Genomic DNA, 115,343 nt, shown 5'->3' with positions numbered 1-115,343 from the left:
AATAGAGCACCTGGGCGACGAAGAAGCTGACCAGCACCGCTCCCATTCCCGCCGCAATGGACAGGATGAAGAAGCTCTGCAGCGCGATGAAGGCGAAAATGCTGTGCACGATCGCCATCGCAATCGGGACAAAGAACAGGATCGCCAGCTGCCTCGTCACGATCGTTCCCAGCTCCCGGTCGGTCAGGCCGACCTTGGCGATCGTCAGGTACTGGCGGCGGTCGTAATCGAGATCGGCGTATAGCCGGAAATACAGGAAGCTTCCCGCCGCGATGAAAAAGACGGCGCCGACGAGCAGCGCGACGAACAGCAGCACGCTGTACAGACTCCGCTGCATCACCAGCAGCGTGCCGCTTACGGTCATTGCATACGGCCGGCCTTCATCGTGCCGTATCTCGCCCTGTTCGACAAGCTGGGCGGCGAGGCCGACCGTCCGCTCGTAATCCCGGACATAGAACCCCGTATATGTTTCGGTGCGAACCGGAGCCTTGATCTGGCCGAACATTCGGTCGCTGACGACGACTCCGCCGAAATCGGCGTCATTGGCGGAGGGCAGGCCAGGCAGTAGGTGATCCGGAATCGGCACATGTTCGGCGTAGCCGATCTCGCGCACCGTCAGCCCGCTTTCCGCCAGCGTATAGCTGACCGGCTTCCGCACAGCCAGGAACGCCTTCGTTCGCTGCGAGCTAATGAAGACGAGCGCTTCGCCGTCGGCCGGCTGTGGTTCGCCGAACGGAAAGCCGGCGGCTTCGATCGCTCTGCGGTAATCCGAATAAGCGATGAGCGGCAGCGTGTCCGGCGGGATGGCGGCGTCGGATGAGGCGACGGGAGCGTATTTGACCGCGATGCTGGCCGTTTCATAAGGAAGCCCTCTCTGCGCAAGCTCCGCCTGGATCTCCTCCAGGTGCCGCTGCTCGTCGGCATTGCCCGGCTTGGACAAATATCCGACCGCCGCAGGATAGTCCGCGCGAAAATGCTTCAGCAGCGAATTGATCGAAGCGAACACGCCGACGGAGCAGAACGAAACCGTCGAGATGATCGTCACCATGAAGAACATGCGCGCATTGTCCTTGAGCCGGTAAGCGAGGTCGGCGATCGTCACGATATTCGTCCGGTTCCAGAAAAACCGCCGGTTGCGCGTCCACCGCTTCAGCAGATAGACGCTCAGCTGCGTATAAAAGAAATAGGTGCCGGCAATCGTCATGGCGGTCACCGGAAGCATCCGCACGTAGACCGTGGCGGCCGTTGCGGTAACCGCCAGATAATAGCTGACGCCGAGCAAGGCGGCGGCCAGCCACGCCAGCGCGGCGGACGCCTTGGGCTCGGACTTCGGCTTCTGCCCGGCCTGGAACAGCTCGATCAGCCGGTTCGTCCGCATCAGCCGGGAGGTGCGCAGCGAGATCAGGAAGAACAGCAGGGCGAACGAGCCGACCGTCAGCGCGAGCGCCTGCCAGGGCAATACGAACGGCAGCTGGCTGATGCCGATCACATGGGAGCCGATCATCAGAAACAGCTTGCCGAACAGCATGCCGGCCGCGACGCCAGCGGCGATCGCCCCGGAGCCGATCAGCATCGTTTCCAGGAAAATCATCCGGTTCAGCTGCCCCTCGGTCATCCCGTGCAGCAGCAGAATGCCGAATTCCCGCTTTCGCGACTTCAGGAACGAGCTGACCGAATAAAGCACGAAGAAGATCGAGAACACGTACATGATGCATTCGGCCGCCGTGAACGCCTGCGCCGCCGCGGCATAGATCATCCCTTCGCGAACGCCCGGGTTGAACAGGAACAGGGCGCAGACGAAGAAGATCATGACAGAGAAGGCGCTGCTTAAGAAAAAGGCAGCGTACGTCCGCTTGTTCCTTACGACGTTGCGGTAAGCGATCTGGCGGAACGTCATGCCGGGCGGCCTCCCAGAAGCGACAGCATGTCGATGATTCTCTGAAAGAATGCCTGCCGGCTTTCGCCGCGGTAGATCTCGTTGTAGATTTTGCCGTCCTTGATGAAGATGACGCGCCCGCAGTAGCTGGCGGCGACGGCGTCGTGCGTCACCATCAGGATCGTCGCGGCCTCCTCCGTATGGAGCGCCCTCAGCTGCTCCATCACTTCGGTCGACGCCTTCGAGTCCAGATTGCCGGTCGGCTCGTCCGCCAAAATGAGCGACGGCTTGTGAATGAGCGCCCGGGCGATCGCCGTCCGCTGCATTTGTCCGCCGGATATTTCGTACGTCCGCTTCCCGAGAATGCCGGCGATACCCAGCTTGTCCGCCGTCTGCCGCACCTTCCGTTCCATTTCCTCCACCGAAGCGCCGTCCAGGGATAACGGCAGCACGATATTTTCCTCCACGGTCAGCGAATCGAGCAGATTGAAATGCTGGAATACGAAGCCGAGCTCGCGGCGCCGGAACAGGGCCGTCTCCCGCTTGCCGAGCGCATGCGGATTGCGGCCGTTAATGCGGATTTCCCCCGAGGTTGGCTCATCGATCGTCGCTATGACATTGAGCAGCGTCGTCTTGCCGCTGCCCGACGGGCCCATAATGCCGACGAATTCGCCCCGTCCGACCGCAAACTGCATATTGTCCAGGGCTTTGTGAGCCACGCGGCCTTCATAGATTTTGGTCAGTTGCTTCACTTCCAGGATGGGCAATACGCCAGCGCCTCCTCGTCCTTCGATAGTTCGATTATATAAAAGGCGTGCGCCGCCAAGCTACAGGTGCGGCCTTACAGAAGCTTACACTTTTGTAAGCTGGGCCGTTATCCGAAGCGGATGCGTACCGCGGTGCCCCGGCCGACCTCCGATTCGATCTCCACGGCATGGCCGAGCTTGTCGCATATTTGGCAAACGAGATACAGGCCCATTCCGGTTGATTCCTGAAAATGCCTTCCGTTCTCTCCGGTAAAATACGGCTCGAACACGCGCGGCAAATCGCTGGCCGGAATGCCGACGCCTTCATCGCGGATTTCGAGCACCGTCTCTGAGTCGCTCCGGGTTCCGGTAAAATAAATTTTCCGGTTTTCCTGCGTCGTATAGCGCACCGCGTTCGTGATCAGCTGCGTCAGGACGAAGGACAGCCATTTTTCATCCGAGGCGGCCTTCAAATCTTCGTCGATCTGAATCGACGGGAATACGCGCTTGCGAATGAACAGCCGCTTCTGATCGGAGACGACGGAGCGGACGATATTCGTAAGCCGCAGCGTCTCGACATGAAAATCGTGCTCGAACGCATCGAGGCGGGCCGTGTACAGCACCGTCTCCAGCCCTTTGCGCAGCCGATCCACCTCGTCGCCGATCGCGGCGAACCGCTTGTCGTCCTCGCTTTGCACGAGCAGATGAATGACTGACAGCGGCGTTTTCATTTGGTGCACCCATTGATTGATGAACTGAATGTGGGCTTCGATCTTATGCTGGTAATTGTGCAGCTCGGCCCGGTACAGGCGGAACTGGCTTCTCAGCAGCTCCTGCAGCCTTTCGTTCAACGGGGAGGACAGACTCGAACTTGCCTCCGTGAACTGCTCCAGCGAATCGGGCGGCGTCTGCAGCTTGCGGTAGAAGGCGCGGTTCGTCGCGTAACGAAAAGCCAAATAGCCGACCAGGAGGCACCCGCTCAGCAGTCCGGCATACCCGGCGATAGACGGATTGCGGTAGCCGTCCAGCCAGTACACCAGCGTCACGAAGAACCATTGGGCGATATAGACGAATATCAGGGGCAACTGCTCGCGAAGGAATAACCTCATGGCTTACAACTCCCAGTCCGGGTACAGCCGGTACCCTTGGCCGCGAATCGTCTGAATCGCGTCGGCGATCCCGAGCGAAGCGAGCTTTTTGCGGACGCGGGTGACGTACACGTTCAGCGTATTGTCGTCGACGAATGTTTGGGCGTCCCATATTTTTTCCAGCAGGCGGTCGCGGCTGACGACGCGCTCCGCTTTTTTCAGCAATTCGTCCAATATTTTCGTTTCCGTATGGCTCAGCTCGACCTTGGCGCCGCGAAAGCTGAGCGTAAGCCGCTCCACATCCAGCGTCAGCCCGGCGACGGTGACGGTCCGCTCGTTCGGTGGCCCGGCATACGTGCCGTAGGCTCTGCGCAGCTGGCTGCCGATCTTTGCCGTCACGATCTCGTAATCGAACGGCTTCGTTATGTAGTCGTCGGCTCCGTTGTCCAGCGCCATCACCTGATCCATCTTGCCGTCCCGGGCGGAGATGAACAGAATCGGGCAGGTGGAGATGCGGCGAATTTGCCTGCACCAGTAGTACCCGTCGTATTTCGGCAAATTCACGTCAAGCAGAACGAGGTGGGGAGCGAACTGCTCGAACGTTTCCCGGACCGTCTCGAAATCGGCGACAGCTTGCGTCTCGTATCCGAACTTGCGAAGGTGCTCCTCCAGCAGGCGGACGAGCTGCTTATCGTCTTCGATAATCAATAGCTTAAACATCGTTCTCTCCTCCCCGCGTTTCCCCGTTTATTGTATCGCATCCGTGCAGGAGGGACAAACGGGGCCGGGGCGCCTGGCGATAAAGCAAAAGCTCCTGCGCTGAACCTTTAAGCGTACAGGAGCTTCTTGTATTTGCGGCCGTATTTCATCTGCATGAACTTGATGAACAGCTGGCGGATCATGTCGATCTCGTCGTCGTTCAAATTCATGACGGCGATATATTTTAACGTCTGCTCGTCCGTAAGGAAACGGTCCCACGACAGCGGCTTGCCCTGGGCGTCCGCGCGTTCGATCGATTGCGCGATATATTTCTTGATCCCGCCGGTGCACAGCTTGAACGCATTCGGCACGAAGCATCTGTCCGTGTGGACGATATCGGGCTTCACCCGCAGCAGCTGCGCCGCGTTCATCGCGTCGTCCAGCGCGCTGTGGTGCTGGCCGATCGGCTGCAATCCGCAGTTCGCCAGCTCCTGCTGCAGGCCGCCGCGGAAGAACGAAGTCAGATCGATCATCCGGGTCAGCCAGCCGCTGTCGACGCGGTTCACCTTGCAATCGACGAACAAGCTGAAAAAGTCGTTGCCGCCCCAGGAGAGCAGCGTGCTGTCCGCTTCGCAAAAGGCGATGAAATCTTCGATCACCTCGGCGAAACGTCTGCTTCCGGTCAATGTTTCTTTGGAAATGCCGCAAAACTGCAAGGCGAAGCGGTTGATATGAAACCTAGGCCGAATGTAGCTTTGAAACGTATCTATCATCTCCAGCCGTTCGTTCAACTTCACGGCGCCGATCTCGATAATTTCCATAGGGTAGATCTCATAATGTCTTCGGCCATTGAATTCCAGATCGATGACAATATAGTTCATGGTGCTCACCCCTAAAGACTAACATAAGAGACGAGCGGATTCCTAGAGTATTTGCTTGCCAACCCGGCTGACTGCAGCTAAAAACCCGGCTGTTGGCGCTTGAAAAAAAAGGCGGCTTTCAGCAGGCGGGCGCATCAGCCAATATGGCTGTTTAATCTTCGTGCGGCTTCGTGCGGCCGCGTCCGGGGGCGATTGGAAGACTTTGTGTCGTGAAACTCGGTTGGGCCCGTGGTACAATGATACCTGTTTCGGAGGACGAGGGAAGCGCTGGGGATAAAGTATGCCGTTTCCCTGTTCGATCAAATGCTGGCCTAAGCCCGAAGCGGGCGCGGGGGACCCTCCATGTTTCGGGGTGAAGCCGCCGTTACAAGGCGGCCGGGTGGTTGCTCTTTGACCCGAACCCGTCAGCTAACCTCGCAGGCCGAAAAAAGGAGAGGATTCAGGTTTGAAAAGCTTCAAGAAGGTTATCTTGACAGGCGTGCTTGCTCTCGGGCCGATCATCGGCGCGAGCGCAGTGTCTGCTGCTCCGTATACAGTGAAAGAGAGCGATACGCTCTCTACGATTTCGCAAAAATTCGGCATCGATCTGAATGCTTTGCTGAGATCGAATCTGCAAATTGCGAATCCGAATGTCATTTGCCCCGGCATGTCTTTGAACATTCCGAATATCGGACAAGATGCCGGCCAAGCGTTCGTTCCGGGCTTTACGTTCAAGCCTGCTCCGGGCACGAATAACGGCTCCGGCGCAGATCAGAGCGCTGGCCAGGGCGCGGACAACGGTGCCGGTCAAGGCGCTGATCAAGGCGCGGACAACGGCGCTGGCCAAGGCGCTGGCAGCGGCGCAGAAGCAGGCGCCGGCAGCAACACCGGCGGCGGCAACCAGGCCGGAGGCTCCGGTTCCGAACAGCAGGCTGGCAACACCGCGCAGTCCGAATTTGCCGCTCAGGTCGTGAACCTGGTTAACCAGGAGCGGGCCAAAGCCGGTCTTCAGCCGCTGGCGACCGACGACAAGCTGGCTGGCATGGCAATGGACAAAGCGAAGGATATGCACGACAACCAATATTTCGATCATCAATCGCCGACGTACGGCTCTCCGTTCGACATGATGAGATCGTACGGCATTCAGTACTCCTATGCCGGCGAGAACATCGCCATGGGCCAACGTACGCCTGAGGAAGTGATGAACGGCTGGATGAATAGCGAAGGTCACCGTCAAAACATTTTGAACCCGAACTTCAACAAGATCGGCGTTGCTTACTACAACGGCTACTGGGTTCAAGAATTCATCAAGAACTAATACGATGAATGCATAGCGCAAGAAGCTGCCTCTGGACCTGCGGGTCCTTCAGAGGCGGCTTCTTTGGCGTACGGACAGTTTCACCCCTGTGACGAGCGATGACGGCAGGGGCTGCTTGTCCTTGGGGAGCTATTCGTTATTTTCCGGTTGTTCCCCCATCTCCTCGGCCAGCTCGTCCTGGTCGCTTCCCCAAATATAATCGATGCCCGGCTCGATGCCGGGAGGCTGGCTTGACTTAAGGGGCTGCTGCGGGCGGCCGCTGGCCGGCTTGGCACTTTCCCCGGCAGCATCGTTCGTGCGTTTGTTTACGCTAACGCTCTGCTCTTCGCGAGTCATCTGTTCGGCGCTCCTTCGATCACGATTCGTTATGGTGCATTGCTATTACGATGTCCCGTCTGATCGATTTCTATTACCTGGTTTCTCATTTACCCGTTTCTCATTGGCCTGTTTCTCGTCCGATTTCTCATCCGAAAGTTTGTCTTGGTGCCCGGCTTTTTTTGGGATAAAATAATGGTAAAGGCTGATTTTAAGGAGGCTACGCCGTTTATGGAGCCAGCTTCGGAGCTTGACCGCATACAGCAGCTATTGCCGGATTGGCTGGCCGCAAGCCGCCGGCTGACGCCGACCGGGAAGACGGCCGCTTACATCCCTGGGCTGGCCGCAGCGCCGCGGGACGCATTGGGCATAACGATTCTCGGCGGCGACGGAAAGACCGCATCGTTCGGAGATTGCGCGTTGTCGTTTACGCTGCAGAGCATCTCCAAGGTGTTCACGCTGATGTTGGCGCTGATGGAACGGGGGGAGGACGTTGTCTTTTCCAAAGTGGGCATGGAGCCGACCGGCGACGATTTCAATTCGATGCTGAAGCTGGAGCTCGTCGAGCCCGGCATTCCGTTCAATCCGCTGATCAATGCCGGGGCGATCGTCGTTTCTTCCATGATCCCGGGAAATTCCCCCGAAGAGAAAACGGAACGGATACTGGCATTCTTTCGGGAATTGGCCGCCGATCCGGCGCTCGACTACAATCGGGAGGTGTACCGGTCGGAATCGGCCACCGCTCACCGCAATCGTTCATTGGCTTATTTTCTGAAGGACAATCGGGTGCTTGAGGACGACGTCGAGGAGGTGCTGGACGTTTATTTCAAGCACTGCGCGGTGGAAGTGACCTGCAGCCATTTGGCGCGCATGGCTTTGGTGCTGGCTTATGACGGAAACGATCCGCTAACCGGACGCAAGCTGATCCCGCAGCGCTGCGTGCAGATCGCCAAGACGTTCATGATTACGTGCGGCATGTACAACGCCTCCGGCGAATTCGCGATCCGCGTCGGACTTCCGGCCAAAAGCGGCGTGTCTGGCGGCATTTTGACGCTCGTTCCGGGCCGCTACGGCATCGGGGTGATCGGCCCGTCCCTGAATTCCAAAGGAAACAGCGTCGCCGGGGTTCACCTGCTGGAGACGATCTCGACCGAGCTGAAGTGGAGCATGTTTTGAAGGCTGGCGGAAAGACCGGTTAACAAACGATTTTTCCATTGCCACGATGCGCAGGACGGTCTACACTGAATAGGCAAGCGCAACGATTTTACAGAGTTAAGGTGTGATCTTATGTCGGAAGCTCGCCAAGAGCCGAACGCCGCGGGGACGGAAGCCCCGCAAGCCCCGAAGAAAATGTCGCTCGCCGAAGCGGCGAAACAAATGCTGGCTCAGAAGAAAGCGCAGGCAACCGGGAAAGTGAAGCCCCATCATTCGGTCGGCGGCGGCAATCAGACGATGAAGAGCCAGCTGACCAAGAAGCCCAACAATCAGCGCAAACGCATGGGTGTGTAACGAGGCTTGCAGGATAGACCGCTTATGAGAGGCGGTTTTATTTTCTCATTTAATATACGGCTGCTCGCAGAAAGGGGATTTCGATGTTTCGGATTATCGCAGCCCGCATGGAACACAGCAAGGAGAACGGGTATGTCGGTCAGGTCGACTTCGAGTACGAAGGGCATCAATCGTCGTATACCGTGACGCTGCAGAGCAAGGACGGCAGAGATTGGGGCTACAGCCTGCTGTTTTTGAGCGAATCGGGCAGCGAGGAAGAGATCGAAGCGGTGGAGGAACTGCTTGAGGAAGACGATGAGGCGTTCGATCAGCTGGTCGAGGCTGCTATGAGCAAGCTGGGCCATGGTGGGAATGGGGAGGCGTGATGTGCACGCAAGCTTAGGAAGGAGGATCAGCCATGCCGGATTGGTCCTATCATACGCTGTTCCGTCCGCTGCTGTTTCGGCTTCCCGCCCGCGCCGCCCGGGATTTTACGCTGGGGGCGATGGGGCTGCTCAGCCGGCTGCCGGGAGGCACGCTCGCGATCAGGACGCTCGGCCACATGGAATCGCACTCGCTGCTGGAGAGCGAGTTGTTCGGACTGCGACTGCGGTATCCCGTCGGCTTAAGCGGCGGTTTGGACTCGCGCGGCACGGCCGGCAAGGCGCTGGCTCAATTCGGCTTCGGCTTCATGGAGATCGGGCCGGTGACGGTGGAGGAGCGGGAGGATCGTAGGCCGATACGCCGCGACGTTGCGCGGGAGGCGATCATCTATCCTGACGCCAGCGCCAACGAAGGCTTGGACAAGACGATCCGCCGGCTGAGCCGCAAGCAGGGCCACAGGCTGCCGCTAATGCTGCGCATACGCCCGGCGCCGGGAACTTCCCCAGAGCAGGCTGCGGATGAGATGGAGCGGCTCATGCGCGGGCTCGCCCCGTATGCCGCGGCGTGGTACGCCGACTTCTTGAATGAAGAATGGACGCCCGAGCAGACGCTGCTGCACTTGGAGCGTATTCGCCGGACAGGACGAGAGGCGGGCGGCGCCAAGCCGATGCTGCTGTATGTGCCGCTCGACTACCCTGACGGCCGTCTGGAGTCGCTGCTTGACGCCGAAGCGATCGCAGCGTGGGACGGCATCGTGATCGGGGATGCCGTGTGTATCGGCGAAGGCGACGTCATCGGCAAGGACGGCAAGGAGCGCACGCTGCGCAAGCTGGCGGCTGTAAGGCGCATCCTCGGCGGGGAGATGCCGGTCATTGCGGCGGGAGGGGTTCACGAGCCGCGGGATGCGCTGCAGCTAATGGCCTCGGGCGCGGACTATGTTCAGCTGCATAGCGGGCTTGTATACGCCGGGCCGGGGCTGCCCAAGCGTATCAACGAAGCGGTCATTTACGAGAAGGTGCGGCAGATGCCGCAGCCGGAGTTTCCTTCATTTTGGCAGCATTGGGGCTGGATGTGCCTGCTTGGCATCGGCATGATCGTCGGGGGCATCCTCGCCTGGATCGTCGCTGCGACCACGGTCATGCTGCCGTATGATACGCTCTATCTCGGAATGGGCCCGGCCGATCTCGGGCTGGCGAATCCGTTCCTCCTTCCCTTCATGTCGCACGATCGGATCACGCTGGCCGGCACGATGATTTCTATCGGTATCCTGTACTATTCATTGGGCAGGCACGGCCTGCGAAAGAACGAGCACTGGGCCAAAACGGCGCTCGCAGCATCGGGAATCGTCGGGTTCAGCAGCTTTTTCCTGTATTTGGGTTACGGTTACTTCGATCCGCTGCATGCGGCGGCGGCCGCGCTGCTGCTTCCTCTGTTCGCATTGTCGATGCGGGGCACGGCGAATTGGCCGTCGTATGCGCCGGTCAACACAGTGAACGACCTCGTCTGGCTTCGCGCCCAGCGGGGGCAGTTCATGATGGTGGCGCTCGGCTTCGCTCTGGCCATCGGCGGGCTCGTCATTGCCGGAGTCGGCGTCACGAACGTGTTCGTTCCGCAGGATTTGGAGTTTTTGTGCGCGTCTCCCGAAATGCTGGCGCAGATCAATGAGCGGCTCATTCCGCTGATCGCCCATGACCGGGCCGGCTTCGGCGGCGCGCTGTTCTCGAACGCCATCGCGGTGCTGGCGGCGGCGCTGTGGGGTATTGGCGAGGGTCGGCGCTGGCTGTGGTGGACGCTGCTGATCGGAGGCTTGCCGGGGTTCGTCGCAGGATTCAGCGTTCATTTCTACATCGGCTATACGGACTTTATTCATCTGCTGCCGGCCTACGTTGCCTTGGCGCTGTTCGTGCTCGGACTCGTCTGGCTGTATCCTTATATGATGCGAAAGCCGGCTGCATTCGAGGGCAGCATCGGGGCAACGCCAAGGAGGATGGCCTAGGCGGCCGGCTTGACCTTGCGCGACAGCATCGCTGCCGTTGTCTTGCGGCGAAAAAGGCGGCAGCCTGTTTCTGTGCGAAACGGCTGCCGCCTTTGCTTCTGAATAATGACGTCAGCCGCTTCATGGAACCGTTAGGTGTCGGCTGTCCGGCCAATGAGGCAGGCTGCTGCTTTACAGTAACGCCTCCTTCAATCCTCTGGCGTTCGATCTACATACAGTCGGGTTACTTCCGTAAATTCGCCGCGCTCGATCTCTTCTTCCGTCGCTTTTTCCTCCAACGGGTCGTGCGTATTGGCACCGGGAGCGATCGTCGGCTCCTCCCGATCCTTTCGATGGTCTTCCACGATTGCCCAGCTCCTTTCTTCAAGTAGCATGCCGCCAGCGGCCGCTTTCTATTCCGGGCGGCTCGTCTGCGAACCGAACCTTTGTTATAATCGTTTTTTCCTTTGAGCCGTTTCCGATTTCAGGGTATAATACGTACATCGATCCCGATAATGGGGACGGTATTTTCCGCCAAAATGTCAACAACCCCAGATGACAGCCGATGACGTGAATCGTTCGTCACAGGTGCCAAAATCTTATGTAAATCACGGAGGACCTTATCGACCGATGAAGTAAGCAGCGTATTCCCTCACCGCAATTGAACTCGCTTGACTAAGCGGCCTTTGCCTGCTCGCCAGGCAGAGCGGAACGGGATACGTATGTCGATAAGGGACTTTACGAAGCAGCGTGAATTGATGCAAATGGAGAAGACCGAGGCCCATATAGGCGGCTCCTATATGATCGCGTCTTCCGCGTCTTTCGCCATGCTGTGCCCCTTTCGCCGTATTCCCGACCGCAGGCAGCCGCCTTGCGGTTTTTCTCATTTGCTTAGAAAGTCTAACTCCTTTAGCGAAGGCCGACCGACGAGGCGGCATTCGTGTGTTATAGGCGAGGCGTCCAGCAAGAAATAGGGCCAGTGCCTGTGCTCCAGGCTGGGGGCCGGGCCCGTGCCAAGAGCCGCGTCCCATGTAAAGGGCAGGGTTCCGTATCAAGGGCTGCGTCCGTGCCAGGGTTGGGTCCTGTGCCAAGGGCTGCGTCCGTGCCAAGGGTTGGGTTCCGTACCAAGGGCTGCGTCCGTGCCAGGGTTGGGTCCTGTGCTAAGGGCTGCGTCCCGCGCCAAGGGTTGGGTCCCGTACCAAGGGCTGCGTCCGTGCCAGGGTTGGGTCCTGTGCTAAGGGCTGCGTCCCGCGCCAAGGGTTGGGTTCCGTGCCAAGAGCTGCGTCCGTGCTAGGGGTTGGGTCCCGTGCCAAGGGCTGCGTCCCGTGTCAAGGTTGGGTTCCGTGCCGATGGCTGCGTCCCGCGCCAAGGTTGGGTTCCGTGCCGATGGCTGCTTCCTGGGCTCCAACCTGCTGCAAATGTTGTATTTTGTACAACAAAAACGGGGATGTAAACCGCCAGTGCGGCTCAATGTTGTAGAAAGTGCAACATTTTGGGCGATGTTCCCGGGTTTGAAGTCATTTTCACCTAAAATGTTGCACAAAATACAACATTCCCCTTTGTCTAGCGCGAAAGATACGGAAAATGTTGCATTTTTTGCAGGATTTGCCGCCTCGTGCGCCGGTTGCGCGCGGGTCCAATGGCATTTTGAAACGAAACGGGGATTGGAGGAATGTGCATGTTTGTGCTGAAAGCGAAAAATCTCGGCAAGGAATGGAACGGAAGAACGCTATTCGAAAAGGTAACCTTTGATGTCGCCGAAGGCGAGCGCATCGCATTGTTTGGCCGTAATGGAACGGGGAAATCTACGTTGCTGAACGGCCTGCTCGGACAAATAACGTTTGATGAAGGAAGCGTTCAGCGGCTGCTCCCTTTGGAAGAATGGGGCTGGATGAATCAGGCGGTGGAGGAGAGCTCGCACGAAACGGCGCTAACGTTCGTTCAGTCCGGCACGCCCGAGCTGTACCGGATCAAGCGGGAGCTGGCGCGTCTGGAACGTGAGCTTGGAGAGCCGGGAGCCGGAGCAGGCCAGACGATGGAGGAGAAGCTGGGACGCTACGGGATGCTGCAGGAGCAGTATATGCTGGCAGACGGGTTCGGCTGGGAGCTGAAGGTCGAGAAAAGCTTGCAGCGGCTGCAGTTAACTCCCGAGCTGTGGAATCTTCCTTACGCCAGGCTGAGCGGCGGGCAAAAGACGCGCGCCCAGCTTGCCCGGGTGATGGTCCGGGAGCCGCAGTTCATCGTGCTGGACGAACCGACAAACCATTTGGACGAAGCGACGCTCGATTGGCTCGAGAAATGGATCGCCGATTATGCGGGCACCGTGCTGTACGTGTCGCACGACCGGGCGTTTATCGACCGGACGGCGACGGCGGTCATCGAATTGACCTCGAGCGGCTGCAGAAGATACGTCGGCGGATATACCGCATACCGGGAGCAGAAACGGGTAGAGCGGCGCACCCAGGAGGCGCTGCACAAGAAGCAGGAGCAGGAACGGCAGAAGTTGCTGGAGAGCATCCGCCGCTACGAGCAGTGGTTCCGTCAGGCGCATAAGGCGGCGGGACAGAATGATTACTTTCGCTCGCGGGCCAAAAAGAACGTCTCTCGCTTCAAAGCGAAGGAGTCCGCGCTGGAGCGGCTGGAGAGCTCGCGGGTGAAACAGCCCAGGGACGAGCGGCAGCTCTCTGTGCGGATGGAGAGCGAGCCGGTCTCCGCTTCCACGCTGCTGCGGATGGAGAAGCTGAGCTTTGCCTATACGGCAAGCGGGCGGACGCTGCTTGATCACTTCAGCTTGACGGTGGAGCGGGGCGACCGGCTGGCAGTTATCGGCCCGAACGGCGCGGGCAAAACGACGCTGCTCAAGCTAATGATCGGGGAGCTTAAGCCGCAGAGCGGGATGGTCCGGCTTAATCCGCAGACGGTCATCGGCTATTTTGCCCAGGAGCTGAACGCTTTGGACCCGGAGGAAACGCTGCTGGACAGCTTGCTCAAGCTCCCGGATATGACGCAGTCGGCCGCGCGCACGATCTTGGGGTGTTTCCTGTTCAGCGGAGACGACGCGTTCAAGAAAATCGGCGATTTGAGCATGGGGGAGAAATGTCGGGCGGCGTTTCTGCGGCTGTATTTCGGCCGTGCCAACCTGCTTGTGCTCGACGAGCCGACGAACTATTTGGATATCGACACCCGGGAGATTATGGAGGAGGCGCTGCTGGAATATCCCGGCACCCTCGTCATCGTGACGCATGACCGCTATCTCATCCGCAAATTGGCGGACCGGCTCGTTGTGCTCGCCGGCTCCGAGGCGATCACGTTTCCCGGCACTTACGAGGAATACGCCTCCAGAGACAGGCGGCGTGCGCCGACTGGCGACGACATCCGCCGCGAGAACGAGCGGTCCCGACTGCAGCTGCGCCTGGCCGTCCTGATGAGCCGGGAGGACCCGGAGGACGAAGAGGAGAAAGCGCGGCTGCTGGAGGAAATCCGGCAGATCAAAGCGCAGCTGGATGAGTGAGCATCTCTCGCCTTGCCGGGAAATGTTGCCTTTCCATTCGGTAGAGCGATTTCAAAAAGGGCATCCCGGGTTATACTGGGGATGGAGGCGAGCCGATGAACGAGAACACACGATTAACCGAAGCGGAATGGCAGGCGATCGCAAGCAATGATGCGCCGTACGATTCGCAATTTATATATGCTGTCCGGAGCACGGGCATCTACTGCCCTCCCTCCTGCAAGCAGAGGCTGCCGAAGCAGAAGTGACGGGAATGCAGGGGCAGTTTGCAACCAGATAAGGCGTATCCCGGATCATTGGGGCGGAAAAAGACGGCTTATGCCAGCGGCCGATGCTGACGTATAAGGGATAACGGAGGACAGCTGCCGGATACGCCGCCGCCGAGGTCAGCTATGACGGCCATGACGCGGAAGCAGCATGAGCGAAAAGGAGCGCCGGGATCACGAGTGACCTGGCGCTCCTCTGCAAGGAATACCCGCTATTTCAGACAGCCGGTTCCTCCGTATAAGCTCTTCGCCTCTTTAGAACGGAATCGTCGAGAGCGGAAGATAAAGGCCGACGGCAAGCAGCAGCCAGCGGAAAACCGTTTCCTCCGCCGCGCCTGTATCGACAGCCAGGAAGGCGGGCAGCAGGCGAATTTTTCCTTTCAACGGCCACAGCAGCTGCACCCCTTTCTCGTTGAGCAGGTCAATCAGCGGGTGCGAGGCGTAAGCTGCCACGAACGTCCATGCGTACAAGGCGGGCAAGGGCGCGACTGCGGCAGAGAGAGCTGCGATGAAGAGCAGCGAGTGGGTCACCGTCCGGTGGCGGACTTTGATGATACGCAGCAGCGCCGACAGCGGGAACAATATTTTGGCCATCGTCGACCCCTGCTTGTCCACATCGGCAAGCGGCCCGGCGAGACAGCCGAGCAGCAGGGCGCCGGCGGCCTCCCATGACAAAAAAGGAACATCTAGATGCATAACGACCATTTCCGCGGCCACCAGTCCGGCGGCGCTATGTGTTTTTTGCAGCATGGTAAACCCCCCGTCCAAGCATACCATAGATTGACAGCCAGGACGAGATGTTTTTCGAACAAATGTGCGCATTGATGCCGGACATGACCCGAAAAAAGCGCAAAAAAAAGCCGAACCATGTCCGCAGCATGCTACGGGGTCCGGCTATTGTCTGACCTCCCGGGCAATATATGTGCATTAGCGTCGCGGGGCGCCGAACGGTCGAGTCTCCCGGTACCGTGCCCGGACATTCCTGCCAATAGCCTATATCCCGGATCAAGGCCTGCTTCCGAGGTGCTATTCCGCGAACCGGTCGGCCACCGCGCTGGCCCCGTAGGACAGCGGCTTGATGCGCGCTTCGTAGCCGACGGAGGTCACCCAGCCTTTAATCTCCTGGATCAGCATTTTCGTATCCCCCTGCTGGCCGATATCGATATGAATTTCCAGCGGCCACTGCGAGGTCAAGTCGCTCATCCCTTGCTTGTTCAGCAGCTCCACCAGCTCCAGGCTCAGCTCGGTTTCCCGGTAGATGCGCTGGCGCAGGTCGCGAAGCGGTCGGCTGCGTACTTTTCGGTAAAAGAAGCGGGCTCCCCGGCCGAGCCGGTGAATAATGACAGCGGACACCATAATGGTGTAGTTCTTCGTTGTGTGGGAATCCGTGCCTATGACCAGCTTGTATTCCGCTTCCGGTTCCTGGCGTACGAATTCGTGAAGCTCGTGAATCATTTGCTGGATCGGCACCGAACCTTGGGAAGGACTGACAAACTGCATAGCGATCACTCCCTTGATCTAACATCCCCATCTCCTATTATTATAGACGATTCCTTGTTAAAATAGTGCGAATTTTCTGTACGTTATTCGTCCATTCTATCTTGAAAATTTGGCGGTATACGCCGACAAAATTTCAATACCGCAGGTGACGACCGATGACGAAAGGAGTCGCTCGTCATAGGCGTTTATCTTGAAAATAGCCCGGTGTCCGTGGCACATTTTCATCTTCTGATGGTGCTGCGCCAGCGGCATGGGCGTCTATCTTGAAAAATCAGCTTAGCCTACAAGCCGAATTTTCAACACCGAAGGTGACGACCGATGACGAAAGGAGTCGCTCGTCATAGGCGTTTATCTTGAAAATAGCGCCTGGCCCGCAGCCCATTTTCACCATCTGATGGTGCCGCGCAAGTCGCATGGGGCAAGGCCCTTTCAGGCCCTCTTCCCGGCCAGCGCGCCTTCGCTCAGTCCTCAAGCGGCTCCAGCTTCAGGTCGGTAATCCGAATGTCCTTATATGCGGAGACATCGCCTTTGCACATGAGCTCATAGGCACTGGCGCCGCTGCCTTTTGCGGGGTCCATGCCGTGTATTTCGACGCTCATCGGGGCTGTTCCCAGAAGCTTGCCGTCCGCTCCGTAGAAATCGAGGTTGGCTGATACGCGGTAGCGCCCATCCACTTTGAGGCTGGCCCACGCTTTGATCCGGGTGAATTGTCCCTCCGATGCCAATCTTAAGCTGCCAACGGCCAGCCGATTGTCCGCATCCGTGAAATTCAAAGTCGGCGGCGCCATCAAGCCGAACGGTATCGGCGATACCTCGGACAGCGTGACCGCGGCGTAGGACGTCAAATCGCCATCTGCAATGGCCTCGAATGGCTTGATCTGATCCCCGTGCGTGGCGAACTGCTGCTCCAGCGCCACTTCCCCGATCCGTTCTCCTCGCTCATTATAAAAATAAAGCCGGGCCGTCACTTCCGTCTCCTTCAAATCGGGAACCCAGTTTCGGGCATTCGCCATCATGTCCCAATGGGACTGGCCGACGAACAGCTGACCCGTCACTTTCGTCTGCTGACCTTGTCTGTTCACCTGAAGCTGGCCGACCCGGATCGAGCTCTCCATATCCCTGACTGCAAAACGGTTGTCGACCGTAATCGTCTGTGAAGCGTCGTCATAGGCGACGACGGCGCCCAGCTGCTCTGCGACAAAACGGATCGGCACATACGCGTGCCCGTTGTAGTTCAGTACAGCATAGTCGGGAGCAGGGGTCCGGCTTTCGCCGTTAATGACGAATTGGGCCGGGAAAAGAAACGTTTGCACGATATCGCTGGCATAAGCAGCGGTCCCCAGCGTTACGCTGGCGCCGACGGCAAAGCCGATCACATATTTTTTCATCACGGACGTTCTCCTTTAAATCGAAACGGGATTTTGATAACTAATAGACGGAGCGCCGTCCTGAAAGTTACGCTGTTTTTACACTGGAAAAACCATTGCCGTTCTTACTTTCGTCCTACACATGGGTTATAATGAAGCATACAATGTTGCCTTAAGCAGAAAGGAGCCGCCGAACATGGCTGGAAGAAAGCAAGACGAACTGGACCTGACGCTGCTTGGCAGCGAGAGGACCGCCTATCCGACAACCTACGCTCCGCAAGTGCTGGAGACGTTTGACAACAAGCACCCTTACCGCGATTATTTCGTGAAGTTCAATTGTCCCGAATTTACAAGCTTGTGCCCGATCACGGGACAGCCGGACTTTGCGACGATTTATATTAGCTATATTCCGGATTTGAAAATGGTCGAGAGCAAGTCGCTCAAGCTGTATTTGTTCAGCTTCCGCAACCACGGCGATTTTCACGAGGACTGCATGAATATCATTATGAACGATCTGATCAAGCTGATGGATCCGCGGTATATCGAGGTGTGGGGCAAATTTACGCCGCGCGGCGGCATTTCCATCGATCCGTACTGCAATTACGGCAAGCCGGGGACGAAGTTCGAGCAGATGGCCGAGCAGCGGCTGCAAAGTCACGATCTGTACCCGGAGAAAGTGGACAATCGCTGAATACGCGGACGAATTTAGGCAAAAGGAAGTCGTAACGGATGACCAATGTGCTGATTGTGGATGACGATACGAATATCCGAAAGCTGATCAAGGCGACGCTGCACGGCGAAGGCTACGGGGCGGTCGAAGCGGCGAACGGAGAAGAGGCGCTCCGGCTTATGGACGCCACGCCGGTCGACCTGATCGTCCTGGACATCATGATGCCGGGGATGGACGGCTGGGAATTTTGCCGCACGGTCAAGGAGACCAGGGATATCCCTATCATCATGGTGACCGCCAAGGGCGAGGTGTCGCAGAAGATCAAAGGGTTTCGGCTCGGCACCGACGATTATCTGGTGAAGCCGTTCGATCCGATGGAGCTGCTCATGAGAGTCAAGGCGCTGCTGAAGCGGTACCGGATCGAGCATTCGCAGAAGGTGCAGCTCGGCGACGTCTCGATCGACCGGCGGATGCACGAGGTGCAGGTGAAGGACAAGCGCCATTTGCTGCCGCTCAAGGAATTCGAGCTGCTGTTCCGGCTGGCGAGCTATCCGGGGCAAATTTTTACCCGCGACCAGCTGATCGAGCAGATCTGGGGCTCCGATTACGACGGCGACGAGCGTACCGTCGATGTGCATGTGCGGCGGCTGCGGGAGCGGCTTGACGGCGAATCCGACCACGTATCGATCGTGACCGTTCGCGGTCTCGGATACCGGCTGGAGGTCCGGCCGTGATTCGCAGCTTTTATTTTCGCCTCGTCGTGATCGTCCTGCTGGTCGTCTGGTTCAGCATTGCCTTGTCGAGCTTCACCACCTCCAAGCTGTTCCGGTTCAATATGTCCGACCGCTTCGAGGAGAGGCTGAGAAGCTCGGCGCAGACGACCGCTTCCCTGCTTCAATCGGTCGGGCCGTCCAAGCTGGACGAGGTCGTGCCGACGCTATCGAAGCTGATCCCGATGCACGAATACGAGCTCTACGAGGCGGACGGGCAACTAATCGCCTCGGCGCCGGAAGCCGGCCGGCGGCTCATTCCCCTTGAAGCGGTCAGCCGCGTGCTGGAAGGGGAGGCATATACGGGACATTTGGAGCGGGAAAACAAGGATGAGCCGCCGCTCCCGTATACAGGCTTTCCGTTCATCGCCGAAGGGGAGAAATACGCGCTGTTCGTCTACCCCGATACAAAACGGCAAATCCGCGATTTTGAGAACTTGCGCAATCAGATTCTGATCAACGTGCTTGTGATCGGCAGTATTCTGATCGTCATCGCCTCCCGCTATCTGGTACGCCCCGTCAAAAAAATTACCGAAGCGACCCATCGCATCGCTAAAGGCGACTTCGACGTCTCCCTCGACATCCGGCAAAAGGACGAATTGGGCAGCCTCGCCGAGAGCATACGGCATATGGCGGGCGAGCTCAAAAAAATGGAGGAGATGAGACAGACGTTCGTCTCCAACGTCTCTCACGATATTCAGACGCCGCTGACGTCCATCCGCGGATTTTCCAAGCTGCTGCAAAACGATGCGCTGCCACCGGAAGAAAGGCTCAGCTACCTGAAAATTATCGAGCAGGAATCCGAGCGGCTGTCCCGGCTGAGCGAAAATTTGCTGAAGCTCGCTTCTCTCGAATCCGAGAATTATCCGTTTCACTCGGTGCCGGTGAAGCTGGACGAGCAGCTGCGGAGAGCGGCGGTCGCCTGCGAGCCGCTGTGGTCGGCCAAGGGACTGGAGCTGCGGCTGGATTTGCCGAAGGCGGTCGTGGTGGCTGACGAGGATTCGCTGAACCAGGTTTGGAGCAATCTGCTTCACAACAGCATCAAGTTTACGCCCGAGGGAGGCCGGATCGATATCTCGCTCACCACCGGCCCGGAACTCGTCAAGGTCAAGATCTCCGACACCGGCATCGGCCTTTCCAGGCAGGACCGCGAGCGGATGTTCGAACGGTTTTTCAAAGCCGACGCGTCCCGTTCCGAACACGGAGGCAGCGGATTGGGGCTGGCGATCGTGAGGGAGATCGTCGATCTTCACGGGGGAGCAATCGACGCCCAAGGGGAGCCGGGGGAGGGTACAACGATTACGGTGACGCTTCCGCTCCAACCGGCTCTTAAACCCGTTCCGTAACCCGTTCTTTAACCCCCCTTCCTTAATCCCTCCCGCAGCTGACTTTTCCCGATATACCGGCCGTTAGTTCGCTTATTGAAGCGGGCTAAGGGCCGGTTTTTTCAGTTTATTTTAAGCTTCAGTTCAAATTCAGTTCAAGATATGCCTTTATAATGAAGGGCATGAATCAGACGGATTGGCGCGCGAGCTTCGGCAGGCCGGGGGCGCGCCGCGAACTGGAGGAGGGGCAGACGTTGGCTTTAGGTCGCAGGAAACGATGGGTGCTGGCCATTCTTGCTGTCGTGCTGGCAGGGGGTGGCACCGCTTATTATTTTGCCGTTAAAGAGAACAAGCCTTCGCAAGCGGCGGGGCAGGAAGCCCAGGGCATAGCGGTTACCCGGGGGGATATTCGCGTTACGATTACAGGGACGTCGCAGTTTCAGGCGCAAAATATGCAGGACATTACCGCTCCCGCAGACGGCACGATCAAGATGATGAACTTGACGCGGAGCAAAGCGGTCAAGCAGGGGGATGTGCTGCTGGTCATCTCGGACGTTGACCTGGAGGCGAATTTGAAGGATGCGGAGGCCCGGCTGGCAACGCTGCAGAGGGAGCTGCAGGAGCTGACCGAGCAGCAGGGAGCGATGCGGATTACGGCGCCGATCAGCGGGAAATTTACGCTCTCCGGCAATTTGGAGACGGGCTCGAACCTGAACAAGAACGCAAAGATCGGAACGATTGCCGATACGAGTGAATTCACGGTCAAGCTGCCGTACATTCTTGAAGAAGCCTTGCAGTTGCAGGCGGGGGAAGAGATCGATTTGACGATCGAAGGCCAGCTGCTGACAAAGGTTGGCAAAGTCGAGGCTGTTGACCGCGTGACAAGAGCGGGACAGGGCGGCGCGAAGCTGGTCGACGTCACGGTGAAGGTCGCCGGCGACGGCACGCTGGACGCAGGGCTTGCGGTGACAGGCAGCGTCATGTATGGCGACAGGGAGATCAAGTCCCAGGGAAGCGGCACGCTGGAATATGCGCGTACGGTAACCGTCATGTCCGGAGCGTCGGGCACGATCGGCGAGCTGAAGCCGAAGAGCGGAGAATACATACAGCAAGGCGATCTGATCCTGACGATCGCGAACGATTCGCTGCAGGACGATATCGCCGCCAAGCAGGCCGATGTCGAGCGGCAGGCGGCGAACGTCGAGAACCTGAGCAGGAAGCTGAGCGAGCTGACGGTGGTCGCGCCGTTCGACGGCGTGTTCTCGGCAGATTTCGCCGATCAGAAGAAAAATGTGCTGGCCAGCTATCCGGTAGGGGTCAGCGTGAAGGCGGGTACCGCTTTCGGAGCGGTGGCCAGCCTCGATACGATGACGCTTGCCGTGCAGGTGGACGAGCTTGATCTGCCGAGCGTGAAGCCTGGGCTGAAAGCGCAGGTCACCGTCGACGCGCTGCCCGGCCGAAGCTTCGAAGGGGAAGTGCTGCAGGTGTCGACGGTCGGGGTCACGACCAACGGCGTGACCTATTACGATGTGATCATTGCCGTGCCGAATACTGAGCAGAGCGAACTGAAATACGGCATGACCGGCACGGCGGAAATCATTGTCGAGGAGAAAAAGAACGCGCTGCTGCTGCCGATCGAGGCGCTTCAGCAGCGGGGCGGCCGACGGACCGTCACCTTGAAGAAGGCGGACGGGACGCTCGAGCCGAACCATCCGATCGAGATCGGCATTCGCAGCAAGACGCATGTCGAGGTGACCGAGGGCCTTGAGGAGGGCGATCAGGTCGTCATTCCGACGCGCCAGCAATCGACGAACCTGAACCAGCAGCAGGCTGACCAGCTCCGCCGGCAGTTCCAGGGCGGCGCCGGGGGAACGACAGGCGGCGGCATTCCCGCCGGCGGAGGTGGCGGCTTCCCCGGCGGAGGCGGCGGATTCCAGGGCGGTGGCGGCGGATTCCAGGGCGGTGGCGGAGGCGGTTCGCGATGAGCAACATCATCGAGCTCAGAAACATCGTGAAGGAGTACGGCAGCGGCGACGAGAAGGTGCGGATTCTGAAGGGCATCTCGCTGGACGTGGCCAAAGGCGATTTCGTCGCCATCGTCGGGCCGAGCGGCTCCGGCAAATCGACCTTGATGAATACGATCGGTCTGCTCGATTCGCCGAACGAGGGAACGTATACGCTGGATGGGGTGGCCACCGAGAAGCTGAGCGATAACCAGCTGGCGGAAGTGCGCAACCGCAAGCTCGGCTTTATCTTCCAGCAGTTCAATCTGCTGCCCCGCTTATCCGCGCTGGAAAATGTGGAGCTGCCGCTCGTCTATGCGGGGCTCGGCAAGCAGGAGCGGCGAGAGCGGGCGCTCGCGATGTTGCAGTCGCTCGGCATGGAGCACCGCATCCATCACAAGCCGAACCAGCTCTCCGGAGGCCAGCAGCAGCGCGTCGCCATCGCCCGCGCGCTGGCTGTGCAGCCGGCGCTGCTGCTGGCCGACGAGCCGACCGGCGCGCTCGACTCGAGAACCGGCGCCGAGGTGATGGAGCTGATGGTCCGGCTGAATGAGCAGGGGAATACGGTCGTGCTGATCACGCACGACAATCATATCGCCGCTAATGCCAAGCGGGTCGTGTCGATTCGCGACGGGCTGATCGTCGACGACCGGCGCAACGCCGCGCTGCCGGAGGCGTCGGGAGAGGCGGTGACCGTATGAATCCGTGGGAACTGGTCTCCATGGCGTTCCGCACGATTACGGCCAAGCCGATGCGCACCTTGCTGACGATGCTCGGCGTCATCATCGGGGTTGCCTCCGTCGTCACGCTGGTTGCGATCGGGCGGGGCTCGACCGAGCAGATCGAGCAGCAGTATGAGAGCCTGGGCACGAACCTGCTCGTCGTGAACGTGCTGGGCAACGGGCGCGCTACGCAGCTCGATTACGACGAGCTGATGACGCTGGAGCAGCTGCCCGAATTCGAGTCGATCGCTCCGACGATCACCAGAGGCAACTCCAACGTCAAATACGACCGCACCAGCGAGACGTTCACGGTCATCGGCACGAACGACCGTTACCAGACGCTGATGAAGACGGAGCTGGCGAGCGGGCGCTTCATCGTCCCTGCCGATCTCGAGTTCCGCAACCCGGTGGCGGTGCTTGGCAGCGGGACAGCCGAGACGCTGTTCGGCAGCGCGAACCCGATCGGGCAGACGGTCAACATCGACGGCGTCATGTTCACCGTCGTCGGCCTGCTGAAGGAAAAAGGCTCCAACGTCGGCGGCAGCTCGGTGGACGATGCGGTGATCGTGCCGCTGGAGACGGCCCGCAGAGTATTCAAGCTGGGCAGCATCCGCACGACGTACATCGAAGCGCCCAGCAGCGATCAGGTGCCGGTGGCCGATTCGACGATCAAACAGTATTTGAGCTATAAATTCAAGAGCACCTCCGGTTACATCGTGATGAATCAGGAAGAATTGATGAACGCGCGAGTAGCGGCCTCGAGCACGCTGACGAATCAGATGATCAGCGTCGCCTGCATTTCGCTGCTCGTCGGCGGCATCGGCATCATGAACATCATGCTGGTGACGGTCAGCGAGCGGACCCGGGAGATTGGCATCCGCAAATCGATCGGCGCCAAGCGCTGGCACATCATGGCCCAGTTCCTGACCGAGGCGGTCGTCATCAGCGGCCTGGGCGGGCTACTCGGCCTGCTGCTCGGCATCGGCGCCTCGTACGGCTGGCCGCTGATCAATCCGAACCAGCCGACCAGCGTGTCGCTAGATATCGGCATGTACGCGTTCCTGTTCTCGGTGCTGGTCGGCGTCGTCTTCGGCCTGTATCCGGCCCGTCAAGCATCGCGATTGAAACCGATCGACGCGCTCCGCGTGGATTAACGGCATAATGAGGAGGGATTACGGACAATGCGGAATTTGCGCAGCGCCATGCTTCGGTTCGGCCGAAGCTGGCTTGTCATGGTATTGGCATTAGTATTGCTCGGCTCGCCGCTTGCCGCGCCTGCGGCGCAGGCCGGCAAGCAAGGCGTCTTTCTGAACGCGTCCGTCTATTTTACTTTGGAGGAGGCGGTCTATTCCGCGGGAGCGGGAGACGCCGCGCTGCGCTTTACGCTCAGGCTGCATAACGGTGGCGGGAGCTCCGTCGATTTCAACCGTTACGGCGTCCGCGTCGCCGATGCGCCCGGCAGCAGCTATGCGGCGCAGCTGCTCAGCAGGCAGACGGCCCGCGTCGAGCCGGGCCAGTCGCAGGACTTCCGGTTTCTGTCGCAGCTTTCCGGTTCGCCGGACGCGCGGGGGCTGAAGGTGACCATATTCGAATGGGACTTAAGCCTGGCGAATTTCATGAAGGATATCGGTTCGCTGAACGTCGCCCCCGCACTCGGGGAAGCAGGCCGCCCCGTGCAGGAAACGGCGCTTCAACTCAAGAAGGCCGACGCCTCGCTGCCCGACGATTCGACGGTCATCTTCCGCCCCGAGCGGGCGTACCCGGTGTTTGAAGGCAATACGATGCAGCTGTATGTGGAGCTGCTTGCCGAAAACGCCGGGAATACGAGCTTGTCTCTGCCTGACGGGCTGAAATACAGGCTGACGGACAAGAGCGGCCAGCAGTATGCGGCGACGGTCGTGTACGGCGCCGATCAGCCGCTATTGCCCGGCAAGAGCCGCAAGCTTACGCTGCGGTCGGCGCTTCCCGGGGCGCCTTCGGCAGATGGCGGGCTGAAGCTGCAGCTGTATACGGCGGCTGTGGCGGGAGCGGAGGAATGGGTGGCCGGAACGTTCGCTCTCGCCGATCTGCTGCAGCCGCGGAAGGTTCGGGAGTCGGCCGCTTACTTGCTGGATGACGGCAGCGACGGCCTGACGGTGAAGCTCGACTCCGCGACGTTGTCGGCCACCGGAGACGAAGCGACCGTGCGCGCCAGGGTCGCGCTGAGCAACGATACGTCCCGCGCTGTCGCCGTTCCCGCGCTGGTCGCCTCGTTCCAGACCCGCTCCGGGGAAGCGCAGGCGCAGGCGACGGATACGTCGGCGCATCCTTCGTTCCTGTCGCCCGGCGAGACCGCTTCCTATTACTTCCAGGCGGTGCTGCCCAAGGCGGCGACAGAGGACGACGTTCAGCTCGCGCTGCTCGAGAACAAGGCGGCGGGAGGAACGGAGACCGCCGCAGGCGGGCTGCAGCTTCCGCTGTTCGTGGCCGATCTGGCCGGCGCCTCGGCTTACGGCGGCGATTCCGGCATGATTGTCGGCTATCAGTACGGGCAGCCGCTTCATTTGCCGGTCGGCGGCATCGTGGAAGAGAACCTGGAGGTCGTGCTGGCCGACCTGCGCTTGTATGAGAACGAGAGCACCGGCTATCCGACGGCCGTCGCCAAGTTCAAGCTGACCAACCGGGGAGACCGCTCGCTGCCCTTGCCGGAATGGACGACGGAGCTCGTCGCGCCGAACGGCCAAATTTTCAGCGGCGTCGCGAAAGCGGCGGAGGGGCAGACGATCGCTCCCAACACGAGCGCGATGGTCATGCATTCGTACATGCTGGGCACGTCCGATGTCGGCGATTCGTTCATGATGCGCGTAACGGACGAAACGTCGGCCGCTGCGAAGAAGCTGACGATCGCCTCCTTCCCGATCTCCCTGCGGACGGACGAGGGGCTGGAAAACAGCGAAACGATGAACTTCTATCCGTTCGCCATGCGGATCAAAGATTTCAACGTCTATACGACGTATGGCTCAAGCACCTACAGCTATACGATGAAGATGGAAAATATGGCGCAGTGGCAGGAGCCGCTCGTCGTCGATGCGAATGCGGTCAAGGCCCACTTCGAGCTGCTCGACGAATACGAGAACGTCATCGCGACGACGGACGTGCCGTTCATCGGCGCCGAAAAACTGGCTAACGGCAAAAATCAGGTTGTATTTTCCGGCATCCGCTTCGATTGGCTCGGATCGAGAAACCACGTGAAAATGTACGAGCTGCTGGAGACGCCGTCCGGTACGGTCAAGCGGTTCCTGAAGCAGCTGAATTAGCATCAGCCGGTCTTAAACCGGCCGGTTCATTTATCTTGTCGAACCCCTGATACCCGCGTGCAGCGGATCGGGGGTTCGTTTCTTGTGGCCGCCGCATTCTTGCATCCGCTATGTAAGGAGGAACGAAGGAGGAACGGAAATTGCTATGTTGCGAATACAAATTTTTTGCTAAAATGGAAGGTACCATCATTGACCGAAAGGGCGATGCATCCGATGATTGCAGAATGGAGATACGCCTGGCGCATTCCGCGCTACAAGCGGCTGCTGCTCGCTTTTGGCGTGCTGATCGGCGCCGTCCCTGTGCTTGCCCTCGGTCTCTTTTCCTATTATATTGCGGCCGGGGACGTGGAGGAAAAGACGAAAGAGGGCAATATGCAACTGCTTAGGCAGACGCAGATGCGCGTCGAGCAGGCGATGAAGACGCTGGAGCTGACGGCGATTCAATATGCCAATTCCCCTCAAGTTGCGTCGGCGATGAACGAGCCGCTCGATGTGTCCGATTTTATTCGGGTGCGCAATTTGTATACGGGATTAGCCAATTTGCAAACGCTTCCAGGCATTAGCGAAGGGTATTTGATCGGCATTCAGGAGGGCTGGGCGATCGGCTTTACCAGCGTAATTCCGCTTGCGGAGCTGCCGTTCCGGGACCGGCTGGAGCATTATGCGAAGCAGCCGAACGCCTTGTTTTGGGATATCGGGGCGCCTCAGCCCGGTCCGGACGGCGAGATTGGGGCGACGGGGAGCCCGACGATCCGCATGGTGTACAAGCTGCCGATTCTCCCCTTTACGCAGCAGCCCAAAGGCTACCTCGTGATCGAAATGCTCAAATCGCAGTTCAGCACGCTGCTCGCTGCGGAGAACGACCGGCTGGGCGATATTTATGTCATCGACAGCGAAGGGGTCGATTTTATATACGGGAACGACCTCTCCGGCAATCCTTACGGGCCGGTTAACGCCAGGATCGCGCAGGCGGCGAAGGCGACGGGCAGCGAGAACGGTTTCTGGCAGGAGGAGGTGGACGGCCGGGAGATGGTGTTCTCTTACCGCTTCTCGCCGTATAACCGCTGGATCTATGTGTCGGCGGTGTCGCTGGAGCAGATCACCCGGGAGACGGGCAAAATCGCTGTCGCCACCTTCGTCGCCTGCAGCGTCATTCTCGTCATCGTCGGTATCCTTGCCTGGCAGGGCAGCCGCCGAATGTATTCGCCGATCCGGCGCCTGTCGCAAATGACGGCGGGCGTTCAGGCCGGCGGAGCCGATCCCGCGGACGAGTTCACCTCGCTGGAGGAACGGTTTCGCACCTTGTTCAGCGCGGGCCAGCAGCTTCAGCAGCAGATGCAGGGCCAATTCCAGCAATTGAAGGAGTTTCTTGTGCTGAAGCTGTTCGCCGGCCAGCTGTCCGAGAGCGACTTCGCTTACCGGAGCAGGCTGTTCGGCTTTCCGACGGAGTGGCGGCGGCTTGTCGTGCTGACGCTGCAGATCGACACGCTGCAGGATACGCGCTATCGGGAGCATGACAAGGAGCTGCTCTTGTTCGCGATTCATAATATGGTCAGCGAAATCATTCCTGCGAATCTGCGATTCAGCCCCGTGCTGCTGGAGCAGTCCCAGGTGACGCTGCTGGCCGGCGACATGGACACCGACGAGGAGCTGAAGGCGTACTGCTACCGGATGGCGGAGCAGATTCGGGCCAAGGTGTGGGAGTTTCTGCAGGTGCAGGTCAGCATCGGCATCAGCCGGCCCTTCGATAAAGCGTCGGAAGCCGTTCGCGCGTATAACGAAGGGCTGGAGGCGCTGAAGCGGCGCATTTATTTGGGCAACCGGCTCATTCTGCATTACGACGATATCCAAGCCGAGCCGAACGAAGCTGCCGCTGCCGCTTATACGCAGCTGAAATGGAACGAAGAGCAGCTCGTCAAGGCGCTGAAGCTGGGCGATGCGGAGCAGGCGGAGCAATGCTTCGACCGCTACATGGCGGAGCTGGTGACTCGCAATCCGGGCGTGGGCGAATATCACGTTTACATGATGCAGCTTGTTTCGCGCATGTGCCAGCTCATTCAGGAGCAGGGCGGTATCGCGAATCAGGTACTGGGGGAGCGGGCATTGTACAAGCAATTGATGAAGCTGAACACGGTGGAGGATATTAGCGACTGGTTCAAAAGGGAACTGCTCGCACCGGTGCTCGCCTTCCTGAACCGGCAGGCCGAATCCCAGTATGCCGGCATCGTCCAGCGGATGGTCAGCCTTGTGCAGCAGCGCTACGATCAGGACATTACGCTGGAGGCGTGCGCCGCCGAGCTGAACTTTCATCCGGTCTATTTGAGCCGCGTGTTCAAAAAAGAAATGGGGATTCCATTCAGCGAATATTTGGCGGAATACCGCATGAACTTGGCCAAGGAATGGCTCGATACGACGACGATGAAGCTGTCGGACATCTCGGAGAGGCTGAATTATTCAAACACGACGGCGTTCATCCGCATGTTCCGCAAGGTGGTCGGGATGACCCCGGGACAATATCGGGAAAGAAACGAGCCTAAGTGACGCCAGAATGACCAAGCTGCGCCGGACGGGGCGATGACGCCTTGCTCCGGCCTTTTTGCCGCCATCTGGCTGCAGGTTATATCCGGTTCATCGCAGGTTAAATCCGGTCAATGGCGGCGATCCTCTGTCTGCGCCGGGCTTGGCCTGCGGCATGGCGGACGGAACAAGTTGCATTCGGTGTATAGCATGTTACGGCGCACTCCCCGATAATGAGGGCACAACGACGAAGGGAGGCGCCTTAGATGACGACACAGGCTACTACACAGACTACTGCCGATGTCCGGCCCAGCGCCCGCAGAAATCGCCGGCTTGCCTGGATGAAGGATCTCGTCAAGGATCGCTGGCTGTATTTGATGGCTTTGCCCGGCATTCTTTATTTCGTTATTTTCAAATATGTGCCGATGTACGGGCTCATCATGGCTTTCCAGGATTTCAAGCCGCATCTTGGCTTCTCGGGCAGTCCGTGGGTTGGCTTCAAGCATTTTCAACGTTTTTTCGGCGAAGAGCAGTTCTGGATGCTGTTTCGCAACACCTCGCTGCTGGCGGTGTACAATCTGATCTTCTTCTTCCCGCTGCCCATCGTGCTGGCACTCATGCTGAACGAGGTGCGCAGGGAACGCTTCAAACGGTTTGTCCAGACGCTGGTGTACATTCCCCATTTCGTATCGTGGGTCGTCGTGGTCGGTATTTTCTATATTTTGTTTACGACCGAGGGCGGACTCGTCAACGAAATTGTGTATGCGCTTACCGGCGAAAAGATTCCGTTCCTGCTGGCTCCCGAATGGTTCCGAACGATGATCGTCAGCCAATCGATCTGGAAAGAAGTCGGCTGGGGCACGATTATATTCCTGGCGGCGCTGGCCGGCGTCGATCTGCAGCTGTACGAGGCGGCGCGGATGGACGGGGCGGGGCGCTGGAGACAGCTGTGGCACATTACGCTGCCGGCGATCCGCAGCACCATCGTCATTCTGTTCATCCTCCGCCTCGGCAGCTTCCTGGACTCCGGCTTCGAGCATATTTTCCTGATGCTGACGTCCACGAACCGCGAGGTGGGCGAGGTGTTCGACACGTACGTCTATATCAAAGGGCTGACGCAGGCGCAGTTCAGCTACAGCGCGGCGGTCGGCATGTTCAAATCGGCGGTCGGGCTCGTGCTCGTGCTCGGGGCGAACTGGCTGGCCAAGCGTTTCGGAGAAGAAGGCGTGTACTAGGGCTGCGCGCCGGAAAGGGGGAATTGTCATGACGCAAGACAAAACATGGGGCAACCGCATCTTCGACGCCGTCAACTACACGCTGCTGATGCTGACGGGGCTTATCTGCATCGTACCGTTCATTTACGTGCTGGCCGTCTCCTTCACGGCCCCGCATATCGTCGCTGAAGGCGGCTTCATCCTGTACCCGAAGGAGTTCTCGCTGGCCGCATACGAGTACATTTTCTCGACCAATACGCTGGTGCGCAGCCTGGGGGTGTCCATCTACGTTACAGTGCTCGGGACGTTCATCAACCTCGTCTTCACGGCGCTGCTGGCGTATCCGCTGTCCCGCCCGACGCTGCGGGGCCGCAAGTACATTTTGCTGGGCGTGCTGTTCACGATGCTGTTCAGCGGCGGCCTGATCCCGACCTATTATGTCGTCCGCTCGCTTCATATGATCGATTCGCTCTGGTCGCTGATGATTCCGAGCGCGATCAGCGCCTTCAATCTGATCGTGCTGAAAAACTTTTTCCAGCAAATCCCGGAAGGTCTGGAGGACTCCGCGAAAATCGACGGCTGCAACGATGTCGGCATTTTGATGCGCATCGTGCTTCCGCTGTCGCTGCCGGCCATCGCTACCTTCGGCCTGTTCTATGCGGTCGATCACTGGAACAAATACTTCCATGCGATCATGTACATCAACGACAACACCAAGTGGCCGATTCAGGTCATGCTGAGGGAGATCATCATTAACGCCAACAGCCGGATCGGCGATACGAGCATCGACGAAATGTACATTCAGCCGCTGACGATCAAGATGGCCGTTATCGTTTTCGCCACTTTGCCGATTATCGTCGTGTACCCCTTCTTGCAGAAGCATTTTGCCAAAGGGGTCATGCTCGGATCGGTTAAGGGATAAATTCCAAGATACAATTAGGGAGGTCATTCTATGAAGTCCAACCGAACGAAGTTCGCTTTGCTGTCCTCGGCTGTGCTCGGCACGGCGGTGCTGGCGGCGGCCTGCAGCAGTGGGGAAGAAACGCCGGGCGCAGCAGCCCCGCAGGGCGGAGGCGACGCCCCTCTCCAGCTGAGCATCGGCATCTCGCAGGTCGGCGACATTCCGGCCAAGGGTAACGAAGTCGAGCAGCTGATCGAAAAATACACGAATACGAAGCTGGACATCCAGTGGATTCCGAGCGCCGCGTATAACGATAAAATCAACGTCATGCTGGCCTCGAACGAAATGCCCAAGCTGCTGAGGGTTGTGCAGGGGCCGAACGTCGTCAACGCGATCGAATCCGACCTGTTCTGGGAGATCGGGCCGTGGCTGAAGGACTACAAAAACTTGAGCGCGCAAAACCCGCAATTTTACGAAAATATTTCGGTCGAGGGCAAAATTTACGGCGTGCCGCTGTACCGCAACATGGGCCGTGGCGCGATTGTATACCGCAAGGATTGGTTCGACAACCTCGGGCTGCAGATCCCGAAGACGATCGACGAATGGTACAACGTGCTGAAAGCGCTGACGCTGAACGATCCGGATAAAAACGGCAAGGACGACACCTACGGCATCGCGCTGCACAAAACGTACAATTCAGGCCAGGCCTCCATGCTGACCCGGCTCGCCGTCTCGCAGGGCGGCGTGAACAAATGGGGCGTCGACAGCGAAGGCAACTTTACGCCGGAATTCGTCACCAAGGAATTTATGGATGTGCTGAAGCTGTTCCGCAAGCTGTACGAGGAGAAGCTGATCAACCAGGATTTCGCCGTCGCCGACTCGTCGGAGGTGGAGAAAGGCTTCGATTCGAACAAAATCGGCGTCCGCTTCGGGGTAGCGACCAACGGCAAGAGCCAGCAGGACCGCCTGAACAAGACGAACCCGAACGCGGTGGTCGACGTCGCCAGCTTCGAAGGCCCGCAAGGCATCCGTATCGCCTCGGAGAACGGCAACAACGGCTTCCTCGTCATTCCGAAGTCTTCGGTCAAGACGGAGGAGGAGGCAAAGCAAATCCTCGGCTTCCTCGACAAGCTGATGGACCCGGAAATGTCCACGCTGCTGCTGCGCGGCATCGAAGGGCGGCACTACGGCAAAACGAGCGACAACAAGGTCGAATTCATCGGTGACGGCTTCAACATCTTCCAGCGCGAGGTCAAACCATACCGCGATAACCTGACCGTGCTCGAGGGCTACAACGTCACGCCGCTCAAGGATGTGCCGATCGGCGAGAAAGGCACGAAGATGGAGCTGGACGGCATCAATTACATCGTCCCGAACCCGGCGCTGACGCTGACGTCGCCGACCTTCTCCGAGCGCGGCCAGGAGCTCGAGCAGCAAATGATGGACGCGCAGACGAAGTTCATCATGGGCAAAATCGACGAGGCCGGCTATGAGGCCGAGGTCGAGAAATGGAAAAAAGCCGGCGGCGAGAAGATCATGGCCGAGTACAAGGAGTCTTATCTCAAGCTGCGGAAGTAACCGTTTTGGTCCGATTCGGGCGGATGACCCGGCGCTGTGGGCGCTGGGTCGTTTTTTTGTTGTAAGGCAGGCGAGCAGCCTTATTTCGCATGTTGGGCAACCCGATTCAATATTTTTGACAAAATAGCGCTTCCCGGCCTGCGCTACATTTTAAAGAGGGTACGACTCAGCAAAATAGCGTTCGTCGCTAGCGTTAGAAATAGATGGTTAGAATAGAAGGGAAAATGGGCAGCGAAGGAGAAGTGAATAAGGATAGGAAAGGGTTACCATACATTCAAAGAGGAGGCGGACGCTATGCTGAGAAGCATTACAGTGCTCGATTTCGAGACGTCAGGGCTTGATCCGCGTAACGACCGCGTCATCGAGATGGCGGCTATTCGCGTCATGGACGGCCGCATCGCCAGCGAGTTTCGGACCGTCATTCCGTACGACAAGCCGCTGCCGCGGAAAATTACCGAAATTACCGGCCTGACGGACGACGATTTGGAGCATGGGATGGATGAGGTGACGGCGTTCAAAATTTTGAACCGGTTCATCGGCAATAACCTGATCGTTGCGCATAATGCGGCCTTCGATCTGGCCTTCCTGCACTATACGCTGCAGCGGCTGGCCGGCCGCTCGTTCACTAATCCGTTCATCGATACGCTCACCGTCGCCCGCGACCGGTCTCATTATCCGTACACGCTGTCGGCGCTCTGCGAGCGATACGGCGCGTCCTTCGAAGGGGCGCACCGGGCGCTGAACGATGTGCATGCGTGCTGGCGGCTGCTGGAAAGCCTGCACAACGAGGCTCCGCTTGACGAATACGTGAACCGGCTCGGATATTTGCGCAAATACGGACCGCCCCGCTGGGCGCCCGAGCATGCCCGGCTCGTGCCGCAAGAACCGCTACGCGGAGGAGCGCGGCGGCAGCCAGGCGGCCAATTGAATGCTCTTTTTCCAGCGCTTTCGAGGAACGAAGATTTTTCTCTTGCTAGAAATCGAGACATTTGATATGATTATCGCAGGAAAAAGCTTGTCACGATAATGGCAAACTTGTCGAAAGGCAAGGACGCAAAGCTACAGGGCCTTCTTGACTAGTCGTCAAATGGCAGCCAGCTACCGAACGATTTTGGCTTTTTTTTGTTTTTCTCGAACAAATGTACAAACCAAATCTGTGAAACTCTCATACGATAATAGCAAACTTGTCGAAAGGCAAGGACGCAAAGCTATAGGGCCTTCTTGACGAGACGTCAATGGCAGCCTGGCCGCCGAAAGGGGTTCTCAGCATGCGCAAAACAGTGTTCTTTATTGTGGCACTTTTCGCGTTGTTGGTGTGTGCGCCGGTCGTACAAGCCGTACAGTCTGGCGAATGGCTGAGTTTGGAACAGCTGGATCGCGGTGTGATCGTCATCCGGCATGACGTGACGCCTGGCGTCAAGACAAAGCTCATGATTGCGAAAGAGCAGGGAAAGTACACTTACACGCTTTCGCCGGACAAGCTGGAGGAAGCGTTCCCGCTGCAGATGGGCAACGGCGATTATACGATTTCCGTGCTGGAGCAAGTTGGCGGCACTAAATATAAGATTGTTCGAGAAGCGATGGTTCCGCTTCAACTGGCCAATGGCAACGCAGTTTTTTTGGGCTCTGTGCAAAATATTCGCTGGAGCGAGACGAGTCAGGCTGTTCAACTGGCGAAGGAGCTGACCCGATCGTCGCAATCCGATGCAGAGAAAGTACGGGCTATTTACGATTATATCGTCGGAACGATTCGATATGACGAGGCTCTCGCAGCCGGCGATTTGACCGATTATGTTCCGGATATCGACCGCACGATCGCAAGGCAGCAAGGGATATGCTACGATTACGCTTCGTTATTCGCTTCCATGCTCAGAAGCGTCGGCATTCCGGCCAAGCTCGTCATGGGGAATTCGGATTACGTCTCGGTGTATCATTCCTGGAACGAGGTTTACATCGGCGGGCAATGGGTGACCATTGACACGACGGTCGATGCGGGCTGGCAGGGCAACGGGGCAGCTGCTGGAATGATCAAAGACGCCTCCCGCTATTTTGCCGCAAAGCATTATTAATACAATAACATATGTGAATGTCAAGCTTTGGACGGATGTCCAAGGCTTTTTTAGGTTGTAGAGAAATTGTTGAGATCTGGGGAGTATACTGCAAAAAAGTTTGATTCTGTTAAGCCAATCGCTCTTCTGTGCCGCGCTGCAAAGATATCGGAGGTGATGGACGGATTATTCCTTATCGGCATGCATTTTGTTTGCGGTAAAAGTCTGATGTAATGGGTGTGTTGCCCGTTTGCTCACGTTTATGATCACAAAAGTCGAAACCGAATATTTTAGGTTGATGGAAAGGCCGAAGGAGAGAACATGAAGAAAAAACTAGGCGGAATCGTAGTGGCGCTGCTGCTTCTGTTTCAAACGATATTCGGCACGTCTGCTTGGATGAGCGATGCCAGCGTTCAGGCATCCGTGTACGGGAGCGTATCGAATGCCGTTTATGGCCCGGCACCCGCAGCGCCGGTTGCTAATCCGGACAGCATTTTAACGAAAGTCGTATTGACCGATAAGGACGGTACCGTGATCGACGCGGTATACAACCCGGACAATGCCTTGAACATTGGCGAAGCGGTCAAGCTCAGCTACGAATGGGCGCTTCCGAACGGACACGACTACAAGAATGAAAGCACATTTACGTTCCAGCTGCCGGCGCAGTTTGCTATTTTTACGGACATTGACGAGCCGCTCGCAGCCGACCAGGGAGACGTTGGCCGGTTTACGGTCGATCGGAACGGGAAAGTTGTCATGACCTTCAATGACTACGTCGAGAACCATTCCAACGTCAGCGGCAAGCTGGAAATTTGGACGGAGTTCAAAGAGGAGATCGTTAAAGGCAGCACAGAAATCGTCATATCCATTCCCGTAAGAAGCGGCGAGCAGACCGTGATCGTCCATCTGAAGCCGAAGGGCGGAAAGCTGATCGAAAAGCAAGGCTACGCGGTTGGCAAAGACCTGATCCATTGGACGGTCAAGATCAATACGACGCTGGACAAAATCAAGAATGCGGTCGTTGCCGATGCGATCCCTGGCGGATTGGAGCTAATCGCAGACTCCGTTGAGGTTTATCACTTGCAGGTAAACGGCGACGGCTCGACCAAGACAGGCGACAAGGCAGATGCCGGCAAGTATTCGCTTGAAACAAACGGCGGCGCCAAGCTGGAGCTTGCGTTCAATGACGAGACCATCAGCAAAGCCTACGAAATTCGCTTCTCGACGAAGCTGACCGGCAATCATTCGGCCGAGAAGCTGACCTTTAAAAATACGGCGATATTGTCTGGCGACGACAGGGCAGATGCGGAAGCGACCGCGACGGTTACGGTAGACCGCGGCAAGTTTTTGAGTAAATCGTGCATCCTGGACTGGTCTACCGGTGTTGCGACATGGACCGTGAAGTACAATTTTAATGAAGCGAACGTGGAGAAAAGTAAAGCGGTCATTACGGACAAATTCAGCGACAATCATACGCTTGTTGCCGGTTCGCTCAAAGTGTACAACGGGAATTCGACGAAGCCGGAAGATGAGCTTGACAGCTCCGAGTACACTCTCATCACAGAAGCGCACGGGTTTACGTTACAATTTCATAACGACATCAATTCGCCGTACACCATCGTCTATATAACGAAGCCGGTCGATCGGACGGGCGGCGACAGGCAGCCGGTAACGAACAAAGTCGTCTCGGGAGATTCGTCACATGAAGTCAAGACTCCGGAGTACACCAGCCGTGCATTGAGCAAACAGAACACAAGCGTCAATTACGCTGCCAAAACAGCCAAGTGGCGCATTACGATCAACGGCGATAAAAGGCCGGATTACGGCAAGTACAGCATGGACAACGTCGTCATCACCGATACGTTCCCGTACGGCGGTCTTGAATTCATTCCGGATTCGGTCGTCGTAACAACAAACGGGAATGAAGTGCCCAAGAGCGACTATCAAGTCACCGATAAGGGGCGCGATGGCTTCGTCATCGAGTTTTTCACAACGATCAGCACGGAGTATGTCGTCGAGTATGCAACGAAGTTCAACATCGATTGGTTAGATTGGTTAAAGGGCGATTATTTCTTAAATAAAGCTGTCATGACCTGGGTCGAGAGCGGCCAGAATAAAGGGCCGATAGACCGTTATGCGAACTTTAGGCCGGATGATTATACGAAGAATAACGGCGGAAAAGACGGCACTTACTATCCGGTCAGCAAAGAGATCGCGTGGAACATCAAGCTGAACTACAATCTTGCTGCGCTGAACGAAGCGAAAGTGACGGACGTTCTGAAGCAAGGTCAGACGCTCGTGCCGAATTCGCTGAAAGTATACGAGATGGAGCTGACAGGCGGCTGGAATGGAGTCAAGAAGGGCGCGGAAGTGCCGGCAGACCAGTACGAGGTCACCGTACCGTCGGCCGCGAACGGAAACGAGCTGTCTGTGCAATTTAAGAATCCGATGGCGGCGGCTTACTGGATTGAGTTTAAAACATCGCTGCAGGGCGCGGTGATTGAGAAACATATTGCCAATACTGCGGAGCTGTGGGATGGCAGCAAGAAAGTTGCGGCATGGAAAGGCTCAGTAACCATTCCTCATGGCGGCGAGTATGTGAAGAAAAGCGGTAAGCAGAACGGCAATAAAATCGATTGGACCATTCGCATCAACGAAGGCCAGTCGCATATTTGGAAAGCCAAAATGATCGACGAGCCGAGCGCGAACCAGATTCTGATCGAGGATTCGTTCCGTCTCTATGCCACCAGGATCGATAACAGCGGCAATGCGATCAAAGATGAGACCAATGAGCTGGTCAAAGGCACGGACTATACGTTAACCATCACGAGAAGCGGAGACCGGGAATCGTTCGAGCTGCTTTTCCTGAAAGATATTTCCTCGGCATATATTTTGGAGTATCAGTCTTTTATCCAGGCAGAGGATAAAGCCGAGGTGAAAAATAAAGTCAAGCTCGAAGGCGAAAATTTGACGACCGAAACGAGGGAAACGACGGAGTCAATCATTGTCCGCGTTTCCTACGGTTCCGGTTCAGGCAGCGGCGAAACAGGCAGTCTGGAAGTTACGAAGGTTGACAAGGACGATCCGGCGAAGCCGCTGGCGGGAGCAAAATTTGTACTGTACGACAAAAAGGAAAAGCGTCCGCCAATCGTCAAAACGACCGACGAGAACGGCAAGATTTTGTTTGCGAAGCTGCTGTATGACGACTATATTTTGGAGGAACTGGCCGCGCCCGAAGGATATAAGATCGTAGAAGCGAAGCAGGAGATTACGATCAACTCCAGCATTAAGAGCGAAGGCGGCGTGAAGAAGATTACCGTCGCCAACGTCAAGGATACGCCTGTCGACCCCGGCCATCCGGTTGATCCGAAAGGCAGCCTGGAGGTGACGAAGGTAGACAAGGACGATCCGGCAAAGCTGCTGGCGGGAGCGCGGTTCAAGCTTTCCGACAAAGCGGGCAAGCGGGACGCCATCGAAAAAACGACAGGCGAGGACGGCAAGCTGCTGTTCGACCAGTTGCCTTACGGCGAGTATGTGCTGGAGGAGCTGATCGCTCCGGAAGGTTATGTTGCGGAGCAAACGAAGTATGACGTGAAGGTCGATGCGGATACCCGCGTTGTGACCATCGTCGTCAGGAACGCGAGAAAGCCCGGCGAGCCGAACGAACCGACCGGCGGCATCGAAGTGACGAAGGTGGACGAAGACGATCCGGCGAAGCCGTTGGCGGGAGCGCGGTTCAAGCTTTCCGACAAGGCGGGACAGCGGGCCGCGATCGAGCTGACGACAGGCGAGGACGGCAGGCTGCTGTTCGGCAATCTGCCTTACGGCGACTACGTGCTGGAGGAGCTGCTCGCACCGCAAGGTTATGTCGCAGTGCAGACGAAGTACGACGTTACGGTCAATGCCGATACATTAAATGGCGGCAATGTCGTGGCGATCGTTGTAACGAATGCGAAGGAAGATCCGGCCGGTCCCGGCGAGCCTGGCAACCCGGGCAACCCAGGTAACCCGGGCAACCCAGGCAGCCCATCGGACCCGGATGACGATTCGGACGATTCCGATGATCCCGGCGATCCGAGTGGTCCCAACGATCCGCGCGATCCGGGCACTCCGCCGGGTTCCGATACTCCGGCAGCGCCGGGCACTCCGAATCCAGGACAGCCTGAAGCTCCGGCGAATCCGGGAACGCCGCCCGGCGGCGAAGTGGATGTGCCGGATGAAGATGTCCCGTTGGGCGGGCCGACGCCTCCGACGCCTTCGACCGAAGGTCCGGGAACGTCGACCGTCGATATCGTGGATGAGGATGTGCCGCGCGGCGGCGGCGATCCGAATCCGGTACCGGAAACGCCGGCAGCGCCAAGCCCGGTTCCGCAGCAGCCGGTGCCGACGCTTCCGAAAACCGGCGAAGCAAGCCGTTATCCGTATTATTTGGCAGGTCTTTCGCTGATTGCTCTCGGCGTATGGATCGGCCGCAAACGGATGACGAAACAATAAGAGCCGATTGGCGTCACGGCTCCCCTTGTCCTGGAAGCAGGGCAGGGGGAGCTGTTTTAACTTTTGAGCGCTTGGCAAAGTGAAGGGGGAGCATGATGCGAGTTCGGTTTCTTTCTTGTTCGTTGATCGCGCTCGGCATAGCGGTCATGGCTTCGCCATGGCTGATGGAATGGAAGGCGGACAGGGAGACTGAGGCGCTGCTGCAGGAAGCAGAGCGCCAGGAAGCGGCGCTCTCGTTAACACCTGCCGCCGGCCCGGGACTTGTCGACGGCTATATGCGCGTCTCCCGCCTGCTCGGCGAGGAGAGCGAAAGAGCGCAGGAGGAAGCGCCGGCGCCTGCCGACGCAGCGAGCGAGGCCCCTTCCGCCACCGCTTCCATAGACGATAAAATCCGGCAGCGGGCGATCGCCACGATCGAGATCGCTTCGATCGGCGTCAAGCTTCCGGTATTGGAAGGAGCCACGGAGGCCAATATGGCCCGTGCCGCTGCGCACATGACGGAGACGGCTCCGCTCGGCGAGGTCGGCAATGCGGCGATTGCCGCTCATCGGGCGCGGACGAAAGGAAGGCTGTTCAATCGGCTCGACGAAGTGAAGGAAGGCGACGAGATCGTTATCCGCACGGCAGGCCAAACATACGTCTACACCGTCACCAGGCAGCGGATCGTCAAGCCGGACGATGTATCGGTGCTCGGTCACAACGGCAGCGACAAGCTGCTCACCTTGATCACCTGCGATCCGGTCATTAACGCGACCCATCGTCTCATCGTCCAGGCCAAGATGAAGTAGCCGACCGCGCGGATTGAAGGCAGCCTGACAATATGGCATCATGAAAGGCAGCAAAGCAAGGGAGGCGAAGTCTACGGTCAATCCATTGTTTAAGGAGTGGTTAAGGCTGGCCGCAATCGTAAAAGCGGCGGCTCCTGACGAGCTGCGCTGTCCGCGCTGCGGGAGCGGCAAGATCGGCCATCAATTTGTGGGAGATGCCGAGAGAAGGATAGGCTTTTTGCTGCTGTGGTGCAGCGATTGCCTGGAGGGTATACACATTTCCAGAATCGACATCCCGGAAAAAGCCGCCGTCATTCCCTTCAGTGCGCCGGCCGAGCGTTTGTCGCATATCCCCCATTTTAAGCGAGTTTCCCCCTTGGGCCAATAATGAAGGCAACTCCGGGCGGGATGAGCCTGACCGCTTCATTTTTCTCTCACCCTGATCTAAAAAAAATGTCAATCATTGCCGATATAAATCAGGTATGGTTCAGTTTAGATTATGCGGACCAAGGGAAGGAGAGAAGGATACATTGCGGCATCGAATGATGAGATGGCTGGTATTGGTGCTTGTGCTTGCGTTGGCGACAAGCGGTTTCGGCGGCACGGCGCTCGCCGCTCAGGAGCAAATATCCAATCTGGTGCTGAACAAAAACGAGGTTTCGCTGGAGGTCGGCGGTACGGCATCATTGACCGCTACGGCTGTATACGTAAGCGGAGCGACGGAGAACGTAACGGTCAAGACGGAATGGAGCACGGGCGATGCGGAGGTTGCAACCGTATATGCCGGGTCCATCTCGGCCAAAAAAGAAGGCAAAGCCGTCATTACGGCTACCTATATGGGCAAGACCGTGATCGTCAATGTCACGGTAACGAAGCGGGTTCGCTCCCTGATCAAGGACAAGCAGCTCATCGATCTGCGCCAAGGCCAGTCGGAGCAAGTCAAGCTTACCGCATACTATGACGACGGCAGCACAGAGGATGTAACGGCGAAGGCCGATTGGAATATCGAGAATGGCAGCGTGGCGACGGTCGTTAACGGCCTGGTGACGGGCCACAGCTCGGGCAGCACGACCATTTCGGCCAGCTTCAACAATCAGCGCGTAACGATTCCGGTGAATGTCGAGATCGTCAAGCGGGTCGATCCCGAGCAGACGCAGCTGTCCTTGCTGCAGGGGGATTCGCAGACGGTCAAGCTGCTTGCGACATATCCGGACGGAACCGTCGAGGATGTGACGGAACGAGCGGATTGGTCCTCTGAGGACGAGGCGGTGGCCGACGTGATCAAAGGGAAGATTACGGGCTACGGTCCCGGCTTGACGACGATTAAGGCCAGCTACGGCACGAAGTCGGCTACGATCAAAGTCGATGTGGATCATGCCATCAAGATCGCTCTCGATCAGGAAAGCCTGTTCATCAAAAAAGGCGGGACGGAACAGCTGAAGCTGACGGCGACATACGCCGACGGCAGCACCGAGGACATTACGGCGAGAGCGGAATGGACGTCGAGCGACCCGGGCATCGTCTATGTCATCGGCGGCAAAATCAGCGGCAACGCAACCGGCGAAGCGACGGTGACGGCAAAGTACGGCAACAAGACGGTATCGGCGTTCGTCGATGTCGACGTGCCCCGCCGCCTGGAGCTGAGCGAGGATTTTGTCTCCATGAAAACCGGTGAAACGAAGCAGGTGACGCTGGTTGCGACATATGCCGACGGTTCGGAGGAGGATGTGACCGCCCAGGCAGTCTGGACGACGGACAACAGCGCCGTTGCGTATGTCGTCGGCGGCAAAGTGTCGGCATACAAGAGCGGGGAAGCGAAGCTTTCGGCAAGCTACGGAGGGAAGACCGTAACCGGTACGGTAGCCGTCGATCTTCCGACCATGCTCGTTGTGAGCAGCGCCAGGGTCAACTTCCAGATCGGCTCGTCCGAGCAGTTGAAGCTGCAGGCGGTATATCGCGACGGCAATCAGGAGGACATCACGGACAAAGCCGAATGGACGACCGCCAATAAAGAAGTGGCCGAGGTCGTGCGCGGATACGTTACCGGCGTCGGTACAGGCGCAACGACGATTACGGCGAAATACGGGACGCGGACGGCGACGGTTCAAGTATCCGTCGGCGTGCTGAAGAGCTTGACGGCGGATAAAACGACGCTGATTATGAACAAGAACGATGTGCACAACGTCGTGCTGACAGCTCAATACACGGACGGTACGACCAAGGACGTAACGACCGAAGCGGTGTGGACGAGCGAGGACGTTAAGGTAGCTGCCGTCGAGGACGGAAAAATTACCGCCATGGCGATGGGCGAGACGAAGATTGCCGCCGAATTCGGAGGCAGAACGGCCTCTATCGTCGTCAAGGTGGACATGGCCGACAAGCTGAGCGCAAGCCCCGCCTTCCTCGCATTCGATCTCGGGGAGACGAGAGCGATCGCGCTGACGGCAGTCGATTCCACCGGCGCCAGCAGCAATGTGAGCCAGGACGCCGAATGGACATCCAGCAACCCTCAAGTTGCCACTGTAGACAAGGGAGTGGTAACGCCGGTATCCCGCGGGAAGACGGTGATAACTGCCAAATACGGCGGCAAATCGGTGTCGATCGCGGTAGAGATCGGCGTTGTGCAGTCCATTAACGTGGATCAAAAATATATTTCCACCAAGCGCGGCAAAAGCGTGCAGCTTACGCTGACCGCTAAGCTATCCGACGGAAGCGAGAAAGATGTGACGAACGAGGCGGAGTGGAAATCCAGCAATTACAAGATTGCGGACGTTACGGACGGGCTGGTGACGACGATCGACGCCGGCAAAGCGAACATCACCGCTTCCTTCGGCGGCAAAAAGGTAACCGTTCCGGTGGAAGTCGACAAGCTGAAATATTTGAAAACGAACGAAGTCGCGGTTGAACTAAAGAAAGGCCAGACGCTGCAGGTGAAGGCGACCGCAACCTTCATGGACGGAACCGATGAAGACGTGACGGTGCCCGCCCTCTGGAAAGCTTCCAATATTCGCGTCGCCGATGTGAAGGACGGCATCATCAAGGCGACCGGCAAAGGCCGCACCACCGTGAAGGTGACCTACGCCAAAAAAAGCACGACCATTGTCGTGACCGTCAAAGAATAACGCAATGAGAGAACCTTGCCTTCTAGGGCAGGTTCTTTTTTTGTCCGCTTGGCCAAGAACGCTTGTGAATCGAGCGAAGTTGAGGTATGATTCTAATATTGACAAAAATGTATGTCAAAAATAAAACAGGAGGTCGGCGTACATGTGCCCAAGAACGAAGGAGCAGTTCGAGGCGCTCCGAGCGAAGCGGATCGGGCAAATTATCGAAGCCGCGGAACGGCTCTTTCTCCGGAAAGGGCTGCATTTCGATATTCGCGATGTGGCACAGGAAGCGGGTCTCGGCTACGGCACCGTGTACCATTACTACAATAATAAGCAGCAGTTGATGCACGACGTGCTGGATAAAGGCTTGCAGGCGGCCGAAGCTTTTACCGCCAGCCAATTCTCCGGCGGGAACATGCCGGCGTCGGAACGGCTGCGGCTGTACTGCCTCGGCTTGCCGGAGCTGTGGAGCGGCATCCCGGCCGCATACATGCTGTACAAGGCGGCGCTGGAGCGCTTCGCCGGCTATGAGCCGGCGCTGGCCGGGGAAGCCGGAGCGCGGTTTGAGGCGCAGCTTCGCGCGCCTGTGGCGGAGTGCCTGCGCGCCACCGGGCTTGCGAAGGAGCCCGCGAAGAAGGCGGCGGACGCGATGCTCGGCTCGCTCGTCGGCATCTACGGCCTGTATGCCGGCCGCCGCGGCCAAGGCTACGACGCCGCTTACGTGGCCGACATGCTGATGAGTGGACTAGGCTTGAGTCAAGAAGATAAGCCGTCTATGACAAGCGCTTCCTTCGTCATCGGCCGTCACCTGCGGTATTGAAAATTCAGCGTGTGGGTATCGCCGAATTATCAAGATAAGCCCCGCCGATGACAGACGCTTCTTCGTCAGCGCTCGTCAGCTGCAGCGTTGAAATTGTGGCCTGCGGATTACCGTCAAATTGTCAAGATGATAGGGGGAAAGTACATGGTTACGCTTAAGACGCCGGAAGAGATCGGGTATATGCGCAGGGCTGGCCGGATCGTCGCCGCCTGCCACCGGGAGGTGGCGAAGATGATCAGACCTGGCGTATCGACATGGGATATCGAATGCATGGTGGAAGCATTTTTGCTGGAGCGGGGGGCGAAGCCGTATACGAAGGGCTATAAGGGGTATAAATATGCGACCTGCGCTTCCGTCAACGACGTGATTGCTCACGGCTTCCCTTCGAAAGAGCCGCTGAAGAACGGCGACATCGTCAAAATCGACATCGTCGCCCAGCTCGACGGCTGGGTCGGCGATTCGGCTTGGTGCTATGCCGTTGGCGAGGTTTCTCCCGAGGCGGAGAGGCTGATGCGCGTCACGCGGGAAGCGTTAGAGCTCGGCATTGCATTGGCTGTGCCCGGCAATCGGCTCGGGGATGTGATGCATGCGGTACAGAGCCATGCGGAAAGCAACGGCTACTCGGTTGTGCGGGATTTGCTCGGACACGGCGTCGGCCGGCAGCTTCACGAGGAGCCGAACTACATGCATGTCGGCACGCCGGGCAAGGGCTACCGGCTCAAGGAAGGGATGGTGTTCACCATCGAGCCGATGCTCAATCAAGGGACGTACCGGATGACCATTGATCGGGACGGCTGGACCGCGCGCACGGCCGACGGCAAGCTGTCGGCGCAGTATGAGCATACGGTGGCGGTCACCAAGGACGGCCCGCTGGTGCTGACAGACCAGGACAACCTGGAGGACTGATCGCCTTAATCGCCCGCCAGGAGGCCCCGGCTTAATCGTCATGCCGGGGCCTTTCTTTGTTGACAACCGGCGAGAAGCACCTGTATGATAGGTTTGCCGATGCCGGATGGCTGATGATGGGGCACAAATATCGGTACCGCCGTCAGAAGCCGGATCATCAGGCGTGCGGCGACGATCGGAGGCTTATACCCTTTTTAGGGAATACAGGGAGGTGGCGGGGCATGATTTTGTCCGTATGCATTGATCTCGTCTTTCGTGGAAGCGGTTACGATATAGATGCGATGCTGGGCACGGTGCGGGATACCGGTTACCGCGCCTTCGAGTTCTGGAACTGGACGAATCGGGATATCGACGCGCTGGAGCGGTCCGCCAGGCGGCACCGTCTCGAGATCGGCTCGTTTTGCACGAAAATGATCACTTTGCTCGATCCGGCCTACCGCGAAGCTTATGCCCGCGGCTTGCGCGAAAGCATCGAGATCGCCAAGCGGTTAGGCTGCCGCTATCTCATTACCCAGACCGGCAACGAGCGCCGGGACGTGCCGCGGGAGTTGCAGAGCGCAAGCCTGGTCGATGGGCTTAAGATGTGCGCGCCGATGCTCGAGCGCGAAGGAATCACCCTGCTCGTTGAGCCGCTCAACCTGAAGGTGGACCACCCCGGTTACTTTTTAAGCGCCGCCGCCGAAGCGTTCGAGCTGATCGGGCGGGTCGGCAGCCCGAACGTCAAGGTGCTCTACGATATATATCATCAGCAAATTACCGAAGGCGATTTGACCCCGACCATCAAGGCTAACCTGGCGCAGATCGGATACTTTCACGCTGCCGATCATCCCGGCCGCGGCGAGCCGGGCAGCGGCGAGATTCATTACCCTTTCGTCTTCGATACGATCAAGCGTTCAGGCTTTCGGGGATACGTCGGGCTGGAATTTGCGCCGACAGGCGATCCGGCGGAGGCGCTGCGCCGGGTTAGAGAGCAGTATGCGGACGGGACGGAGCCGGTCGCTTAGAGCCGCCGTATCCGGCTGACGGAGCAAGCCCGGCATCGCGGCGGGTGGCGCAAGCTCGGCATCGCAGCGGGGGACGCGTGCGGTACAGATGCGCCGGAATACATCTTTTTCGTAAGAGAAGGGCCTGGCGCTTTAGGGTAATGGCATCCTGCAAGAGTGCAGGCGCTTTTCGCGTCTTGGTGCGCTCCCGACCATTCGCCGCGCAAGTAGCGGACAGCGTTATCCGGTCCAAGCGGCATTCGGGCTTTGGCGGTTCGGCGGCGGCCCGGCCTGCGCAGTTGCCGTCATCGGCCAGGGCTTTATTTTCTCCGAAGAAATCCTGTAAGCAGGATGAGGCTGTACGCCCACATCAGCCAGGCGGACAGGGTCGGGACGCTGTCCAGCGATATCGTCGGAAATACCGTGCGATGAAAGCTCAAAGAGACGATGTCCAGCAGCATTCCGGGCAAGGCGATATAAGCCGCGCACCGCAGCCGATCTGCGGCTGCAACCTTGAACGCGGCATACATAGGCACGGTGCAAGCGAAGATGACCGGGACAGCGGCCACAAAGCTGATAGCGACAGCGACCCGGTGCCCCGCGTTCATCAGCATGCCGCCGAAAAAGTGGAAGATGATCGTCGCTCCCAGCCACAGCAGAAATCCCCATAATATAAAGAGCTCTTTCGGCGCCGTTTCTTTTCGTATGCTTGTCATGTTATCCGTTCCTCCCGTTCGCGAGCGAATCGAACAGACGCCGCAAGGCGTCAAACACGGCTTCTTTCGGAAACTGTTCATCCACCAACGCCTGAACGGCCAAGCCGTCAATCAGCGCGTTCAGCATAATGCCCCAATGCTCCAGCGAGATTCCGGCGATCGGGGACGATGTCCAGCGGTTCTCCAGCATGCCTGCGAGATGGCGGTTTTCCTGCCGAATCATCTCGCCCAGACGATGGCGATTCGGCGGATGCGAAAGACTGGCGGCAAGCGACAGGAAGAACAGGCGATGGTACGCGGAATCGTAACCGCACCTTTCCTTGGCAGCCTGCAGCGCTTGCTCGACGCTGCCGCCGCACTCCTGCTGAAGCGATTGCCACGAGTCGTCGCACAGGCTTTGAACAAGCTCGATCATCAATTGCTCTTTTGTTCGAAAATGGTAAAAGACCGTCCCTTGGCTGACGCCTGCTTGTTCGGCGACCGCTTTTAAAGTCGTCTTTTCGATGCCGTGCTCGGCGAGGCAATGCTGAGCCGCGGCCAACAGCTCCTGCTTGCTGACGACATTTGGTTTGGCCATAGAACTCCTCCTTCGCATGATAGTGAGTTAGTTGAACAACTAACTCCAGTCATCTTAATGATACGACGCTTCCTTCCGTTTGTCAAAGAAAGGAAGGCGGCGAGTCCAGGCTTTCCCGTTCCCGCTTCGGCAGATTGCGTCTGACCAGCAGGTACGATTCGTCCAGCATCCTGAGGAGCTCCTCGTCCGGGACGACGCCGTTGAGCAGGACGGTATTCCAATGCCGTTTGTTCATATGATACCCGGGAAGAACGGCATCGGGGTATTGCTGCCGCTGCAGCCAGGCGATCTCCGGCTCGGCCTTCAGATTGACGCTGGGCACTTGTGGATGGCCCCCGTTTCCGAACAGCGCGAACATTTTGCTGCCGACAAACAGTACGGGGGTCTCCGGACCGAACGGATATTTTAACGATGCGCCGGGCTTTTGCAGCCCGTAATCCATAAGAGATTGCTGATTCATGTTGCTGCTTGGGCTCCCTTCGTTTGGATGCATATTCCTTTTGACAGGTGGTGTCAGTTTTCCTGCTTGAGCGGGCATTTTTCCTTGAAAAAGGAATGGAGCGCCGAAGCCGCGCTGCTTGCTTTCGCCGCGCCCGAAGAAACTTGGCGAATTTAAAAAAAACGGCCTGTCTGCCTGCCCCTGTTGGGCGCTCGCCCGGGAGTCCGGCGGAAAACGCCCATATGCTGACAGCAAATAGCGGCGGGAGGGTGCGATATGGGAAATCGATCCCGTATGCCGGGCGTCAGGGGAGAGCGAAGCCTGGAGGGGCGAAGTCTGCGCAGCTTTCGGCACAGGCGTCTCGAGCCGAAGGGCGGGCGGGCCGTCACGTTCTTCGGGATGGAGCCCGGCGACGAAGGACCTTTTATTTTCGGAGGAGGGGCTGATCCGGGCGCTCCTTTCCCGTATTCCTACACTTACGGCGGAGATGATGCGGAATGGGCGATCCATGGCGCCGCCGGGGACGGCTCTACCTTTACTGTGCAGGCCGGTTATACCGGTCCGCTTCCGTCCGGCGGGTCCGGCTACGGAGCGGGAGCAATCCCTGTCGGGTTCGGCTACGGGATGGGATCAGCGCCCGGCGGGTCCGGCTACGGAACGGGAGCAACGCCTGTCGGGTCCGGCTACGGAACCGGGAGCCCTCCCGGCGGCGGTTTTCCGGGGGCGGCAGGCGCAGGGGCAGCAGGAGCGCCGGACAGCTTGGCGCCCGCGCAGCCGACCGCTGTTCTCATCAGCGCTTCGTCGCTGCAATCGCCGGGAGCGCTCGTTCCTTTTCAATCCCCGGCGTTATCGGCGGGCGGTACCGCTTATGCCGTGAAGGAATACGGCCTAAGGAACAATCCGCATGCCCATCCTATTTTTGCCCGAACGACGGAGGACAAGGGGCATCGTCATACGATCCAAATTTTCTCGTTCCCTCAGACGGGGGGAAGCCATGACGGACACCGGCATCAATACCAAGGGATGACATCCTTTCACGAAAACCATCGGCACCGGTTCTACGGGCTCACCGGGCCGGCGATTCCGCTTCCGGACGGCACGCATTACCATACGGTATCGGGCACGGTGTATCGCAACTACGGGAATCCCTTTGTAGTCCATTACCAGGGGCATGCTTATGTGGAAGGCGTGCTGTACAGCCCGCTGCAAAGAGACGTGCACAACCATAAGTACGCAGGCGCGTCCGGAGAGCCGATCGGCTACGAACCGCCCGGATGGTAGCCGATCGGTCTGACTATGCCGACAGGCAGAACGCGCGGATTCCCTGTTTTCTTTTGTCGAAAAAGCTTATAAAATGGTAGTTAGAAAAATACGGCAGCAATAGTTGATAAACGCATCGGCGTTCGGCAGCTTGCATCACGCTGCAGGGCAAAGCGGAAATGTCCGAGGGTAACTGCTTTGCGCGGCAGAACGCGCAAGCCGCGGGGGATTCCCGCCATTAACCGCGCTGACGGTGAGGCTAGCCGGCGGCAGCTTCGGCCACAGTTGTTCCGCCGGCTCCTCCATAATACTGCTGTCGTAGCAAAGTATGCCAAGAACAAGTCTTAACTGGAGGTTATCGATGCTTCCCGACCTTATCGCCAATGCCAGTCTTTTGACAGCAGCTGTATTTTGCATCGGAATCTATTCCAAGAACAAAGCGGTAAACGACGATTCTCCGATGGGGCGGCGGGTTGTGTACGGATTGATCTTCGGGGCCGCCGGTTTGCTCATGACGTTATTTCCGAGTAGTCCGATCCGCATCGATCTGTCTCCGGCCATGGTCATGCTTCCCGCGGTATTCGCGGGAGCCGTCCCTGCGCTTGCCTCGGCCGCCCTGCAGGGAGCGGTCCGGACAGTAGCCTCCGCCGGCGCCGGCGAGACGCTGGCCATCTTCGGGACGGGGATCGCCAGCGGGCTGCTGGCCCAGCTGGCCGCCCGTCCGCTGAACCGCTGGCTGCTGATGACGGCCGGCTCGCTTCCGGCAGCTGCGCTCATCTTGAGAATGGCGAATCCCGACGCCTGGCGTCAGACTCTCCCGTACTATCTATTGATCCTCCTTTTGTTTTGCATTCTCGGTTATGCGCTGTTATCGTACGTATGGCGTTCCAATACGGCGACCAAGCGGCTGGAGCAGGACGCCGGCACCGACCCGCTCACTGGCCTGGCCAATTACCGGCAGCTGCGGAGCGACCTCGAGCGCATCGTCGAACGGACGGAGGGGCGGATGGGCCTGCTGCTGACCGATTGCGAGGATGTGCGGCTGCTCAACGCCAGGCACGGATACCGGAGCGTGAACGACAAGTTCATATTGACCGGCCAGCAGCTGCGCCTGCATTTTCCCGAGGCGGAGGTCATCGCCCGATTCGAAGGGGACAAGTTTTGCGTCGTCACTTCTGCGAAGCGATCCGACGAATGGCATGAACGGCTTCGCAGCATATTCGAGCGGGAGCTCCCGGAAGCGACGGGACTTACTTTCAAATACGTGTCCGTCATCTACCCCGACGAGAGCGCCAATGCCGAGGCCTGGATCGGCAAAGCGGAGGAGAAGCTGACGAGGCTGAAGGAAGAATACTGGATGCGCAGGGAAGAGAGTACACTTTGGACGGAGAAGATGAAGGTCATCGGGGAGATGGCGGCCGGTATGGCTCACGAAATCCGCAATCCGCTGACCGCGGTCAAAGGCTTCCTGCAAATCGCGCATGAAACGAAGCAGTTCGACAGATGGTATCCGACGGTCATGCACGAAATTAACCGGATGAATGAGCTGACCGTGGAATTTCTCAGCTTTTCCAAGCCGGTCAAGCCCAACGCGGCGGAAGAGGCGCTGGAGGCCTGCGCGGAGCGCGCGTTCCACTTGATGGAATCGGAAGCGATCAGAGCGGGTCATGTGATGGAGATGCCGCGGTGCGAGGAGTCCGTGATGGTCCGCATGGACCGGGACAAAATGCTTCAGGTGCTGCTGAATATTATGAAGAACGGGCTGGAAGCGATGGAGGAAAGCGGGCGGTTAACCATTCGGGTGTACCGCCAGCCGGGAAGGGAGACCGCGGAAGGTCAAGCGGGCAGCTGGGGGGTCGTGGAAATCGCCGATACGGGCCCGGGCATTCCGCCGGCGAGCCTGGAGAAAATTTTCGATCCCTTCTACAGCACGAAGGAGAAGGGAACCGGGCTCGGGCTTGCGATCTGCTTGAACATCGTGCAAAATCACGGCGGCGATATCCAGGTGTCCAGCACACCGGACCAAGGGACGACATTCTTCATTCGGCTGCCTGCCATTGAGTAAGCCAAGAGACATATATACATAAGGAAGCTGGATGTACCGCATTCAATATTTTCGGAAGCAGTGAGGGAAATCATGGATACGATCACGCATACGCTATTCGGCCTTTCCCTATACGGAGCCGTCGACAAGCGAAGCATGTCCCGCAAGGAAAAGCAGGCGCTGCTGTTTGCGACCGTCGCCGGCTCGCAAATTCCCGATATCGACGTCATTTCGGCGTGGTGGGACAGCGCAGGTCGCTATCAGATGTGGCATCGCGGGCTGACGCATTCGGTGCTGCTCGTCCCGCTCTGGGGCGCTCTGCTGGCCGGCCTGTCGCGCTGGCTATGGAAGACAACGGGCCTGTTCTGGTTCGGCATCGCTTCGCTGGCCGTGTTCATTCACGACACAAGCGACTTGTTCAACGCCTGGGGGACAGGGTATCTGGAGCCACTCTCCTCTGTGCGCATTACCTTCGGCACGATCCCGATCGTCGACCTCGTGTTTTGGCTGGCGATGCTGGCCGCTCTGCTCGCCTCCCGCCTCGTCCCGCGGTTTCGCGCTGCACCTCACCGGGCGTTCCGGATCGCCTGGCTGATCATGGCGCTGCATGTCGGCATTCAGTCGGCGCAAGGCTACGCGCTGTACAAGCAGGCTGTGGCCGATTACGATCAGGTGGCGCTGTCCGCCGATTTCGTGCCGGGCCGGTTCACCGTCGTCGGCAAGCAAGGCGACCTTGTCGAGCTGAATCGCGCATCCGTCTGGAGCGGGTTCGAGCCGGTCGCGCAATTGACGTCCCGGGAGGATGCCGATCTGGAGCCGCTGTTCGCCGCCAATCCGCGGGCCCGAACGCTTGTCGAATGGTCGCCGTTCGTCGTCGTCGTCAGCGACGGCGAGCGCCTGGGCGTATTCGATCCGCGATTCTACCGCAACGGCGAATCCTTTTTGTACGAATTCATAGAGACCGGCGCGGTAAGCGACGAAGGATCATGCCGCTAGGAAAGCAGCGGTTGCGGGCGAGGCTTCCTGCTGCCTCTTCCCGTTGCTGGCATTGCTTACAAGGGAGAAGAAACCGGCATTTGTACAAGCTGCCGCAAAGTTGTAGACTGAGAGCATGGGAACGCAGAATAAATAGAGCGAGGGGTCGTGACATGACGTATCGCAATCTGGAACAATGCATCCAGGATCTGGAGCAGCACGGGCAGCTGGTGCGCGTGCGCGAAGAGGTGGACCCTTTTCTCGAGATGGCGGCCATCCACTTGAAGGTCCATGCGGCGGGCGGTCCCGCCCTGCTGTTCGAGAATGTGAAGGGCTCGAAATTCCGCGCCGTCTCCAATCTGTTCGGCACGACGGAGCGCAGCAAATTTGTGTTCCGCCATACGTGGGAGGCGGTGCGGGATGTCATCGCCCTGCGCAGCGATCCGATGAAGGCGCTCAAAAATCCGCTGGCCCATGCCGGCAGCGCGCTGGCAGCGTGGAAAGCGCTGCCCGTCAAGGAGACGCCGAGCCAGCCGTTTGCTCAGGAGATCGCCATCTCCGATCTGCCGCACATCCATCATTGGCCCGGCGACGGCGGCGCCTTCATTACGCTGCCCCAGGTGTATTCCGAGGACCCGGACAAGCCTGGCCTGATGAAGGCGAACCTGGGGATGTACCGGATTCAGCTCAGCGGCAACGAGTACGTCCCGGATCGGGAAATCGGCCTTCATTATCAAATTCATCGCGGAATCGGCATTCATCAGGCCAAGGCGACGAGGCGGGGGGAGCCGCTGAAGGTGAGCATCTTCGTCGGCGGCCCGCCGGCCCATACGCTTGCGGCTGTCATGCCGCTGCCGGAGGGCTTAAGCGAGCTGACGTTCGCCGGCCTGCTCGCCGGCCGCCGCTTCCGCTATACGTACGCGGACGGCTACTGCATCAGTCTCGATGCCGATTTCGTCATTACCGGGGACATCTATCCGGGCGAGACGAAGCCGGAAGGCCCGTTCGGCGATCATCTCGGCTATTACAGCCTGACGCACCCGTTCCCGGTGATGCGGGTGCACAAGGTGTACGCGAAGCCGAACGCCATCTGGCCGTTTACCGTCGTCGGCCGTCCGCCCCAGGAGGACACCGCCTTCGGGGAAATTATTCACGAGCTGACGGGCGATGCGGTCAAGCAGGAGATCCCCGGCGTCAAGGAGGTTCATGCCGTCGACGCGGCGGGCGTGCATCCGCTCCTGTTTGCCGTCGGCAGCGAACGCTATACGCCTTACCAGCCGGTGAGGCAGCCTGCCGAGCTGCTGACGCTGGCGAACCGGATTCTCGGCACGGGCCAGCTTAGCCTGGCCAAATATTTGTTCATCGCGGCGGAGGAAGACGAGCCGCTGGACACGCATCGCGAAGCGGAATTTTTGGCCTACATGCTGGAGCGGATCGATCTGCGCCGGGACATTCATTTTTATACGAAGACGACGATCGATACGCTCGATTATTCCGGCACCGGCCTGAATACCGGCAGCAAGGTCGTGTTCGCCGTATGCGGCGAGCGCAAAAGAGAGCTGTGCACGGAGGTTCCGTCTAACCTGAAGGAGCTGCGCGGCTATGCGGGCGCCCGCATGATTTTGCCGGGCGTTGTCGCCATCGAGGGCCCGGCGTTCGCCGATTACGCGAGTGCGGAGCGCGAGCTGGACGGGCTGTGTCGGATGATCGCCGAGAGAGGGCCGATGCCGTCGTGCCCGATGATCGTCCTGTGCGACAACAGCTCGTTCGTCAGCGCGTCGATCGCCAATTTCCTGTGGGTGACCTTCACCCGCAGCAATCCGTCGCACGATATCTACGGCGTGAACAGCGGCTTTGAGCACAAGCATTGGGCGTGCGATAACGTGATCATCGACGCCCGCGCGAAGCCGCATCACGCGCCGCCGCTCGTGCCCGACCCGGAGGTCGAGCGGCGCATCGAGCGGTTCTTCGCCAAGGGAGCCAGCCTGGAAGGCATCCGTCTGGACTGACGGTTGCCGCCGTCGAACGAAGCAACGCCCCGTCAGGAGCATTCCGGTCACGGAAGCCTGGCGGGGCGTTGGTGTGATCAGCAGCTGGCAATCAAGGCGTATAAAAGTTTTGCCCGTAATACACGTGCATCGTGCCGCCGAAGGCGACGCCGGTGCCGAGCCGCTCGATATCGCTGAGCAGGCTTTTGCGGTGCGATGCCGAATTGACCCAGCTGTAATGGGCGAAGATGGCGCTCGGCTGGCCGGCGGCGATGTTCTCGGCCGCCGCGGTAAAGCGAATGCCGCTTGCCTCCATCCGGTCGAAGGGCGTCTGTCCCTTCAAGTTTTTGTGATCGAAGTAACTGTTCGCCGCCATATCGGCAGCGTGGCTTTTGGCGGTAGCGGCAGCATCGTCGTCCCAGGTGAAGGGCCGTTTCCCCAGCTTGACGCGGAAGGCGTTCGCCAGGTCGAAGATTTGGCGCTCGAACGCTTCGGCGATCTCCTCTTTTTCCTCCGGATAGAAGGACACCCGCTCCAGCTCCGTCTGCTTGGCGATTGCCTGAACGCCCGAGACCGCGTTGTTGCGGTGCAGGTCGTAGAAGAAGGTGACGTAGGCGTCGCCCAGCTCGTAGGTGCCGTATTCGTCGTTGCCGTAGTTTTGCACGAAACGGGTCTTGCCCTTCAGGATCGATTTGAGCGGCTCGCCATATGTCCGCACCACATCTTCCCTGGTGCTGCCGTCCTCGATGCCTTTCGCGTCCCGCCAATTATCTGAAGGCGAGAACAGGGCGACCACCTTGCCGTCATGGATGCCGACCTGCAAGTAGTTCGCGTACACTTCATTATAAATATACCATTCAAAATCGTATTCGCCGGGATCTTTGCGAGCCGGCTGCCCCAGCTTGCGCAGCACCGACGATTCGCTGTCGCCGATCGAGATGCCGCTTACGGTTATCGATGCCGAAGCCGCGTCCTGCTGCGGCGCCTGAGCTGCGCCCGAAGCGGCGGACGACCCGTCCTGCGGCGCTTGGCCGCTGCCCGGACGAGCCGGCGCTCCGGCCTGTGGACCCGCATTCGCGCCGGCCTCTGCGCCGCTGCTTCCGCCGCCTGCCGTATCCGCCAGCGTGAAGCCGCTTTGCTGCAAATTGCGGATAAACTGCACCGCTTCGGCCCGGGTCAGCGGATCGCCGGCGGCGAAGCCTTGGACGGTGGCGGCCGTCTTGCCTTGCGACCAGCCGCGGTCCAGCATATATTGGACCGCTTGCTCGACCGGCGCGTCGCCGATGCGCGAGCCGGCGATCAGCCTGGCAACGTCGCCGCGGGTATATTCGCTGCGCTCGGCGCTTGCGCCTAGCGGCCAGCCCTGGCTTTGGATATAGGCGTAGTAGGGCTCATACCACGGCTTGCCGGCCGCGGCCGGCTTCACGCCCGACTCCGGATAAGCTCTGAGCAGCATGGCCACAAATTCGGGCTCGGACACGGCGTCGTCGGGGCGGAACGTGCCATCCTCGTAGCCGTCCACCAGCTCGTTCTTGACCGCCCATTCGATCGTTTCGGCGGCCCAATGGCCGGCAGTGTCGCGAAAGCTGGAGGAAGCGGCGTCAGCGGCGGGAGCCGCCGCGGCGTACTGGATCGTCACCGGCGCACCGTCCGGTGCAGCAGCTGCCGCCGAAACGGCGGCAAGGCTAATCGCAAGGGGCAGCATCCGACGAATCCAACGTTTCAATGAAGTTCCCTCCTCAATCGATGTCAACTTTTCTTCGTCTTCTGCGCTTTCGGTCGGGGAAAGCGGTAGCGGCCGTATCGGGCATAGCGGAGCGGCCTGTCCGAATGCACCACATAATCGCGCCAAGTCCGCTCATCGCAAGCCAGCGGCCCATTCTATCGTTTATCCTATTTATTATAGCATATGCGCGAATTGCTAGAACTCGCGTTTTCACGAATTTGCCCCAAAGCGGGAATAATTGTCTGAAATTCTCGTATACATGTTAATCAGGCGGGAGGTTAGGCCGATGCCCTTTTCATTCCCGTGCGGCAAATAGGACTAGAGCCTGCGAGCTTATACCGCTTCCGCCGCATGCGGCAGACTGCCTGCCAGCGGACGATCGCCTGCTTTCCAATCGACGTTTAAGGGGGGATCGCGTTTGATACGGTTTCGCGATGTGAACAAGCACTTTGGGTCGTTCCATGTGCTGAAATCGATCAATCTCGAGATCGGGCAAGGGGAAGTCGTCGTCGTCGTAGGTCCTTCCGGCTCAGGCAAAAGCACGCTGCTTCGCTGCATCAACGGGCTGGAAACGATCACGAGCGGAGAGCTGACTGTGGAAGAGGTCAAGGTCCATGATAGGAAAACGGACATCAATCAGCTCCGCCGTAACATCGGTATCGTTTTCCAGCATTTTAACTTATATCCGCACAAGACTGTCCTCGAAAACATTACGCTCGCCCCGATCAAGGTCCGCAAAATTTCGAAGCAGGAAGCGCACGAAACTGCTATGTTCTATCTGAACAAGGTCGGCATTCCCGACAAGGCGCACGCCTATCCTGCCGAGCTGTCCGGCGGGCAGCAGCAGCGGGTGGCGATCGCCCGGGGGCTGGCCATGAAGCCGAAGATCATGTTGTTCGACGAGCCGACCTCGGCGCTCGATCCCGAGATGATCGGGGAGGTGCTGGACGTGATGCGCGCCTTGGCAGGAGAGGGCATGACGATGGTCGTCGTCACCCATGAGATGGGCTTTGCCCGCGAAGTCGCGGACCGCATCGTTTTTATGGACCAGGGTCAGATCGTCGAGGAGTCGCCGCCGGAGCCATTTTTCGCAAGTCCGAAGGAGGAGCGGGCCAGGGCGTTCCTCAGCCGTCTGCTGCACCATTAGCTGATGAATCAGGGATGTGTGGAGAAAGGGGAAGAACGCGTTATGAGAAAAAAGGCAAGACGCTTGTTGTCGCTCGGCATATCGCTGACGCTGCTGCTCGCGGTGCTGGCTGCCTGCGGGACAGGAGCTTCGGGCGGAGGGGATGAGGAGCGGCAGCAAGGCGCAGATCCGGCACCCGCCGCGAAAGCCGGCACCCTGGAGACGATCAAGCAGCGCGGCAAGCTCGTCGCGGGGGTCAAATTCGATACGAAGCTGTTCGGCCTCAAGGACCCGGGCAGCGGCCAGGTGGAAGGCTTCGACATCGATATCGCCAAGAAGCTGGCCGGCCGCATTTTAGGAGACGAAAGCAACATCGAGCTGAAGGAGGTTACCTCGAAGACGCGCATTCCGATGCTGGACAACGGCGAGATCGACATCATCATTGCGACGATGACGATCAACGAGGAGCGCAAGCAGCAGGTCGATTTCTCCGATGTGTACTTCAAGGCGGGGCAGTCGCTGCTCGTGAAGAAGGGCAGCCCGATCAAGTCGATCGCCGATTTGACCAAGGGCACCAAAGTGCTCGCCGTCAAAGGCTCCACATCGGCCGTCAATATCCGGGAGAAGGCGAAAGAGACGACGGTGCTCGAGTTCGAGAACTATCAGGACGCCTTCACCGCCTTGAAAGCGGGGCAGGGCGACGCGCTCACGACGGACAATGCGATCTTGTACGGCATGCAGCAGCAGGACCCGGCGTTCGAGGTCGTCGGCGGCACGTTCACCGACGAGCCTTACGGCATGGCGATCCGCAAGGGCGATGCGGAGTTCGTAAGCTATGTCAACGATTTTCTGAAGGAGCTGAAGGACAGCGGCGAGTACGACAAGATCTACGAGAAGTGGATTGGGGAAAAGCCGGCGGATTAAGCCCGGAGCCCGGGCTGCGCAGGCGGGCCGGCGATGCTGAAGTGAAGGCGCGGCGTCCGGGCGGGGGGCGCTCCCCCGCTTCGCCGGAACGCGCGGCCCTGCAAGAAGGTTACGAGGAAGGGAGGAGAGCTGCGGAGCATGTTCGGCGATTTCCAATGGGATATCCTGCCTAAATATTGGGACATGTATGCGGAAGGCTTCGGCAATACGCTCAAGGCGAGCCTCATCGCGCTGATCGCCAGCTTCGTCCTCGGCACGCTTATCGCCATCATGCGCATTGCGCCGGTGAAGCCGCTCAATTGGTTCGGCACGGCGTACGTCGAGTTTGTCCGCAATGTTCCGCTGCTGGTGATCGTGTCGATCTTTTTTCTGGGCTCCCCGGCCCTCAAGCTGCCGCTGGACGGCTTCCAATCCGGCACGATCGGCCTGACGATTTACACGGCGGCCTTTATCGCGGAAGCGGTCCGCGCGGGCATTCAGTCCGTTCCCGTCGGGCAGACGGAGGCCGCCCGATCCTCCGGCATGACCTACGGGCAGACGATGCGCCATATCGTGCTGCCGCAGGCGATCAACATCGTCATTCCCCTGCTGGGCAACCAATTTTTGAATCTCGTCAAAAATTCGTCCGTGCTCGGCGTCGTCGCCGGCATGGACCTGATGTACTACGCGGATATTGTGGCGACCCGCTCGTTCGTGACGTTTGAGGTGTATATTTTTGCCGCCATGTTCTATCTGGCGCTGACGATACCGCTCAGCATGGGCGTTCAATATTTGGAGAGGCGGCTGGCGAGAAGCGGATGAAGCGGGACGGGCGGACGACAGGGGCCGGCAAGCCGGCTGTTCCCCGGAAGGGCCATGAGGAGGTGAAGGCAGCCTGTGGATTTTATCGGAGCTTATTCTCCGGATAACTTGACATTTTTGCTGAAGGGCTTGATGGTGACGCTGAAGGTCGCATTCGCCGCCATCGTGCTGTCGTTCGTATTCGGCGCGCTCGTCGGCACGCTGCGCTACGCCAAAATCCCGGTCGTCTCGCAGGCGATGGCGGTGCTGGTCGAGACGATCCGCAATTTGCCGCTCATCTTGATCATTTTCTTCACCCGCTTCGCTCTTCCGGAGGTAGGCATCAAGCTGAGCGTGGAAATGGCGGCGATCGTCGCGCTGACGGTTTTCGAAGCGGCCATGATCTCTGAGATTGTGCGCGGCGGCTTGAACTCGATCGACAAGGGGCAGATAGAGGCAGCCCGCTCCTCAGGACTGACATATCCCCAGACGCTGTGGCATATCGTGCTGCCGCAGGGCTTAAGAAGAATGATGCCGCCGATGGTCAGCCAGTTCATCGCGCTGCTGAAGGATACGTCGCTGGCTGTCATTATTTCGCTGTCGGAGCTGATGCACAACGCCCAAATTATAACGGGGCAAAACGTCAACTGGGTCATTCCGATTTTGCTGCTGACCGCCCTGATTTATTTTGCCGTCAACTACCCGCTGTCCTTGATCGCGCGCCGGCTGGAGGCGAGGCAAGCGTGAATGAAGGGCAGGGAAAGCGGCGCATACCAGGCAAAGAGCGCAGCGGAAGCTTCGGTCGCTTCTTCAGCTGCGCTCTTTGTCGTGCGGCTTCGGCCATCAGCGGCCTTCTTCGTCCCTGAAGCGCCTCCGTTTGCGCATCGGCCTTGCGCATCGGCCTTGCGCCGCCGCCTTGCGCCCCCGTCTTGCGCCCCCGTCTTGCGCCCCCGTCTTGCGCTTCGGGCCTTGCGGCTTCGGACTCGCCGTCTGCGGCCTGCGCCAATTCGGTATCATCTGCCAGCTTGTCCCCGAACGGAGCATGTGCCAAAATTTTTTGACTGCTATGCATAGAGAGGCTTTTCCTGCCACATAATACAGTTACATTCCACTAAAGGAGCTGAGTGTCATGGGAACAGGCCAAAGCCGTTCTAGCAATTCTCTGGTCGTTCAACAAGCATCCGCAGCGCTGCAGCAATTGAAATTCGAGGTCGCTCAAGAGCTGGGTATTCAAATCCCGCAAGACGGTTACTACGGCTACATGGCTACGCGCGATACGGGCGCCATCGGCGGTCATATTACCCGCAGACTGGTCCAAATCGCCGAACAACAGCTGGCCGGAAATATGAACTTCCGTTAATCGGCTAATCGGCGGGAGGGCCGGAGCTCTGTACCTACGGGTGCAGGGCTTTTTCTTTTATTCGCTAACGCCCAAAGGCCTGGATTTTCAAAGCTCGCTTAAGGAAATGGAAAAATGGGCGGCCGGTGGAAACAAGCCGAGGCCCAGGAGGGGGCGGCACATCAGCGCGCAGTGTCTGAGTCTGAGGGATTGTGACGATGTGGGGGATGGCGGAGACCAGATCCCGGGCGCGCCCCGTGCCCAATGATGGGAAACGGCTGCCCGGGCATAAAAACCGGCAGCCGTTGGCAAGGTTGAACCAGGCAAGCTCAGAACGCCCAGTTGCCCTGACGGAAGATCGGCTCGACCGAGCCGTCCGCTGCGATGCCGTCGATATCCAGCTCCGGCGAGCCGATCATGAAATCGACATGCGTGATGCTGGTGTTCAGGCCGGCGCGGCGCAGCTCCTCCTGCGACATTTCCTTGCCGCCCTTCAGGTTGAAGGCGTAGGCGCTGCCGATGGCGAAGTGGCAGGAGGCGTTCTCATCGAACAGCGTATTGTAGTACAGGAGGTTCGACTCCGATATGGGCGAGCGGTGCGGCACGAGCGCCATTTCGCCGAGGAAGCGCGAGCCTTCGTCCATGTCGATCAGCCCTTGCAGCGTGTCCAGTCCGCGCTCGGCGGTTACATGGGTGATGCGTCCGTTCTCGAACGTCAGCTTGAAGCCGTCGATGATCGTGCCGCCGTAGCTGAGCGGCTTCGTGCTGGAGACAGTGCCGTTCACGCCGGTAGCGAGCGGCGCGGTGAACACTTCCTCTGTCGGCAGGTTGGCGACGAATCTTCCGCCCCGCACGTTGACGCTGTCGGCGGCCACCCACAGATGCCCTTCCGGCAGCTCGACGGTCAGGTCGGTCCCCGGCGCTTTGTAATGCAGCTTCTTGAACTGCCTGGCGTTCAGGTAATCGGACTTCTCGTTAAGCGTCCTGATGTGCTCCTCCCATGCGGCGCCGGGATCGTCGCGATCGACGCGAACCGCCCGGAAGATGGCGTCCCACAGCAGCTCCGTCTGGCGCTCTGCCGGCGCGTCCGGGAACACTTTGGCCGCCCAGGCCGGGGAAGGAGCGGCGACGACGCACCAGCTGAATTTGTCCGATTGCGCATATTCGCGGTATTTGGCCATCGCTTTGCCGTAGGTTTTGCGGTAGTTGACGATGCGCTCCTGCGGCACGCCTGCCAGCAGATCGGGGTCCGCGGAGACGATGCTGACGACGGCGGCGTTGTTCTCGACGAGCTCGAGCATTTCCGCCGCGTACCATTTCGGCTCCTCCAGGAACGATTCGTCCGGAGCAAGGTCGTAGCGGATGCGGGTTAGTTCGTCGTCCGTCCAGTTGACCTTCACGAGATAGGCTCCCGCTTCATACGCCTTGCGGGCGATCAAGCGCACGAGCTCGGCGGCGTCCAGCGTCGCATTCACCACCAGCTTCTGATCCTTCTGAATTTGTACGCCTACATTCACGATCAGCTCGGCGTATCGGCTTAATTTCTCCTGAAACGAGCTCATCCGCGATTCCTCCGTTTCGCTTAACGTCTTCAGATTGTTGCCCTTACGATCCCATTGTAGCCGATTGCCGGCGGAAAACAAAATTTTGGCAGGGCGTCATCCATCGGCAGCTTGTCGCCAGCAGCTGGAGGCAAGCTGCGGCTCGTGGCAAGCGAAATTCATGCTGTCATCCATTCCGCCCCGGTGCGGATGAGGCTGCCTGATGTGAGCCAGTCCGTTACGCGATGCGGATCATGTCCTTGCGCCGGTATACGCCGTAGATCAGCCCGGCCGCCGCCCACTGGACGAGCAGGCTGCTGCCGCCATAGCTGATGAAAGGCAGCCTTGACGCCGAGATCGGCAGCAGACCGAGCGACATTCCGATACACCAGATGAACTGTACGGCCAGCAGGGAGGCGAGTCCGGCGATCAGCATTTTTCCGTATGGGTCGCGTACGGCTGCCGCGGACTGGAGCAGCTGCAGCAGGAAGAACAGCACGATCCCTGCGACCAGCAGGCCGGCAAGCCAGCCGAAGCTGTAAACGATATAAGTAAATATGGCATCTGCTTGGACATAGGGCAGCTTCTCCACTATGGAATCGAATCCGCGCCCCAGCCATCCGGCGGACTGGATCGCATCCTTGACCTGAAGGTACATATAACCGGCGCCACGGGGATCTTCATGCGGATACAGGAACCCTGTCAATCGCCTTTGTCCATCGCGGCTGAAGCCATATCCGCCCAGCAGGCAAGCCGACAGAAGCGCATGCGGTGCCAGCCATCGCCATCCCATCCGCGAGACATACATGAGCAGCGCATAGGCGGCTGCGAAGACCAGCAGATCGTGAAGCGACGAGACGGCCATGTAATACAGCATCGGCACTGCGCTGAACATGGCGGTATGCAGCGCCGCGGTTCGCCAGCCGGCTTTGTCTTTATGCCAATAGAGCATCCCGGCAGCGGATATGATGAAAAGATAAGGGCTTATGGCCTGAGCATCCACCAAGAGTGTCCCAAGATGGAAATGGGTGCGCGTACCGTTAAGCTGCACGCCCCAGAAATAAGTTGCAAGCACCAGTGCGAGCGTTCCGATATAAAGCATCCACGAGAAATGGATCAGCTTGCGATAAGGGAGCCGGCTGATGATGAAGAAGGCCATGATCCCCGCTGTCGTGAATACGGCGTGCTTGAAGAACAGCCTCCCTGCACCCCGCGAACCGGCGTCATAGCTTAGCTGCACCGCATACATCGCAATAAGAGCGATCGCGGCCAGCAGCGCCAGGCAGCACAGCATTCCCCACGGCACCCGCGGCTTGTGCACCCGGTTCAGCCCCTGCGCGACCGCCGCCGCATCGCCCATCTGCGCGATCGCGAAGCGGGCCGCCGCATCGTCGTCATGCCCTTGCTGCCGACCTCGGTCCATTAAATCGTCCAGGTGGCCGGCTATCTCCTGCGTAATCTCCTTGCGCAGCTCCCTGGCCTTGATCTGCCTGCCGACATCCCGTATGTAGTCCTGCAAAAGCGGGTGCCTGTCCATCATACCGGCTCCTCCCCCAGGACGCGGTCCACGGCGGTGCGGAATACGCGCCATTCCCGCTTTTTCTCCTGCAGCTGCCGCTTGCCGTTGTCGGTAATCCGGTAATACTTGCGCTTGCGGCCGTCAACCTCTTGCCAGTACGATTCAACCCACCGCTCGGCCTCCATGCTGTGAAGAATCGGATACAGCGTGCCTTCCTTCAGCGCGAATGTGCCGTCGGAGACGCGCTCCAGCTCCTTGATCAGCTCGTAGCCATAGCGATCCTGCCGCAGGAGCAAATTCAAAATCATCGTCCCTGTGCTTCCTTTCATCAATTCTTTGTTCATGACCGTCCCTTGCGCGGGCACCGCCTTTCTCTCGTCGATTGGGGCATTGGAATTGCCATTATGAAAGCAATTATGCCTTGTAAAGCGATTATACATCGGAATCATATGCATAGCAAATCTAGGTATATGTTTATGCCCGGAAAAAGGAAAAAGCGCACTCCGAGCGGGTTGTGACCGCTGCGAAAAGTGCGCTTGCAAGGCGTGCTGCCTAGGCGTGGCGCCGCCGGCTCATCCGGTTTCAGGCTCGCCGCCGGTTCAAATGAATGAACGTGATGGACAGCGCGAGGACGAGCACCGTTCCTTTGACAATATCGTAAGCGTAATAGGGCATGTTGAGCATCGTCAGGCCGTTCAGCAGCACGCCGATCAGCACGGCGCCGAAGAAGGTGCCGATGACGTTCGGCTTGCCGGCCCCGAGGACGGAATAGCCGACGAACACGGCGGCGACGGCTTCCATCAGCAGCGGCGAGCCGGCGTCAATCTGGCCCGAGCCGACGCGGGCCGCGAACAGGACGCCGCCGATCGCGGCGAAAATGCCGGACAGCACGTAGGCGAACGTGCGCACGCGGTTGACGGAGATGCCCGACAGCCGGGCCGCTTCGCGGTTGCCGCCGGTGACGTACATTTGGCGGCCCCAGCGGGTGTAGGTCAAGAAAACATGCACAAGGATGACGGCGAGCAGCATCAGCACGACCGGTACGGGAATGCCGAGCAGCTTGCCTTGGCCGATCCATTTGAACGATTCGAGGAATTGGCCGGGAGCCTTCGTGCCGTCCTGCATCTGCATGTTGTTGTAGATGGAGAAGCCTTTGGTGTACGTCTTGTGCACTCCGCCGATAATGTACATGACCGCCAGTGTCGCGAGCAGGTCGGGAATGCGCACCTTGACGATGAGCAGCGCGTTCAGCAAGCCGATGACGGCGCCGATGAGAAGCGGCGCGACCAGCACGAAGGCGAGCGGCAGCTCGTACCAGACCATCATCGCGGCGGCGACGACGGTTGTGAGCGAGACGGTGGAACCGACCGACAGGTCGAAGCCGTCGACAATCTGCGAGAAGGTGACGCCGATGGCGACGAAGGTCACGATCGAGATCGACCGCAAAATGTCGGTAATGTTATCGTAAGAGAGAAAGTATTCGTTCACGATGGAAAATACGATGAAGACGGCGGCGATAATGACGAGCGCCCCGTACTTATAGGAATAATCCAGCAGCTTATCCTTCAACATCCTGCTCCTCCCCTGCGCTGGCGTAATATAGAATGGTTTCCTGGGTCGCTTCGTCGCGCCGCAGTTCCTTGACGATCCGGCCGTAGCTCATGACGAGGATGCGGTCGGCAATGCCCAAAATTTCCTGCAGCTCGCAGGACAAATAGACGATGCCTTTGCCTTCCGCGGCAAGGCGGCCGATCAGGCGGAAAATATCGCTTTTGGCTCCGACGTCGACCCCTTTGGTCGGCTCGTCGAACAAATAGACCTGCGCGTCGGTCGGCAGCCACTTGCCGACGGCTACCTTCTGCTGGTTGCCGCCGCTCAAATATTGCACCGCCTGCTCCGGCAGCGGAGGCTGAATGCCCAGCTCGCCGATGCGGGCGACAGCGTTGTCCGACTCTGCCCGGCGGCCTACGAAGCCGAAGCGGCTGAGCCGTTCGAGCAGCGGAAGCGACAGGTTATGCTTGACCGACTGCTCGACCAGGATGCCCTGCTTGCGGCGTTCCTCCGGGATGAGCGCCAGCCCGGCGCGGACCGCATCCTTCGGCTCGGACAGCTTCAGCAGGCGGCCGTTCAGGCGTATTTCGCCGGCGTCGAGCGGCTCGGCGCCGAACAGCGCGCGGGACAGCTCGGTCTTGCCCGCGCCGACCAGTCCGGCGATGCCGACGATTTCGCCGCTGCGGACGGTCAGATCGACGCCGCGCACCTTGGTGCCGTAGCGGATGCCGCGCGCCTCGAGCAGCGTCTCGCCGATCGGCACCTGGACCTTCGGGAATTCTTCCTCGAACGTCTTGCCGAGCATTTCTTCGACGACCGCCTTGGCGTTCGTCTCGGCGGCGAGGCGGGTCGAGACGCGCCGCCCGTCGCGCATTACCGTGACGCGGTCGGAGATGCGGAATACTTCGTGCAGCCGGTGGGAGATGAAGATGCAGCCGACGCCGTCCTGCTTCAGCCGCTCCATAATCTCGAACAGCCGGTCGGCCTCCTCGTCGCTGAGCGGCGCGGTCGGCTCGTCGAAGATGATGAACTTGGCCTGCTGCACGAGCGCCCGGGCAATGAGCAGCAGCTGCTTGTGGGCGATCGGCAGCTCGCCAGCCGGCTTGCTTACTTCAAGCCCGGGCAGTCCGATGCCGGCCAGCGCCTCGGCAGCTTCCCGATTCACCCGGCGCCAATCGAGCCAGCCGCGCCCGGAGGCGATCCGGTCGAGCATGATGTTCTCGGCGACCGACAGCGTCGGGACGATCGCCGTATCCACTTCCTGATAGACGCATTGAATACCGCTGGCGATCGCATCCAGCGGGCGGTGAAACTTGTGGCTGCAGCCGTCGATCCGGATCTGCCCTTCATCGGGGGTATAGGCGCCCGATAAAATTTTCATCAGTGTGCTTTTGCCGGCTCCGTTCGCGCCGAGCAAAGCGTGCACCTCGCCGCCGCGCGCCTCGAAATCGACCTGCTGCAGTGCCCGGACGCCCGGGAACGATTTGGAGATGCCTGTCATTTGCAGCAGGCTGGCGTTATTCGACTCGGACATGAATTCACGCTCCTTGCCAGTCATTGTGGAAATCGAGCTCCTCGCGTTGCAGCTCCTCCATCCTGCGCTTTTCGCGCAACGGAAAATCCCACCGGCCGCTTAAGGGCCGATGGGACGGATGAAGCTCAGTCGCTGCTTAAAGTTATGAGGTTGAGATCGCTAAGCTTCCTCGCCGGTTTGTCCGGTTTACTTGGAGATTGACGCCTCAAGCTCCTTCATCCAGTCGGTGTAGCCTTGCTGGCTGCTGCCCCAGCCTTCCACATGCTCGCTGAGCTGAGCCGTGGAAATTTGCTCTTTCGGCAGCTTGTCGCGCGTAATCAGCACCGGCTCAAGCACCACTTTTTGCGGCGTCTGATCGCCGTGAAGCTTCTGGTACAAGTAGCGAACCTGAATGCGTCCGATATCCATCGTATCGACGGCTGCGGAAGCGACCCACGGATTTTGCGGGTCCTGGATCATCTGCAGATCTTCGTCGCTCATATCGATGCCGTATACTTTGATCTCCGTACGGCCGGCCTGCTGAATGGCCCGCGCCGCGCCTTTGGCGAATTCGTCCCAGGAAGCCCATACGGCGGTAATGTCGCCTTTGTTCGGGTACTTCTTCAGAATCGCTTCCATTTGAGATTGCGTATCGAGCGCCGTGTTTTGCGTTGCGGCTCCGAATGCAGCGATTTCCTGGATGTCCTTGTTCTTGTCCATGAATTCCTGATAAGCGATTTGCCGGCGTTCCATCGGGGCGAATCCGGCTACCCAAATTTTGACGATGTTGCCTTTGCCGCCGATATCCTCAGACATCTTGTTCAGCGTCATTTCCGCCAGCTTCTGGTCGGCCTGCTCCAGAACGGTAATGCCCGGCAAGTCGACCGCGGCGTCAAACGCTACGACCGGAATATTTCTCTCCAGCGCCTTCTTAAGACCGGCATCCAGCGCCTCGGCTGTACCATGATCGATCAGAATGCCGTCGAACCGCTGGTTGATGGCGGCATCGAGATTGGAGGACATTTTGGCGAGGTCGCCGTCAGCCGTAAAGACGGTCAGTTTGCCCCCGAACTTCTCGACCTGCTCCTTCACGCCTTCGATGTACTGCGACGAGAAGGTGCCCAGGTTGATTTGCATGATCAGGGCGATCTTCTTGCCGGCAAGCGAGTTTTCTCCGCCTGCTTGCGCGCCTTGCTGTCCGCCGCTGTCGCTTGGCTGTTCGGCCGGCTTCGCGCCGCAGGCAGCGAGTCCGATCGAAAGGACAAGTGTAAGTACGATAAGTATGCTTCTTCTGATGGTTGCCATGTTGCTGGCTTGCCTCCCCCACTAATTCTATAAACCCGATTAGGATACTAGGTGTTAATCATAGTACACAATTTTTGTACGAGGGTCAATCCTTTTTTTAGCCGGCCCGCGGCTGCACGGAAGCGCCTTTTCGGGAACGCAGGCGTTGCTCCGGCGAAGCGCGGCAAGGATCTGGCCCGCTTTGTCGCGCAAACCCGCTTGAATAGGGCTGTGGCAAGACGGACAACCTGCGCCTGAAGCCAACGGGCTGCCCTGTGTCGCCGTCAGCCGTATCCACTTTTTCAAAGAGCGATGACAACGCAGTCGGCTGTGCCGTACCGCATTCTACAAAAACCGACATTTTTCGGTCGGCCCCCGAAAATTTTAACACAGTACAGCGGCAAAAGGAATACGGGATGAAAGGGAATTTCGCTTGCTTGAAACGATAAATTGCAAGATGGCTGCAACATTTTGCCGTTTCGGAGCGTTTAGAGAGTACTCATGAGTTTGTCAGGAAAAGATTGCAATCTATTTGAAAAATCAGCTTTATTTGCAAGCTGAATTTTCAATACCGCGGGTGACGACCGATGACGGCAGGAATTGTTCGTCATAGGCGTTTCCATACTATATTTTGAAAGGTGGAACATGTTGATGAAATTGAAGAAATGGACGCTGGCAGCCTCCGCTGCCGCTTTGCTCGGAACGTTGTCGGCCGGATCGGTCATGGCCTTCTCGGATCTCGACCAGAACCAGAGCGGGCCGATCCTGGCCCTCAAAGCGAAAGGAATCGTAAGCGGCGTGGACGCGGAGCATTTTGCCCCCAAGAGTAAAATCAGCTACGCCCAGAGCATCCATATGTTGGTGAAGGCGTTCGGCCTGAATATCGATAACATGGAGTTTGCCAAAAAGCCCGAAGCCAGCGACTACTTCAAAAATGTGCCGAATGATGCATGGTACGCCGAGTCTTTCGTGATCGCGCACTTGAACGGCATTTCCATTCCCCAGGACGTCGATCCGAACGGGACGATTACGCGCGAGCAGTTTGCGCATTTTGTCATTCAGGCGCTGGACACGACGGGGATGTACCCGGTTGTCAAAATGTATGTGGCGATCGCGGACGAAGCGGATATTACGCCGGAGTACAACGGCAGCATTCAGCGGTTGATTTTGCACAAATTTTACGATTTGGGTGAGGATCGCAAGTTTTATCCGAAGCAGGAGCTGACCCGCGGTGAAGCGGCCGTCTGGGTGCACAAGGCGGTCAGCTTTGTGGAGAAATTTCAAGAGGCAAGGGAAAAGCCCCCCGTACAGGAAGAGGTTCAGGTGACGGTTGAGCAGGTGAATGAAGACGTGAACAAGGTGATTCTCTCCCGCGGCCAAAAACCGACCTCGGGCTACGGCATCGCTGTAACCGGCATTCGCTTCACCGCGGACGGCCAGGCCATTATTCAGTACGCCTTGACCGATCCCGCTCCGGACAGCATGAACGCTCAAGTCATCACCGAGCCGAAGGCGGAAACGTACGTTTCCTCCCAATTTAAGCCGGTTGCCGAATTGGACCCGAACGCATCGCTGCCGAGCGAATCGGCGGACGCAAGCATTTTGCCCGCGCCGGTGGAAGATGCGCAAATCTTGCCTGCTCCTGCCGAAGAAGCACAAGTTTTACCCGCTCCCACAGATACACAATAATCTGCTCCGATAACAGGACGGGAAGATGATGCCGGCCCCGGCTCAAGAGACGCGCATGCTTCCGGCCACAACTCCGTAGGAGAAGGAGCGCTCGTCGCCGATATGCGCTGGCTTTGCCGGCCTTCCTGGTTATCGCTGCAATATAGCGGCAGCTCTTGGGAAGCACGATCCCGGGGGCTGCTTTTCTTTTCTGGATAAAGGCGGCGGTTCGTTCGCATATGCATCTTTAGGCCGGTGAAGCGATGCCCTTCCGGGCAGCAGGACCGGACAACCCGCTGGGCTCGCGCTTCTCCCGCGTTTCCCGCCCGGCTGCTTGCGCTGTCCCAAACGCCGGAGAGACGCCGCGATGCTCGCCGCCAGCTGGCGCAGGCTTGGACAGTTTCGGAAGAAATTTTCGGACAAGCAGGGTATAATAAAATGGAAAAACGAACCGCAGAGAAAGCCGGAAGGGGAGGATCTGAATGAACAGGAATGAGCATGTCGCTTGGTATGAGCAGGACGGCCAGAAGCTCGCTTATTATGACGCCGGGCAAGGGGAAGGGGCGCCGCTCATTTTGCTGCACGGGTTTTGCGGAAACGCGGGCTATTGGGATGACGTCATCCCGCTGCTTGCATCCGGCCGCCGGGTCATTGCGCCGGATTTGCGGGGGCATGGCCAATCGTCGGCGCCGGAAGGCGGCGCTTATCCGATGGAAGCCTTCGCCGACGATATCGCGGGGCTGCTTGGGCATTTGCGGATCGAGCGGGCGATCATGCTCGGCCATTCGCTTGGCGGCTATATTACGCTCGCTTTCGCGGAGCGCCATGCGGACAAGCTGGCCGGCTTCGGGCTGATCCATTCGACCGCTTACCCCGATGACGAGAAGGGGAAAGCGGGAAGAGTGAAGAGCCAGCAGACGATCCGCGAAGAAGGACTTCCGGTATTTCTGGGCGGGCTGATCCCGCGGCTGTTCGCGCCGGAGCATTTGGAGTCGATGCCGGATGCCGTGCGGAAGGCGAGGGAGATCGGTCTCGGGACGAAGCCGGCCGGCGCGGTCAGCACGCTGGAGGGGATGCGATTGCGTCCGGACCGCAACCGGGTGCTGGAGCAGGCGAACGTTCCTGTCCTGCTGGTGGCCGGCAAGAAGGACCAGCTCGTCGCGCCGGAGCGCACGTTCTCGGCCAGCGGCAGCCACATCGCGCAGCATACGATTCCTACCGCCGGCCACATGAGCATGATGGAAGCGTCGGAACAGCTGGCGGACATCGTTCGCGGCTTCGCCGATACTTGCGGCTGATCGGCTCTGCGCCGGGGCAGGTCGCCGCTTCCGGCAGCATGCAGGCGCTGTATGAACCGACGCTGCCATAGCGTACAGCCTGCTTCGCCGGCAGGGCAGGCCCGCGGGCGCTGTTCATCAGCGCGCCCGGGCCTGCGAGCCGGGGCAACGCGCGGCTTGGCCCGCGAGCAAGCGGTTCGCTTCGCCGCGTCGTCTGCGCGTCCTGCTGCGGCGATCGGCACCGATATCGGTATCGGTGACGGCACCAGTTGCGGCAGGCATCGGCGGCAGCATTGGCGTCGTCTGCGGCAGGCATCGGCGGCAGCATGGCGTCGGCTGCGGCAGGCATCGGCGGCAGCATTGGCGTCGGCTGCGGCAGCCGCATCAGCGCCGGGCACCGGCAGCAGCATTGGCATCGGCGGCCTAGGCTGGCAAGACCGGTAAGCGGCAAAGCAAAGACACAGAGGCTTTCTCTCCACGAGATAGCCTCTGTGTCTTTGTTGTATAGACGCCTGCGGTGCTGAAAATTCGCCGGCAGATCACCGGCAAATTTTCAAAAGATCAGCCAATGTTGTATTTTATACAACAAAAACGGGGCAATAACCCACATCCGCCGTTCATTGTTGTAGAAAGTGCAACATTTTGGGCGATATTCTTCGATTTGAAGCCAATCGCCCGCAAATTGTTGTACAAAATACAACATTCCCCCACCTCTTGTGTGAAAGATAAGGAAAATGTTGTATTTTTTGCAGGATTCGCCGCCTCATGTGTCCGGGTGTGCCCGGGGAGGGGCAGCGCTAACGCAAGCAAGCAGTCTTATTTCGCATTTTGGGCTACCGGCGGTTCAGCGTTTTGAGCAAAAAGCGCTACCCAGCCTGGGTACGATTCAGCAAAATAGACACCTGTGACGAGCCATTCCATCGTCATCGGTCGTCACCTGCGGTATTGAAATTTTAGCTGGCAGATTGCCGCACAATTTTCAAGAGGGCGTTTGTCACTGGCGTTAGAGAGGATGTTGCGAACTCATGTCGCACTTGTAGCCCTCGGTTCATGCCGCCTTAGCCGTGCCTTGCGGTTCGAGTCATCAACCGGCCCCGCCAAAACGTGAAACCGTTTTGCGACTATGGGACGATGCCCCCAGTTATAGGATAAACTAGCGTGCACCCCGTCAAGGCCGGTATTCGCGCTTGCGGTATTGGCCGGGAGGCATGCCGACGAACCGTTTGAACATTCGGATGAAGTTCGAATAATCGTTGAAGCCGGACAGCTGGCACGCCTCGGTGACGCTCAGGCCCTCTTGCAGCAGCTTTTTGGCCCGGGCAATGCGCTTGAGCAAAATATACTCGTGGATCGTGCTGCCCGTCGCGCGCCGGAACAGCCGGCTCAAATAGTACCGGTTCATGAAAAACAGCCCTTCCAGCGCCTCCAGACTCAAATCTCGCTCGGGATGACGGTCGATGAAGTCGAGCACCGGCGCGAGCTTCTCGTGGACGGCCAGTGGCCGCGAATCGGCCGCTTCAAGGTCGGGACGGGCCACCTGCTGGCGAAACGCTTGATTTACGAGCACGAGCAGCTCGGTCATGTAAGCGGTCAGGAGCAGTCCGCCGCCTTCGAGCGAAGAACGGGACAGCTGCTCGGCCCGGTGACAAATCGAAAGCGCCTCATCAAGCTGCCGGGAGGTTAGCCGAATGCGGTTCCCTTCGCCGTTCGGACGATTGACGAAGCAGTCCAGCATCTCGTAATCGTCGGCATTCCTCCACAGGTCGGCGACGGCCGGGTCGAAATGGACGACGATATTTTCATAGACCGCGTCGGAGCGGAATGTCGGCTTGTGCAGCTCGCGGTTGTTCATGATCAGCAGATCGCCGTATTGGAGCGGATAAACCTTTTTTTCAATAAGATAGTTGACTTCTCCGGTGATGAAAATATAGACCTCAAACCGGTCGTGAAGATGAAAATCCATTCGCGGCGGTTTCTCCATCCGGCGATGCGAATATTGAAAATATCGGTTGCTTACATGGGTTCGCATGGCGTTCGCCTCCGGCGATAAAGTCAAGAAAAGCCATAAAGGAAGCAAAGGATGCAAAGAATATGTTTTCATTATACTTCATGATGAACATAAGCACCAAGCTTGGCGCTGACCGGATTGGCCTGGACGGCGTCCCTAAAAATCAAGAAAAACGGGTGACTGACGATGAAACGAATGGGAACGGCAGTAATCGGCTGCGGCGCGATTTCCGGCGTCCATCTGAAGGCGCTTTCGCAGCTTCCGCTGACAGAGCTTCGCGCGGTGGTCGATATTAACGAGGCGCTGGCCCGCAAGACCGCCTCCCAATACGGCTGCGAGGCTTATGCGGATTACAGGGAGGTGCTGAAGCGGGACGATATTGATGTCGTGCACATTTGCACAGGCCATCACCTGCACGCCCCGATGACGGTCGATGCGCTCGCTGCCGGGAAGCATGTGCTGACGGAAAAACCGCTGGCGGAAAGCAGGGATTCCGCCCGCGCCGTGCTTGAGGCCGAGGCGCGTTATACCGGCGTGCAACTCGGCATCGTGTTCCAGAACCGGTACAATCCGGCTTCCCGAACGATGAAGCGGTATGCCGAATCGGGAGAGCTGGGGAAGCTCGTCTGCATGAAGGGGCTTGTCACGTGGTACCGCAGCGCGGATTATTACAACAGCGAATGGAAGGGCCGCTGGGCTACGGAAGGCGGCGGCGTCCTGATCAATCAGGCGATCCATACGCTCGATCTGATGCAGTGGCTTGGCGGCGAAATCGCCAGTGTCAAAGGCAGCGTGACGACCGATTCGCTGGAAGGCGTCATCGAGGTGGAGGATACGGCTCATGCCCGCATCGTCTTCCGCTGCGGAGCTAAGGCGATCTTTTACGCGACGAATGCTTATTTGAGAAATTCGCCTGTCGAGCTGGAAGCCATATTCGAGAAAGGCACGCTGCATATGAAGGGCGATCGTCTGTACCTGATCCAGGGCGACGAAACCGCCGAGCTGTGCCGGCCGGAGGCTGTAAACGAGCTGGGCGCCAAATCGTATTGGGGCGTCAGCCATGCGGTGCAAATCCGCGATTTCTACGAGCACGTCAGCGAAGGTCGCAAGTTTTGGATCGACGGCAAGGAAGGCGTCAAGGCGCTCCGGCTCGTCCAGGACATCTACGAATCGTCCCGGCTCGGCAAGCGGATCGACTATCCCTGACACCGCAGCGGCGGGCTGTGCCTGACTTTGCGCCCCCGGGCTTGCTTCAGGCTCATAAATACACCAAAACCGCTCTTTTGCCGACATAAGCGAACATTTCGGCAAAACGAGCGGCTTGCTCCATGTCGGCCGGCCGCCGCAGGCAGCGGATTAAGCGCATTTGAGGGGCGCGTGTTCCCTGGCGAAATCCGGCTCATGTGGTTGACCGCCGCCGTGCGGCAAACCGCCGCGCGCTGGGAGTAGGTGCGGCGGTTCGAAAAGCGGTCAGCTTGCTCGCTTCAAGCGATGATACAGGTAAGACAGCGCCGCGCCGAAGATAACGATAGCGGCCGCAAGCAGGCTGTCCGGCAAAGGGCCGATCCATAGCGCGCCGCGGACGGCATGCCAGGCAAGCGGCACGGCCAGCAGGACGAGCGCGGCGGCATGCAGGGCGAAGCGGACGAGCCGCACCGACGCCTCCCGAAGCCCTGTCGGCAGCGGATAAATATGCGTCCAATCGCAGTCGCGGTAGGCCCGCTGCAATTCCTTGATTTGCACCGCGATCAGGACGGCGAATATCGCATATAGCAGCGGAGCCAAATACGATCCGCCCGAGACGGCGACGGCGAGCGCTCCCAGCAAGGTCAGCCGGATCGTGATCCCGAACGATTCGGAACGAAGCCATATGAGCGCATACAGGAACATGTACGCCCGCTGCGGGCGAAAGCCGAGCCGTGCGGCCAGCTGCGGCGGAGCCGGCCGCGCGCGCGGTCGGCCCTGGATGGAAGGCACATCGACGAACAGATTCAGGAAGCGGAACATGGCGCGCTGCTGGCGGCGTTCTTCGGCGATCAAGGCCAGCCATGGGACGCCCTTGAGGCCGGGAACGAGCCGTAGCAGCAGCACGTAGACAGCCGTGCCGGCAGCGGCGGCGAGAACGCCGGTCCAGAGCGGCAGCGAGACCAGCAGGAAGGCCGATGCCCAGGCGGCAAGCCAGCGAAAGGCCGTCAGCCAACGGCGGATGCGCGCTTCCCGCTGCGACAGCTCCGTCCAGCGGGCATGCAGCTGGACGCGTTTGAGCATGAGCAGCACGATCAGCAGGACGGCGAACTCCCGCCAGCCGGCATGTTCATGCGCCGTTCGGACCATCGGCCAAACGGCCAGCCAGACCGCCGCCAAGGCGATAGCTTGCCGGATGTAAGCCCGGCTTATCGCCTTGCGGAGGTAGCTTTGCAGCTCGCCCTCCATCGGCAGCAGGTATATTTGGTCTGCCTCCCGCAAGTAGGTGCGGATCGAGCCGAGCGCGAGCGCAGGCAGCAGCGCCAAGGAGGCGGCGAGCGCGAACGGGAAGCCCGGCGGCGGGCTTGTCAGCAGCCTGTCGTACAGAAACATGCCGATCAATAATAGCAGGATGAGCGCCATGCCTCCGCTTTGCACGGCGTAAAATACATACGGCCTGATCTCTTGTACAAAACGGCGGGCGCGCTCACGCAATAGCGGGTCCGGGCGGCGTTCCGCGCTCATTGCTGCTCCCCCCGCAAAATGAGCCGGAAGAAGACGTCGTCCAGGCTTTCCGCCGCCGCTTCCGGTCCGGCAATCTCGCGCAGCCGCGCCATGTTCCCTTCGGCCAGCACTTTGCCTTGATGCAGGACGATAAAACGGTTTCCGTATTTTTCGATGGTGGATAATATATGAGAGCTGAGCAAAATCGCAGCGCCCTCTCTCTGCACCTGAACCATCAGCTCGAGCAGGGCGCGGATGCCGAGCGGATCGAGACCGAGGAACGGCTCGTCGATGATGTAGAGCGCGGGCTGCACGAGAAAAGCGCTCATAATCATCACTTTTTGCTTCATGCCTTTGGACAGGTGCGCCGCCAGTCTGCCGGCGTAAGGCTCCATCCGAAACTGCTCGAGCAGCGAGCCGTATCTTTGGCCGAACTGCTCCTCCGACAGGCCGTATGCCATAGCGGCCAGCTCCAGATGCTCCTTTACGGTCAGTTCCTCGTACAGCAGGGGGCTTTCGGGAACGTAGGCGTATGTACGGCGATAAGCGGCGGCATCTTCATCGAGCGTGCGTCCGTTCAGAGTAATTTCTCCCCGGTGCGGCTGCAACAGGCCGAGGACATGCTTGATCGTCGTGCTTTTGCCGGCGCCGTTCAGGCCGATCAGGCCGACCATTTCTCCATGTCCGACCTGGAACGTTAGATCGTGCAAAACCGGCCTCTGGCGGCTGTAGCCGCCGGTCAGCCCGGTAACCGATAACAGTGGCTGCAAGGACAATACCTCCCCCGGGTAGCGCTTTTGCGCACAACAATTTACTCTATAGACTATACGAAACGGGAGCCGATTTCCAGTTTCGGGAGGCTGGCCGTGCTTAGGTCGCGTATCGGCATCAGGTGGCTATAACAGGGCAATCGGACAGGCAACTGCACAGCTGCCCCGACGGTTATTTTTTCTCTTCCGTCTTTTGTTTGTTTTTCGATGGATCATCCTGCTGTTTATTTTGCTGCTCGCCGCCATCGGACGAGCCTTCCTCTTGCGACTTTTTTTGCAGATACACTCTGCCCTTGCGTTCTTTTTCCAGCGCTTCGAACTCGCGACGCATCGTCTTTTGCCGCTGCTTCATCATTTGCTCGAGCTGCTTTTTTTCCTCCTGCCGCGCCTTTTCCTCTTGCTCGTACTCGTATTTTTTAATCTCTCTGTACATTTCCATCTGCTGCAGCAGCTCGGTGTCGACCGGCTTGGCGTTTTGTGGGGACTGGGCTTTTTGCCCGGAAGACTGCTTCGTTTTTTCTTCGTCGGCCCCGCCGCATCCGGACAAGGCACATAGTGCAAGCGCGAGCAGCAGCGTTAAGAAGCGCCGGATATGCCGAAATGCCTTTGCCATGAATCATTCGCTCCTTAGGTTTTGGGATATATTTTTCCCGGCGGCTGGAAAATCATGAATGGCAAAACGCAGTAACTATGCGGGGATGATCCACTGCTTTTCAGAGCGAATATGGTATAATAGAGACAATAACAACCCAATGAGCGCAGGAGAAGCGGATGACGGATGAGCACAAGGCGGTTCGCCAAAAGCATGATCGCGGCTACAAGCTGCTGCTGTCCAGCAAGCACATTTTTCTGGAAATGGTGCGTTCCTTTATTAAGCGTGGCTGGGCCCAGGAGATTGATGAAGCGAGCTTAATCAAAGTCGATAAGTCGTATATTTTGCCGGATTTCAGGGGCAAGGAAGCGGATCTGGTGTACCGGATGAAGCTGAAGGATCGGGATGTCATTTTCTATATCCTGATCGAGCTGCAGTCTACCGTGGATTCGCTGATGCCGTGGCGGTTGCTCTTGTATCAGGTGGAAATTTGGCGGCAGGTCATGCGCGAGCACGCCTCAGGAGTACGGGAGCGGTCCGGCTTCAAGTTGCCGGTCATCGTGCCGATGGTTTTGTACAATGGAAATCAGCCATGGACGGCACCGCTGTATTTTCGGGAAATGCTGGCGGGGGAAGAGCTTTTCGAAGAGGAAGCGCTGGTCAATTTTTCATATTTTTTGCTCGATGTGCAGCGCTATACACCTGAGGATTTGGAGAATCTCGCCAATGTGATCGGCTCGGTGTTCTTGATCGAACAACATTCGCACTCGAAGATCGACGAGTTGATCGAGCTGTTCCGTAAACTGGCCCCGACGATCGACAATTTGCCGGAGGAGCAGCGGGAGCAGTTCGCGATCTGGTTTGAGCAGATCTTAAGGCGGCTTGCTAAGACGAAAGACAAGGAAGACGAGATCCGGCGCATCGTGACGGAAATTCACAGGAAAGGAATGAGCTCGGTGATTTCCAATTTTGAAAAAAACCTGGAGTGGCTTGAAGAACAAGCTGTGTTAAGAGGGATCGAAAAAGGAATTGAACAGGGAATCGAAAGAGGAATTGAACAAGGTATCGAAAGAGGAATTGAACAAGGTATCCAAAAAGGAATCCAAAAAGGAATCCAAAAAGGAATCGAAAAAGGGAGGGAAGTGGGGAGAGAAGAAGCTCTGGAATCAACAGCGGTAAATATGATGCGAGAAGGAATTGAGCTTCCGCTGATTGTCAAAGTTACGGGGTTGTCGGAAGAAAGACTATTGCAGTTGAAAAAACGGGTGTAGGCGCCTATGACGAGCGATTCCTTCGTCATCGGTCGCCGCCTGTAGCTCTTAACGATAAAGCCGCCCTCCGCCGACCCGGCGATCGAACGAAGGGCGGCTTGTTATTCGCTACGCCTGAACGGGCTGAGCTTGCACCGCTGTCATGGCAGCCTCCACCAAACGGCGGGCGCGCTGCAAGTCTTTGTCGTCCGCCGTGCGGATACCCTCCAGCGGATACGCTTTGCCAAGCTGCTCCCACTTGTAGACCCCCATCCGGTGGTACGGCAGCAGCTCCAGTTTGGCGACATTGCGCAGCGTTCCGACAAACTTCCCGAGCGCCGTCAGGTCGGACGGGTCGTCCGTGACTCCGGGGATGAGCACATGGCGAATCCATACAGGCTTGCCTCGCTCCGACAGCCATCTCGCGAACGCCAGCGTCCTGTCGTTGGGCCGGCCCGTTAGCGCAAGGTGGCGCTCCGGGTTCAACTGCTTCAAATCAAGCAGCACCAGGTCGGTCAGGGCGATCAATTCATCGACATGGTTGGGATCGCAGAAGCCCGAGGAATCGAGCGCCGTATGCAGCCCCCACCGCCGCTTGCATTCGGCGAACAGGCGGGCGACGAACGGAGCCTGCAGCGTCGGCTCGCCGCCCGTTACGGTAATGCCGCCCCCCGAACGTCTGTAATACGGGACATAAGGCTCGATTTCGGCGAGGATGTCATCCACCGATGCCGCCATCCCGCCCTGCGTATTCCACGTGTCCGGGTTATGGCAATACCCGCATTGCATTGCGCAGCCTTGCATAAAAAGCACAAAGCGAATGCCCGGGCCGTCGACGGTGCCGAACGTGTCTGCGGAGTGAATCCGGCCTTGCTTATCCATGGACATTCGCCTCCCTAGCGGTTGAGTGTATATCCGAGCGGCAGCCGCGCCGGAGCGGGCGCGCTCATCGGAGCGGCCGCCGCCCAGAGAGGGCGGCTGTCGTCGCCGCTGCCCTGCGCGCGGGCGCCTTATATGCTGCCGTGGAACGTTCGGTTTACCACGTCAAGCTGCTGCTCTCTCGTCAGCTTGATGAAGTTGACGGCATAGCCGGATACACGGATCGTCAGCTGCGGATACTTTTCCGGCCGCTCCATCGCGTCCAGCAGCTGCTCGCGGTTGAACACATTGACGTTCAGATGATGCCCGCCGCTGGCCATATACCCGTCCAGGAGCGACACCAGATTGCTCTGTCTCGTCTCCTCTTCCCGGCCGAGCGCCTTCGGCACGATCGAGAATGTGTTCGATATGCCGTCCTGGCAGCACTCGTAGGGAATCTTGGCGACCGAGCCGAGCGAGGCGAGCGCCCCTTTGCGGTCGCGGCCGTGCATCGGGTTGGCGCCCGGGGCGAACGGCTCTCCGCCTTTGCGACCATCGGGCGTGCTGCCTGTTTTTTTGCCATAGACGACATTCGAGGTGATCGTAAGCACCGACAGCGTCGGAATGGCATTGCGGTACGCGCGGTGCTTGCGCAGCTTGTTCATGAACGACTCGGCCAGCTCGACGGCGATCCGGTCCACCCGTTCGTCGTTGTTGCCGTATTGCGGATACTCTCCCTCGATCTCGAAATCGACCGCGATCCCTTGCTCGTTGCGGATCGGCCGCACTTTGGCATGCTTGATCGCGCTCAAGGAATCGGCTGCCACCGACAGGCCGGCGATGCCGCAAGCCATCGTGCGGACGATGTCCCGGTCGTGCAGCGCCATCTCCAGCCGCTCGTAGCAATACTTGTCATGCATGTAATGAATGACATTGAGCGTGTTCATATACAAGCCGGCGAGCCATTCGAGCACGACGTCGTAATGGGCCGCCACCTCCGCGTAATCGAGCGTGTCTCCTTCAAGCCGCGCGAGCTTCGGACCGACCTGGATACCGAGCTTTTCGTCGACGCCGCCGTTGATCGCGTACAGCAGCGCCTTGGCCAAATTCGCCCGCGCCCCGAAAAACTGCATCTGCTTGCCGATCCGCATGGCCGAGACGCAGCAGGCGATGCCGTAATCGTCGCCGAACAACGGACGCATCAGATCGTCGTTCTCGTACTGGATCGAGCTCGTCTGAATCGACACTTTGGCGCAATAGCTCTTGAACGCCTGGGGAAGCTGATCCGACCACAGCACCGTAAGGTTCGGCTCTGGCGCCGGCCCCAGGTTGTAGAGCGTGTGCAGGAAGCGGAACGAGTTGCGGGTGACGAGCGGTCTTCCGTCCAGCGTCATGCCGCCGATCGACTCGGTCACCCAGGTCGGGTCGCCGCTGAACAGTTCATTGTAATCAGGCGTCCGCAAAAATTTGACCAGCCGCAGCTTCATCACGAAATGGTCGACCAGCTCCTGCGCTTCCGTCTCCGTCAGCGTGCCCTCCGCCAAATCCCGTTCGATGTAAATATCGAGGAACGTCGACACGCGGCCCAGGCTCATCGCCGCCCCGTTCTGCTCCTTGATGGCAGCCAGGTATGCGAAGTACAGCCATTGGAACGCCTCCCTGGCGTTGCCTGCGGGCTGCGAGATGTCGAAGCCGTAGGAAGCCGCCATCTGCTTCAGCTCCTGCAGGCTGCGAATCTGCTCGGACAGCTCCTCGCGCTGCCGGATGACCTCCTCCGACATCTCGCAAGCTTCAAGCTCCAGCAATTCGTTGCGCTTGTCTGCGATCAGCCGGTCGACGCCGTACAGCGCGACGCGCCGGTAGTCCCCGATAATGCGCCCGCGGCCGTACGCGTCGGGCAAGCCGGTGATGATGCCGGCCTTGCGGGCCGTCCGCATCTCCGTCGTGTACGCGTCGAACACGCCCTGGTTGTGCGTTTTGCGGATGTCGGTGAATAGGCGGATCATGTCTGCGGGCAGCTCGTACCCGTACGCCTTGCAGGCGTCCGCCGCCATCCGAATGCCCCCGAACGGCTGAACTGCCCGTTTGAGCGGCGCGTCCGTTTGCAGGCCGACGATTTTTTCCTTATCCCGTTCGATGTAGCCCGGGCCGTGCGAGGTGATCGTGGACACCGTATTCACGTCCACGTCCAGCACGCCGCCGTTTTCCCGTTCCCGGCGCATGAGCTCCAGCACGCGGTCCCACAGCGCCAGCGTCGCCTCCGTCGGCGGGGCGAGGAACCGTTCGTCTCCCTCGTACGGAGCCATGTTGAGCGAGATGAACCCGGCAACGTCGATCCGCTCTTGCCATGGGCCAGCCGTGAACGATCTCCACGGGGAGCGCCCGGCATCCGCCGCGCCCCGGACGTCTTCCATCACTTTAGCCATTGCTGCTGCACCTCCGAGTAAATAGTTTCGTTCCACCCGCGCGAATCCGTTCGAGCTTCGGAACGATCCGCTTTCAGCGTCGGTATTTACAGTTTTCAAAATACTTCTTCAAAACCGGCCGTAATACGCATTCCGATAAATTTCCGCCAGTTCGCTGACAAGCGGCATCCGCGGATTGGCGGTCGTGCACTGGTCCTCGAACGCCCGGTCGGCCAGCTCGTCGACGCGCGCTTCGAAGTCCTGCTCCGGGATGCCGAGATCGGCGAACTTCTCCGGAATGCCGAGCGAGCGGTTCAGCTTCCTTACCGCCGCGATCAGGCTGGCCACGCCTTCCTCCGTCGTCCTCGCCGGCAGCCCCAACATTCTGGCGATGTCCGCATAGCGTTCGTCGGCGATGAAGTGGCTGTACTTCGGGAACGAGGCGAACTTGGTCGGCTTCTGGGCATTGTACTTGATGACGTGCGGCATCAGGATCGCGTTGGTCCGGCCGTGCGCCGTATGATACTGGCCTCCCCACTTGTGCGCCAGGCTGTGGTTAATCCCGAGAAAAGCGTTCGCGAACGCCATGCCGGCGATCGTCGAGGCATTGTGCATTTTTTCACGAGCGATGGCATCCGAAGTATGGAACGAGCGTTCCAGGTTGTCGAACACGAGCCGGATCGCCTGGAGCGCAAGCCCGTCCGTATAATCGTTCGCCATGACCGACACATATGCTTCGATCGCGTGCGTCAGCACGTCCATGCCCGTATCCGCGACGGCTGTCTTCGGCAAGCTGTAGACGAATTCCGGGTCGACGATCGCCACATCCGGCGTCAGCTCGTAATCGGCGAGCGGGTATTTCGTGTTGCCTTTGTTTTTGTCCGTAATCACCGCAAACGATGTGACCTCCGAGCCAGTGCCCGACGTCGTCGGAATGGCGACGAACTTCGCCTTGGACCCGAGCCTAGGATACTTGTATACCCGCTTGCGGATGTCGAGAAACTTTTGCTTCAGCGCATCGAATTCGGTATCCGGATATTCGTAAAACAGCCACATCGCCTTGGCCGCATCCATCGGCGAACCGCCGCCGAGGGCGATAATGCAGTCCGGTTGGAACGCCCGCATCAGCGCCGTCCCCTTGTCGACCGTGTCGGTGGAAGGGTCGGGCTCGACGTCGGCGAACACCTCGATGCTGACCGGTGTCTTGCGCTTGCGCAGGTAGTACTCGATCTTCTCCACATACCCGAGCTGCTCCATCGTCTTGTCTGTGACGATCAGCACGCGCGAGATATCCGGCATTTTCTCCAAATATTGCGTCGCTCCCCGCTCGAAGTACACCTTCGGGGGCACCTTGAACCATTGCATGTTGACCGTACGCCTCGCCACCCTTTTCACATTGATTAGGTTCACAGCCGTCACGTTCGCCGTCGTCGAATTTTGCCCGTAAGAGCCGCAGCCGAGCGTCAGCGATGGCAGGTTCGTGTTGTAAATGTCGCCGATGGCGCCGTGCGTGGCCGGGGAATTGACGATGACCCGCCCGGTTTGCAGCCGCTGCGCAAACGCGGCAATCGCCTCTTCGTTGCGGGAATGGATAACCGAGGAGTGCCCCATCCCGCCGTAAGCGACAACTTCCGCGGCCCGCTCGATACCCTGGCAAACGTCGGGCACCTTGTAGCAGGCCAGCACGGGGCTGAGCTTCTCCGCAGAAAGCGGCCACGCGTCCCCGACGCCCTCCAGCTCGGCCACGAGAATCTTCGTTCCGGCAGGCGCCTGAATTCCCGCCATGTCCGCGATCCGCTCCGCCGACTGACCGACGATGGCCGCATTGACGGCGCATTTTTCCGGGTTGATCACCAGCCTCGAAACGGTCTCCGTCTCATCCTTGTTCAGAAAATAGCAGCCGTAATCGGTCATCAGCTTGCGAACCTGGTCGTACACGGCCTCCTCGATGATGACCGCCTGCTCGGAGGCGCAAATCATGCCGTTGTCGAACGTCTTGGACAAAATCAGGTCGGTGACCGCCTGCTTCAGATCCGCCGACTTCTCGATCAGGCACGGTACGTTGCCGGGACCGACGCCGAGCGCGGGCTTTCCGGTGCTGTAGGCTGCCCGGACCATCGCGGAACCGCCGGTGGCCAGCACGAGCGAGACGCCGGGATGGTTCATCAGCGCCTGCGTCGCTTCGACGGAAGGGTGCTCGATCCATTGGATGCAATATTCCGGCGCGCCCGCCTTGACGGCCGCCTCCAGCAGCGTCTTGGCCGCCGCAATGCTCGACTGCTGCGCGGACGGATGGAAGGCGAAGATGATCGGATTCCGCGTCTTGGCTGCGATCAGCGATTTGAACATCGTCGTCGATGTCGGGTTGGTGACAGGGGTCACTCCGCAAATGATGCCGACGGGCTCCGCCACCTTCTGATAGCTTTCGAACGGATTGTCCTCGATGACGCCTACTGTCTTGTCGTATTTGATGCTGTGGTAGATGTATTCCGTCGCAAACAGATTCTTGGTGATCTTGTCCTCGTATACGCCTCGCCCCGTCTCCTCAACGGCCAGCCTGGCAAGCTCCATGTGCCGGTCAAGGCCTGCCAGCGCCATGGCCTGCACGATGGAATCGACCTGCTCCTGTCCCAGCCGCAAATACGCCTCCATCGCCTGCCGGGCCCTTGCGACCAGTTCGTTCACCTCGTCAGCAGCCGCGGTTGGCCGAACCTGTTCTTCATTAACCGCCATACGCTCCACTCCTTTCGCTCCGATATTCGGGCATTTTGTTTTTACGATTTCAGCTTACTTCGGCAGCGAAAGACCGACTATGAAGGACGTCACAAGGCGATGCCAGCTTCCTTGCAAATCGCGGCATCGACATGATTTTGTCGAAAATAACCGGAAAAATCCCGGCCAGACGATCCCGAGGTATCCGTAAGGCAGGATGCATCAACTAGCGGATGCTGTCATTTTTGGTGCGGATAATGCCCTTTATGAGGGCTTCATTTTTTGGTCCGTAACGAAGGGTATGATATACTTTTTCCGTCAAAGATTAGATGGATGAGAACGAGGCAGTGATCTTTAATCTTATATGGATATGGAGGCTACAGCGTGGAAAAAATCGTTGAGCTGAAAGGAGTTACCAAGCGGATCAGCGGAAAAACGATCGTCGACGGGCTGACGTTCGCCGTGCGCCCGGGGGAGGTGTTCGGCTTTCTCGGACCGAACGGGGCCGGGAAAACGACGACGATTCGCATGATGGTCGGGCTGATCTCCATGACGGAAGGGGAGATCGTCATCGCCGGACACAGCGTGAAGCGGGAGTTCGAACAGGCGATGCGTCAAGTCGGGGCGATTGTGGAAAACCCGGAGTTCTACGGTTTTATGACAGGCTATCAAAATTTGCTCCATTATGCCAGAATGTACCCCGATATTCCCGGCGAACGAATCGACGAAGTCGTCGCCCTTGTTCATCTGGAGAACCGGATTCACGATAAAGTGAAGACCTATTCGCTCGGCATGCGGCAGCGGCTCGGCGTCGCCCAGGCGATTCTGCACAGACCCTCTGTGCTGGTGCTGGACGAGCCGACGAACGGACTCGATCCAGAGGGCATCCGCGAGCTGCGCGATTATTTGCGGCATTTGGCTGTGGCCGAAGGACTTGCGGTCATCGTCTCGAGCCACCTGCTGTCGGAGATGGAGCTGATGTGCGACCGCGTCGCCATCATCCAGAACGGCAGACTGCTCGACGTCCGTTCGTTCAAGGAGCGGCCGGGCGAAGCGGAGCTCGTTGATGTGTGCTTCGAGGTCGATATGCCGGGCGAAGCGTCCGAACGGCTGCAGCAGCTGCGGGAAGCGGCCGGGGAGCTGCGCGACGGAGGGGGCGGCGTCCTGGAGATCGGGGAAATCCGCACGGAAGGAAGCGGTAGCATGATCGTTGCGCTGCCGAACCGCCGCGAGGCGATCGCCCGCGTGAACGCCCTGCTGGTCGAAGGCGGGCTTCAGGTGAGCGGCATCCGCACGCTGACGAAGACGCTTGAGGATCAATTCCTCGAGGTGACAAGGGGGAATCGCATTGTCTAGCCTGATTAGACTCGTGCAGAACGAACAGATGAAAATATACGGCCGCGTCCGCACCTGGATGATGCTGGGGCTGCTCGTGCTGGCCGTGCTGTTTATGGCCGTCCTGATGAAATACGTACTCGATACCGGCATCGATCACGTGGTCGGTTTTATGAGCCTCACGACCAGCTTATCCGGACTGGCCTTCATCTTTGCCGTCATCGTGGCGGGAGATTCGGTCGCCTCCGAATTTTCGTGGGGCACGATCAAGCTGCTGCTCATTCGCCCGGCTTCGCGCAGCAAAATTTTATGGGCCAAATACATCGCCGTATTATTGTTTATCGCAGCGCTGCTGCTGCTGTTGCTCATTGCTTCGTATTTTGCCGGCCTGATCTTTTTTGGCGCCGGGGGCGCGCTGCCCGAGGAGATGTCGTTCCTCTCGGTTGTGCGGGCATACGGCTTTCAAGCAGTCGAAATCGTGATGGCCTCCACGCTGGCGTTCATGATTTCCGCCGTCTTCCGCAGCAGTTCGCTGGCGATCGGCCTGTCCATCTTTCTTATGTTCACGGCTTCGACGGCGATTGCCATTCTGGCCCGGTTCGGTTACGGCTGGGTGAAATTCATCCTGTTCGCCAATACCGATCTGACGCCTTATTTCCTGGGCGGCCAGCCGCTCGTCCAAGGGATGACGCTCGGCTTTTCCGTGACGATGCTTGCGCTCTACTGGATCGTCTTCATGTTCGTTTCCTGGCTCGCCTTTGCCAAACGCGACGTAGCCGGAAGCTAAGCCTCCCAGAGAACAATTCGAATGGAACGGACGGGCCGCGCGATCCAAGCTTGCATCGCCCGGGCGGGCTTCATTTCGCGCGCGGCCGAAGGGCGGTGAGCGGCAGGGGCAGCCTGCCGTTCACGAGCGGTCTGGCGCGATTAAACGAACCGCAGACGGCCTGAGCCTCGAGCATCTTCGTTTATTTGGCGCCGTCGGCGCCGCTTCCCTTCGTATATTCCCTGACCGTTGCAAAGGCGGCGTCGCTTGCTGCTTTATACCCCAGGTGAGAGAGCAGAAGATATACCGGAAAATGCGCTTCGCCGCCGGTGGCGCTGACGTCGATCAATGCCGCGGCGATTCGCCGCTTCCAGGCATCGTCCATGTCGCTGCGCACGACGACAACATCGTTCGGAATCGGGGCCGTATAGAGAAGCACCCGCGTGCGGTCGAATACGTCGGGAATGCGGCCTGCGATCAGCGCGCGGGCATCCTGGAACACGGCGGCCGCGTCAACCTGATCGTTCAGCACGGCCATCACCGCCCGGTCGTGCCCTTTGATCTCGATGCCGGTTAAATCCCGTTCGGGATCGATGCCCTGCCGCTTCAATTCATTCGCCGGCCACACATATCCCGTCAGCGAGGACACGGTTTGCCAGGCGATCGTTCGTCCTTTCAAAGCGGCGACCGTTCGGACGGGCGAATCCGCCTTCACTACAATCACCGCCTTATGGGACGCGACGAGCTCTGTCGTTGCCTCCCCGGTCTCGTCCTCGATCCGGTAATCCAGAGCGAGCAGCAGCGGGCTGGCCGCCTGCTTCTCGTCGTGCAGATAGACGTAATCCTCAGGCGGCACAATGGCCAGCTCCGCTTGTTTCGACTCCATCGCTTTGATGACGTCGGCTTTACGATCCGCCAGCGTGATTTTAACACGAAGGCCAAGCTTTGCTTCCAGCGCATCGGCCAGCTTCTTCGCCTCGTCTTCCGGCTTCTCGAGCCCGTCCTGGGCGACGAAGTGAAGTCTCAGCTCCTTGTCCGGGACGAAGCTCTCCGCATCCTTGTCCTGTTCCTGCCGCGGCTCATTGGGGGTCGCGGGCGGTGCTGGAGCGGGAGGCGGCGCGGACGGCTCAGGTTGGCATCCGGCGGCGAACATAGCAGCCGCAAGCAGCAGGCAGACCGCGATCTGGCGGCCGAACTGCCGGGCAGCGTTCCGGCGACTCAGCCGGAGCGCCAGCCGTCCGGCGAGCAAGGCGATGATGGTCCGGTTCCGTGTCATTGTCATAGCTTCCGCAAACACTCCTTCATATGACGCCATCTCCAAGGTCTGCAAAAATTCCGGCAAATCCATTCAGCCAATATGCCGCATCGGCCGGTGTACTCCCTATTATATACGAACGCCGCAGGGGACGAAAAAAAGCCCCGCTTCCTGCTTAAAATGCAGGTTAGAAGCGAAGCTTTGGGGAGCCCGTAGCCAGCAGCAGGCTGCCGGCTACGGCGTTTAGCCGCGTGCCGATTATTTGCCGGCCGGCTGCGGTGCAGGTGCTGCCGATTCCGCGGGCTCGGCCCGGCGGCCGGCATGAAAGATCAGATTTAGCGCAATTGCCGTGAAACTGCCGGCGACGATGCCGTTGTCCGTCAAAATTTGCACCCACGCGGGAAGCTGCTCGAACAGGCCGGGAACGACGGTAACGCCGAGACCCATCCCTACGGAGCAGGCGATGATCAGCAAGTTTTCGTGGCGGTTCAGATCGACCTGCGAGCCGAGGATGCGGATGCCGGAGGAGACAACCATGCCGAACATCGCGAGCATCGCCCCGCCGAGCACCGGAGACGGAATGAGCGTCGTCAGCGCGGCAACCTTAGGGCACAGGCCGAGCAGGACGAGAATGCCGCCAGCCATGATGATCACGTCGCGCGTCTTGACGTTGCTCATCTGCACGAGGCCTACGTTCTGCGAATAGGTCGTATACGGAAACGCGTTGAACAGTCCGCCCAGAATGCTGGCCAAGCCTTCGGCGCGGTAGCCGCGGGTCAAATCGTCCGAGGTCAGATCCTTGCCGACCATGCGGCCCAGCGCCAGGAAGACGCCGGTTGACTCCGCCAGGCTGACGATCGCGACAAGCGTCATCGTGACGATGGCAGACAACTCGAACGTCGGCACGCCGAAATAAAACGGCCGGATGACATGAAACCAGGAAGCCTCGGCCACCGGGGCGAAGCTGACCTTGCCCATGATCGCGGCGGCAAGCGAGCCGGCGATCAGTCCGAGCAGTATGGAGATAGCCCTCAGGAAGCCGGTAAACAAGCGATTCATGAGAACGATCAGGACGAGCACGCCGAACGCCAGCAGCAGATTGGACGGCGCCCCGAAATCCGGGCTGCCCGCCCCTCCGCCCATATCCTGCAGCGCGACGGGGATGAGCGAAACGCCGATAATGGTGACGACCGATCCGGTGACAACCGGCGGGAAAAAGCGGATCAGCTTGCCGAACAGGCTGGCGAAAAGCGCGACGAGCAGGCCGGAGACGATTATGGCGCCGTATATGGCGGACATGCCGTACCGCTCGCCGATGGCGATCATCGGGCCGACGGCGGTGAAGGTACAGCCCAGCACGACCGGCAGGCCGACGCCGAAGAAGCGGTTGCTCCATACTTGCAGCAGCGTCGCAATGCCGCAGGTCAGCAGATCGATGGCAACGAGATAGGCGAGCTGCTGCTCGCTCAAATTCAGCGCTCCGCCGACGATCAGCGGCACGACGACGGCTCCTGCATACATGGCCAGCACGTGCTGCAGGCCGAGCGAGAATCGGCGCATGACAGGTTGTTTTGATGGCATGGGGAAACGATGACCTCTCAATCTATAGATTTTGCAGGGAATAGCCCTGATTTATTGAACGCGAACGTCCTCGGCGTCTTCGGCGAAAACAATCTGCCTGTCGGTCAGCGAAGCAATGCGGACAAGGGATTCGACCCGGTAACCGGCCGCCTGCAGCTTTTGGCTGCCCGGCTGGAACGCTTTTTCGATCACGATGCCGATGCCGCAGACATGAGCCCCCGCCTGCTGGACGATGCGCGCCAGGCCGAAAGCGGCCTCTCCGTTCGCCAAAAAATCGTCGATGACGAGAACCCGGTCTTCCGGCGACAAAAATTTGCGCGATACCGTAATTTCGCTGGTCTCCCGCTTCGTGAACGAATACACCTTTTCCGTAAAAATGTCGTCGCGCAGCGTCAACGATTTTTGCTTGCGGGCGAACAAGAGCGGCACCTTGAGCTGCAGCGCGGTCATAACGGCCGGCGCGATGCCGGACGATTCGATCGTCAGCACCTTCGTCACGCCGTCCTTGGCGAAACGGGAGGCAAACTCCTCACCGACAGCCAGCATCAGCGCCGGATCGATCTGGTGGTTGAGGAATGCGTCGACCTTCAGCACATGATCGCTCAGCACGATGCCTTCCTGCAGTACTTTGTCCTTCAATAACTTCACGCCTGATATCCTCCTTGTCGTGTCCACCTGCGCATCCGCCCGGGATGCGGCATCTTTACTGCTTTTTGGGGTAAATTCGGCCAATAAAAAATAAAAAAACTCGACCGACCGTCTCCTGCAGCTTGAGACGATTCATCGAGCGATACGATGTAAAGGCCGCCAGGCGGGGAGGGCCAGTCCCATGACCTAGCGACAAGCGCCCTGCGGCCGCCAGGCCGGCGGGCACAGGCCAAGTATCACTCGTAGTCCGGGCATTCCGGTGTCCGGGTAGAGACTTGCGGGCCGATTCCCGCAATTATACGAGCACGTTGTAGTAAACTTACTGTACCAAGAAAAACTGCTGCTAAACCGCGGACAGCTCATCCTTGAAACGATGCCGATTGCCGTTTTAAACCGCGGTCGCTCATCCTCGAAAGGACGGCGAAAAATTTTTTTCTTACGAAGGTTAACAGGAGTCATTATATACGAAGGCTAGTCGAAGCGCCATACTTATCGTGAAATTTTGACGTTTATTGTCGACCCAAAATGATAAGGCCGCATGCGCGCCCTCCATGTTTGAGCTGGCTGTTTTTTTTCGGCGGCGGTTGTAGTATGATCGACCTCGAGAAGCCTGGTTTTTATCTTGTAAAATCGTCCAAGGTCCGCAGCCCGTTTTCATCACCTGATGGTGCTGCACGCAGGTGACGACCGATGACGAGGTTTCGCATGTCATAGGCGTCTATTTTGAAAATTTTGGCGGTAACCATACGCTGAATTTTCAAGACCGCGGGTGACGATCGATGGCGAGGTTTCGCATGTCATAGGCGTCTATTTTGAAAATTTTGGCGGTAACCATACGCCGAATTTTCAAGACCGCGGGTGACGACCGATGACGAGGTTTCACATGTCATAGGCGTCTATTTTGAAAATTTTGGCGGTAACCATACGCCGAATTTTCAAGACCGCAGGTGACGACCGATGACGAGGTTTCGCACGTCATAGGCGTCTATTTTGAAAATTTTGGCGGTAACCATACGCTGAATTTTCAAGACCGCAGGTGACGATCGATGGCGAGGTTTCGCACGTCATAGGCGTCTATTTTGAAAATTTTGGCGGTAACCATACGCCGAATTTTCAAGACCGCGGGTGACGACCGATGGCGAGGTTTCACATGTCATAGGCGTCTATCACGCAAATGGCTCAAATACGATGAATGGAAGCAGGAGGAATGATCGATGGAGTTGAAGCTGTGGCCGCAAGGAACGCCGGGAGCGCTCGGCAACGGGGCGGAGGACCAGCCGGTGCTCGTGCCTTATTTGGTGCAAGGGGATGAACCGCGCGCTGCCGTCATTGTATGTCCCGGAGGGGGCTACGCCCGCCGGGCGCAGCATGAAGGCGAGCCGGTAGCGAAGTGGCTGAACAGCCTCGGGATCTCGGCGTTCGTCGTGCATTACCGTGTGGCGCCGTATAAACATCCGCATCCGCTGTCCGACGCGCAGCGCGCGATCCGGATCGTCCGCAGCCGGGCAAGCGAGTGGGGCATCGATCCGGGCCGGGTCGGCATCCTCGGCTTTTCCGCGGGCGGACATTTGGCGGCGACGGCCGGCACCCGCTACGATAGCGGTATGCCTGAGGCGGACGACCCGGTCGACAGGCAAAGCTGCAGGCCGGACCTAATGGTGCTGTGCTATCCGGTCATTACGCTGGCCGATCCTCATGCGCATGTCGGCTCCCGGACGAACCTGCTCGGCGAGGCGCCGGATGCCGCATTGGTGGAGCAACTGTCGAACGAAAATGCGGTAACGCCGGACACGCCGCCGGCCTTCATCTGGCATACGGCAGACGACGCCGGAGTTCCTGTCGAGAACGCCTTGCTGTTTGCCTCCGCTCTGCGCCGGAACGGGGTGCCCTTCGAGCTTCATATTTATGAGAGCGGGCGCCACGGCCTCGGCCTTGCAGAGGAGCATCCGGAAGCGAGAACGTGGCCTGCGCTGTGCGCCAATTGGCTCAAGAAGCAGGGCTTCGCCAAGTAACGAAGAGAGCAGGATAGCGGGAAAGAAAACGCATAAATTCGCAAAAAGGAGGGAGCGCACGCGTGAAGCGGGAAGAGCAAGGCTACGAGTTGTACGCACTAGGCGAGGAAGCGGTTGTCATCCGCTGGAACGTGCCGATCGGCGAGCGCGCCCTCCGGCTCGTGGACGAGACGGTTCGGCGTCTTCGGGACTGTCGCCCGGCTGTGGTGCGGGAGTGGGTGCGGGCTTATACGACCGTCACCGTGTACTACGATCCGTGGCTTGTGCATACGGATGAAGCGGCCCTGGCCGGCCCGCTGCCGCAGGGCCGGGCGCGCGGCGGCGCGAAGCGGGCGGACGGCCGCTCGCCCTATGAACGGATGTGCGAGTGGCTCGAGCATCTGCTTGTCGGCATCGGGGAAGAGCCGCTGGCGGACCCGGCTGCGGAGCCGGTCGGGGCGGCTCGGGCGGAGGAAGACGCCGCCGGCGGTCCTGCCGCGCTTGTCGTGCCGGTCTGCTTCGGCGGCGATTTCGGGCCCGATCTCGAGACGGTCGCCCGCTCGGCCGGGATGAGCCCGGAGGAGGCGGTACGGATGTTTTGCGCGGCGACGTATACCGTCCACATGATCGGCTTCCTCCCGGGCTTCCCGTACCTCGGCGGACTGCCGGAGCCGCTCGCTGCGCCGCGGCTGGCGCAGCCCCGTCCGGCGATACCGTCCGGCTCCGTCGGCGTTGCCGGACGGCAGGCCGGCATCTATCCGCTCGCCTCGCCGGGCGGCTGGCGGCTGCTTGGCCGGACGCCGCTCGTCCTGTTTGACGCCCGGCGGGAGCCGCCCAGCCTGCTCAAGGCCGGGGATCGGGTCCGCTTCGAGCCCATCTCCGCGACCCGCTTCGCACAGATGCAGAAGGAGCGGGAAGCGGCCGGCAGGCCGGTGCGGGAAGGTGGGAGCCCGGGATGACCGTGCTCGTGGAAGAAGCCGGGCTGCTGACGACGATTCAGGATGCCGGGCGCTACGGCTACCGCGGCGTCGGCGTCGCCGTCAGCGGCGCGGTCGACCGGTTCGCGCTGCGCGCCGCGAACCTGCTTGTCGGCAACGCGCCGGGCGCCGCGGCGCTGGAGTTGACGCTCGCGGGGCCGGCGCTGCGCTTCGAGCGGGATACGCTCGTCGCGCTGTGCGGCGCGGATATGGACGCGCAGGCGGGCGGCGAGGCGCTGCCCGGCTGGCGACCGGCGCTCGTGCGCGGCGGCACGCTGCTGCGGCTGGGCGCGGCCCGCGCCGGCATGCGCGCGTATCTCGCGGCGGCGGGCGGCTTCGCCGTGCCCGAGGCGCTCGGCAGCCGCAGCACGCACGTGCGGGCCGGGCTCGGCGGCGTCGCCGGGAGGCCGCTTAAGGCAGGGGACCGCCTGCAGCTGGGCCCTGCCGCGCCGCATGCCGCCGCCTTCGCCGCGCGCCTGGCCGCCGCCGCGCCGCAGAGCGCGCTCGCGCCTGCCCGCTGGGCGCTTGCGCCGTCCGCGCGCCCGCCGTATGCCGCGCACCCGGTCGTGCGCGCCGTCCGCGGGCGCGAGGCCGAAGCGTTCGAGGCCCGCAGCCTCGAGCGCTTCTTCGCCGCGCCCTACCGGGTCACTCCGCAATCGGACCGTATGGGCTGCCGATTGGACGGCGAGCGGCTCGCGCTGACCGAGCCGCTCGAGATGATCTCCGAGGCCGTCGCGCCCGGCACCGTGCAGGTGCCTCCCGACGGCCGGCCGATCGTGCTGCTGGCCGACGCGCAGACAACCGGCGGCTATCCCCGCATCGCGCAGGTGGCGGCCGCGGACCTGCCCTTGTTCGTCCAGGCGCGGCCTGGCGCGGAGGTGACATTCCGCGAAATATCGTTGGCCGAGGCGCAGGCGCTGGCTCTGGTGCAGGAACTGGAGCTGCGCAGGCTGGGCGCTGCCGCGGCGGCGCGGCTTTCTGTACCAAGCAAATGACCGTTAAACCGCGGGCGCCTTTCCTTGAACAGAACGTCGAGAGACGTTTAGGATGGATAGGGAAAATAGGGAAAAAATCGTTATAAATGTTCTCTCACCTTGCTCTGCGGCGGCAAATATGAGTAAATAGAGCTGTAGCCGGCTGACACTCATCAGAAAGGAGTGATCGTGAACAATGAAAGCGAACTCTCCGAAGGTGGTTTCCGCTTAAACGGCGGAAGCGGCCTTCAGCAACGGAAGGGGCTCCCCGGAGCCCCTTCTCTATCCTGTTCGGGCTGGACGGGAAAGGGAGGCATCGGTTATAATAAGACTAGGCCATGAAATTTTTAACAGGTGAAGGGAGTGAAGCGCCATGTTCGTATTGACTGCATGGTTCATTGAAGGGATTCGAACAAGGGAATAGCATGTTTCACGTCACCGAACCTGATGATAGGCCATGATTGTGTCATGGCGTTCACGAGACAATTCAGGCGCGATCTTGGTGATCGTGCCTTTTACTGTATGAGGATATATGGACGTAGTCGCTCGTGTCATGAGGTTTCGATATGGCTTGATCATTGGCGGTCCGCGTTACCGGACGGACGGCGGCTTTGCCCGTCTCCGCCTCGGATCCGTCGCCCCGTGCGGCCAGGAGACGTGACGATGAACATGCCGTTCCTTTCTGAAACTGATCGGTTTCATAGCTTGAAAGGAGGCTTTCATCGTTGGGCTACAAGAACGGGAAAGACATACTGCCGCCGAATTTGCTCAAGCAGTTGCAGGAGTATATTCAAGGCGAGATTATTTATGTTCCGAAGAAGGAGCAACGCGCCGGCTGGGGAGAGAACAACGGCACCCGCCAGTCGATTCAGAAGCGCAATCATGAAATATATCGGCTGTACGAAAACGGCAGCACTGTGCGGGAGCTGATCCGTCAATTTCATTTGTCGGAGGACAGCATTCGCAAAATCATCGTGCAGACCAGAGGTCAGGCGAGGCGTCAGCAAGAGACGGCCGGCGAGGCTCGCTGATCATGAAAGAATATATGCCGCGACAATGGTCGCCGGGAAGCGCACCGCCGGAAGAAGCCTTTTAGGCTTGCTCCGGCGGTGCGTTTTTTGTAATCCCTGCGGGGTAAGAGAGTCAGCAAATGTTGTACTTTGTACAACAAAAACGGAGGGATAAACCCCATTTACGGCTCAATGTTGCACTTTGTGCCACAAAATACAACATTCCCCTGTGTCTAGCACGAAGGATACGGGAAATGTTGCATTTTTTGCGGGTTTCGTCGCCTCATGCACTCGGGGAGGGCGGCGCTAACGCGGACTTCCAACGATAGCATGAAGCTCGAACGCTAAAGCGAAAGCTCGAGGCCCCCGGCTGATCCCCCCAATCTGCAGCAAAGTATAGCCTTACACGAAAAAGGACCTGCGGCATGGGGGGCTATCATGAAAATAGCGCTTGGTGCGCGGCCCGTTTTCATCTTCTGATGGTGCTGCTGCGCAAGCCGCATGGGGGTCTATCTTGAAAATAGCGCGGGGCCCGCGGCCCATTTTCATCCTTCTGATGGTGCTGCGCCAGCAGCATGGGCGTCTATCTTGAAAAATTGGACGGGATTCCTCCGACGAATTTTTCAATACCGAAGGTGACGACCGATGACGAAGGAGTCGTTCGTCATAGGCGTCTATCATGAAAATAGCTCGGGGCTCGCAGCTCATTTTTCAAAATTCTACACAAGTTCTTTTGGCTTCGAATTCACAACTGTATTTCCGTGGAACGATATGGTATAAAGTGCTGGTAGAGCGTTGCCGGCAGCATGGCGAATACAGCGAGGGTTGCTACATTGAGGGAAGGGGAATCGGCGTATGGAAAAAAGCATCGACTTGAATTGCGACTTGGGAGAGAGCTACGGAATTTACCGTTTGGGCGACGATGAAGCGCTGCTTGATTTCGTTTCGTCCGCCAATATCGCCTGCGGCTATCATGCTGGCGATCCGGCGACGATGCGCCGAACGGTGAGACTTTGCCTGGAGCGGGGGGTATCGATCGGGGCTCATCCGGGGCTGCCGGATTTGGCCGGGTTCGGCCGCCGAACGATGAGCGTTGCTCCGCAGGAGGTATACGATATGACGGTATACCAGGTCGGGGCGCTGCTCGGCTTTGTCCGCTCCGAAGGCGGCAGGCTGGCCCATGTGAAGCCCCATGGCGCGCTGTACAACATGGCGGCAGCCGACCGCAGCCTGGCGGAGGCGATCGCCGAGGCGGTTCAGCGGATCGACCCGCAGCTTGTGCTGTACGGCCTGGCGGGCAGCGAGCTGATTCGGGCCGCCGAGGCGAGAGGGCTGCGCTGCGCAGCGGAGGCGTTCGCGGACCGGACGTACCGCCGGGACGGCAAGCTCACGCCGCGCTCGGAGAGCGGCGCGGTGCTCCACGATGCGGAAGAGGCCGCAAGGCAGGCGATAAGCATCGCCATGGACGGCGTCGTACATACCTTGGCCGGGGAGCCGGTCGCCCTTGCCGCTGACACGCTGTGCATCCACGGCGACGGAGCGCAGGCCGCCTTGCTGGCGCGGCATATCCGGCAGCGGCTGGAGGAGGCGGGCATTGCCGTTCGTCCGCCTGTTGCCGTGCAGTAATACTTGACCAAAAGTCATCCCGAGCAAGCGAAGCTTGGGATGATTTTTTTGGGGGGAACGCCAGAAAGTTTTATTTCGTCCAAGCGCAGCCGCTCCCCTTGGCAGGCCGCCGATAGAGCTTCTTCTTACTGCTCGCGATCCTTCTTTCGTTCATACTCGCTACCCTTCGCCCGGTGTTCAGCTTTAGCTAACGCTAGCCACAGAGCTTATTTTTCTCAAAACGAACGTTTGGAGATTCTAACGCTAGTGAGCAGCCTTATTCGGCATTTTGGGCTACCCGATTCAGCGTTTTTGGCAAAATAGCGGTACTCCGTTTCGTTACATATTCCAAAGCGCGCGTTTCAGCAAAATAGACGCCCATGACGAGCCATTCCATCGTCATCGGTCGTCACCTGCGGTATTGAAATTTTATCTGCGGATTACCGCAAAATTTTCAAGAGGGCGTTTGTCACAAGCGTTAGAGATGATTGAGAGATCATAGTGTGGTCCAGGTGTGGTCCAGAAGCTTCAGAAGGCCTGCTTAAGTCCCTCCCGTTCAGGTCGCTAAAACCCGTTCGGTTGCCGCCGTAAAGCCATAAAGCCATAAAGCTGGCTTAACGGACCGCGGCGCAATATTTTCGCTGAAATCGCGTGATCTCTGAAATCGCATTATTCTAGGAAGGAGCGACTAGAGCGGGGCTCTGCGGCGTTATTAAGGAAGTAACGACCAAGCGTGCCACTGCGACGAATCTGACGGTATTAAGGAAGTAACGGCCAAGCGTGCCACTGCGACGGATCTGACGGTATAAGGAAGGAACGACTAGGCAGGCCCCTGCGCCCGCTAAAATTTCACGGGAGACGTTCGCGCAAAATTTCAAGGAAGACGCTCGCGCCCAAAAAAACGCATTCATTTTCCGCAGGCTTCTGCCGATATATAATGAGTACAAAGATTCAGGAGATGCCACCTCCTATCGAAATCTTTAAGAATATAGTTCCAAAGGAGAAGGAATAAAGAACTAATTCGAGAATGTATTAATCAAGGTCCCGGGACGCGGAGCGGGACGTTGACAACAAGGAGGATGTTTGTATTGCTCACGATGAAGAACCGAATGACACTCCCCATAACGCTGGGCACTTTCCTGCTGGCTGCGGCGGTGCATGTGTTGTTTCGCTGGCTGCACTGGTTCGGATTGGAGCCGAACGTCGATTTGGCGTCCTATGCGGCCATGCTGAATGCGGCTTTAGCTGCTCCGGTCGTCTTCCTGGCGGCCGCGGCGCTGTGCTATTGGAAGGATTGGCAGAAGCTGTCGGCGATGATGAACGCGCTGTCCATGATCTTCTCGGCGCTCGCCATGATTACGGGGGCCGGGGGTACGGTGGAGTTTCACTTCGCTTTGTTTATGGTGATCGCGCTGCTTGCCTTCTACGAAGACGCTCTCATTGTCTGGACCGTTACCGCGGTAACGGCCGTGGCGGATATATTGGCTTATTTCCTGTTCCCGGAATTGGTATTCGGTCAGGCGGGATATGAACCCGGCTTGCTGCTCGTCCACGGATTGTTCCTGTTCCTTACGGCAAGCACGACGGTATGGCAGACGGCGAGGAAGAATCGCAGCCTTGCGCTGCTGGAAGCGGAGAAGCAGGCCAAGCAGGAGCTGCTGCTGAATGCGGTCGAGCGGTTGACGGCGACCTCGAGCGATTTGGTTCGCTATGCGTCGCAGATGAAGGACAATGCGGACCGGACGGTCGATACGAACCGCGGCATAGCGCAAGCGATGCAGGAGATGGCCGTCAGCGCCGAAGAGCAGGCGCAGAGCGGTAACGACAGCGCCCGGGCGATGGAGGAGATGGCCCAGGGCGTGCTGCGCGTCGCCGAGTCGTCCTCGTTCGTCTCCGAAGCGGCCTTGTCGATGGTTCAGGAGGCGGAGCAGGGCAACGATACCGTCCAGCGGGCGGTGAATCAATTGGCCGTGCTGAAGCGCTCTGTCCACGATGTGGCCGCAGCATTGGTTCAGCTTGAGAAGCAATCCGAGCAGATCGGGGAAATCGCGGTGCTGATCACCGGCATCGCTTCGCAGACGAATTTGCTCGCTTTGAATGCGGCGATCGAGGCGGCGCGGGCCGGCGAGCACGGCTCCGGCTTCGCCGTCGTCGCCTCGGAGGTGCGCAAGCTGGCCGAGCAGACGGAAGGCTCTGCCGGAGACATCGCCGCCTTGATCGAAGAAGTTCAGGGATCGGTGGCGCATGCCGTCAAGCTGATGCACAGGGGAGCCGAGGATGTCGAGGCAGGCAACACGAGTGTGAACGAGGCGGGGGAGACATTCCGTACGATTCTGGAGGCATCCCGTCGGATCAGCGATCAGATTCAGGAAATATCGGCTGCGGCGCAGGAGATGTCCGCAGGCACCGAGCAGGTGACGGCGTCGCTGAACGAGATGGCGCGCATCTCCAGCCGTTCCTCCGAGCAGGCGCAGCAGGCCAGGGAGGCTTCGGCCAGCCAGCTTGCCGCCATGGAATCGATCGCCGCAGCGACAGAAGGCTTGAACAAGCTGGTAGGCGAATTGGAGCAAGTGTGCAGCGGACTGCGGGGGAGAAACTAATCGAGGCGGTTGCTTCTGCAGCAGACTGCCGCATTGGCAAGAACGGGGAGGCTTCTTATGAGAGGCTTCCCTTTCTATTATTCCGAGTCAATAGATTGTCATTTGGCCTTGCCCTGTGCGGTATGTTACATTGAAGATAACAGCTTGTTCACTTGGCCAAGGAGGCGGTTTCATGCAGGAAAAGGATACGTTGGTCCGTTTCGGCATTTCGATGCCGCAGACATTGATTGAGCAGTTCGACGCCGCCATCGCGGAGCAGGGCTACGGCAGCCGCTCCGAGGCGATTCGCGATCTGGTGCGCAAGGCGCTGCTTGCGCCCTCACTGATCCGCGGCGACCAGCAGGCCGCAGGGACAATCGTGATGGTATACGATCATCATGTCAGCGACTTGCCGATTGTCCTGACAGAGCTGCAGCACGAATACCATCGCGAGATCAATTCGACGATGCATATTCATCTGAATCATCATCAGTGTCTGGAAGTGATCGTCGTGCGCGGGATCGTCCGCAAGCTCAGAGAGCTTACGCAGCGCATCCAGGTGCAGAGGGGCGTATTTTACGCTGAGCTGTCCGTCACGCACGTCGACGGGCCCGGGGAGGAAGGGCGCCATCATGAACACGGACATCACGGCCGCGACCATCACTATCATCACGATTATCGCGGCGAAGCGGAGGAACAGGCATGAAAACGTATTTTACGCCGGAGGAAGCGAATGCGCTGCTTCCGCAAATCCGCGAGGAGCTTGCGGCTCTGCAGTTGCTTAAGCGGCGGTTCGAGATCAAGTACCGCGAGCTTAAGGCCTTAAGAAGCGCGGCCGGAAAAGCGGCAGCCCTTCCGGCCGGCGACGACCCGTACTTTGCGCTGGAATGCGAGCTCGAATTCATGCAGCTCGAGGCGAACACGATGCTGAAAAGCTTCCAGCTGAAGGGCGTGCAGCTGAAGGACATCGATCGCGGACTCGTCGATTTTCCGACGCGGATCGACGGCCGGGAAGCGCTGCTCTGCTGGATGCTGGGCGAGGATCGCGTCGAGCATTACCATGGGCTGCACGACGGGTTTGCCGGCCGGCGCAAACTGCGGCCGAATAGCGACGATGAGACCGGGAAGGAGATATAGGAAGTGTTGGGAGAATTAACGGGTGCGGGGGCGGCCGCGGGGAATACCCGGCGGCAGCCGCGCCGGCTGATTGGGCTCCTTGCGATCTTGACGATCGTCTTCGGAGCGGTTATGGGCGCTCTTGCGGGAGGAGGCCAGGCATGGGCCCACGCGGTGCTGCTGCAATCCTCTCCCGCGGCGGACGCAGAGCTGGACAGCTCGCCGGAGAGCATCGTGCTGACATTTAACGAAAGGCTGGAAGACGGGCTTTACTATATTCGCGTGCTGGATCGGGACAAACGGCAGATGACGGACAATAAGCCTGTCATGAGCGACGACCGCACCCAATTGTCGCTAAAGCTGCCGCCTCTTCCGAAAGGAACCTATCTAGTCACGTATCATGTCATTTCGGCCGACGGCCATCCGGTGGACGGAACGTATTTGTTCGCGGTAGGCGAGCAGCTGGACGAGCTTGCGGGCGGGACGTATCCGGAGACGGAACATCTGCATTACGAGAAAGATCCGTTCCGCTCCTTCGGCATTCTCGACGTTCTGCTGTTCGCCGCCAGAATATTGTATTACTTGCTGCTGCTGGCGTTTACGGGCTGGCTCTTGTGGCTGCGCTGGACGCCGCGGCTTGCGCCCGCGACGCGCGAGAAGCTGCGCGCTGCGGCGGTGCGCCTGCAGCAGGCGTATGCGATCGGGTTCATCGTCTGGATGTGGTCGCAGCTTCCTTCGCTGATCGGTGGCAGCGGAGCGGACGGGCTGGTGTATTTCTTCACCCGCACAACGACCGGCTACGCCTGGATCGCCGGCCTGGCGCTCGCTTTATTGTCGTTCGCCGTGCTGTACCGCAGAGGCTGGCTCGATCTGGTCTGGGTATCGCTCGTCTGGTTCGCCAAATCGTGGCTCGGCCATGCGGCCGCTTACGGGCCGCGGAGCGAGACACTGCTGCTGGATTGGCTGCATTTGGCGGGAGCGTCGATCTGGGCGGGCGGTCTGCTGCTGCTGCTCTATTTGTGGAGGCAAGACAAGGAGGAAGCCAGACGCTTCTATCCCGCTTTCTCCAATGCGGCCTTGCTGGTCATCCTGCTGCTTGCGGCATCCGGCATTTTTATAGTATTTATTTTTCTGCCGGACGTGACCTACGTGCTGGAGACGACCTGGGGGCTGCTGCTGCTCGCCAAGACCGGGCTTGTCGTCCTTGTGGCGCTGACTGCGTTGGGCATTCGCCTGGCGTTCCGCAAAGACCGTCCTCGCGCGATCGGCGCATGGATGAGGGCGGACGCCGTGTTGATGCTGCTGATTTGCGGCGTGGTGGGCGTGTTCACTTATTTGACGCCGCAGCCGGAGAACAAGCCGCTGAACTGGCACGTCATGGGCGAGCATATGCACATGACGGCGCAAATTTCTCCGAAAGTGCCCGGGGTCAACGATTTTACGGTCAAAGTATGGCTGCCTGAGCAGCTCGGCAAGCCGAAGCAGGTGATTTTACGGCTGCAGGATACGGAAGCGCCCGATATCGCGCCGATCGTCGTTCCGCTCGCGCCGGCCGAGGACCGGACGACCGAGGAATCGTTCGGTATGGAGAGGCACACGTATAAGAGCCGCGGCGCCTATTTGCCTTATGCCGGCTATTGGCAGATTGAAGTGCGCGTGATGGACAGCAACGACGACGAGACCGTTTATAAAAATATAATTCGGGTGTACTGACTAGATTTATGAGTCTTTTTTCCTAATAATTCTTGTCGATTCGTTTTTTATTGATTAAAATGGTAGAAAAGACTTATCGAGGGAGCCGGTGACATGCCATTTTCCAGGCAGCCCGAATCGACACGACTGCACCCTAATGATGGGGATGCTGCCCTAGATGCGAACCGTCGGAGGTTGCTTTTTCGCTTGTGGTTGGCGCTGATCGTCACCGAGACGGCTATTTTGGCCGTTCGCGGAGCGATCGGACTGAAGACCGGGCTGATCGATGTCCTCTATCCCGGGATATTCCTGCTCGCCATCGCTCCGATTCAGTATACGCTGCGCAGCGTAGGGCGGCTTCGGACGGCCGTATGCGTTCTTTGGGTCATGCTCGGCGTACTGCTGGCCTATGCCGCGGAAATCGCTATCCGTCCGTTTGGCGGGCAGCCGCGCGATGCCCTCGCCGACATGTTCGATTTGTTCAGCGTGCTGGTCATTGCCGGGCCGCTGCTCGCCTTTGTTCTCATCGATCTGCGCGATAGACGCCAGGCGGAGAACCGGCTTGAGTTTATGGCCCATCACGATCTGCTGACAGGTCTTCCGAACCGCAGCTCGTTCAACCGCTCGCTGCAATCGGCTATCGAGAAGGCGAAAGCTTCGGATATCATGGCCGTCTTGTATATCGATCTGGACCGCTTCAAAAATGTAACCGATACGTTCGGCCATGCCTTCGGGGATCGCATGCTGGTGGAGGCGTCCGAGCGGCTGCGCGAGGCGTTTCGTTCCTCCGGTCTCGTCTCCCGGCCGGGCGGCGACGAATTTTACGTGCTGCTGGACCGCATTGAGGGGCCGCAGGACGCAGAGCTGGCGGCGCAGCAAATTTTACGCGTATTTAATCAGCCGTTTTGCATTGAAGGGTATGAGCTGAGAATCAGCTGCAGCATCGGCATTGCGCTATATCCTCAGCATGGCGAGGATGCGATTGCCTTGACGAAAAATGCGGATACCGCCATGTACCAGATGAAGGAGCTCGGCAAGAACGGCTACCGCCTGTACGCAGCGGAAATGAACGACAAAGTGATCCGCCAGCTTGTGATGGAGGAATGGCTGAACAAGGCGCTGGAGCAGGATGAATTCGAGCTGCATTATCAGCCTCAGGTCAATATTTTTTCCAATCGGATGAACGGGATGGAGGCGCTTATTCGCTGGCATCACCCGAACCTCGGTTACATCCCGCCGTCCGAATTCATTCCGATTGCGGAGGAGACCGGCCTCATCGTGCCGATCGGAGAATGGGTGCTGCGCACAGCCTGCAAGCAAAATAAAATGTGGCAGATGGCCGGTTTCGCGCCGCTCAAGATCGCCGTCAACATTTCGCCCATCCAGTTTCATCAAAGGCATTTCGTGCAGGTCGTGATCGACTCGCTGAAGGAAAGCGGCCTGGAGCCGCATTATTTGGAGCTGGAGATTACCGAGAGCATCGCGATGTATCATGTCGATGAGGTTATCGAGAAGCTGAGGGAGCTAAGGGAGCTAGGCGTACATATTTCGATAGACGATTTCGGTACGGGGTATTCGTCGCTGGCATATTTGAAAAAATTCCCGATTACGAAGCTGAAGATCGCCCAACAGTTTATGCGGGATGTGACGGTCGATCCGGACGACGCCGCCATCGTTCAGGCGATTATGGGAATGGCCCACAGCCTGAATCTGAACGTCATTGCCGAGGGCGTGGAGACCGAGGAGCAGCTCAAATTTTTGCTCGACGTGCGCTGCAAGGAGATCCAGGGCTACATTTACAGCAAGCCTGTGCCTGCGCTTGAGTTCACGAAGCTGCTGCAGCGGGTATCCGCGTCGTCGCGCGAGGCATGATGCGGGATTTCGGGATTGATAAAAAGATCTTATAGCTCCACGAAGCAGGGGCATTCTTTGGCCGTTGGTGCGGCTCAAAGAATGCCCCTGTTCATTATATTCGAGCGGGCCGGCGGTTCGGGCACTCGATTCGTCATCGGGGCTCCGCGTGTGTCGGAGCTGCCTTGGCGCGGCGCGGGCCGTCTGGGCAGGCCGCATCTAGGCTGCTTAAGCGGCGCTGTGAATCGGCGATCAATAATTCGCTTTGCGGGAACGGGGCGCTGACGGTATGGCGGTCAGCTCGTCACGCGGAGCGGCCGCCTTAGCCGGGGCGAATCGAATGCCGTAATAGGCGAGCAGACGGACGATGGCGATCGCCGCGAAGCAGCCCCACAGGGGAAGCACGGCGGTCAGCACCCCCGCCGCCAAAGCGCCGGCCGCGTTGCCGGTCTGCATCAGCAGCTGGAAATCGGAGAAGTAAGCCATCTCCTTCCGGTGCTTCGACGCTTCCTCCATCATGATGGACTGCGAGGAAATTTCGTGGACGGCCAGACAGACGCCGAGCCATGTCTGGATGAACAGGAGCGTCCAGAACGATTCGAGCCAGCCGTAGGGCAGCACGGCCAAAGCCATGCCGACGACGGCAACGCCGTATACTTTGGCCAGCCCGAACCTTTCCATCGCCCGGCGGGCAAGCGGGATGAGCAGGCTCGAGGCGATGCCCGCCACTACGACAAAATAGCCGATCTGCGCGTTATTCAGGTTGAGCTCTTTGACATGGTAAATGACAAACAGCGGAGCGGCCATGGCAATGCCGGCGTTGTTCAGCCCCATCCACCACATCCGGCGGTCGCATTCCTGGAACGGGACGACCCATGTGAGACGGATCGGCTTGCGCTCGCGGGGCGCCAGCTCCGCAATCAAGGCCATCCCCATGAAGGTCGACAGACAGCCGACCAGCATGGAGATGACGTAGTTCATCGGAAACATCCAATTGAACGCATCCAAATAATGGCCAATCGCAAAGCCGCCGACCGTCGTGATGACGATGCCGATCAGCTTGTTCGTGCTGAACATCCGCGGAAATTCGCTCGGCGCCAGATGTCTTCGCAGTATAGCCGGCTGCTGGGCGCCGGTTACCATCACGGCCACGGCGTTGATCGACCAGAAGAACAGCAGGTACGGGATCGGATTCGGCAACAGCACCGAGAGCGCCATCAGCAAAAAGGCGCACTGGCGGATGTAGCCGCCGGCAAGAAAAACGCCCCTGGTTACCGGCAGCTGCCGCGTCAGGAACGCGAGCGACAGAGCGCAGAACAGGGGCGGCAGCGAATTGGACAGGGCGATCTCGAAATTGGACGCCCCTAAACGAGCAATCAGCACTTGAAGAAAGGTGAAGAACGCGACGCTTTTGATATTTTGCAATGCGGCATCCAGATAGATTCGGGTCGACAGCTTCATGGGGTTTCCTGACCTTTCCGCGAGAGAGCGAGAATTCGCGTTATTTCATGTTAAGCATACTCCCCGCGGCAGCGAAATCCCATGGACGGTTCCACCCAAAAGCATGGACTATTTTGCTCGAAGCGTTATGGCTGCTTCCAGGCTTGCGGATGGCTGTCGCCGATATAATCGGCCGCGGCTGCGTTGGCGACAACCTGCTCCGGGCTCTTGCAGCCCGGAATGACGGCGGTGACTGCCGGATGCTTCAGGCACCAGGCGAGCGCCCATGTGGCCATGTTCATGCCCTGCGGCACCTCGTTCTGGCGGATGCGCTCCGCTTCCTGCAGCTTGGCGGCCGTCTGCTCCTTGTCGTGGCGATGGCGCACATCGTTGTCGGCGAAGACGGCTCCCGGCTTGTATTTGCCGCTCAAGTAGCCGCTGGCCAGCGGCACGCGCGCGAGCACGCCGAGATCTTGCCGGATGCACGAAGGGAAGACGCGCTCTTCGGGCTTGCGGTCGAGCCGGTTGTAGACGACCTGGATCACCTGCGAGCTGATCCGGCTCGATGCCTCCGTCTGATGAAGATTGTCGTTGCTGGCGATGGACGTGCCGAGATGGCGGATTTTGCCCGCCTGCACCTGCTTGTCCAGCATCGTCCACAGCTCATCGTTGTCGAACGCCTCGTCGGGACCGGAATGGAACTGGTACAGGTCGATGTAATCCGTCCGCAGCGCGCGCAGCGATGCCTCGAGCTGCTTCAGGACATCTTTCGCCGTATAATCGTTCGTCCGGGTGAAGTTGGCATGAAAATGATGACCGAATTTCGTCGCAACGATCCAATTCTCCCGGCCGCCGCGCGCAAGGTAGCCGCCGATCAACGACTCGGACGTATGGTCGCCGTAGCACTCGGCGGTATCGATCAGGTTAATGCCGCAAGCTTTTGCCTGATCCAGTATCGCATTGGCTTCCTCCTGGTTGAACGGCTTGCCCCACTCGCCTCCAAACTGCCATGTGCCGACGCCGATCACGGACACTTTCAGGTTCGTTTTGCCTAATCTGCGGTATTTCACGAGGAATCCCTCCCGGAATTTGAGTCATGTTCTCTTTTCATTTAACGGCATCGAAAGCGGAAAGTCAAAGCGGGGAGAAGGGCGGAAGGGGCAATAGCCATGCTGCTTTTCGCCGCGCGCTACTCCCAGCGCGCGGTTTGCCGCACGGTGGTGGTCAACCACATGTGTCTTTAGCGGCTGCAGCCGGGCCCGCAGGAAGGAAACGGCGGCCCCGATAAGGCATGTCCGCGGCTTGCCTCTCCGTCCAAGGTCCAGGTTCGAACCAGACCTTCGGCCAAAGCAAAACAGTGCCTGCGTTCGTTTTGCCGTTATGCCGGGGCGCGTATGATAGATAGTGTCAAGATAAGCGCGCGGACGCCATGCACCATCAGAAGATGAAAACGGGCCGCACGCCCTGGGGGCTATTTTCAAGATCGACGCCTATGACGATCGCTTCCTTTCGTCATCGGTCGTCCCCTGCGGTGTTGAAAAATTTGCCGGAGGGGTTCCGTCCAATTTTTCAAGATCGAACATGGAATGGGAGTCTAAGCGATGAACAATAGAGTCAAACTGCTGCTGCTCACCGGCTCGCTTGGGGACGGGCATCGTCAGGCGGCGCAAGCGATTCGCGAAGCGGCGCGCCATTACCGCTCCGATGTCGACGTTGAAGTGGTCGATTACCTCGAATGGACGCATCCGTATTTGCATACGGTCGGAAAATACTGCTACATGCAGTGGGTGAAGAGCCTGCCTTCGGTATACGGCTTCTTGTACAGCAAAACCCGCGGCGAAACCCCCTGGTCTCACTGGTTCAAAAAAATGAGAGCGTTCAGCACCGGACGGATGCTGGAACTGCTGGACGCCGTAAACCCGACAGTAGTCGTCAGCACCTTCCCCGGCGCCGCTGCCGCGATGTCGTATTTGAAAGCTTGCGGCCTCACGAAGGTGACGACGATGACGGTGCTGACAGACTATACGGATCACAGCTACTGGGTTCATCCGTATACGGATCGTTATTTGGTCGGCGCCGAGCAGGTGAAGCAGCGATTGATCAGGCACCGCGTGCCGGCGGACCGGATTGTCGTTACCGGCATTCCGGTTCGGCTGCCTTTCACGCGGACGTACGACCGGCGGGCGCTGCGCAACAAATACGGCTTGGATCCGGCGATTCCGACGGTGCTCGTGATGGGCGGAGGCTACGGGCTGATCGGCCGGCAGCTGCCGTCTGTCCTGCAGACGGCGGCGTTCTCCGCTCCGGTCCAGTTCATTCTGGTGTGCGGTCGCAATGACAAGCTGCGGCAAAAGCTGGAGGAAGAGCTCGGCAGGGCGAAGACGCCGCACCGCATCGCTGTTACCGGTTATGTCGATCACGTGCACGAGCTGATGGCGCTCTCCGATATGATCGTGACGAAGCCGGGAGGGATTACCGTATCGGAGGCGCTCGCGCAGGAACTGCCGATGCTGCTGTATAAGCCGATTCCCGGCCAGGAGCAGGACAATGCGGCGTATCTTGTCGGCCTCGGGGCGGCGATGGAGGCGCGCGACACGGATGAGCTCAAGCGGCGTCTCCAACTGCTCGTCCACAACGAGTCGGTGCTGATGAAGCTGAAAAGAAATATGCGCTCAGCCGGAGCGAAGCAGGGCGCTTACTGCACGCTAGCGGCTATACTTGACATGGATGAAGCGCCTCTGGCAGCAGGTTCGTCGGGCGTTCCGTATTTGGAAGAGGCCAGCGGTTGATGGAGGCGGCCGTCGGACTTTCGCGAAGCTTCGCGTTGGGCACGCCAGCGGCTGCGCCCTTGGCAAGTCGTCGGGGCATTTGATTTTGAGCCGATGGGTGAAAAAAAGAGCGGCTCGCTCCTGCCGAGGCTGTACCGCCCGAAAATAGTACAGGCTGATTGCGCCGTCGATGGGACGGAGCGATCAGCCTGTTTGTCATGCCGACAGGCGCCGTTTGTACACACGCAAACGGTAAAGGCCTTGCCGAGCTATATTCAACCCATGCCGTTCCCGTACGAGATAAAGCATGTTTGGTCATGTGGATCTTAGCTGGAACGACGATTCCGCATATCGAATCGCGGTGATGCACGATGGTATCTCCAAAACGACGAAAGCCCTGCCTCTCAATCATCCTTGCGGCTCCGATGACCGCGCCAGTGTGAATCGGCGATACTTGCTGCAAATTCCTAGGGTCATGAGAATCTGACGAAGTGCGGAGGATATTCGATTGAGGATATTGATGTAGGGTTGAACATATTGAAGCAACCGTTTCATTGTACCGCAGGATGGAATATATGTCAATGGTTGTAGCATTAACGGAGAAAAAACGTCTATCGAAGTCCATTCAAGGATGAGCGAGCGCGGTTTAACGGTCGTTTTTCTTGGTACAGAAAGTCGCACTTTGCTTTATCGCTTTAGCATCCCATAGCCACAAACGGTTTCGCTTTTTTGGCGGGGGCCGGATGCAGACTCGAACCGCAAGGCATGGCTTGAAAACATAAACGGAAGGCTACAAGCGAGCCGTCTGAATCACAATACAATGTCCCCTCTAACGCAAGTGACAAACGCTATTTTGCTGAAACGCAGCCTTTTTAAAATGTAACGAAACGTAGTATCGCTATTTCGCCAAAAAAACTGAATCGGGCAGCCAAACATGCCCAATAAGGCTGCTCACTTGCGTTACAATTTCAAATCGATGGTTTCGAGCGAAATAAGCTCTGTGGCTAGCGGTAGCCTAAGGTTCGCCCGGCAAAACGCGAGCCGACGGCCAGCGGAACGCTCATCGAAGGGCTGGCCAAGCGAGCCATCCATTCACGAAATGATCAAGAATCGCTTGATTTTTTATCGCATTTCGTTCTATAATGTTCATTGCAGCAGGTCATGCGGGTGTAGTTCAATGGTAGAACTCCAGCTTCCCAAGCTGGCGGCGTGGGTTCGATTCCCATCACCCGCTTAACCGCGGAACCCTTGTTATCAAGGGTTTTTCTTTTTTTAACGTTACTTTGCAGGATTCGTCGCCTCATGTGCCTGGGGTGGGGGCAGCGCTGGTGGGTCAAAACCTCGCATTCGCTCGCCCAATAAACGAAATAAGCTGCCCGAACAGTTGCAATTCCAAGGGCGTCATTGAGTTCAATAAACGCTGCGACAAGCGTGAATACGGAACTATGGCGCTTCTCCAGCATTCAAACCTCCGCAGTGATCCTCATCGCGCGGGCCGTAAAGGACCGGTTTTGAGATGAAGTCCGGCAAAATATCCATTTCACCGCGCATACATTCAAAGAATCTTCGTGATATTTTCGCTAATTGATGTATGTTTCCGCCCTGCCCCCCATATATACAAAGTAATGACCATAACTTACTTCCACGTGGCGCCTTATCCTGGGACCGAGGGGGCTGGTGGTGAATGGGTGATGTGATCAAAGAACTGGTACATCAATTATATCCGTGGCACATCCATGCCATAGGCGGCATCATGGTCGTTGCGCTTGGGGTTTTCTTCTGGTTTACCTTTTGGGGAGTACATAAGTATACGAACGCGTTTGCCCAGATTCTCGGCCGTGACGAACGGATACAGAAGCTTCAGGAGACGATTGAACGCAGCAAAGAAAATATGGAAAACCGTACGCTGGTCGCCAACCAAGTGACCAAAGCGTTGTTTAACGTCAAGTCTTTTCTCGATACGTTGAATTTTATTCGAATGGAAGAAAATCCGGACACGAAAACGATCGAATCGTTCAGATTAATTCAGCGCATATTGGATCAATTGTCCAACGATGTGAAGGTGAAGGGCGGAGCCCAGCACCGGTGCGGAATGTGGATAGCCAGCGACGACCAAAAGGAGCTGAGGCTGCATTTCATCAGCTTCGGATTTCCCAGGCATTATCGGGGCAATCGCACGTTGCAGGTCCACGATTCGGCCGCAGGCAAAACGTTCGTCAAGAAGCAAAAACAAAATATTCCCGATGTCCGGGTAGATAAAGACTGGAGGCCCAGCCCGGACACGGATGTCGTTCGCTATAAATCATTAATTTGCATTCCTTTGGGCGAATTTGGGGTTCTGACCATCGATGGCGAAGAGCCGATGAGCGAAGAATGCGAATTGATCGGAGAAGTGTACGGAGCTTTGATCGAAGCGGCAGTTGTCGAACACGACAGGGGATACAGCCAGATCGAATTTCAAAAATTAATGGCGTTATTTGAGAAGGACGAAGAGGTTGGCTGATATCGGATGCGTACTGGGAGGGCGTTCGCTATGGTAACCTATGAACAGATTCCTTTGATCAGACTGCATGCCAGACGGGCTCACCTGCGTGGCGAGATGAGCAAAAATGATTATCGCAAATTGCTCGAGACTTTAGACCGCTTGGAAGAGCAAAATAAACGGAAAGAAAAAATCAATCAGGATAAAATGATCAGCACCTTAAACAGGCTGCTGCTGACGTATGCTTAATCTTGAGGCGGATGGCAGCGATCGGAACCGGCCCTACCGGCTTTTAGCCGACAGGGCTTTTTTTCGCGCGAGCGGCAAATAGCGTCAGCCTGGGGGAGAAGAAGCCGATGCCGTTGACAACAAGGAACTCGGGACGATCAGGAGGCAGACGCCGCTTTGCGGATATCCAGGAGCTTCTCCATAATCCATTTGCAGACAAGGCCAAGCAGGATGAAGCCGATGAACGAGTAGGTGTGGGTCCAGTTTAGCAGCTTGAGCAAATTGGCGTTAACAAATAGCGGCTCGAAGACGTAAGAGAACAGAAAAGCTAGACCCGCATTTACCCAAAAGTACGATTTCCAGCTGCGGCAATATTGGTAGGCAGCCATGTAACCGATCGGGATGACGGTGAGATCTGCCGGAAATAACGGCGGGAACAAAGGCAATAACTTGTCCGGATAGGTCCATAAAAGCATATCGACCCCGGCAGAATCCAGGATTGAAGCGCTTAGGCCAAAAAATAAACCGAAAGTTGAAATTTCAAATAGCCGTTTCCGATCGATCCATTTGGCCCACATAAACCAAGGGATGATGGAGACGATCAGAAGGAACCACCAGTTCCATGAAAATATTTCATCGGCCTGCCAGTGCAAGAAGGAAAGGTCTCGCAGTTGCTGCCTCACATGTTGAATTTCATCGAATGAAACCATTTTTCGTTAATCAGCCCCAACCCAAAGTTAAACGCCTGTGACAAGCGATTTCCTTCGTCGCCAAGCCGTCGCTTGCGGCATTGAACAGGCGCAGGCGGACTTCGGCGATAATCAGGATGTATTGTCTGTAGGAACCGGTTGTTTTATGCGCTGCGGCACTGCTTGTTTAGCGGTTTGTTGGTTTGGGGCGGTTATGGTTGGTTCCGGCGAGAAGCCGGGGATTACATTCGTCTTATAAACGAATAAGCAACTTTTTAAATAATGTTAACAAATCCATATGCTAGGGGTACTGACTTTCCTTGCAGGGAGCATTATGATGAAAAGAAAGAGGAGATGAGCGTATGCACCCTGCCGAGCAATTGCTGTTGTTCATTCAAAGAATTTACCGTTATGGCATGACGACGACATCCGGCGGAAATTTGTCGATCCGCGACCAACATGGAAATATCTGGATTACCCCGTCAGGAGTGGACAAGGGCGCTTTAACCGCGAACGATATGGTTTGCGTCAAGGCGGACGGCATCAAGCAGGGCAGGCACGAGCCGTCCAGCGAGTTTCCGTTCCATCGCTTGATTTATCGCACGAGACCGGATTTGCGGGCGATCGTTCATGCCCACCCGCCGGCCCTTGTATCCTTCAGCATTGTGCGGCGCATTCCGGATACGCGCTTGCTGCCGAATGAGCGCCGAATATGCGGCAAAATCGGGATGGCTCCTTACGCACTTCCCGGCAGCGAGCAGCTGGGCGAAAATATCGCCGCGGTCTTCGCCGAGGGCGTCAATACGGTGATGCTGGAAAATCATGGCGTTGTCGTCGGGGGACACGATTTGTTCGAGGCGTTCTGCGTCTTCGAGACGCTCGACTTTTGCGCCCGCTTGGAGATTGAAGCGAATCGCATCGGTACGCCAACTCTGCTAACCGATGACGATTACGAAACGGTAAGGAATAAAAGCGAGGTGCGTCTGGACGAATTCGAGCCGGAGGTGCCCTCTCCGAAAGAGCTGGAGATTCGCCAGGAAATGTGCAAATTTATTCGGCGCGCTTACGACCAGAGGCTTTTCAACAGTACGCAGGGCACGTTCTCGCAGCGAATTGGCGAGGATGAATTCATCATTACGCCGTACGGGATCGACCGCAAATTTGTGCAGCCGCATGAGCTTGTAAAGATTCGGCAAGGACGGAAGGAAGCCGGTTCGACGCCTAGCAAGTCCGTGCTGCTGCACCGAGAGATCTACAAGAGGCAGCGTCATGTGGAATCGGTGATCATCGCCCATCCGCCGTATATTATGGCATTTGCCGTAACGGATGCGGTGTTTGATTCGCGAACGATTCCGGAAAGCTATATATTGCTTCGGGGCACGCCAAAGCTGCCTTTCGACGCGATTTACAACTCGCCGGAGCAGACAGCGGCCGTATTTACGCCGGATACGCCGATCGCGATCGTAAGAAACAACTGCGTTATCGTGACGGGGCAGGGAATGCTGAACACATTCGACCGGCTTGAGGTCGCGGAATATAGCGCGAAGTCTATGCTGGCAACCCGCGCCCTCGGCGACATCGTGCATATCGACGACGCCCGAATCGAGGAATTGAAAAGGGCGTTTCATCTGCAAGGGTAACGGCGCATCTTCCTCCAGGAAGATATTCCTCTTGCGATTCTTGCCTCCGCCGAGCACTTTCGAGCCGCTCCCGCAGTCTCCCATCCGAGCCGATTCCGCGGGCTCCTATTGGAGGATCGAAGCAGGCGCCACGAGCATCCTGCAGAGTACGAGACGGATTCGGATTCCGCCAGAGAGATGCCCATGCCGCTTGCGCGGCACCATCAGATGATGAGCATGGGCCACGCGCGCCAGGCGATTTGAAAATAGTCAATGTTGTATTTTGTACAACAAAAACGGGGAGATAAACGGCATTTGCCGCTCAATGTTGCAGAACGTGCAACATTTCGGGCGATGCTTCCGGGTTTGCAGCCAATCTCACCCAAATTGTTGCACAAAATACAACATTCCCCTTTCTTTTGCCGAAGGATACGGAAAATGTTGCATTTTTTGCAGGATTCGCTGCCTTATGTGCCTGGGTGTGCCCGGGGGCGGCGCGAACGCGGAGTTCGACTGCTAACGAGGATGAATTTCGATCTTCCCTGAGGAATACAGCCTAATGCATGAAATAAGGTCGAAATTCCCCTTTTTTCATCTTTGCATTCCGACCCATCCGCCAGCTTATATTCGGCGACTCCGTCGAACTCACCGGCCCAAGCGCCCGCTATTTACCTAAGCGCCTTTCCCATCTTTCCACGCGATTAAAATGACCGTTTTCCCCTAATAACCTTCTCTTTTAGATGATATACAATGCCGCCAAAATAGGATAATTTGACTAATAGACGCCTGTGACAAGCGATAACCTCATCATTGGACGTCACCTGCGGTATTGAAAATGGAACGTGCGGATGCCGGTGAAAACAAGCAGCGGAAGCTCCATGAAAATGGAACATTCCTAACATTTTCATGAAAATCCGTTTCTAATTTACAGTATTCGACAAAAATATCAAACATTATTTGGTATAATCATGAGCTGTAATCTACTTTGAAGGATCGGCCGTACAGCAGCGGAAGGTGACTCTATGCAGCCCTTGAAGTCGTTTATTTTTTGGAAAATATATCTCATTAACGTATTCGTTATCTTAATTTTATTTTTGTTCACGGTCGTGATCGCCCAAACCGTTCTTCCCGAAATATCCAAAAATAAAAATAAAATGATTACGGACAAGGCGGTATTGCGCATCTATGAGCAGGCTTACATCCTGAACCGGGAAATATTCGATCTGGTGAAGCAGGTGGAGCGCGATCAGGTGTATGTGCGGGGGAACCCCAAGGAGATGGGGGCGAGGCTCAACGAAATCGTCGATCTTTCCTCCTTGATCGACGGTGGAACGGTGCTCAGTCCGCAGATGGCCATACAGAGCTTCTATGTAGGCTCGGATCTTGATTTGCTGAAGGATTCCAGTCTCCTGAAGGATGGCGTGTTCGACCGGACGATCGAGGAGATGAAGGCGAGTGTCAGCGATGTCGTCGTCTCGGAGCTGGGGAAATACGCGCTGATCATCGTCATTCCTGTACAGAACGACAGCCGTCAAGTCGTGCGCATGGTGACGCTTCACGTATATATCGACAAAAATGCAATCTTTCAGTCGATTTTTCAAAGCAACGACATTAGCGAGTCGGGCTATATCAGCATCGTCGACCGCAACGGCATCGTGCTTTCCCACCCTGACAACCAGCGAATCGGACACGATGCGAGCGAGTATCCCCTCGTGCGAAGGCTGATGAACCAGGAGTCGGGGTATGAGGAAGCTTCGCCGCTGTTTGATCTTATGGCATACGCATCGTTTAGGTATGTCGATTTTTTGGGCTGGGGCATCATCGCGCAAATTCCCGCAACGGATATTTTCGAATCCGCGCAAGCGTTCCAGAGCAGGCTGCTACCGCTGTTTTTGCTGGTCACGCTGCTCTTGTCGCTGCTGACGGCGCTGTACGCGAGGCAGATCATCAAGCCGATTCGCCGGCTCTATCAGGCGGTGGACCAAGTGGCGCGAGGCAATTATGTGCATCGGATCGCCAAAATCGACAGGACCGAGCTGGGCAAATTATCGATCCGGCTCAACGAGATGATCGATTCGCTGCAGGCCGCCAAGGAGGACATCGGCTGCAAGGAGCGGCAGCTGCAGGAGCAAAAAGATTTTTTGCGCCATGTGATCGATATGAACCCGAGCTATATTTATGCGAAGGACCGCGAAGGAAAGTACGTGCTGGTCAACGAATCGCTGGCCAAGCTGCTTGGCACGACAGCCGATCAGCTGGTCGGCCGCAAAGTCGTGGAGTTCCGAAGAGCGCCCGCGGAACCGGCCGGCATGGCCGACGTCCCGATGCCGGAGGAAAGTTCCGATGGCACGGCGGCCTTCGAGGAGACGATTACGGCGTCGGACGGTTCGGTCCGATGGGTGCATACGGTGAGGCTGCCCATCGCGTCGTCCGAAGGCAAGATGGAGAACCTGCTGTGCGTCTCGACCGATATTACGGAACGCAAGCGGACGGAGGAGCTGCTTCGCAAGTCGGAGAAGCTGTCCGTCGTCGGGGAATTGGCTGCCGGCGTCGCTCACGAAATCCGCAATCCGCTTACTTCGCTCAAGGGCTTCCTCCAGCTGCTCCGCTCCAGGGGGGACGCGTCGCAAGAGCGGTTCTTCGAAATCATGGTGTCCGAGATCGACCGGATCAATTTCATCGTTAACGAGTTCCTGATGCTGGCCAAGCCGCAGGCGGTCCGGTTTCAGCGGGTCGAGTTGCTGCCTCTCGTGCATAATGTGCTCGTGCTGCTGGAGACGCAGGCGATTCTCACCAAGGTGAATATTGTGACTGATTTTACGAAGGAGCCGCTCTGGATCGAAGGTGAGGAAAATCAGCTGAAGCAAGTATTTATCAATATCGTGAAAAACGGCATCGAGGCGATGCCGGAAGGCGGGGACTTCCGCATAGAGGTATGCACCAGCGAACGGAACGAGGCGGTTGTCCGCTTCATCGATCAGGGGCACGGCATTCCGCCGGAGCTTCTCAAGAAGCTTGGCGAGCCGTTCTATACGACGAAGGAGAAGGGAACCGGGCTCGGTCTGATGGTCAGCTTCAAGATCATCGAAGCCCACCGGGGGCGCATCTTGATCGAGAGCGAGATCGGACGGGGAACGCAGTTTGAGGTGATTTTGCCGTTAGCTCCGTAGCGGCGGCGGCCGCCGGCCAAGCGGAACGGCATATGCCGGAGGCCCATCCCCGCCGTCTTAACGGACGGCAAAAGCTCTTTGGCAATACACCAAAGAGCTTTTTTTCATGGGGGTCTATCTTGAAAATAGCGCCGGGCCCGCAGCCCAATTTTCACCATCTGATGGTGCCGCGCCAGCGGCATGGGGGTCTATCTTGAAAATAGCCCGGGGCTCGATGTCCCTTCCTGCGCCCCTGCCGAAGCTTCAACATGAAATCGGAATGTGGATAACTCAGGCCTGTGGATAACCCGCCATCGCACTACGGAATGCCTGTTTCAATGCGTTTTTGGAGCCGGGCTTTTAAGTCTTCTTACGTTCTGATGTGATCCTGCGTTTTTTTGCACAACCCAAAGAAGACCTGATTTTTACAGGTCGAAATGCCGTTATGGCCAGGGATGAATCGAACCGTTAGGCCGCATGTAGAGTCGGAATGAAGCTTATGGCCAATGCTCTGAGCTTTTGCTGCATCGCATCGACGATTCCAGCGAGC

At 58.4% G+C, this 115,343-nt stretch carries 93 protein-coding genes, 1 tRNA gene, 1 pseudogene and 4 riboswitches (1 of these 99 running past the window's edge); of the genes and pseudogenes, 59 read left to right on the top strand and 36 right to left on the bottom strand.

The genetic code is table 11. The features are described 5' to 3' along the window. The 5 genes from F591_RS0107290 to F591_RS29480 form a co-directional block, all read right to left on the bottom strand. Window positions 1-1,897: the 5' portion of an ABC transporter permease gene (locus F591_RS0107290; protein WP_019533935.1), read on the bottom strand. The gene continues 53 nt to the left of window position 1, outside the view; the window shows 1,897 of its 1,950 coding nt (coding positions 1-1,897); the start codon lies at window positions 1,895-1,897; the stop codon falls past the left edge of the window. Further along, window positions 1,894-2,643 carry an ABC transporter ATP-binding protein gene (locus F591_RS0107285; protein WP_019533934.1) on the bottom strand — a complete coding sequence of 250 codons (750 nt, stop codon included), beginning with the start codon at window positions 2,641-2,643 and terminating at the stop codon, window positions 1,894-1,896. The genes F591_RS0107290 and F591_RS0107285 overlap by 4 nt, the downstream gene beginning before the upstream one ends. Window positions 2,644-2,750: 107 nt before the next feature. After that, on the bottom strand, window positions 2,751-3,731 hold the full coding sequence (locus F591_RS0107280; RefSeq protein WP_019533933.1) for a sensor histidine kinase: 981 nt from the start codon (window positions 3,729-3,731) through the stop codon (window positions 2,751-2,753). 3 nt (window positions 3,732-3,734) lie between these two features. Beyond that, entirely contained in the window at window positions 3,735-4,430 is a 696-nt protein-coding gene (locus tag F591_RS0107275) for a response regulator transcription factor (protein ID WP_019533932.1), read from the bottom strand. Window positions 4,431-4,537: 107 nt separating this feature from the next. Then, window positions 4,538-5,290, bottom strand: coding sequence for a 3'-5' exonuclease (locus F591_RS29480; RefSeq protein WP_019533931.1), 753 nt, complete (start codon window positions 5,288-5,290; stop codon window positions 4,538-4,540). Window positions 5,291-5,588: 298 nt separating this feature from the next. Beyond that, a riboswitch (cyclic di-AMP (ydaO/yuaA leader) is annotated at window positions 5,589-5,728 on the top strand. Between the two features lie 7 nt (window positions 5,729-5,735). On the opposite strand from F591_RS29480, the gene F591_RS0107265 reads away from it, so the two are divergent. Continuing rightward, window positions 5,736-6,587: a CAP domain-containing protein gene (locus F591_RS0107265; protein ID WP_019533930.1), complete on the top strand. Its 852-nt coding sequence runs from the start codon at window positions 5,736-5,738 to the stop codon at window positions 6,585-6,587. 129 nt (window positions 6,588-6,716) lie between these two features. Here F591_RS0107265 and F591_RS0107260 read toward each other — a convergent pair whose 3' ends face one another. Then, the gene (locus tag F591_RS0107260; protein WP_019533929.1) at window positions 6,717-6,923 is read right to left on the bottom strand and encodes a hypothetical protein; all 207 of its coding nucleotides are present in this window, start codon (window positions 6,921-6,923) and stop codon (window positions 6,717-6,719) included. 210 nt (window positions 6,924-7,133) lie between these two features. Between F591_RS0107260 and glsA the strand changes: the two genes are divergently transcribed. The 4 genes from glsA (at window position 7,134) to F591_RS0107240 (ending at window position 10,770) form a co-directional block, all read left to right on the top strand. Further along, entirely contained in the window at window positions 7,134-8,078 is a 945-nt protein-coding gene (gene glsA / locus F591_RS0107255; protein ID WP_019533928.1) for a glutaminase A, read from the top strand. Window positions 8,079-8,189: 111 nt separating this feature from the next. Further along, window positions 8,190-8,411 (top strand): hypothetical protein, encoded by a 222-nt coding sequence (locus F591_RS0107250; protein WP_019533927.1) that lies wholly within the window; start codon window positions 8,190-8,192, stop codon window positions 8,409-8,411. Window positions 8,412-8,494: 83 nt separating this feature from the next. Further along, entirely contained in the window at window positions 8,495-8,776 is a 282-nt protein-coding gene (locus F591_RS0107245; protein WP_019533926.1) for a hypothetical protein, read from the top strand. Window positions 8,777-8,808: 32 nt separating this feature from the next. Continuing rightward, window positions 8,809-10,770 carry a dihydroorotate dehydrogenase gene (locus F591_RS0107240; RefSeq protein WP_019533925.1) on the top strand — a complete coding sequence of 654 codons (1,962 nt, stop codon included), beginning with the start codon at window positions 8,809-8,811 and terminating at the stop codon, window positions 10,768-10,770. A 188-nt stretch (window positions 10,771-10,958) separates the two neighbouring features. Here the strand turns inward: F591_RS0107240 and F591_RS29475 are convergent, their stop codons facing one another. Beyond that, window positions 10,959-11,114, bottom strand: a complete 156-nt coding sequence (locus F591_RS29475; protein ID WP_019533924.1) for a hypothetical protein — start codon at window positions 11,112-11,114, stop codon at window positions 10,959-10,961. Between the two features lie 963 nt (window positions 11,115-12,077). After that, a pseudogene (locus F591_RS33515) lies at window positions 12,078-12,266 on the bottom strand (hypothetical protein); the annotation flags it as partial. 161 nt (window positions 12,267-12,427) lie between these two features. Here F591_RS33515 and abc-f point away from each other — a divergent pair. Together abc-f and F591_RS30120 are read left to right on the top strand one after the other, a co-directional pair. After that, window positions 12,428-14,260 (top strand): ribosomal protection-like ABC-F family protein, encoded by a 1,833-nt coding sequence (gene abc-f, locus F591_RS0107230; RefSeq protein WP_019533923.1) that lies wholly within the window; start codon window positions 12,428-12,430, stop codon window positions 14,258-14,260. A 95-nt stretch (window positions 14,261-14,355) separates the two neighbouring features. Beyond that, window positions 14,356-14,505: an Ada metal-binding domain-containing protein gene (locus F591_RS30120; RefSeq protein WP_019533922.1), complete on the top strand. Its 150-nt coding sequence runs from the start codon at window positions 14,356-14,358 to the stop codon at window positions 14,503-14,505. 273 nt (window positions 14,506-14,778) lie between these two features. On the opposite strand, the gene F591_RS0107220 is transcribed toward F591_RS30120, so the two are convergent. From F591_RS0107220 to F591_RS29470, 3 genes are all read right to left on the bottom strand, one after another. Beyond that, window positions 14,779-15,273, bottom strand: a complete 495-nt coding sequence (locus tag F591_RS0107220) for a metal-dependent hydrolase (RefSeq protein ID WP_019533921.1) — start codon at window positions 15,271-15,273, stop codon at window positions 14,779-14,781. 276 nt (window positions 15,274-15,549) lie between these two features. Then, on the bottom strand, window positions 15,550-16,023 hold the full coding sequence (locus F591_RS0107215) for a ribonuclease H-like YkuK family protein (protein WP_019533920.1): 474 nt from the start codon (window positions 16,021-16,023) through the stop codon (window positions 15,550-15,552). 461 nt (window positions 16,024-16,484) lie between these two features. Further along, a complete protein-coding gene (locus F591_RS29470) occupies window positions 16,485-17,411 on the bottom strand; it encodes a stalk domain-containing protein (RefSeq protein ID WP_019533919.1) in 927 nt (308 codons plus the stop codon). A 175-nt stretch (window positions 17,412-17,586) separates the two neighbouring features. On the opposite strand from F591_RS29470, the gene queF reads away from it, so the two are divergent. The 20 genes from queF to F591_RS0107110 all read left to right on the top strand — a co-directional run bounded on the left by queF (window position 17,587) and on the right by F591_RS0107110 (window position 45,529). Then, window positions 17,587-18,081, top strand: coding sequence for a preQ(1) synthase (gene queF, locus F591_RS0107205; RefSeq protein ID WP_019533918.1), 495 nt, complete (start codon window positions 17,587-17,589; stop codon window positions 18,079-18,081). 38 nt (window positions 18,082-18,119) lie between these two features. Next, window positions 18,120-18,794 carry a response regulator transcription factor gene (locus F591_RS0107200; RefSeq protein ID WP_019533917.1) on the top strand — a complete coding sequence of 225 codons (675 nt, stop codon included), beginning with the start codon at window positions 18,120-18,122 and terminating at the stop codon, window positions 18,792-18,794. Beyond that, window positions 18,791-20,176, top strand: coding sequence for a sensor histidine kinase (locus tag F591_RS0107195; protein WP_019533916.1), 1,386 nt, complete (start codon window positions 18,791-18,793; stop codon window positions 20,174-20,176). The genes F591_RS0107200 and F591_RS0107195 overlap by 4 nt, the downstream gene beginning before the upstream one ends. Before the next feature lie 152 nt (window positions 20,177-20,328). Beyond that, complete coding sequence (locus F591_RS0107190) at window positions 20,329-22,140, top strand: efflux RND transporter periplasmic adaptor subunit (RefSeq protein ID WP_019533915.1); 1,812 nt, start codon at window positions 20,329-20,331, stop codon at window positions 22,138-22,140. After that, window positions 22,137-22,859: an ABC transporter ATP-binding protein gene (locus F591_RS0107185; RefSeq protein WP_019533914.1), complete on the top strand. Its 723-nt coding sequence runs from the start codon at window positions 22,137-22,139 to the stop codon at window positions 22,857-22,859. Before F591_RS0107190 ends, F591_RS0107185 begins: the two co-directional genes overlap by 4 nt. Further along, on the top strand, window positions 22,856-24,034 hold the full coding sequence (locus tag F591_RS0107180) for an ABC transporter permease (protein WP_019533913.1): 1,179 nt from the start codon (window positions 22,856-22,858) through the stop codon (window positions 24,032-24,034). The genes F591_RS0107185 and F591_RS0107180 overlap by 4 nt, the downstream gene beginning before the upstream one ends. Before the next feature lie 27 nt (window positions 24,035-24,061). Then, window positions 24,062-26,176: a hypothetical protein gene (locus tag F591_RS0107175; RefSeq protein ID WP_019533912.1), complete on the top strand. Its 2,115-nt coding sequence runs from the start codon at window positions 24,062-24,064 to the stop codon at window positions 26,174-26,176. 213 nt (window positions 26,177-26,389) lie between these two features. Continuing rightward, complete coding sequence (locus F591_RS0107170; RefSeq protein ID WP_156829481.1) at window positions 26,390-28,717, top strand: helix-turn-helix domain-containing protein; 2,328 nt, start codon at window positions 26,390-26,392, stop codon at window positions 28,715-28,717. Window positions 28,718-28,959: 242 nt separating this feature from the next. Continuing rightward, the gene (locus tag F591_RS0107165) at window positions 28,960-29,928 is read left to right on the top strand and encodes an ABC transporter permease (RefSeq protein WP_019533910.1); all 969 of its coding nucleotides are present in this window, start codon (window positions 28,960-28,962) and stop codon (window positions 29,926-29,928) included. A 28-nt stretch (window positions 29,929-29,956) separates the two neighbouring features. Next, window positions 29,957-30,829: a carbohydrate ABC transporter permease gene (locus F591_RS0107160; RefSeq protein ID WP_019533909.1), complete on the top strand. Its 873-nt coding sequence runs from the start codon at window positions 29,957-29,959 to the stop codon at window positions 30,827-30,829. Window positions 30,830-30,859: 30 nt separating this feature from the next. Then, window positions 30,860-32,386 carry an extracellular solute-binding protein gene (locus tag F591_RS0107155; RefSeq protein WP_019533908.1) on the top strand — a complete coding sequence of 509 codons (1,527 nt, stop codon included), beginning with the start codon at window positions 30,860-30,862 and terminating at the stop codon, window positions 32,384-32,386. Window positions 32,387-32,680: 294 nt separating this feature from the next. After that, entirely contained in the window at window positions 32,681-33,379 is a 699-nt protein-coding gene (locus F591_RS0107150) for a 3'-5' exonuclease (RefSeq protein ID WP_019533907.1), read from the top strand. A gap of 25 nt (window positions 33,380-33,404) precedes the next feature. Next, window positions 33,405-33,492, top strand: a riboswitch (cyclic di-GMP riboswitch). A gap of 61 nt (window positions 33,493-33,553) precedes the next feature. Further along, window positions 33,554-33,641, top strand: a riboswitch (cyclic di-GMP riboswitch). 13 nt (window positions 33,642-33,654) lie between these two features. Beyond that, entirely contained in the window at window positions 33,655-34,455 is an 801-nt protein-coding gene (locus tag F591_RS0107145) for a transglutaminase-like domain-containing protein (protein ID WP_019533906.1), read from the top strand. 300 nt (window positions 34,456-34,755) lie between these two features. After that, window positions 34,756-38,928, top strand: coding sequence for an LPXTG cell wall anchor domain-containing protein (locus F591_RS27555; protein WP_020700409.1), 4,173 nt, complete (start codon window positions 34,756-34,758; stop codon window positions 38,926-38,928). A 92-nt stretch (window positions 38,929-39,020) separates the two neighbouring features. Continuing rightward, window positions 39,021-39,716, top strand: a complete 696-nt coding sequence (locus F591_RS0107135) for a class D sortase (protein ID WP_026326427.1) — start codon at window positions 39,021-39,023, stop codon at window positions 39,714-39,716. Window positions 39,717-39,756: 40 nt separating this feature from the next. After that, window positions 39,757-40,083: a hypothetical protein gene (locus tag F591_RS27550; protein ID WP_051109133.1), complete on the top strand. Its 327-nt coding sequence runs from the start codon at window positions 39,757-39,759 to the stop codon at window positions 40,081-40,083. Between the two features lie 154 nt (window positions 40,084-40,237). Continuing rightward, entirely contained in the window at window positions 40,238-42,817 is a 2,580-nt protein-coding gene (locus F591_RS0107125; RefSeq protein ID WP_020700408.1) for an Ig-like domain-containing protein, read from the top strand. 142 nt (window positions 42,818-42,959) lie between these two features. Next, window positions 42,960-43,619, top strand: coding sequence for a TetR/AcrR family transcriptional regulator (locus F591_RS27545; protein WP_019533903.1), 660 nt, complete (start codon window positions 42,960-42,962; stop codon window positions 43,617-43,619). Window positions 43,620-43,763: 144 nt separating this feature from the next. Then, on the top strand, window positions 43,764-44,525 hold the full coding sequence (map, locus tag F591_RS0107115) for a type I methionyl aminopeptidase (protein ID WP_019533902.1): 762 nt from the start codon (window positions 43,764-43,766) through the stop codon (window positions 44,523-44,525). 221 nt (window positions 44,526-44,746) lie between these two features. Further along, the gene (locus tag F591_RS0107110; protein WP_019533901.1) at window positions 44,747-45,529 is read left to right on the top strand and encodes a hydroxypyruvate isomerase family protein; all 783 of its coding nucleotides are present in this window, start codon (window positions 44,747-44,749) and stop codon (window positions 45,527-45,529) included. A gap of 299 nt (window positions 45,530-45,828) precedes the next feature. Here F591_RS0107110 and F591_RS0107105 read toward each other — a convergent pair whose 3' ends face one another. The 3 genes from F591_RS0107105 to F591_RS0107095 form a co-directional block, all read right to left on the bottom strand. Further along, complete coding sequence (locus F591_RS0107105; protein ID WP_019533900.1) at window positions 45,829-46,224, bottom strand: DUF5367 family protein; 396 nt, start codon at window positions 46,222-46,224, stop codon at window positions 45,829-45,831. Between the two features lies 1 nt (window position 46,225). Then, window positions 46,226-46,801: a TetR/AcrR family transcriptional regulator gene (locus F591_RS0107100; protein ID WP_019533899.1), complete on the bottom strand. Its 576-nt coding sequence runs from the start codon at window positions 46,799-46,801 to the stop codon at window positions 46,226-46,228. Between the two features lie 82 nt (window positions 46,802-46,883). Next, window positions 46,884-47,261 carry an MmcQ/YjbR family DNA-binding protein gene (locus F591_RS0107095; protein ID WP_019533898.1) on the bottom strand — a complete coding sequence of 126 codons (378 nt, stop codon included), beginning with the start codon at window positions 47,259-47,261 and terminating at the stop codon, window positions 46,884-46,886. 255 nt (window positions 47,262-47,516) lie between these two features. On the opposite strand from F591_RS0107095, the gene F591_RS29465 reads away from it, so the two are divergent. The 4 genes from F591_RS29465 to F591_RS0107070 all read left to right on the top strand — a co-directional run bounded on the left by F591_RS29465 (window position 47,517) and on the right by F591_RS0107070 (window position 53,528). Continuing rightward, on the top strand, window positions 47,517-48,521 hold the full coding sequence (locus F591_RS29465) for a YmaF family protein (RefSeq protein WP_156829480.1): 1,005 nt from the start codon (window positions 47,517-47,519) through the stop codon (window positions 48,519-48,521). A 340-nt stretch (window positions 48,522-48,861) separates the two neighbouring features. Beyond that, window positions 48,862-50,565, top strand: coding sequence for an ATP-binding protein (locus tag F591_RS27540; RefSeq protein WP_019533895.1), 1,704 nt, complete (start codon window positions 48,862-48,864; stop codon window positions 50,563-50,565). A gap of 72 nt (window positions 50,566-50,637) precedes the next feature. Beyond that, entirely contained in the window at window positions 50,638-51,540 is a 903-nt protein-coding gene (locus F591_RS0107075) for a metal-dependent hydrolase (protein WP_019533894.1), read from the top strand. Between the two features lie 152 nt (window positions 51,541-51,692). Further along, complete coding sequence (locus F591_RS0107070) at window positions 51,693-53,528, top strand: UbiD family decarboxylase (RefSeq protein ID WP_019533893.1); 1,836 nt, start codon at window positions 51,693-51,695, stop codon at window positions 53,526-53,528. A 91-nt stretch (window positions 53,529-53,619) separates the two neighbouring features. Here the strand turns inward: F591_RS0107070 and F591_RS0107065 are convergent, their stop codons facing one another. Beyond that, window positions 53,620-55,233, bottom strand: a complete 1,614-nt coding sequence (locus tag F591_RS0107065; RefSeq protein ID WP_245580992.1) for a CAP-associated domain-containing protein — start codon at window positions 55,231-55,233, stop codon at window positions 53,620-53,622. Window positions 55,234-55,651: 418 nt separating this feature from the next. On the opposite strand from F591_RS0107065, the gene F591_RS0107060 reads away from it, so the two are divergent. The 4 genes from F591_RS0107060 (at window position 55,652) to F591_RS0107045 (ending at window position 58,810) form a co-directional block, all read left to right on the top strand. After that, complete coding sequence (locus F591_RS0107060) at window positions 55,652-56,380, top strand: amino acid ABC transporter ATP-binding protein (RefSeq protein WP_019533891.1); 729 nt, start codon at window positions 55,652-55,654, stop codon at window positions 56,378-56,380. Between the two features lie 42 nt (window positions 56,381-56,422). After that, a complete protein-coding gene (locus tag F591_RS0107055) occupies window positions 56,423-57,283 on the top strand; it encodes a transporter substrate-binding domain-containing protein (RefSeq protein ID WP_019533890.1) in 861 nt (286 codons plus the stop codon). 138 nt (window positions 57,284-57,421) lie between these two features. Continuing rightward, a complete protein-coding gene (locus F591_RS0107050) occupies window positions 57,422-58,084 on the top strand; it encodes an amino acid ABC transporter permease (RefSeq protein WP_019533889.1) in 663 nt (220 codons plus the stop codon). Window positions 58,085-58,159: 75 nt separating this feature from the next. Beyond that, the gene (locus F591_RS0107045; protein ID WP_019533888.1) at window positions 58,160-58,810 is read left to right on the top strand and encodes an amino acid ABC transporter permease; all 651 of its coding nucleotides are present in this window, start codon (window positions 58,160-58,162) and stop codon (window positions 58,808-58,810) included. A gap of 96 nt (window positions 58,811-58,906) precedes the next feature. On the opposite strand, the gene F591_RS31290 is transcribed toward F591_RS0107045, so the two are convergent. Beyond that, complete coding sequence (locus F591_RS31290) at window positions 58,907-59,080, bottom strand: hypothetical protein (protein ID WP_156829479.1); 174 nt, start codon at window positions 59,078-59,080, stop codon at window positions 58,907-58,909. Window positions 59,081-59,192: 112 nt separating this feature from the next. Between F591_RS31290 and F591_RS0107040 the strand changes: the two genes are divergently transcribed. Beyond that, window positions 59,193-59,423 (top strand): alpha/beta-type small acid-soluble spore protein, encoded by a 231-nt coding sequence (locus F591_RS0107040; protein ID WP_019533887.1) that lies wholly within the window; start codon window positions 59,193-59,195, stop codon window positions 59,421-59,423. Between the two features lie 308 nt (window positions 59,424-59,731). Here F591_RS0107040 and F591_RS0107030 read toward each other — a convergent pair whose 3' ends face one another. The 6 genes from F591_RS0107030 to F591_RS0107005 all read right to left on the bottom strand — a co-directional run bounded on the left by F591_RS0107030 (window position 59,732) and on the right by F591_RS0107005 (window position 66,831). Then, window positions 59,732-60,964: an aminopeptidase gene (locus F591_RS0107030; protein ID WP_019533886.1), complete on the bottom strand. Its 1,233-nt coding sequence runs from the start codon at window positions 60,962-60,964 to the stop codon at window positions 59,732-59,734. A gap of 217 nt (window positions 60,965-61,181) precedes the next feature. After that, window positions 61,182-62,483, bottom strand: a complete 1,302-nt coding sequence (locus F591_RS29460) for an FtsW/RodA/SpoVE family cell cycle protein (protein WP_026326422.1) — start codon at window positions 62,481-62,483, stop codon at window positions 61,182-61,184. Next, window positions 62,480-62,806, bottom strand: coding sequence for a PadR family transcriptional regulator (locus F591_RS0107020; RefSeq protein ID WP_019533884.1), 327 nt, complete (start codon window positions 62,804-62,806; stop codon window positions 62,480-62,482). The genes F591_RS29460 and F591_RS0107020 overlap by 4 nt, the downstream gene beginning before the upstream one ends. 238 nt (window positions 62,807-63,044) lie before the next feature. After that, complete coding sequence (locus tag F591_RS0107015) at window positions 63,045-64,031, bottom strand: ABC transporter permease (protein WP_019533883.1); 987 nt, start codon at window positions 64,029-64,031, stop codon at window positions 63,045-63,047. Continuing rightward, on the bottom strand, window positions 64,021-65,547 hold the full coding sequence (locus tag F591_RS0107010) for a sugar ABC transporter ATP-binding protein (protein WP_019533882.1): 1,527 nt from the start codon (window positions 65,545-65,547) through the stop codon (window positions 64,021-64,023). Before F591_RS0107010 ends, F591_RS0107015 begins: the two co-directional genes overlap by 11 nt. A 186-nt stretch (window positions 65,548-65,733) precedes the next feature. Beyond that, window positions 65,734-66,831: a sugar ABC transporter substrate-binding protein gene (locus tag F591_RS0107005; protein ID WP_019533881.1), complete on the bottom strand. Its 1,098-nt coding sequence runs from the start codon at window positions 66,829-66,831 to the stop codon at window positions 65,734-65,736. A 630-nt stretch (window positions 66,832-67,461) separates the two neighbouring features. Between F591_RS0107005 and F591_RS0107000 the strand changes: the two genes are divergently transcribed. The 3 genes from F591_RS0107000 to F591_RS31285 all read left to right on the top strand — a co-directional run bounded on the left by F591_RS0107000 (window position 67,462) and on the right by F591_RS31285 (window position 70,611). Beyond that, window positions 67,462-68,499 (top strand): protease complex subunit PrcB family protein, encoded by a 1,038-nt coding sequence (locus tag F591_RS0107000; RefSeq protein WP_019533880.1) that lies wholly within the window; start codon window positions 67,462-67,464, stop codon window positions 68,497-68,499. 461 nt (window positions 68,500-68,960) lie between these two features. After that, window positions 68,961-69,776 (top strand): alpha/beta fold hydrolase, encoded by an 816-nt coding sequence (locus F591_RS0106990; protein WP_019533878.1) that lies wholly within the window; start codon window positions 68,961-68,963, stop codon window positions 69,774-69,776. A gap of 496 nt (window positions 69,777-70,272) precedes the next feature. Then, window positions 70,273-70,611 (top strand): hypothetical protein, encoded by a 339-nt coding sequence (locus F591_RS31285; RefSeq protein WP_156829478.1) that lies wholly within the window; start codon window positions 70,273-70,275, stop codon window positions 70,609-70,611. Window positions 70,612-70,923: 312 nt separating this feature from the next. Here F591_RS31285 and F591_RS0106975 read toward each other — a convergent pair whose 3' ends face one another. Beyond that, window positions 70,924-71,784, bottom strand: coding sequence for an AraC family transcriptional regulator (locus F591_RS0106975; protein WP_156829477.1), 861 nt, complete (start codon window positions 71,782-71,784; stop codon window positions 70,924-70,926). 165 nt (window positions 71,785-71,949) lie between these two features. On the opposite strand from F591_RS0106975, the gene F591_RS0106970 reads away from it, so the two are divergent. Further along, complete coding sequence (locus F591_RS0106970; protein WP_019533875.1) at window positions 71,950-72,969, top strand: Gfo/Idh/MocA family protein; 1,020 nt, start codon at window positions 71,950-71,952, stop codon at window positions 72,967-72,969. Window positions 72,970-73,233: 264 nt separating this feature from the next. Here the strand turns inward: F591_RS0106970 and F591_RS27530 are convergent, their stop codons facing one another. From F591_RS27530 to F591_RS27525, 3 genes are all read right to left on the bottom strand, one after another. After that, a complete protein-coding gene (locus F591_RS27530; RefSeq protein ID WP_019533873.1) occupies window positions 73,234-74,472 on the bottom strand; it encodes an ABC transporter permease in 1,239 nt (412 codons plus the stop codon). Next, window positions 74,469-75,221 carry an ABC transporter ATP-binding protein gene (locus F591_RS0106955; protein WP_019533872.1) on the bottom strand — a complete coding sequence of 251 codons (753 nt, stop codon included), beginning with the start codon at window positions 75,219-75,221 and terminating at the stop codon, window positions 74,469-74,471. Before F591_RS0106955 ends, F591_RS27530 begins: the two co-directional genes overlap by 4 nt. 172 nt (window positions 75,222-75,393) lie before the next feature. Continuing rightward, complete coding sequence (locus tag F591_RS27525; protein WP_019533871.1) at window positions 75,394-75,834, bottom strand: hypothetical protein; 441 nt, start codon at window positions 75,832-75,834, stop codon at window positions 75,394-75,396. 158 nt (window positions 75,835-75,992) lie between these two features. Here F591_RS27525 and F591_RS0106945 point away from each other — a divergent pair, with 158 nt between their 5' ends. Further along, window positions 75,993-77,084, top strand: a complete 1,092-nt coding sequence (locus tag F591_RS0106945; protein WP_019533870.1) for an Rpn family recombination-promoting nuclease/putative transposase — start codon at window positions 75,993-75,995, stop codon at window positions 77,082-77,084. A gap of 108 nt (window positions 77,085-77,192) precedes the next feature. On the opposite strand, the gene pflA is transcribed toward F591_RS0106945, so the two are convergent. From pflA to adhE, 3 genes are all read right to left on the bottom strand, one after another. Beyond that, window positions 77,193-77,945 carry a pyruvate formate-lyase-activating protein gene (pflA, locus tag F591_RS0106940; protein WP_019533869.1) on the bottom strand — a complete coding sequence of 251 codons (753 nt, stop codon included), beginning with the start codon at window positions 77,943-77,945 and terminating at the stop codon, window positions 77,193-77,195. A 128-nt stretch (window positions 77,946-78,073) separates the two neighbouring features. After that, complete coding sequence (gene pflB, locus F591_RS0106935) at window positions 78,074-80,347, bottom strand: formate C-acetyltransferase (protein WP_019533868.1); 2,274 nt, start codon at window positions 80,345-80,347, stop codon at window positions 78,074-78,076. Window positions 80,348-80,455: 108 nt separating this feature from the next. Continuing rightward, the gene (gene adhE, locus F591_RS0106930) at window positions 80,456-83,059 is read right to left on the bottom strand and encodes a bifunctional acetaldehyde-CoA/alcohol dehydrogenase (protein WP_019533867.1); all 2,604 of its coding nucleotides are present in this window, start codon (window positions 83,057-83,059) and stop codon (window positions 80,456-80,458) included. 363 nt (window positions 83,060-83,422) lie between these two features. On the opposite strand from adhE, the gene F591_RS0106925 reads away from it, so the two are divergent. Next, window positions 83,423-84,394: an ABC transporter ATP-binding protein gene (locus F591_RS0106925; protein WP_019533866.1), complete on the top strand. Its 972-nt coding sequence runs from the start codon at window positions 83,423-83,425 to the stop codon at window positions 84,392-84,394. Then, entirely contained in the window at window positions 84,387-85,160 is a 774-nt protein-coding gene (locus tag F591_RS0106920; RefSeq protein WP_026326421.1) for an ABC transporter permease, read from the top strand. The genes F591_RS0106925 and F591_RS0106920 overlap by 8 nt, the downstream gene beginning before the upstream one ends. Before the next feature lie 181 nt (window positions 85,161-85,341). On the opposite strand, the gene F591_RS0106915 is transcribed toward F591_RS0106920, so the two are convergent. The 3 genes from F591_RS0106915 to F591_RS0106905 form a co-directional block, all read right to left on the bottom strand. Then, entirely contained in the window at window positions 85,342-86,421 is a 1,080-nt protein-coding gene (locus F591_RS0106915) for a phosphate/phosphite/phosphonate ABC transporter substrate-binding protein (RefSeq protein WP_169445841.1), read from the bottom strand. Between the two features lie 231 nt (window positions 86,422-86,652). Next, window positions 86,653-87,975 carry a nucleobase:cation symporter-2 family protein gene (locus F591_RS0106910; protein WP_040741225.1) on the bottom strand — a complete coding sequence of 441 codons (1,323 nt, stop codon included), beginning with the start codon at window positions 87,973-87,975 and terminating at the stop codon, window positions 86,653-86,655. A 51-nt stretch (window positions 87,976-88,026) separates the two neighbouring features. Further along, the gene (locus F591_RS0106905; RefSeq protein ID WP_019533862.1) at window positions 88,027-88,623 is read right to left on the bottom strand and encodes a xanthine phosphoribosyltransferase; all 597 of its coding nucleotides are present in this window, start codon (window positions 88,621-88,623) and stop codon (window positions 88,027-88,029) included. Between the two features lie 223 nt (window positions 88,624-88,846). Then, window positions 88,847-88,946, bottom strand: a riboswitch (purine riboswitch). An 891-nt stretch (window positions 88,947-89,837) separates the two neighbouring features. Between F591_RS0106905 and F591_RS0106900 the strand changes: the two genes are divergently transcribed. From F591_RS0106900 to F591_RS0106880, 5 genes are all read left to right on the top strand, one after another. Next, the gene (locus F591_RS0106900) at window positions 89,838-90,635 is read left to right on the top strand and encodes an alpha/beta hydrolase (RefSeq protein WP_019533861.1); all 798 of its coding nucleotides are present in this window, start codon (window positions 89,838-89,840) and stop codon (window positions 90,633-90,635) included. Window positions 90,636-90,697: 62 nt separating this feature from the next. Next, a complete protein-coding gene (gene pxpB, locus F591_RS0106895; protein ID WP_019533860.1) occupies window positions 90,698-91,573 on the top strand; it encodes a 5-oxoprolinase subunit PxpB in 876 nt (291 codons plus the stop codon). After that, entirely contained in the window at window positions 91,570-92,586 is a 1,017-nt protein-coding gene (locus F591_RS0106890) for a 5-oxoprolinase subunit C family protein (protein WP_019533859.1), read from the top strand. The genes pxpB and F591_RS0106890 overlap by 4 nt, the downstream gene beginning before the upstream one ends. Before the next feature lie 704 nt (window positions 92,587-93,290). Continuing rightward, window positions 93,291-93,596, top strand: coding sequence for a CD3324 family protein (locus F591_RS0106885; RefSeq protein WP_019533858.1), 306 nt, complete (start codon window positions 93,291-93,293; stop codon window positions 93,594-93,596). An 834-nt stretch (window positions 93,597-94,430) separates the two neighbouring features. Then, window positions 94,431-95,201, top strand: coding sequence for a LamB/YcsF family protein (locus tag F591_RS0106880; RefSeq protein WP_019533857.1), 771 nt, complete (start codon window positions 94,431-94,433; stop codon window positions 95,199-95,201). A 256-nt stretch (window positions 95,202-95,457) separates the two neighbouring features. Here the strand turns inward: F591_RS0106880 and F591_RS33225 are convergent, their stop codons facing one another. Next, a complete protein-coding gene (locus F591_RS33225; RefSeq protein ID WP_019533856.1) occupies window positions 95,458-95,583 on the bottom strand; it encodes a hypothetical protein in 126 nt (41 codons plus the stop codon). 676 nt (window positions 95,584-96,259) lie between these two features. Between F591_RS33225 and F591_RS0106870 the strand changes: the two genes are divergently transcribed. From F591_RS0106870 to F591_RS0106850, 5 genes are all read left to right on the top strand, one after another. Next, window positions 96,260-97,780 carry a methyl-accepting chemotaxis protein gene (locus F591_RS0106870; RefSeq protein WP_019533855.1) on the top strand — a complete coding sequence of 507 codons (1,521 nt, stop codon included), beginning with the start codon at window positions 96,260-96,262 and terminating at the stop codon, window positions 97,778-97,780. Window positions 97,781-97,952: 172 nt separating this feature from the next. Beyond that, window positions 97,953-98,465 (top strand): nickel-responsive transcriptional regulator NikR, encoded by a 513-nt coding sequence (gene nikR / locus F591_RS0106865; RefSeq protein ID WP_019533854.1) that lies wholly within the window; start codon window positions 97,953-97,955, stop codon window positions 98,463-98,465. Beyond that, window positions 98,462-98,896, top strand: a complete 435-nt coding sequence (locus F591_RS0106860) for a DUF2203 domain-containing protein (RefSeq protein WP_019533853.1) — start codon at window positions 98,462-98,464, stop codon at window positions 98,894-98,896. Before nikR ends, F591_RS0106860 begins: the two co-directional genes overlap by 4 nt. 3 nt (window positions 98,897-98,899) lie before the next feature. Then, a complete protein-coding gene (locus tag F591_RS0106855) occupies window positions 98,900-100,588 on the top strand; it encodes a copper resistance CopC/CopD family protein (RefSeq protein WP_019533852.1) in 1,689 nt (562 codons plus the stop codon). Between the two features lie 186 nt (window positions 100,589-100,774). Next, on the top strand, window positions 100,775-102,439 hold the full coding sequence (locus F591_RS0106850; RefSeq protein WP_019533851.1) for a putative bifunctional diguanylate cyclase/phosphodiesterase: 1,665 nt from the start codon (window positions 100,775-100,777) through the stop codon (window positions 102,437-102,439). Window positions 102,440-102,670: 231 nt separating this feature from the next. On the opposite strand, the gene F591_RS0106845 is transcribed toward F591_RS0106850, so the two are convergent. Together F591_RS0106845 and F591_RS0106840 are read right to left on the bottom strand one after the other, a co-directional pair. After that, a complete protein-coding gene (locus F591_RS0106845) occupies window positions 102,671-103,879 on the bottom strand; it encodes an MFS transporter (protein WP_019533850.1) in 1,209 nt (402 codons plus the stop codon). Between the two features lie 125 nt (window positions 103,880-104,004). Further along, window positions 104,005-104,928, bottom strand: a complete 924-nt coding sequence (locus tag F591_RS0106840) for an aldo/keto reductase (protein ID WP_019533849.1) — start codon at window positions 104,926-104,928, stop codon at window positions 104,005-104,007. A gap of 531 nt (window positions 104,929-105,459) precedes the next feature. Here F591_RS0106840 and F591_RS0106835 point away from each other — a divergent pair. The 4 genes from F591_RS0106835 (at window position 105,460) to F591_RS0106820 (ending at window position 109,357) form a co-directional block, all read left to right on the top strand. Further along, window positions 105,460-106,647, top strand: a complete 1,188-nt coding sequence (locus tag F591_RS0106835) for an MGDG synthase family glycosyltransferase (protein WP_019533848.1) — start codon at window positions 105,460-105,462, stop codon at window positions 106,645-106,647. 1,142 nt (window positions 106,648-107,789) lie between these two features. After that, window positions 107,790-107,860, top strand: a tRNA-Gly gene (locus tag F591_RS0106830). A gap of 450 nt (window positions 107,861-108,310) precedes the next feature. Next, entirely contained in the window at window positions 108,311-109,129 is an 819-nt protein-coding gene (locus tag F591_RS0106825; protein WP_019533847.1) for a hypothetical protein, read from the top strand. Between the two features lie 30 nt (window positions 109,130-109,159). Then, the gene (locus F591_RS0106820) at window positions 109,160-109,357 is read left to right on the top strand and encodes a hypothetical protein (protein ID WP_019533846.1); all 198 of its coding nucleotides are present in this window, start codon (window positions 109,160-109,162) and stop codon (window positions 109,355-109,357) included. A 137-nt stretch (window positions 109,358-109,494) separates the two neighbouring features. Here the strand turns inward: F591_RS0106820 and F591_RS0106815 are convergent, their stop codons facing one another. Next, window positions 109,495-110,046: a CBO0543 family protein gene (locus F591_RS0106815; RefSeq protein WP_019533845.1), complete on the bottom strand. Its 552-nt coding sequence runs from the start codon at window positions 110,044-110,046 to the stop codon at window positions 109,495-109,497. A 341-nt stretch (window positions 110,047-110,387) separates the two neighbouring features. On the opposite strand from F591_RS0106815, the gene F591_RS0106810 reads away from it, so the two are divergent. Continuing rightward, entirely contained in the window at window positions 110,388-111,665 is a 1,278-nt protein-coding gene (locus F591_RS0106810) for a class II aldolase/adducin family protein (RefSeq protein ID WP_019533844.1), read from the top strand. A 1,001-nt stretch (window positions 111,666-112,666) separates the two neighbouring features. Continuing rightward, window positions 112,667-114,814, top strand: coding sequence for an ATP-binding protein (locus F591_RS0106805; RefSeq protein WP_019533843.1), 2,148 nt, complete (start codon window positions 112,667-112,669; stop codon window positions 114,812-114,814). The last annotated feature ends 529 nt before the right edge of the window (window positions 114,815-115,343 follow it).

This window comes from Paenibacillus ginsengihumi DSM 21568 (genome assembly GCF_000380965.1).
Classification (GTDB): Bacteria; Bacillota; Bacilli; order Paenibacillales; family NBRC-103111; genus Paenibacillus_G; species Paenibacillus_G ginsengihumi.
This window is presented reverse-complemented; position numbering and strand designations above follow the sequence as displayed.

What these genes read in the sequence shown, in the direction of transcription:
- adhE (WP_019533867.1), bottom strand. Translation starts at nt 83,059, where the DNA reads ATGGCGGTTAATGAAGAACAGGTTCGGCCAACCGCGGCTGCTGACGAG.
- F591_RS0106970 (WP_019533875.1), top strand. Translation starts at nt 71,950, where the DNA reads ATGAAACGAATGGGAACGGCAGTAATCGGCTGCGGCGCGATTTCCGGC.
- F591_RS27540 (WP_019533895.1), top strand. Translation starts at nt 48,862, where the DNA reads ATGCTTCCCGACCTTATCGCCAATGCCAGTCTTTTGACAGCAGCTGTA.
- F591_RS0107110 (WP_019533901.1), top strand. Translation starts at nt 44,747, where the DNA reads ATGATTTTGTCCGTATGCATTGATCTCGTCTTTCGTGGAAGCGGTTAC.
- F591_RS0107170 (WP_156829481.1), top strand. Translation starts at nt 26,390, where the DNA reads ATGATTGCAGAATGGAGATACGCCTGGCGCATTCCGCGCTACAAGCGG.
- F591_RS0107215 (WP_019533920.1), bottom strand. Translation starts at nt 16,023, where the DNA reads ATGCAGTTTGTCAGTCCTTCCCAAGGTTCGGTGCCGATCCAGCAAATG.
- F591_RS0107010 (WP_019533882.1), bottom strand. Translation starts at nt 65,547, where the DNA reads ATGTCCGAGTCGAATAACGCCAGCCTGCTGCAAATGACAGGCATCTCC.
- F591_RS29460 (WP_026326422.1), bottom strand. Translation starts at nt 62,483, where the DNA reads ATGATGGACAGGCACCCGCTTTTGCAGGACTACATACGGGATGTCGGC.
- nikR (WP_019533854.1), top strand. Translation starts at nt 97,953, where the DNA reads ATGCAGGAAAAGGATACGTTGGTCCGTTTCGGCATTTCGATGCCGCAG.
- pflB (WP_019533868.1), bottom strand. Translation starts at nt 80,347, where the DNA reads ATGGCTAAAGTGATGGAAGACGTCCGGGGCGCGGCGGATGCCGGGCGC.
- map (WP_019533902.1), top strand. Translation starts at nt 43,764, where the DNA reads ATGGTTACGCTTAAGACGCCGGAAGAGATCGGGTATATGCGCAGGGCT.
- abc-f (WP_019533923.1), top strand. Translation starts at nt 12,428, where the DNA reads ATGTTTGTGCTGAAAGCGAAAAATCTCGGCAAGGAATGGAACGGAAGA.
- F591_RS27550 (WP_051109133.1), top strand. Translation starts at nt 39,757, where the DNA reads ATGAAAGGCAGCAAAGCAAGGGAGGCGAAGTCTACGGTCAATCCATTG.
- F591_RS0106815 (WP_019533845.1), bottom strand. Translation starts at nt 110,046, where the DNA reads ATGGTTTCATTCGATGAAATTCAACATGTGAGGCAGCAACTGCGAGAC.
- F591_RS0107095 (WP_019533898.1), bottom strand. Translation starts at nt 47,261, where the DNA reads ATGAATCAGCAATCTCTTATGGATTACGGGCTGCAAAAGCCCGGCGCA.
- F591_RS0107160 (WP_019533909.1), top strand. Translation starts at nt 29,957, where the DNA reads ATGACGCAAGACAAAACATGGGGCAACCGCATCTTCGACGCCGTCAAC.
- F591_RS0107075 (WP_019533894.1), top strand. Translation starts at nt 50,638, where the DNA reads ATGGATACGATCACGCATACGCTATTCGGCCTTTCCCTATACGGAGCC.
- F591_RS0106900 (WP_019533861.1), top strand. Translation starts at nt 89,838, where the DNA reads ATGGAGTTGAAGCTGTGGCCGCAAGGAACGCCGGGAGCGCTCGGCAAC.
- F591_RS0107280 (WP_019533933.1), bottom strand. Translation starts at nt 3,731, where the DNA reads ATGAGGTTATTCCTTCGCGAGCAGTTGCCCCTGATATTCGTCTATATC.
- F591_RS0106945 (WP_019533870.1), top strand. Translation starts at nt 75,993, where the DNA reads ATGACGGATGAGCACAAGGCGGTTCGCCAAAAGCATGATCGCGGCTAC.
- F591_RS0107005 (WP_019533881.1), bottom strand. Translation starts at nt 66,831, where the DNA reads ATGGCAACCATCAGAAGAAGCATACTTATCGTACTTACACTTGTCCTT.
- F591_RS0107100 (WP_019533899.1), bottom strand. Translation starts at nt 46,801, where the DNA reads ATGGCCAAACCAAATGTCGTCAGCAAGCAGGAGCTGTTGGCCGCGGCT.
- F591_RS0107125 (WP_020700408.1), top strand. Translation starts at nt 40,238, where the DNA reads ATGATGAGATGGCTGGTATTGGTGCTTGTGCTTGCGTTGGCGACAAGC.
- F591_RS0106880 (WP_019533857.1), top strand. Translation starts at nt 94,431, where the DNA reads ATGGAAAAAAGCATCGACTTGAATTGCGACTTGGGAGAGAGCTACGGA.
- F591_RS30120 (WP_019533922.1), top strand. Translation starts at nt 14,356, where the DNA reads ATGAACGAGAACACACGATTAACCGAAGCGGAATGGCAGGCGATCGCA.
- F591_RS0107030 (WP_019533886.1), bottom strand. Translation starts at nt 60,964, where the DNA reads ATGAGCTCGTTTCAGGAGAAATTAAGCCGATACGCCGAGCTGATCGTG.
- F591_RS0107165 (WP_019533910.1), top strand. Translation starts at nt 28,960, where the DNA reads ATGACGACACAGGCTACTACACAGACTACTGCCGATGTCCGGCCCAGC.
- F591_RS0107055 (WP_019533890.1), top strand. Translation starts at nt 56,423, where the DNA reads ATGAGAAAAAAGGCAAGACGCTTGTTGTCGCTCGGCATATCGCTGACG.
- F591_RS0106915 (WP_169445841.1), bottom strand. Translation starts at nt 86,421, where the DNA reads ATGACAATGACACGGAACCGGACCATCATCGCCTTGCTCGCCGGACGG.
- F591_RS29465 (WP_156829480.1), top strand. Translation starts at nt 47,517, where the DNA reads ATGGGAAATCGATCCCGTATGCCGGGCGTCAGGGGAGAGCGAAGCCTG.
- F591_RS0107000 (WP_019533880.1), top strand. Translation starts at nt 67,462, where the DNA reads ATGAAATTGAAGAAATGGACGCTGGCAGCCTCCGCTGCCGCTTTGCTC.
- F591_RS0107275 (WP_019533932.1), bottom strand. Translation starts at nt 4,430, where the DNA reads ATGTTTAAGCTATTGATTATCGAAGACGATAAGCAGCTCGTCCGCCTG.
- F591_RS27525 (WP_019533871.1), bottom strand. Translation starts at nt 75,834, where the DNA reads ATGGCAAAGGCATTTCGGCATATCCGGCGCTTCTTAACGCTGCTGCTC.
- F591_RS31290 (WP_156829479.1), bottom strand. Translation starts at nt 59,080, where the DNA reads ATGATACCGAATTGGCGCAGGCCGCAGACGGCGAGTCCGAAGCCGCAA.
- F591_RS0106870 (WP_019533855.1), top strand. Translation starts at nt 96,260, where the DNA reads ATGTTTGTATTGCTCACGATGAAGAACCGAATGACACTCCCCATAACG.
- F591_RS27545 (WP_019533903.1), top strand. Translation starts at nt 42,960, where the DNA reads ATGTGCCCAAGAACGAAGGAGCAGTTCGAGGCGCTCCGAGCGAAGCGG.
- F591_RS0107020 (WP_019533884.1), bottom strand. Translation starts at nt 62,806, where the DNA reads ATGAACAAAGAATTGATGAAAGGAAGCACAGGGACGATGATTTTGAAT.
- F591_RS27530 (WP_019533873.1), bottom strand. Translation starts at nt 74,472, where the DNA reads ATGAGCGCGGAACGCCGCCCGGACCCGCTATTGCGTGAGCGCGCCCGC.
- F591_RS0107135 (WP_026326427.1), top strand. Translation starts at nt 39,021, where the DNA reads ATGATGCGAGTTCGGTTTCTTTCTTGTTCGTTGATCGCGCTCGGCATA.
- F591_RS0106990 (WP_019533878.1), top strand. Translation starts at nt 68,961, where the DNA reads ATGAACAGGAATGAGCATGTCGCTTGGTATGAGCAGGACGGCCAGAAG.
- F591_RS0107050 (WP_019533889.1), top strand. Translation starts at nt 57,422, where the DNA reads ATGTTCGGCGATTTCCAATGGGATATCCTGCCTAAATATTGGGACATG.
- F591_RS0107180 (WP_019533913.1), top strand. Translation starts at nt 22,856, where the DNA reads ATGAATCCGTGGGAACTGGTCTCCATGGCGTTCCGCACGATTACGGCC.
- F591_RS0107245 (WP_019533926.1), top strand. Translation starts at nt 8,495, where the DNA reads ATGTTTCGGATTATCGCAGCCCGCATGGAACACAGCAAGGAGAACGGG.
- F591_RS0107150 (WP_019533907.1), top strand. Translation starts at nt 32,681, where the DNA reads ATGCTGAGAAGCATTACAGTGCTCGATTTCGAGACGTCAGGGCTTGAT.
- F591_RS0107155 (WP_019533908.1), top strand. Translation starts at nt 30,860, where the DNA reads ATGAAGTCCAACCGAACGAAGTTCGCTTTGCTGTCCTCGGCTGTGCTC.
- F591_RS0107190 (WP_019533915.1), top strand. Translation starts at nt 20,329, where the DNA reads ATGAAGGGCATGAATCAGACGGATTGGCGCGCGAGCTTCGGCAGGCCG.
- F591_RS29470 (WP_019533919.1), bottom strand. Translation starts at nt 17,411, where the DNA reads ATGAAAAAATATGTGATCGGCTTTGCCGTCGGCGCCAGCGTAACGCTG.
- F591_RS0107220 (WP_019533921.1), bottom strand. Translation starts at nt 15,273, where the DNA reads ATGCTGCAAAAAACACATAGCGCCGCCGGACTGGTGGCCGCGGAAATG.
- F591_RS0107250 (WP_019533927.1), top strand. Translation starts at nt 8,190, where the DNA reads ATGTCGGAAGCTCGCCAAGAGCCGAACGCCGCGGGGACGGAAGCCCCG.
- F591_RS0106805 (WP_019533843.1), top strand. Translation starts at nt 112,667, where the DNA reads ATGCAGCCCTTGAAGTCGTTTATTTTTTGGAAAATATATCTCATTAAC.
- F591_RS0106810 (WP_019533844.1), top strand. Translation starts at nt 110,388, where the DNA reads ATGCACCCTGCCGAGCAATTGCTGTTGTTCATTCAAAGAATTTACCGT.
- F591_RS0107185 (WP_019533914.1), top strand. Translation starts at nt 22,137, where the DNA reads ATGAGCAACATCATCGAGCTCAGAAACATCGTGAAGGAGTACGGCAGC.
- F591_RS0106890 (WP_019533859.1), top strand. Translation starts at nt 91,570, where the DNA reads ATGACCGTGCTCGTGGAAGAAGCCGGGCTGCTGACGACGATTCAGGAT.
- glsA (WP_019533928.1), top strand. Translation starts at nt 7,134, where the DNA reads ATGGAGCCAGCTTCGGAGCTTGACCGCATACAGCAGCTATTGCCGGAT.
- pflA (WP_019533869.1), bottom strand. Translation starts at nt 77,945, where the DNA reads ATGGATAAGCAAGGCCGGATTCACTCCGCAGACACGTTCGGCACCGTC.
- F591_RS0106835 (WP_019533848.1), top strand. Translation starts at nt 105,460, where the DNA reads ATGAACAATAGAGTCAAACTGCTGCTGCTCACCGGCTCGCTTGGGGAC.
- F591_RS0107040 (WP_019533887.1), top strand. Translation starts at nt 59,193, where the DNA reads ATGGGAACAGGCCAAAGCCGTTCTAGCAATTCTCTGGTCGTTCAACAA.
- F591_RS0106825 (WP_019533847.1), top strand. Translation starts at nt 108,311, where the DNA reads ATGGGTGATGTGATCAAAGAACTGGTACATCAATTATATCCGTGGCAC.
- F591_RS0107240 (WP_019533925.1), top strand. Translation starts at nt 8,809, where the DNA reads ATGCCGGATTGGTCCTATCATACGCTGTTCCGTCCGCTGCTGTTTCGG.
- F591_RS0106820 (WP_019533846.1), top strand. Translation starts at nt 109,160, where the DNA reads ATGGTAACCTATGAACAGATTCCTTTGATCAGACTGCATGCCAGACGG.
- F591_RS0107105 (WP_019533900.1), bottom strand. Translation starts at nt 46,224, where the DNA reads ATGACAAGCATACGAAAAGAAACGGCGCCGAAAGAGCTCTTTATATTA.
- F591_RS0106975 (WP_156829477.1), bottom strand. Translation starts at nt 71,784, where the DNA reads ATGCGAACCCATGTAAGCAACCGATATTTTCAATATTCGCATCGCCGG.
- queF (WP_019533918.1), top strand. Translation starts at nt 17,587, where the DNA reads ATGGCTGGAAGAAAGCAAGACGAACTGGACCTGACGCTGCTTGGCAGC.
- F591_RS0107145 (WP_019533906.1), top strand. Translation starts at nt 33,655, where the DNA reads ATGCGCAAAACAGTGTTCTTTATTGTGGCACTTTTCGCGTTGTTGGTG.
- F591_RS27555 (WP_020700409.1), top strand. Translation starts at nt 34,756, where the DNA reads ATGAAGAAAAAACTAGGCGGAATCGTAGTGGCGCTGCTGCTTCTGTTT.
- F591_RS0106845 (WP_019533850.1), bottom strand. Translation starts at nt 103,879, where the DNA reads ATGAAGCTGTCGACCCGAATCTATCTGGATGCCGCATTGCAAAATATC.
- F591_RS29480 (WP_019533931.1), bottom strand. Translation starts at nt 5,290, where the DNA reads ATGAACTATATTGTCATCGATCTGGAATTCAATGGCCGAAGACATTAT.
- F591_RS0106910 (WP_040741225.1), bottom strand. Translation starts at nt 87,975, where the DNA reads ATGCCATCAAAACAACCTGTCATGCGCCGATTCTCGCTCGGCCTGCAG.
- F591_RS0107200 (WP_019533917.1), top strand. Translation starts at nt 18,120, where the DNA reads ATGACCAATGTGCTGATTGTGGATGACGATACGAATATCCGAAAGCTG.
- F591_RS0107175 (WP_019533912.1), top strand. Translation starts at nt 24,062, where the DNA reads ATGCGGAATTTGCGCAGCGCCATGCTTCGGTTCGGCCGAAGCTGGCTT.
- F591_RS0106860 (WP_019533853.1), top strand. Translation starts at nt 98,462, where the DNA reads ATGAAAACGTATTTTACGCCGGAGGAAGCGAATGCGCTGCTTCCGCAA.
- F591_RS33225 (WP_019533856.1), bottom strand. Translation starts at nt 95,583, where the DNA reads ATGACGATGGAATGGCTCGTCATGGGCGTCTATTTTGCTGAAACGCGC.
- F591_RS0107260 (WP_019533929.1), bottom strand. Translation starts at nt 6,923, where the DNA reads ATGACTCGCGAAGAGCAGAGCGTTAGCGTAAACAAACGCACGAACGAT.
- F591_RS0107070 (WP_019533893.1), top strand. Translation starts at nt 51,693, where the DNA reads ATGACGTATCGCAATCTGGAACAATGCATCCAGGATCTGGAGCAGCAC.